A 115343-nucleotide genomic window follows, 5' to 3' on the forward strand; every position below is an offset into this window, starting at 1 on the left:
GGGGCCCCGGCCCCAGGGCCTGGTGTTCGCCAACGACCAGATGGCCGTGGGCGCGCTGCACGCCCTGCAGGAGCGCGGCATCGACGTGCCCGGTGACATCGCCGTGACCGGCTTCGACGGCATCCCGCTCAGCCGGCTCGTGCGGCCGACGCTCACGACGGTCCGGCAGCCGATGGGGCAGCTGGGCGTGGAGGCCGTCGAACTGCTGGTGGCCCGGCTCGCCGAGCGCGAGAGACCCCCGCAGGAGCGGCTGCTGCCCGTCTCCGCGGTGCTGCGCCGCAGCTGCGGCTGCCCGGCGGACGCGGCGGCGTAAGGGGCCCGGGAGCTCAGCTCGTACGCCCGGAGGCAGAGCGCCCCCGGGCCCGTCTCCGTACGCCCGGAGCCCACTCCCGTACACCGCAGGTCAACCCCGCCGCCCCCTGCGTTACCCAAGCGTTATCTCATCCCTCTTGAGCGATCCCGACCCGTATTGCAGAGTCCTGTATGCGCTTTCAGATAGCGCATACACAGCTCGAGGAGGAGCTCCATGGCACGCCCCGCCAAGACCGTCGCAGGCATCTCTGTCGCAGTGGCCGCCGCACTGGCCCTCACCGCCTGCGGCGGTGGTGGCGGCGCGCAGCAGTCCGCCGACGCCAAGCAGACCCTGACCGTCTGGGGCATGGGCGAGGAGGCCAAGCGGCTCGCCACGGTCGCCAAGGACTTCGAGAAGGACAACCCGAACATCACCGTCAAGGTGACCCCCATCGGCTGGGACGTCGTCGGCCAGAAGATGACCGCCGCCGCGGCCGCCGGGAAGCTCCCCGACATGGCGCAGATGGGCTCCACGATGATGGGGCAGTACATCGCGCTCGACGTGCTGGAGCCGGTGAACACCAAGACCTTCAAGAAGGCCGACTTCTTCCCCGCCACCTGGAACAGCAACGTGGTGGACGGCACCGCCTACGGCGTCCCGTGGTACGCCGACGTACGCGGGCTCTACTACCGCACCGACCTCGCGGAGAAGGCCGGCGTCGACAAGGCGCCCGTCACCTGGGACGACCACCACAAGCTCGCCGAGGCGTACCAGAAGAACGGCGCCCAGTACGGCACCGCGCTCCAGCCCGGCAACACCGGCGCCTGGCAGAGCTGGCTGCAGTTCCTGTACTCCGAGGGCGGCAGCCTCACCGACGCGGACGGCAAGGCCGCGCTCGACTCGCCCGAGGCCGTGAAGGCGTTCCAGACGTGGGGCAGCTACTTCAAGGACGGGCTCGCCAAGAAGAACTTCGTGCCCGGCGCGGACGTGGCCAAGACCTTCGCCAAGGGCGAGGAGCCGACCTTCATGTCCGGCCCCTGGATGGTCCAGAACCTCAACGAGCAGCAGCCGCAGCTCAAGGGCAAGTGGAAGACCGCCCCGCTGCCCGCGGGCCCGAAGGGGTCCGTCTCCTGGGTCGGCGGCGCCTCGCTCGTGACCTTCAAGGACAGCGAGCACAAGGCCGCCGCCGAGAAGTTCACCCAGTACCTGACGACCCCCGAGACGCAGGCCGCCTGGTACGGCGCGACCAAGTCGCTGCCCGCCAACAAGGCCGCCTACGACCTCCCGGAGATCAAGGACAGCGCCGAGGCCGACAGCCTGAAGGTCTTCCGCCAGGCCCTGGACACCGGCAAGGAGATCCCGGCCCTGGAGAAGTGGAACGAGATCGCCGCCGCCATCGAGGGCACCCTGGAGAAGATCGCCCAGGGCGGTGACCCGGCCGCCGAGGCCAAGAAGCTCCAGGCGACCACGGAGGGGCTGATCTCCCAGTGAAGACCGCCGCCACCCGGGCCGGGGCAGGCCTGGACCGCGCCCCGGCCCAGGCCGGCGGCCCTTCCGGACAGCAGGACCCGGCGGGCCAGGAGCTCCGCCCCGACCGGCTCTCCCGGCAGAACCTCGCCGGCTGGCTGTACTCGACGCCGTTCCTGGCCCTCTTCCTGACCTTCATGGCGTTCCCGATCGTCGCCACGCTCCTCATGAGCTTCACCGACTTCGGCCTGCGCAACGTCACCCACCCGCTCGACGCGAACTTCGTCGGGTTCGACAACTACACCGCGCTGTTCGACGACCCGAAGTTCATGCGGGCGCTCTTCAACACCTGCTACTTCGTGGTGCTGGGCGTCCCGCTGACCATCGGCAGCGGACTGGTCGCGGCCGTGCTCCTCAACTCCGGCATCGACCGCTTCCGGACCTTCTTCCGGGTCGGCTTCTACGTCCCCGTGGTCACCGCCATCGTCGCGGTGGCCGTCATCTGGCGGTTCGTGCTCGACCCCTCGGAGGGCCTGATCGCCGGGCTCGGCGCGCAGCTCGGCTTCTCCACGCCGGACTTCCTCGCCTCCAAGGCGCTCGCGATGCCGTCGCTGATCGTGATGGCCGTCTGGCGCAACATGGGCACCGCGATGGTCCTCTTCCTCGCCGGACTCCAGGCCATCCCGGTCGAGGTCCGCGAGGCCGCCAAGCTGGACGGCGCCGGTGCCTTCCAGGAGTTCCGCCGGATCACGGTCCCGCTGCTGCGGCCCACCATGCTGTACGTCGCGGTGATGACCACCATCGGCTTCCTCAACGTCTTCGAGGAACCCTTCGTGATGACCGACGGCGGACCCGGCGACAGCACCCTCACCGTGTCGCTGCACATGTACAAGGAAGGCTTCAGCTTCTTCCACATGGGCTCCGCGAGCGCCATGGCCTACGTCCTCTTCACGATCGTGCTGGCCGTCACGCTGCTCCAGTTCCGCCTGCTGAAGGACAAGACCTGATGAGCGCCACCGACCTCCCCACCAAGAGCGCACCGGGCAGGCGGCGCACTGCCACCTCGCGCAGGCCGGGCACCAAGGCCCTCACGTACACGCTGCTCACCCTGGGCCTGCTCGTGATGACCGCGCCCTTCCTGTGGATGGCGGTGTCCGCCTTCAAGACCCCGCAGGACCTGGGCGCCAGCCCGCCGGTGTGGATCCCCACCGAGTGGACCCTCGCGAACTTCCGCGAACTGCTCGACCTGATGGACATCGCGCGGAACTTCCTCAACTCCGCGGTGGTCGCCGTCGTCGTGACCGCCTGCAACCTGGTCTTCTGCTCGATGCTGGGGTACGCGCTCGCCAAGCTGAACTTCTTCGGCAAGCGGGGCGTGCTCGCGATCGTGCTGGGCGCCCTGATGGTGCCGGGCAACCTGATGCTGCTGCCGCAGTTCGTCATGATGAGCAAGATGGGGCTGCTCGACAGCTACGCGGGGCTCATCCTGCCCTTCGCGGCGGGCGCGTTCGGGGTCTTCCTCATGCGGCAGTTCATGTCGGCGATCCCCGACGAACTCCTCGAAGCGGCCCGCATCGACGGCGCCGGCGAGTGGTACATCTTCTGGCGGATCGTGATCCCGCTGGTCAAGCCGGCCCTCGCCACCCTGGCGATCTTCGTGTTCCTCGGCTCGTGGAACAACTTCCTGTGGCCGCTCGTCGCGACCAACGACCCGGACAAGTACACCCTGCCGGTCGCGCTCGCCACGTTCGCCACCGACCCCACCAAGGCCGCCGGTTCCAACGGTGTGCTGATGGCCGGGGCCTTCCTCGTGGTGCTCCCGGTCGTCGCCGTCTTCATCGCCCTCCAGCGGCACTTCACCCAGGGCATCGCGACCTCCGGCCTGAAGTGAACGGGCGCCCCGGCCTCGCCCCGGCGGGCGTGCCGCCGTCCCGGGACCGCACGGTCCTGCGGTCCCGGGACGGCATCGGCCACGTGCTGCTCGACTGGCTGCCCGCACCGGGGACGGCCGGTTACGTCGTCCACCGCTCCGATCACTACGAGGGCCCGTACGAGCCCCTGCACCCCGGCCCGGTCCTCCCGCCGTACGCGGACACGCGCGCCGAGCCCGGCCGCGGCTACTGGTACCGGATCGCGCCCGGGACGCCCGAGGGCCCCGAGCCCCCGCTGCCCGGCCCGGTACGCGGCTGCGCGCTCGCCCCGGGCAGCGCACCCGCCGGGGTCCGGGTCCGGATCGACGCCGGCGCCCCGCACCGCCCCGCGCACCTCACCGGCGACGGGGCCCGCGCCCTGGTGACCGCCACCGTCACCGCGCGCGACGGCACGGTCGAGGTGCGCGTGGTCAACGCCGCCGCCGACCGGCCCCGCGCGATACCGGTACCGGCGCTGGGCCGCCGCGTCACCGTGGAGGTCGCCGGGCTCGAACCGGGCGCCCGCTACCGGATGCGCCCCGCCGGTGACACCGGCCCCGAAGCCTTCGCGCACACCGGCCCGGACGGTCTCGTACGCACCACGCTCGATCTGCCCATGCCGGGCAGCCGCACCCTGCGACTTGCCCCGGACCGGACCTACCCGCACCCAGCCAAGGAGGACCCCGGGCCATGAGCACCACCGGCACCGAGCGCCCCAGCCTCGTCTTCTTCATGACCGACGACCACGCCGTACCCGCGATCGGCGCCTACGGCAGCGTCATCAACAGGACGCCCGCCGTCGACCGGCTGGCCGCCGAGGGCATGCGCTTCGACAACGCCTTCTGCACCAACTCCATCTGCTCGCCCGCCCGGGCGTCCCTGCTGACCGGCACCTACAGCCACGTCAACGGCATGACGACGCTCGAACAGGAGGGCCAGAAGTTCGACGCCACCCAGCCCTCCTTCCCGAGCATGCTCCAGGAGGCCGGCTACCAGACGGCGATCATCGGCAAATGGCACCTCGGTCACGGCGGCTGCTCCGACCCGGTCGGCTTCGACCACTGGGAGGTGCTGCCGGAACACGGCGTCTACCACGACCCGACGTTCGTCACCCGCGACGGGGAGCGGCAGCACACCGGTTACGTCACCGACCTGATCACCGACCTCGCGCTCAACTGGCTCGACCGCCGCGACCGCGACAAGCCCTTCGCGCTGTTCATCCAGCACAAGGCCCCGCACCGCGCATTCGAACCCGCCGAACGCCACCGCCATCTGTACGAGGACGTGGACATCCCGGCGCCCCGCACCCTCCACGACGACTACAGCCACCGGGCGAGCGCCGCCGCCGAGGCGGAGATGCGGATGCGCGACCTGCTCCCGGAGGACCTCAAGGCACCCGTCCCCGAAGGCCTGGACGAGCGCGAGGAACGCGAGTGGCGCTACCAGCGCTACATCAAGGAGTACCTACGCGTCATCGCGGCCCTGGACGAGAACGTCGGCCGGGTCCTGCACTATCTGGACCTCACCGGCCTGGACCGGTCCACGGCGGTCGCGTACACCTCCGACCACGGCTTCTACCTCGGCGAACACGGCTGGTTCGACAAGCGGTTCATGTACGAACCCTCGCTGCGCATCCCGCTGGTGGTGCGATGGCCCGGCGTCACCCCGCCGGGCAGCAGCTGCGACGAGCTGGTGATCAACGTCGACTACGCCCAGACGATCCTGGACCTCGCCGGAGTGGAAGCGCATCCACGGATGCAGGGCCGCAGCCTCGTGCCGCTGCTCAGGGGCGAACGGCCGGACGACTGGCGGCAGTCGGTGTACTACCGCTACTTCGAGCACCTGGACGTCTGCCACAACGTCCAGGCCAACTACGGCGTCCGCACCCACACCCACAAGCTGATCCACTACCCCGGCCACGGCTCCGGCCGGCCGGGCGCCAAGGACGAGACCCGCGCCCCCGAGTGGGAGCTGTTCGACCTGGTGGCCGACCCGGACGAACTGCACAACCGGTACGACGACCCGGGGTACCAGGATCTGGTCGTGGAGCTGACCGCCGAACTGGCGGCGCTGCAACGGCAGTACGGTGACACCCCCGGCTGACGTGCGGCTTCCGCCCCCACCCGGCACCGGGCGGGGGCGGAACCGCTCAGCCCGCGTCGAGTGCGAAGACGCCGAAGCCGAAGCCCTCGGCCCGGATACGGCCGTCCGCGACGGTGACCCCGCGCGCCTCCACGGCGGTGGCCCGGCCTGCGGGCGCGGCGGTCTCGGCGGCCTCGGAGCGCGGGTTGACCACGACCAGGTAGCGCCCGCCCCGGACGTACACCAGCGGATACCCGTCGTGCAGCACCTCCGTGGACGCCCCGCTGCCCAGCTCCGGGGTGGCCTTGCGGAGCGCGATCAGGCGCCGGACCAGGTGGAGCAGAGAGCCTTCGTCGGCGCGCTGGGCGGCGACGGTCGGGCGCGCCGGGTCCGGGTCGATCGGCAGGTACAGGGCGTCGGCGGGCGCGGTGGAGAAGCCCGCGTTCGGCGAGTCGTCCCACTGCATGGGCGTACGGGACCCGGCCCGGTCGTAGCGCGGACCCAGGCGGCTGCCCTCGCGGGTGGGCGTGCCGGGCACGTACCGCATGCCGATCTCGTCCCCGTAGTAGATCGCGGGGAGCGTCGGCCAGGTCAGCTGGAACGCGAAGGCGGCGGGCAGCTGTTCGGCCGTACGCGGGCCTGTGGCGAGGCGCGAGAAGTCGTGATTGGCCGTGGGCAGCGAGATGAACCCGGCGTCCCCGATGACCTCCGTCGCCTCGCGCCAGGCGTCGAGGAAGGTGGCGAACCCACCCTCGCCCCGCGCCCCGAAGTACGGCTCAAGCGGCTCCCACGGCTCGCTGACCGTGCCCTCCCAGTTGTTCCAGAGCGACCGCAGCGGCAGCCCGTCACCGCGCGGCCCGAACTGCAGGAAGAAGTCCGCGTGGAACCCGGCCGGGACCGAGACCTGCGGGTCTCCCCACTCGGAGAGCAGCGCCGCCCTCGGGTGCGCCCGGTCCAGCCAGCCGCGCAGCTCGGTCCAGAGCTTCGCGGTCTCGGCCTGCCCCGGGTCGTCCTTGACCAGGGACGCGGCCATGTCGACCCGGAAGCCGGACAGGCCGAGACCCAGCCAGTGGTCCATGATCTCGCGCAGCGCCTGCCGGTTGGCGCGGGGCCCCTCGGCGTCGACGGGCAGCCGCCAGGGCTCCGCCGGGTCCATGCGCGCGTGCCCGAAGTTGAGCGCGGGCTGCGATTCGAAGAAGTTCGGCTGGTAGAACCCGGACCTGCTGCCGGGCGAGGCGACGAACCCGGGCGGGGCCTGCTCGGTGTCCGCCCAGATGAACCGCTGGTCGGCCGGGTCGTTCGCGGACGCCCGGAACCAGGGGTGCTGGTCCGAGGTGTGCCCGGCGACCAGGTCGAGCAGCACCCGGATGCCCCGGCGCCCGGCGGCCTCGGTGAGCCGGGCCAGGTCCTCGTTGGTGCCGTAGCGCGGGGCGACGTTGAGGTAGTCGGCCACGTCGTAACCGGCGTCGTCGAAGGGCGAGACGAAGCACGGGTTGAACCACACGGTGTTCACCCCGAGCCACTGGAGATGGTCGAGCCGCGCCTCGATCCCCGCGAAGTCGCCGATCCCGTCCCCGTTGGAGTCGGCGAAGGACTGCGGATAGATCTGGTAGAGCACGGCGTCGGCGAGCCATTCGGTCGCCGGGCGGGGGGATGACATGAGGATTCCTCCGATAAGGGTTTACGGGATTGCGGGCTCAGCGCCCCACGGGCGCGGACGGCAACTCGATCAGGGCGCGCACCGGCAGATGGTCGCTCGGCGCCACCGCGCCCGGCAGCACGGCCGACGCCTCCCGTACCCGCGTACCGCGCGAGGCGAGGATCCAGTCGATGCGCGGGCCGTCCGCGACCGGCGCGCGGTAGTCGTGGAAGGTGGCGTACGCGGGCCCGCGCTCCTCGGCGCGGTCCCAGGTGTCGTCCAGGGAGCCCCGCGCGCGCAGCACGCCGTGCACCTCGGGGTCCCCGGCCGGGGTGTTGAAGTCACCGGTGACGACGACCGGCAGGTCGGGCGCCAGGGCGGCGGACCGCTCCACGAGCAGCCCGGCCGCGCGGGTGCGCGCGTAAGCGCTCACATGGTCCAGGTGGGTGTTCACGGCGAGGAATGCGATCCCGGTGGCCAGGTCCCGGAAGCGGACCCAGGTCGCCATGCGCGGGCAGCCGCCGCCCCAGGTCTCGGAGGCGGGCACCTCGGGCGTGTCCGAGAGCCAGAAGTCGCCGTGGTCCAGGGCTTCGAGGCGGTCGCGGTCGTGGAAGACGGCCATGTGCTCGCCGGTCCCGTCGCCGTCGCGGTCCCGGCCGGTCCGTACGTAACCGGGGCCGAGCGCGGCGAGCACGTCCGCGACCTGGTGCGGGCGGCCCTCCTGCGTGCCGAGCAGCTGGGGCCGCGCGTCCCGCAGCACCGCCGCCACCGCGTCCCGTCGCCCGGACCAGGGGCGGGGCGAACCGTCCCAGTCCACATGGAGGTTGAAGCTCATGACGCGCAGGGCCGACGCGCTGTTGGCCATGGATGTCTCCCGTGCTGACTCATCGATTCCGTCACGAGGGACCAGGATTCCTTGCCCCTGCGCCTGAATGCGCTTACATTCTGCTGCGAGCGACGTTAGCCCGCCGTTGTTCCGTCCGGCAAGGCTCCCGCCCGGGAGACCGCTCGCCCCCGCTATCCGGTTACGAAGGACCCGACATGCTCCGATCGCACGACGACAAGGTCAAGGAACTCCTCGGCCGGATGACGACCGAGGAGAAGCTCGGCCAGGTCCAGCAGCTGACCTGGACCGGGGACACGGGTCCTGGCGGCGGCCAGACGAAGGAGATCGAGGCGCTGGCCCGGGCCGGGCGGCTCGGTTCGGTGCTGAACCTGCACGGTGCGAAGTGGACCAACGACCTCCAGCGGCTCGCCGTGGAAGAGTCCCGGCTCGGCATCCCGCTGCTCTTCGGCTTCGACGTCATCCACGGCTTCTGGACGACCTTCCCGATCCCGCTCGCGCAGGCGTCGGCCTTCGACCCGGCCGTGGCGGAGACCGACGCCCGGGTGTCGGCCGCCGAGACCCGCTCGCAGGGCGTGCGCTGGACGTTCTCGCCGATGATGGACGTGACGAACGAGCCGCGCTGGGGCCGGATCGCCGAATCGAGCGGCGAGGACCCGTATCTGAACGCCGTCCTGGCCGTGGCGAAGGTACGCGGCTACCAGGGGCCCGCCGACGGCTCGGGGCTCCGGTCCGAGGAGCACGTCGCGGCCTGCGCCAAGCACTTCGTGGCCTACGGCGGTGCCGAGGGCGGCCGGGACTACAACACCGTGGACATCTCCGAGCAGCGGCTGCGCAACCACTACCTGCCGCCGTTCAAGGCCGCGCTGGACGCGGGCGCGGCGACGGTGATGGCCGCGTTCAACACGGTGGGGGGCGTTCCCGCGCACGCCAACAGCCACACCATGAACGGCATCCTCAAGGGTGAGTGGGACTTCGACGGCTTCGTGGTCAGCGACTACACGGGCGTCATGGAGCTGGTCGCGCACGGTTACGCCGAGGACGCGGCGCACGCCGCCGAACTCGCGCTCACGCACGGCCTGGACATGGAGATGGTGTCCACGCACATCGCGGACCACGGCGCGGACCTGCTCGACGCGGGCCGCATCAGCATGGAACGCCTGGACGACGCCGTGACTCGCATCCTGCGCCTGAAGTACGCCCTCGGCCTCTTCGACGACCCGTACACCGACGAGGCGGCCGAGATCGCCGGCCCCACCGCCGAGGCACGGGCCGCCGCGCGGGAGGCCGCCGCCCGGTCGATGGTGCTCCTGAAGAACGAGGGCGGTGTCCTGCCGCTGAAGCCGGGCGGCACGATCGCCGTGGTCGGCCCGCACGCCGACTCCACGGACCAGCACGGCACCTGGGCGGGCCCCGGCCGACTGGTGTTCGACACGGTGAGCGTGCTCGACGCGATCCGCGCGGCCGCGCCGGACGCCGACGTCCGGCACTCCGGCGGCGGTGACCCGGCGATGGCCGCGGCAGCCGCCTGGGCGGCCGACGTCACCGTCGTCGTGGTCGGCGAGGACTCCGCGATCAGCGGCGAGGCCGCCTCGCGCAGCGAGATCGACCTCCCCGCGGGCCAGCAGCAGCTGATCGAGGCCGTCGCGGCGACCGGCAAGCCCTTCGTGGTCGTCCTCGTCAACGGCCGCCCGCTCACCATCGGCGGCTGGGTGGACCGCGCACCGGCCGTCCTGGAGGCGTGGCACGCGGGCATCGAGGCGGGGAACGCGGTCGCGGACCTCCTGTTCGGCGCGGTCAACCCGGGTGGCAAGCTGCCGGTCTCCTTCCCCCGCACGGTCGGCCAGATCCCGGTCTACTACAACCGGGAGGCGACGGGCCGCCCCTACGACGCGGCGGAGAAGTACGTCTCCAAGTACCTGGACCTGCCGGACGGCCCGCAGTTCGTCTTCGGCCACGGGCTGAGCTACACCACCTTCACGACCGGTGAACCGCGGCTGAGCCGCACCGAGATCGCGGTGGACGCCCTGGAACGCGGCGAGACCGTCGAGATCACGGTCCCCGTCGCCAACACCGGCGACCGCACCGGCGACGAGGTCGTCCAGCTCTACATCCACGACGTCGCGGCGTCCGTGGTCCAGCCGGTCCGCAGGCTCCGCGCCTTCGAACGCGTCACCCTGGCCCCGGGCGAGGAGCGCCTGCTCCGCTTCACGCTGACCGCGGAAGACCTCGGCTACTGGACCAACGACCCCTCGGGCACGTACGTCCTGGAACGCGGCCGCATCGACATCTACACGGGCACGAGCTCGGCAGCGACGACCCGGGGGAGCCTGCGGCTGGTGTGAGGCCCCCCGTGCTCCGCCGTGGCCGGAGCGGAGCACGGGCGGCCCGATCACACCAGGTACTGGCCGAGAACCGAAGTGCGGGTCTTGAGCATCGGCTGGAGCTCCCGTCGAAGTAGATCGGCGTCCGGCTCGGGAAGCACCAACGACGCACGGCGTATCCGCGCACTCCAGGACTTCGGGTCTGGGAAGACCTGGAGTTGTGGAACAAGATCGGAAAGGATGACTCCGTCATGGCGCCGGGCGAGCCCGTGCACGCGCAGTGTGCATCCTGAGGTGAAGACCTTGGCACCGAAGGATAGGGGCTCTGCAAGCGACGTGACCTCGGAGGTGGCGGTCGCATGACCCATGATCCGGCCACGGTCGCGGCCGGGATTGCGGTAGCAGGCTCGTGTTGTGTAGACGAATATCTCGTCGTCCTTTTCCGGGAATCCGGTGGTACGTCCGGCAGGGAAGGCCATGCGCTGGTTCTCCAGCACCCAGCTCAGGGGCTCCCGGTCACCGATGATGATGAGGTGCGTCGCCATCAGGCCTCGCCTCGCAGGCGGTCGCGCAGGTCCTGGAGACGGACCTCGTTGTCGTCCTTGAGCACGTACTTGCCGTACCCGTTGATGTCGACGCCGGTCTGGGCCTTCAACGCGGGCGAGGGCTTGGAGAACTCGCGGCCGTCCTCGATCTCGATCCAGCCGTCCGGCGTCACGGTGGCCTCATGGGTCAGTCCGCGACGCGGCTGTACGTGGACCAGCTTGTCCCCGGGCTTGAGCAGACCGGCCTTGATGAACGGCATCAGGTCCCCGGGGCGGCGCCCCGGGGTGGTGGCCGGCCGCTGGGCCGGGTCTGCCAGGAGGAGTCGCCGCAACACGTCATTGGGGGTGTCCACCAGGGGTTCGCTGTGGTGTTGCAGGAAGGCGAACACCTCGTCGTCGATCTCGATGGTACGGGTGGCCACGACCGTCTTCCAATCTGTAGACTCCAGTGATCTGAAGTGTAGAAGTCTGGCGGCGTGGGCGCAAGAGGCTTTAGACCCTGCTTCGCGCAGGCCGACACGGGAGTCCGGGGTGACCGCCCCCGGCATGCGGGGACGCAACGACAGAGGCCCCGACGCACTCGATGAAGAGCGGCGAGGCCTCAGTTGGGTATCGGCTGATTCCGGAAGGCGATACTCCCTGGATATCCCGGGAGGTCTCGATCTGCGCCCCCGGGCGTTCACGCGATCTGTTTGCTTCGGACGATCAGCAGGGCCAGTTCGTGCAGCACGTGGCGGTCTGCGGGCGCGGCAGGGGAGTGAGCCGGCTCCAGGCGCCGGTGACAGCGGCTGCCGTCTCCATTCCCGCGGCCGTCGGGGCACCGGACTTCAGGCGGTGTGTCAGACGGACGACGTCCAGAACGGTGTCCCGGTCGCCGTCAGCCACGGCGCGGTCCATCTCTCGCGATGCCCCTGCAGGCCGAGGGCCTGACCGGCGTGCCCCGCCCGCAGCGCGGAGAGCAGCACGGTGCGCAGCTCCCCGCCGCGCTCCGCATCGTCGGGGAAGGAGAGCTGGACGGCCCGGTCCCACAGGAAGTAGGCGGCCGTTCCGGCGTGCAGGGCCTTCGACGCGCCGAAGACAGTGTGAACGGACGGCCGGCCGCGGCGCAGTGGTGATTCGTCCTGGATGCCGTCGACGACGAGGGAACCGGTGTGCAGCATTTCGAACGCCGCGATCAGCGGCCCGCACTGTTCGCTGTCCCCGCCGAGCAGGTCGACGGCCGCACAGAACATGACGGGCCGCCATCTGCGGCCCGTGGCACCGGTCAGGTGGTGGAGGGGTGCGCTCAGCGCGTGGTGGAGGCGGTGTCCGAGGCCGGTGGTGCCCGTCCGCCCAGCTTCCGTCAGATGAGCCTCGGGGAGCCAGGCGGCGCAGGCGTTCCGCCGGTGTACCGGGGCAGAGCCGGTCGACGTGGTTGTCGATGCGCGGGAGGGCCCCGATCAGGAAGGGGCGCTTTCGCTCAGTGCCGTCGGACGGGTGCGGCTTGCTCGTGGGGCGGTTGCCCGGGAGCAGGGGGGCGCGGCTTGCGGGGGGGTGGCGACCATGGCCAGGCCCTTGGGCGTGGGGGTGAGGTCGAGGCTGACGCGGACGGTCCTGCCGGTCGATGCGGTACGGAGCGTCCGCGAGCGGACCAGGCTCGCGAGGGCGACCGGCACCAGGATGTCGGAGGCCGCGGCGCCGGGGCAGTAGCGGGGACCGATCCCGTACGGGAGCAGCGCGGCGGGGGAGAGCGGCGGCCGGGCCTCGGGCGACCAGCGCAGGGGGTCGAACTCATCGGGCCGGGCGTACCGCGCGGGATCACGGCGCAGCGCGCCCAGGGGAAGGGTCACCAGGGCGCCGGCGGGCACCGGCTGGTCGCCCACGTGGGTCGCGTGGCGGGGGCGGCGCACGAGGAACGGAATCCCGTGCAGACGCGTGACCTCGCTGACGAAACCGGCGGTGAAGGGCAGCAGGCCGGGGCGGATGGTGTCGGCCGGGGCGTCGGTGCCCAGGACGGCGTCGCCCTCGGCCCGGATGGCGGCTTGGTGGTCGGGGTGGCGGCCCAACTCGTAGCAGGCCCAGGAGAGTGTGGAAGCCGTCGCCTCGATGCCGGCGAACAGCAGCGCGCGCACGTCGTGCAGCGCCACGTCCGGCCGGTCCTCGGACGCGCGCTTGAGCACCGAGACGACGTCGTTTCCGTCCGCGTCCGGCCGGTGGCGTGCGTAGACCTCCCGGGCGGCCTCGTTCAGCGTCGCGAAGGCACGGCGGGAGGCGCGCCGCCGGGGCACGGGCACCCAGGGCCAGCGCGACAGCGCGTACGTCCAGAACACCCGTGCGGACAGGACGGAACGCGCGTGGGCGAGTGCGGTCAGCGTGTCCGGGGAGATGGCGCTGTTCAGGACGGTCTCGATGACGAGTCCGGCCACGAGACGGCTCATCTCGACAGGGATGTCCACGGGGCGGTCGGTGGGGAGGTCCGCGATCAAGCGCTCGGTACTGTCCCGTACGGATGGTCCCAGGGCCGTCAGACGGGGTGCCGCGAGCGCGGGCTTCATCAGCGCGCGCCGGTCACGGTGAGCCTGGCCCTCGGCGCCGGGGAAGCCGTTCTCGGCGAAGCCCCGGAGACTCGGGTCCGCGTTCCAGAACTGGAAGATGTCCTCCCCGCACCCGACCTTCCGGATCAGCGACGGATCGTTGACCTGGAAGGCGACCGCCGGCCCGGTCCTCGTCCTGACGACGGGACCCGCCTGGCCGAGACGCACCGCGAGATTCGCCGGATCGAGCCAGAACCGCAGCACACGGGAGTGCGCGACACCCGGCTCCTCCCGCGACACCGGCTCCTCCCGCGACACGGGGCATGCCCCGGGACCGATCTCCTTGGACATATCTGCCAAGCCTCCTGGGCTTCCATGGGCTCGACGGCCCGTGTCTCTTCTCCACGCGACAACGAGAGCCGCCGGCGGGCGGCGTCCCGTGCGCCCGGTGCCTACCGGAGGCCGTCGAGTTCGTCGGGGGGCACGTACGCACGCGGCGGCAAGCGGGGGTGGGCAGGGTGCGCGGACGAACCCGGCGGACAGTCGCTTCACGCCCGCCCGCGCGCGAACTCCCGGTGCCTCTCCGGTTCGTACGGTGCGGACGCTTCGACGTCATCCCAGCAGAATCGCCCGGGCCGTGAACCGATCTTCCAGCCATAGGCACACGTTTCACCCCGTAGGGTGGAATCCCGTTCGATTCAGGTGGCCCACTCCTTCGGTACAGGGCCTCGAACGGATTTCGGTGCTCACGGGGCGTGCGTTGCATGCCGAGATGAGAAACGCATCCCTCGTCAACGGGATGCTGGTCCGCCGCCCGTAGCGGCTCGACGCTCACTCAGGAGTTCCATGTCGCGCAGGAAGACGTGTGCCGCGCTCGCTACTCTCGTCCTCGGCGCCAGTGGCGCCGCTCTCACCACAGGGGTCCCGGCATCCGCCGCGGCACATGCGTGCGACCCGGCCAAGCTGTCCGCGCTCAGCCTCTTCGACGGGCGGGCACACGGAGAGTACAAGGGCGACATCCGCTCCGAACGCAACGGCGGCAGCGTTCCCGAGGGAGCCATGACCCTCGACGTGTTCGCCCGCACCAACCCCCGCATGCCCGACGAGGCGGACATCACCCTCACGGCCCAGGGCGTTCCGTACGTCCACGAGTGGCTCAAGTACGTGCCCGCCGAGGGGAACTACACGACGCGGTACGGCTCCGGGGGCCTGAATCTCGAGTTCACGCCCCGGTGCAAGAAGAACGGCAGCACCGTCACCGGCGGCCGGCTGGACATCATCCGCACCCATTACGGCCGTGTGATGGCAACCTCCTGGGCCGACCTCAAGCGCACGAACTGACGCCGCACCCCTCCCCGACCCGTGGCTCAGCGGGTCGGACGGGGTGCGGCGTCAGCCTCGTATCAAATGTCCCGGAAGATCTCGATCTGCGCTCCCACCGAGTTCAGCCGCTCCGCGAGCTCCTCGTAGCCGCGGTTGATCACGTACACGTTGCGCAGCACCGACGTGCCCTCGGCCGCCATCATGGCGAGGAGGACGACCACCGCGGGGCGCAGCGCCGGGGGGCACATCATTTCGGCGGCGCGCCAGCGGGTGGGGCCCTCGACCAGGACGCGGTGGGGGTCCAGGAGCTGGAGGCGGCCGCCGAGGCGGTTGAGGTCGGTGAGGTAGATGGCGCGGTTGTCGTAGACCCAGTCGTGGATCAGGGTCTGGCCGTGGGCCGAGGCCGCGATGGCCGCGAAGAAGGGGACGTTGTCGATGTTGAGGCCGGGGAACGGCATCGGGTGGATCTTGTCGATCGGCGCCTCCAGCTTGGAGGGGCGGACCGTCAGGTCCACCAGCCGGGTGCGGCCGTTGTCCGCCGCGTACTCCGCGGTGCGGTCGCAGTCGACGCCCATCTCCTCCAGGACCGCGAGCTCGATCTCCAGGAACTCGATGGGCACCCGGCGGATCGTCAGCTCGGACTCCGTGACGACGGCCGCGGCCAGCAGGCTCATCGCCTCGACCGGGTCCTCGGACGGCGAGTAGTCCACGTCCACGTCGATCTCGGGCACACCGTGCACCGTGAGGGTCGTCGTACCGACGCCGTCCACGCGTACGCCCAGTGCCTCCAGGAAGAAGCACAGGTCCTGGACCATGTAGTTGGAGGAGGCGTTCCGGATGACCGTGGTGCCGTCGTGGCGGGCGGCGGCCAGCAGCGCGTTCTCGGTCACCGTGTCACCGCGCTCGGTCAGCACGATCGGGCGGCCGGGCGTGACGGAGTGGTCCACCCGGGCGTGGTAGATCCCCTCGGTGGCGGCGATGTCCAGGCCGAAGCGGCGCAGCGCGATCATGTGCGGCTCGATCGTCCGCGTACCGAGGTCGCAGCCGCCCGCGTACGGCAGCTTGAACGCGTCCATGCGGTGCAGCAGCGGGCCGAGGAACATGATGATGGAGCGGGTGCGGCGGGCGGCGTCCGCGTCGATCGCGTCCATGTCCAGCCGGGCCGGCGGCACGATCTCCAGGTCGGTGCCGTCGTTGATCCAGCGGGCGCGCACGCCGATGGAGTTGAGTACTTCGAGGAGGCGGTAGACCTCCTCGATACGGGCCACGCGGCGCAGCACCGTACGGCCCTTGTTGAGCAGGGACGCGCACAGCAGCGCCACACAGGCGTTCTTGCTGGTCTTGACGTCGATCGCGCCGGAGAGCCGGCGCCCGCCGACCACGCGCAGATGCATGGGACCGGCGTAGCCGAGCGAGACGATTTCGCTGTCGAGTGCTTCACCGATACGGGCGATCATCTCAAGGCTGATGTTTTGATTGCCGCGCTCGATGCGGTTCACCGCGCTCTGGCTGGTGCCGAGCGCCTCGGCGAGCTGGCTCTGCGTCCAGCCCCGGTGCTGACGGGCGTCACGGATGAGCTTGCCGATACGTACGAGGTAGTCATCTGACATGCCGAAAGGCTATCTCAGATATGAGATTGCACTCGCGTGGGGGTGTGCCGTTCGGGTGAGAGTGGTGTGCCGGACGGGGCGGGGGAGTGAACGGCGGTGCCCGAAACTCCCTCGCGTCCGGGCCCCGCCCCTCATAGGGTCCCGCCCCATGGATTCCCGCGGCACGCACGTGCTCTCCGTGAACATCGGCCGTCCCCGCCCCAACCCCTGGAAGGGGATCAGCGCGACCGGCATCGACAAGCGGCCCGTCGACGGGCCGGTCGCGGTGACCGCCCCCGGCCCCAAGGGCACCGGCGCCGTCGGTCTGGCCGGTGACCGGGTCTACGACGTGAGGCACCACGGCGGCACCGACCAGGCCGTCTACGCCTACGCGCGCGAGGACCTCGACGGCTGGGAGGCCGAGCTCGGCCGGCCGCTCGCCAACGGGGTGTTCGGAGAGAACCTGACCACCCTCGGCGTCGACGTCAACGGTGCCCTGATCGGGGAGCGCTGGCGGATCGGGCCGGACGTCGTCCTGGAGGTGTCGTGCGCCCGGATACCGTGCGGGACCTTCCAGGGCTGGCTGGAGCGGGACGGCTGGATCAAGCGGTTCACCCGGGCGGCCCTGCCCGGCGCGTACCTCCGGGTGATCGAGCCCGGCGAGATCCGCTCCGGCGACCGCCTGGAGATCGTGCACCGGCCCGCGCACGACGTGACCGTCGCGCTGGAGTTCCGGGCCACGACCCTGGAACCGGACCTGCTCCCGCGCCTCCTCGCCGCCGACGCGCTGCCCGACGAGACGAAGGAGGCGGTCCGCCGCCGTACGGGCGCCACGCGCCCGGATCGGGGCGCCCGGACATGACCCTTCCGCGGTCATGTACTAGAGTTATCTCGACATCGAGATATATGCCGAAGGTGCACAGCGAGCCGCCCCCGGTAAGGGTTACCTAACTAATCCTTACCTTAGCGGATGGCCCGGTGGTCCGAGGCGGCACCACGCGGCGCCCGCCGTGGTGAGGCGCGGCGCGGAGATACGCGCACATTGATGAAGGAGACTGTCGTGTCGGCGAACAGCTTCGACGCCCGCAGCACGCTGCGCGTGGGCGACGAGTCGTACGAGATCTTCAAGCTGGACAAGGTCGAGGGCTCCGCGCGCCTCCCTTACAGCCTGAAGGTCCTGCTGGAGAACCTGCTCCGCACGGAGGACGGCGCGAACATCACCGCCGACCACATCCGCGCGCTCGGCGGCTGGGACTCCCAGGCGCAGCCCAGCCAGGAGATCCAGTTCACGCCGGCCCGCGTGATCATGCAGGACTTCACCGGTGTGCCCTGCGTCGTGGACCTCGCGACCATGCGTGAGGCCGTCAAGGAGCTCGGCGGCGACCCGGAGCGCATCAACCCGCTCGCCCCGGCCGAGCTGGTCATCGACCACTCCGTCATCGCCGACAAGTTCGGTACGAAGGACGCCTTCGGCCAGAACGTCGAGCTGGAGTACGGCCGCAACAAGGAGCGCTACCAGTTCCTGCGCTGGGGCCAGACCGCGTTCAGCGAGTTCAAGGTCGTCCCGCCGGGCACCGGCATCGTCCACCAGGTCAACATCGAGCACCTGGCCCGTACGGTCATGGTCCGCAACGGCCAGGCGTACCCCGACACCCTCGTCGGCACCGACTCGCACACCACCATGGTCAACGGCCTCGGCGTGCTCGGCTGGGGCGTCGGCGGCATCGAGGCCGAGGCCGCGATGCTCGGCCAGCCGGTCTCCATGCTCATCCCGCGCGTCGTCGGCTTCAAGCTGACCGGCGAGCTCCCGGCCGGCACCACCGCCACCGACCTCGTGCTGACCATCACCGAGATGCTCCGCAAGCACGGCGTCGTCGGCAAGTTCGTGGAGTTCTACGGTGAGGGCGTGGCCGCCACCTCGCTCGCCAACCGCGCCACCATCGGCAACATGTCGCCGGAGTTCGGCTCCACCGCCGCGATCTTCCCGATCGACGACGAGACCCTCAACTACCTGCGCCTGACCGGCCGCGACGCCCAGCAGGTCGCCCTCGTCGAGGCGTACGCCAAGGAGCAGGGCCTCTGGCTGGACCCGGCCGCCGAGCCCGATTTCTCCGAGAAGCTGGAGCTCGACCTCTCCACGGTCGTCCCCTCCATCGCCGGCCCGAAGCGCCCGCAGGACCGCATCGTCCTCGCCAACGCCAAGGCCCAGTTCGCCCAGGACGTCCGCAACTACGTCTCGGACGACGAGGAGGCGGGCAAGGAGTCCTTCCCGGCCTCCGACTCCCCGGCCGCCTCCAACGGCGTCCCGTCGAACCCGGTCACCGTCACCGCCCCCGACGGCACCACGTACGAGCTGGACCACGGCGCCGTCACCGTCGCCGCGATCACCTCCTGCACCAACACCTCGAACCCGTACGTCATGGTCGCCGCGGCGCTCGTGGCGAAGAAGGCGGTCGAGAAGGGCCTGACCCGCAAGCCGTGGGTCAAGACCACCCTCGCCCCGGGCTCGAAGGTCGTCACCGACTACTTCGACAAGGCGGGCCTGACCCCGTACCTCGACAAGGTCGGCTTCAACCTCGTCGGCTACGGCTGCACCACCTGCATCGGCAACTCCGGCCCGCTGCCGGAGGAGGTCTCCAAGGCGGTCAACGAGCACGACCTGGCCGTCACCTCGGTGCTCTCCGGCAACCGCAACTTCGAGGGCCGGATCAACCCCGACGTCAAGATGAACTACCTGGCGTCCCCGCCGCTGGTCGTCGCGTACGCCATCGCCGGTTCGATGAAGGTCGACATCACCAAGGACGCCCTCGGCGTCGACCAGGACGGCAAGCCGGTCCACCTCGAGGACATCTGGCCCTCCGAGGCCGAGGTCAACGACGTCGTGGCGAACGCCATCGGCGAGGACATGTTCAACAAGTCCTACCAGGACGTCTTCGCGGGCGACGCCCAGTGGCAGGCGCTGCCGATCCCGACCGGCAACACCTTCGAGTGGGACTCCGAGTCCACCTACGTGCGCAAGCCCCCGTACTTCGAGGGCATGCAGATGGACACGACCCCGGTCGAGGACATCACCGGCGCCCGGGTCCTGGCCAAGCTGGGCGACTCGGTCACCACCGACCACATCTCCCCGGCCGGTGCGATCAAGGCCGACACCCCGGCCGGCAAGTACCTCACGGAGCATGGCATCGAGCGCCGTGACTTCAACTCCTACGGCTCGCGCCGTGGCAACCACGAGGTCATGATCCGCGGCACGTTCGCCAACATCCGCCTGCGCAACCAGATCGCGCCGGGCACCGAGGGCGGCTTCACCCGCGACTTCACCCAGGCGGACGGCCCGGTGTCGTTCATCTACGACGCCTCGCAGAACTACCAGGCCGCCGGCACCCCGCTGGTCATCCTGGCCGGCAAGGAGTACGGCTCCGGCTCGTCCCGCGACTGGGCAGCCAAGGGCACCGCGCTCCTCGGCGTCAAGGCCGTCATCGCCGAGTCGTACGAGCGCATCCACCGCTCGAACCTCATCGGCATGGGCGTCCTGCCGCTCCAGTTCCCCGAGGGCCAGACCGCCGAGTCCCTGGGCCTCACCGGCGAGGAGACCTTCTCGGTCACCGGCGTCACCGAGCTGAATGACGGCACGACCCCGCGCACGGTCAAGGTCACCACCGACACCGGTGTGGAGTTCGACGGCGTCGTCCGCATCGACACCCCCGGTGAGGCGGACTACTACCGCAACGGCGGCATCCTGCAGTACGTGCTCCGCAGCCTGATCCGCAAGTAGGGATCAGCGGCAGTACGGCGAGAGGGCCGCACCCCCGGTGACGGGGGTGCGGCCCTCTCTGTCTCTCAAGGCCTGATCAGAACAGGAACTTGTAGCTGTCCCAGCCGCTCGTGCCGATCTGCTTCTTGGCCTTGTACGGGGCCGAGGCGTTGCCGGTGCCGCTGTACAGGTACAGCGCGCCGCCCTTGCGGGCGATCAGGTCGGTCTTGCCGTCCTGGTCGATGTCACCCGTGGAGATCAGGCGGTTGTACTGGTTCCAGCCGCTGCCGATCTGGGTGCGCTTGGCGAACGGCGCGTTCTGGTTGCCGGTGCCCTTGTACAGCCACAGGACGCCCGACTTGTCGCGCGCGACGACGTCGTTCTTGCCGTCGCCGTTGAGGTCGCCGTTGCCGGCGATCTCGCTGTAGATGTTCCAGCCGTAACCGGCCTTGATGCGCTTGGTGACCTTGCCGTTGCCGTACCCGAGGTAGAGGTAGAGGTCGCCCTTGGTGTCGACGGCGAGGATGTCACCGGCCGCGGCTCCACCGATCTGGCCGGGGGAGACGAGCTTGCTGTAGGTGTTGTAGCCGTAGCCGATCTTGACGGCCGACGAGTCGAACGGCAGCCAGCCCAGGTCACCGTTGCTCTCACGGAACCAGAGGCCGTCGCTCTCACCGTCGTTCTGGTGGTCGACCTGCATCATCGCGGTGACGCCGGTCCAGCCCTGGCCGTACTGCTCGCGGGCGGTGAGGCCGCCCTTGCCGTTCGGGCCGTAGGCGTACGCGATGCCCGCGGAGTTGACCGCGTAGAGCGAGAAGTGCGGGTTGGCGGCGGCAGCGGCCGCGGCGGGAGCCGCTGCCGGCTGGTCGGCCGAGGCGCCGAGCGAAGGCTGCGGGGCGTCGGCGGCCACGGCGGAGGTGCCGGTGGCGACGAGGGCGGCGGTGAGCGCCGCGGCTGCCGCGCGAGCGGCGGTACGCATGTGCTGCCGGCCAGTGGTTTTGGCCACAAGTACTCCATGGATCGTGAAGTGGGAGCGGCCCGCCGCACGTGGGCGGCGGGCCACCGATTCACGGAAATCGTGTCACGATTTCGTTCGTGAAACCTTCACGTTTCGTCATGAGTGTGTAACCACTGTGACGGTGACCGGCTCAGAAGAAGAGGCGGTACGTGTTCCAGCCCGAGGTGCCGATGAGGGCCTTCGGCTTGTACGGGGCGGCCGCGTTGCCGGTGCCCGCGTACAGGTACAGCTCGCCCTTGGCGTTGCGGGCGACCAGGTCGGTCCGGCCGTCCATGTTCAGGTCACCGGCGGCGAAGAGGGTGTTGTACTGGTTCCAGCCGCTGCCGATCTTGGTGCGCTTGGCGTACGGGGCCTTCTGGTCGCCGGTGCCCTTGTACAGCCACAGGACGCCCGACTTGTCGCGCGCGACGAGGTCGCCCTTGCCGTCGCCGTCCAGGTCGCCGTTGCCCGCGATCTGGGTGTAGATGTCCCAGCCGTAGCCGACCTTCAGGCGCTTGGTGACCGTACCGTCGCCGTAGCCCAGGTACAGGTAGACGTCGCCCTTGTTGTCGCGGGCGAGCAGGTCGCCGCCCTCGGCGCCGCCGAACTGGCCGACGGAGACGACGGTGTTGTAGATGTCCCAGCCGTAACCGATCTTCTTGGCCGGGGAGTTGCCCTCGTAGTAGTAGATGTTGCCCGAAGTGCCGAGCTGCCAGCGGCCGTCCGCGAGGTTGTCCGCGTCGTTGTCCACCAGGCCGACGAACTTGAGGTTCGTCATGCCGGTCTCGAACTGGACGCGCGCGGAGAGGGTGCCGTCACCCTGCGGCACGTAGGTGTACGCGTTGCCGGAGCCGTCGAGGCCGTAGAGGCCGAACATGGGCGCGTCGCCGGCCTCGGCGGCGGAGGCGGAGGCGGTGGCGGCGCCGGTGACGACCAGGGCCGCGGTTATCGCGGCGGCGGCGAGCCGACGGCCAGAGATCTTGGCCACGTGTGTTCTCCATGGGTGGTGGGACGAGGCGTGACGCGCCGCGGGATACGGGGACACGCCACGGAATTGAGGGTGATCCTTTCACGACTCCCTCACGTCTCCAAGGGTTTGTCGAAATGAGGCCAACCCCACGTCTTCGCCCCGGTATGCGGACACCGCGGGGGAACCGATCGCCCTTCGTACGAAGAGGAATGCGTACACCGGTGCATGCCGGGCATGCGGAAGTCAGCTTCCCGAAACCAGTCGGACAGCGGTAGAAGAGGAGTTGTCGTGTCATTTCTCTGGGCCATCATCGCGGGACTCATCATCGGCCTGCTGGCCAAGCTGGTCGTCCCCGGCCGTCAGCCCATCCCCCTGTGGCTGACCGTCCTGCTCGGCATCGTCGGCGGCCTCGCCGGCAACGCCCTCGCCAGCGCCTTCGGTGTGCGTGACACCGGGGGCATCGACTGGATCCGCCACATCTTCCAGATCGGTGTGGCCGCCGTGCTCATCGCCTTCATCAGCCCGATGTGGGCCCGACGACGCGCCTGACCGGGCCGCCCGTACGACGACGAACGCCCTGTCCACCGCCGCGTGCGATGGACAGGGCGTTTCCCGTGCCGCTCAGCCCCGGTGCGCCGCGATCAGCGCCTGATACCAGCGGTAGCTGTCCTTCGGGGTGCGCTCCAGGGTGTCGTAGTCGACCCGGACGATGCCGAACCGCTTCGCGTACCCGAGCGCCCACTCGAAGTTGTCCAGCAGCGACCACACGTAGTAGCCCCGCACATCCACGCCCGCGTCCATCGCGGACCGCAGCGCCGCCAGATGCGTCCGCAGGTACTCCACCCGGTCCGCGTCCCGCACCGCACCGTCCGGCTCCACGGCGTCGTGCTCCGCCGAACCGTTCTCCGTGATGTGCACCGGCGGCAGCGCGTCCCCGTAGGTGTCCTTCAGCGCGGTCAGCAGATCGGTGAAGGACTCCGGCACGACCGGCCAGCCCATCGCCGTCCGCCGCACGTCCGGGTACTGCCCCTCGGCGTACCGGTTGTCCGTGGCGACCCGCAGCGCGGGGTCCGGCTCGCGGTGCGGGGCGTCGGCCACCACGATCGGGCGGTAGTAGTTGATGCCCAGGAAGTCCAGGGGCTGGGAGATCAGGTCGAGGTCGCCCTCGCGCCGGAAGTCCTGGCCGGTGATCAGCTCGCCCCAGGTGTCCTGCTCGGTGGCCGGGTAGCGGCCCGCGAGGATCGGCTCCGTCCACACCAGGTTGTGCTGGGTGTCCGCGCGGACCACCGCTTGCCGGTCGGCGTCCGTCGGGGCGGCCGGGACGTTGCGGTCCAGGTTCAGCGTGATGCCCGCCTCGCGGACCCCCGCGGCGCGCAGGGCCTTCATCGCCAGGCCGTGGCCGACGAGCAGGTGGTGGGCGGCGGCCAGGGCGCCGCGCCCCTCCTTGGCGCCGGGCGCGTGCCGCCCCACGGAGTAGCCGAGGAAGGCGCTGCACCACGGCTCGTTGAGGGTGATCCAGCGCGGCACCCGGTCGGCCAGGTGCTCCGCCACGACCGCGGTGTACTCGCCGAACCGCTCGGCCGTCTCCCGTATCCGCCAGCCGCCCCGGTCCTCCAGGGCCTGCGGCAGGTCCCAGTGGTAGAGGGTGGCGGCCGGCTCGATGCCCGCCTCCAGGAGCTCGTCCACCAGCCGGGAGTAGAAGTCGAGGCCCTTCGGGTTCACCGCGCCGGAGCCCTCCGGCAGGATGCGCGACCAGGCGATCGAGAAGCGGTACGAACCGACCCCCAGCTCCCGCAGCAGCGCCACGTCCTCCCGGTAGCGGTGGTAGTGGTCGCAGGCCACGTCACCCGTGTCGCCGCCGTCCGTCTTCCCGGGCGTGTGGCTGTAGGTGTCCCAGATGGACGGGCCGCGCCCGTCCTCCCGGGCGGCCCCCTCGATCTGGTACGAGGCCGTGGCCGCGCCGAAGACGAAACCGGGCGGGAAGACCGGGAACTCAACCATGGATACCCCTACTTGACCGAGCCACCGGTGATCCCGGCGGCGATGTACTTCTGCGACAGGACGAGCAGCACCGCCGCCGGCACCGCGGACAGCACGGAAGCGGCCATCACCGAGCCCCAGTCGCCGACATGGGCGCCGATGTACTGGTAGATGCCCAGCGTGATCGGCTTCACGTCGTCCGTGGTGTTCAGCGTCAGCGCGAACATGAAGTCGCTCCACGCGTACAGGAACGAGAACAGCCCGGCCGTGATCAGCGAGTTGCGGCTCATCGGCAGCACGACCCGCACGAACGTCCGGAAGCGCCCGGCCCCGTCGACCTCGGCCGCCTCGATGACCTCACGGGGGATCGCCACCATGAACGACCGCATCAGCACGATCGCGAACGGTATCCCGAGCGAGGCGTCGGCCAGCATCAGACCGGCGTACGAGTTGACCAGGCCGAGATCCACGTACGCGCTGTACAGGGCGTTGGCGATGACGATGCCCGGCACCATCTGGGTGATCAGCGTGCCGAAGACGATCGTCCGGGTGCCGCGCAGCCCGAACTGCGCCAGCCCGTAGGCGGCGGGCGCCGAGACCGCCAGGCAGATGACGACCGCGCCGAGCGCCACCGCCAGCGAGGTCAGCAGATTGCCGCCCTGGTCGGTGAGTGCCGAGCGGAATCCCGACAGGTCCAGGCCGTGCGGGACGGGGTCGACCTCCAGCAGTCCGGACTCGGGCTGGAGCGCGGTGTTCACCATCCAGTAGAGCGGGAACAGCATCACGCACAGCACCAGGACGCCGAAGACGGTGGCGCCCCAGCGCCGCTTCGGCCGTCCGGTGGACCGCGTGGACGCGGCGGGGGTACGCACGGTGCTCGCCATGCCGGTCACCTTGATTCTCCCAGGGTGCCCCGTCCTTCAGTGCGGGGAGTAATGGGTCCTCGGTGCGGAGCCGCGAAGCGGCGGAGTTCGCTGCGCATTGGTTCTGGCCTGTGCTTTCTTTCGTTGTCAGTGGGGGCTGTTAGGTTGCGGATCATGGCGACGGAAGCGGCAGTTGGTCAGGGGCCCGGGCTTGCCCGGTACACCTTTCGGCTGCGTGGGTCGTCGTCCGCGCTCGCCCGGCTGGAGGCGGAGTGGGCGCGGTGCCGGTGGGTGTGGAACGAGTGCGTGGCGATGTCCCGCAAGGTCCACGCCGCGAACCGGGACGCGGTTGAGAAGGCGACGTGTGGTCCGGGCCGGCTCGACAGGTTGCTGACCGAGGCACGGCAGTCGATGTCCTGGCTGCGTGGGGGCGCTTCGGTTCCGCAGCAGCAGGTCATCCGGGACTTCGCCACGTCCCGGGCCAAGGCGGTCAAGGACATCAAGGCGAAGCTGCCGGTCAGGCGGCGGGCCGGGATGCCCCGCATGAAGCGCAAGCGGGACGCGCTGGCCACGCTGAATTACACGCAGCGCGGATTCCGCATGAAGGACGGCCGTCTGCACCTGGCGGGCGGCATCGTCCTGACGGTGGTGTGGTCCCGCGAGCTGCCGTCCGTGCCGTCCTCGGTGCGGGTGTACCGGGACAGCCTGGGGCACTGGTACGCGTCGTTCGTCGTCGCCACCGAGATCGAGCCGCTCCCCGCCACCGGGCGCGTGCTGGGTGTGGACTGGGGTGTCAGGGAGACCGCCACCACCACATCCGACGCCCACGACCTCTCCCACACCGGACACGGGAAGAGTGCGGCTCGGAAGCTGGGGCGTTATCAGCGGATGATGGCCCGCCGCCGCCCCGCCAAGGGCAAGGCCGCGTCGAAGGGCTACCGCAAGGCCCGACGGCAGGCGGCGAAGCTGCATAAGAAGGTGGTCCGGCAGCGGCAGGACACGGCGCGCAAGTGGGCCAAGGCGGTGGTCCGTGACCATGACGCGATCGCTGTCGAGGACTTCCGGCCGAAGTTCCTGGCGAACACCAGCATGGCGCGTAAGGCTGCCGACGCTGCGATCGGCGCTACGAAGACGGCCCTGATCGAAATGGGGCGCAAACACGGACGGGACGTCCGTCTTGTGTATCCCGCGTACACCACCATGGACTGCGCGTCGTGCGGAGCGAGAACCAAGCACGCACTTCCTCTTTCGGAACGTACCTACACCTGCACCGCGTGCGGGATCGTGTCCCCGAGGGACAAGAACTCCGCGCGCGTGATGCTGGTCCGGGCTGGTCTCAACCCGGCTGGTGCTGATCGTGTAAGAGCCGGTGGACCGCAGGTCCCTGGCCGACGTGAGCCAGGAATCCCCGCTCTTCTTTAGGGCGGGGAGGATGTCAATTCCCCTCGTTGCGGTTGGCCCGCAGGTAGAACACCGCGAAGACGGCGGAGATCAGGATCAGGATGTTGCCGACCACGGCACCCGCTCCGAAGTCCAGCTGGACGAAGGAGTTCTGGTACGTGAGGGTGCCCAGGGTCTGCGTGGAGTCGGCGGGTCCGCCGTCGGTGAGGGCCAGGATCAGGTCGAGGATCTTCACCGTCGACATGAAGCCGAGCACCAGGACCACGGTGATCACCGGCCGCAGCATCGGCAGCGTGATCGAGCGGAACGTCCGCCAGGCGGAGGCGCCGTCCAGCGAGGCGGCCTCGTACAGCTCCTTGGGGACCTCCTGGAGTCCGCCGTAGAGGATCACCATGTTGAACGGGATGCCGATCCAGATGTTCACCAGGATCACCGAGATCAGCGCCATGTTCGTGCTGGTCAGCCACGGGGTGTCGCCGCCGAGGCCGAGGGTGCCGAGGAAGGAGTTGAGGACGCCGGTGTCCTGGTCGAGGATGCGCCGCCAGACGACGCCCGAGACGACCATCGGGACCAGCCACGGCAGCAGGATGAGCGACCGGAGCACGCCGTTCAGCGGGAAGCGGCGGTTGAAGAAGACGGCGAGGCCGAGGCCGACGCAGAACTGCCCGATCAGCGAGCCGATCGTGAACAGGACGGTGTGGACCAGGGCCTTTCCGAAGAGCTCGTCGTTGAAGACCTTGCTCCAGTTGTCCGTTCCGTTGAACGGGGACTCGCCCGTGAAGAAGGTGGACGGCGAGTAGTCCTGGAAGCTCATCACGATGTTCCGGACGAGCGGGTAGCCGAAGAACAGCGCCATGAAGATCACGGCGGGGGCGATGAAGCCCCACTGGGCGAGCCGCCTGCGGCGCCGGACGCGGGCGGGGTTCGGCGGCTTCGCGGTCTTCGCGGTCACGAGCGCCGGGGCAGCGGTGGTGGTCGACATGGTTCGGATACCTCAGTTCCCGCTCGTCGCGCGCTTCTGGGCGCGGGTGAGGGCGGCCTCGCTCGACTCGCCGGTCAGGGCGGACTGGAACGCGCTCTGGAGCGCGAGGGAGACGGACGACCACCGGGCGCCGAGCTTGGCGGTACGCGAACGGGCCGTGGCGACCTGGTCGGCCAGGGCGTCGAGCTCCGGCACCTTCGTACGCCACTCGGCGGCGGCCTTCTCGTTGGCCGGGACCATCCAGCTGTTCCGCGCGTAGGTGATCTGCTCCTGCTCGCCGGACATGCAGCCGATGATCTTCGCGGCCGTCTTCTCGCGCTTCTCGTCACCGGTGTTGGGCACGGTCAGCACGCCGCCGCCCAGCGGGCCCACCGAGTCGTCGCCGGCCTTCGGGACCGGGATCTCGGCGATGCCCCAGTTCAGCCCCTTCCTGGAGTTCAGGGTCTCCACCTGCCAGGGGCCGTTGATCATCATCGCAGCGTTGCCCGCCATGAACTGGTCGTTCACGTCGGCCTGGGTCCAGTTGACCGTGGACTTGGAGAGCGAGCCGTCCTTGAGGAGGCTCTTCCAGTAGTCCAGCGCCCCGGCCACCTCGGGGCTGTCGAGCTTCGTCTCGTCGCCGCCGTTGGACCACATGAACGGCGTGAACTGGAAGACGCCGTCCTCCGCGCCGCCCGCGCTGAGCGCCAGTCCGTACCGCTTGCCGCTCGTGAGCTTCTTCGCGGTCTCGCGCATCTCTGCCCAGGTGGTGGGGACCTTCAGGCCGGCCTTGTCGAGGGTGTCCTTGTTGTAGAAGAGCGCCAGCGTGTTCACCGTCCGCGCGGCCCCGTAGTACGTCCCCTCGTACGAGCCGAAGTCCACGATCCCCTCGGGGATGTCCTTCGTGGTCAGCCCCAGGTCCTTCAGCGGGATCAGCCCGCCCGCGTCGGCGAACGTCGGCATCTCGGAGGCGTCCAACTGGAGCACGTCGGGCAGCGACTTCGAGGACGCCATCCGCAGCGCCTTGGTCATCACCTGCGAGGCCGGGACGCTCTGCTGCTCGATGGTCACCCCCAGCCGCTTGCCGCACCGGGCCAGCGTCTCGGCGTCCCAGCGGTGGTACGACTCGTCGGTCGAGGAGTTCAGGACGGTGTAGACGTCCGGGTCCCGCTGCTGGCCGCAGCCCGACAGGACCGCACCGCCGATCAGCGCGGAGACGACGGTGAGCGGGACGGCGACCCGTGGGGTGAAGCGGTTCGACATTCAGCTGCCTCTTGTCGGCAAGGGCCCGGGCGGCTGCGCTGCCGTCCGACCGATTTGTTTGCTGTCAGTACTAATACGGCATGAGGGCGTCCGTTTCTAGACCGTCCCGGTGACGCACAGGTCACACAGGGGAAACATGGCCGCTTGCGCGGGGTGTTCTAGCCCTTGTTCCGGCGGATCCCTGGGCTTTGGCGGCCGAATCGAAGCGCTTCGAAAAATATTTGTTTTGTGTACGATCAAAATCAGGAACCACAGGAACGGACCCCCCCATGAAGTTCACCGACGGCTTCTGGCAGATGCGAGACGGTGTCCACGCCTCGTACGCCACCGAACTCCGCGACCTCCGCCTCGACGCCGACCGCCTCACCGCCTACGCGGCCGTCCAGCGCGTGACGCGGCGTGGCGACACCCTGAATGCCCCGCTGATCACCGTGGAGGCGTACGCCCCCGCCGAAGGCGTCATCGGCGTCCGCGTCACCCACCTCGCGGGCAAGCGCCACCCGGGCCCCGACTTCGCCCTGCCCGGCGCCACCGGTGACCCCTCCGCCGCCACCCGCGAGGACGCCGGGGCCGCCGAGCTGACCAGCGGGCCGCTCACCCTCCGGGTCCCCGAAGGCGGCTTCGGCCTGGAGTTCCGGGACGCGGACGGGCGCGCCCTGACCGCCGCCGGACGCAAGGGGACAGCCTTCGCCACCACCGGCGACGGCGCGCACCACATGGTCGCGCAGCTCGCGCTGGGGGTGGGCGAGACGATCCACGGGCTCGGCGAGCGGTTCACGCCGTACGTGAAGAACGGCCAGGTGATCGACATGTGGCAGGCGGACGGGGGGACCAGCAGCGAGCAGGCGTACAAGAACGTCCCGTTCTACCTCTCCTCACGCGGCTACGGCGTCTTCGTCAACCACCCGGGCAAGGTCTCCTTCGAGGTCGGCTCCGAGGCGGTCGGCCAGGTGCAGTTCAGCGTCGAGGACCAGACGCTGGAGTACTTCGTGGTCGCCGGACCCACCCCCAAGGAGGTGCTGGCCCGCTACACCGCGCTCACCGGCCGCCCGGCGCTGCCCCCGGCCTGGTCCTTCGGACTCTGGCTGACCACCTCGTTCACCACCTCCTACGACGAGGCGACCGTGACCTCGTTCGTGGACGGCATGGCCGAGCGGGGCATCCCGCTCTCCGTGTTCCACTTCGACTGCTTCTGGATGCGCGAGTACCAGTGGTGCGACTTCGCGTGGGACCCGGCCGTCTTCCCCGACCCGGAGGGCATGCTCGCCCGGCTCAAGGACAAGGGCCTGCGGATCTGCGTCTGGATCAACCCGTACATCGCGCAGAAGAGCCCCCTGTACGCGGAGGGCGCGGCCCGGGGCTACTTCGTCCGCACCCGTGAGGGCGACGTCTGGCAGTGGGACAAGTGGCAGGCCGGCATGGCCCTGGTGGACTTCACCAACCCCGAGGCCACCGCCTGGTTCCAGGACAAGCTGGGCACCCTCCTCGGCCAGGGCGTCGACGGCTTCAAGACGGACTTCGGCGAGCGCATCCCCACCGACGTCGTCTGGCACGACGGCTCCGACCCGGAGCGCATGCACAACTACTACACGCACCTGTACAACAAGGCCGTCTTCGAGCTCCTGGAGAAGGAGCGCGGCCAGGGCGAGGCCGTCCTCTTCGCCCGGTCCGCCACGGCCGGCGGCCAGCAGTTCCCCGTCCACTGGGGCGGCGACTGCTGGTCCTCCTTCGAGGCCATGGCGGAGTCCCTGCGCGGCGGCCTGTCCCTGAGCCTGTCCGGCTTCGGCTTCTGGAGCCACGACATCGGCGGCTTCGAGGGCACCCCGGACCCGGCGGTCTTCAAGCGCTGGCTCGCCTTCGGGCTGCTCTCCTCGCACAGCCGGCTGCACGGCTCCTCGTCCTACCGCGTCCCGTGGGAGTTCGGCGACGAGGCGGTCGCGGTCGCCCGGCGCTTCACGGAGCTCAAGCACCGCCTGATGCCCTACCTGTACGGGGCGGCCGTCGAGGCCCACCGCACCGGCGTCCCCGTGATGCGCCCGATGCTCCTGGAGTTCCCGGACGACCCGGCCGCCCGCACCGCCGACCGGCAGTACCTGCTCGGCCCCGACCTCCTGGTCGCCCCGGTCTTCGGCGAGGACGGCGAGGTGGAGTACTACGTCCCCGAGGGCACCTGGACCCACCTGCTCACCGGCGAGACGGTCACCGGCCCGGCCTGGCACCGGGACACCTACGGCTTCGACAGCCTCCCGCTGCTGGTCCGCCCCGGCGCGGTCCTCCCGGTCGGCGCGGACACCTCCCGCCCCGACGGCGACTGGACGGAGAACCTCCAGCTGCGCGTGTACGCCCCCGAGGGCACCGGCGACCTCCGCCGCACGGTCACCGTCCCCGGCCTCACGGGCGAGCCCGCCGCCACGTACGAGGTGATCCGTGAGGGCGGCACGCTGCGGGTCACCGCCGACACGGACCGGCCGTACGAGGCGGTGACCGTCACGCCCGGGGCGAGCGTTCCCGCGATCTGACCCAGGCGGTGAACGCCTCGACCGCGTCCACCACCGCGTCGAACCGCAGCGAGTGGTACAGGTCGAAGGCGTGGTTCCCGCCGCGCAGCTCGGCGTACACGACCGGGTTCTCGGACGCGTCGCGCAGCCCCTCGGCGACCTCGCGGATGTCGTCGGCCGGCACCAGCGGGTCCAGGTCGCCGTGGACGATCAGCATGGGCGGCGCGTCCGGCCGGGCCCGGCCCAGCGGCGACGACTCGGGGCCCTGGTGCCAGTACGAGCCGAGGAAGCCGTTGAGCACGACGAGCCCGGAGACCGAGGTGTCGGCGTCCTCGAAACCCGGTTGGAACGCGGGGTCGTTGGGGGTCAGCGCGGCGATCGAGCCCATGTGGCCGCCCGCCGAACTGCCCGCCACGAACAGGGTCGAGGGGTCGGCACCGTACGCGTGGGCGTGCTCCCTCGCCCAGGCGATCACCCGCTTCAGGTCGATCATGTGCTCGGGGTGCCGGACCTGCGGCTTCAGCCGGTAGTTGGCGCTGATGGTCACCCACCCCCGGCTCGCCAGCCGGTACAGGAGCGGCAGCGACTGGCTGTTCTTGTGGCCGCCGCTGTAGTGGCCGCCGTGCATGTGGATCAGCACGGGCGCACCCTGCGGACGGGCCCGGTGGTGGTACACGTCGAGCAGATTGCGGCGCCCCGCATCCCCGTACGACAGGTTGGCCACGCGCCGCACATCCGAGCGGCGCTTCAGGATCGGCACGAACAGGACACGGAACCACGGGGGCCGGTGCCGCAGTCCCTGGGCGAGGTCCGCGTCGATCTCGGCGCGCCAGCTCTTGCCGAGACCCTCGGCCATCGCGCGCTCGATCCGGTCCCGATCGCCCCACGCGCGGTGGGCGATCACCGCGAGCCCGGGCGCGGTCAGAGCGGCCAGCGCGACGATGCACCAGGCGCCCGGCGAGTCCATGACGTCGTCCTGGGCGAAGGCCATCGCCGTCGGGACGAACAGCATCCAGAAGAAGGCGGCGAACGGCAGCTCGTTGGCGGCCAGCCCGAAGATGTAGCCGGCGCGGCCCAGCGGGTGCTCGAACGGCACCGGTCTCAGCGCACACCATGTGCCGATCGCGACGATCAGCACCGGGATCAGATATCCGACAGGCACGGCACCTCCTGGAACGGCAGCCGGGCCTGCCCACTCGTGCGCACCCCCGGTCGAGGGCAGCGCCCACCAGTCTTCACCGACGAGCGACAGGCATCAACGACGTTACTGGTAACGTCTTTTGACTCTGGACTAAAGAATCCGGGGGGCCGGGCGTGGAGATGCGGGAGATCGAGATATTCCTGACGCTCGCGGAGGAGCTGCACTTCAGCCGCACCGCCGAGCGGCTGGGCGTCAGCCCCGGCCGGGTCAGCCAGCTGGTCAGGAAACAGGAACGCCTCATCGGCGGCCCCCTCTTCGACCGCACCACACGCACCGTGCGCCTCTCACCCCTCGGCGAGCAGCTGTACGAGGCGCTGAAGCGCGGCCACGAGCAGATCACCCAGGGCATCGAAGCCGCCAAGGCCAGCGCCCGGGGCACCCGGGGCACCCTGACCCTCGGCACCATGGGCCCGTACGCCCTCCAGATCAAGGACACCCTCGACCTCTTCCAGGCCCGCCACCCCGACGCCCGCGTCCGGCACCGCGAGATCCAGCCCGCCTCACCGCTCGACCTCCTGCTGTCGGGCGACGTGGACATGGTCTACGTATGGCTGCCCGCCGAAGGGCCCGGCCTGACCGTCCTGCCGACCGCGCACACCTCCGCGCTGCTCCTGATGGTCTCGTCCCGGCACCCCTTCGCGGGGCGGGAATCCGTCTGCCTGGAGGACTTCGGCGACTGCGCCGTGGTCGAGGGCGGATCGATCCCCGCCGCCATGGAGGAGGTCCTCAACCCCCGGCACACCCCCTCCGGCCGCCCGGTCCGCCGGGGCCCCCGGGTCACCACCTGGCAGGAGGCGCTCAGCGTCGTCGCCTCGGGCCAGGCCACCGCCGCCGTCCCCGCCGAGACGCAGGACTTCTACGCCTGGCCGAGCCTGGCCTACGTCCCCATCCGCGACGCGCCCCCCTGCCGCTGGGCCCTGGTCTGGCGCACGGCGGCGGAGTCACCGCTCACCCGCGCGTTCGCCGAGGCGTCGTCCGACGCCGACCGGCTCAGGCACTGACGTCTCCCGGGCGCGCCCGCCCGCGCCGCCCCGGCCGGAATGCGATCGTGGACCGGCGGGTTAGCGCCTGTACGGAACGTGAACGCGAGCGGTAACAGCACTGAGAGCGGATGGCCTTCACATGGGCGAGCTGATCCTGATCCGGCACGGCGAGACCGAGTGGTCCCGCGACGGGCGCCACACCAGCCACACCGATCTGCCCCTGACGCCCCTCGGCGAACGCCAGGCCCGCGCCCTGGCCCCCCTGCTCGCCGACCGCTCGGTCGCGCTCACCCTGGTCAGCCCCCTGGTCCGGGCCCGGCGCACCGCCGAGCTCGCCGGGCTCGCCGCGCCCCGCATCACCCCGGAGCTGCGCGAGTGGGACTACGGCGGCTACGAGGGCATCACCACGGACGAGATCCGCCGCACCCGGCCCGACTGGAACCTCTGGACCGACGGGGTCGACGCCGGTCCCGCCGCCCACCCCGGGGAGACCCCGGCCGAGGTCGGGGACCGGGCGGACCGGGTGCTGGCCGAGGTCGCGGAGGCGGCCGGACGCGCCGGTGACGGGGACATCGTGCTCGTCGCCCACTCGCACTTCCTGCGCGTCCTGACCGCCCGTTACCTGCGCCTGACCCCGGCCGAGGGCACCCTCTTCCAACTGGCCACGGGCGCCGTGTCCCGGCTGGGCCGGGAGCACGGCAACCCGGTCATCACCGCGTGGAACGTCACCCTGCCGGAGAGCCTGTTCCCGGCGGCCGTTCCGGACACACCGGAACGGACCTGAGGGCAGCGGCCCGGCCCGGCGGCCTCAGCGCAGGCCGTCGGTCATCGCGTTGAGCAGGGTGCCCGAGGCGTCGTCGTTCTCCAGCGAGAAGGCGAACATCCCGGCCAGGCCCTTGCTCTTGGCGTAGTCCGCCCGTGCCTGGATGGCGCGGGGGGTGTCACCGGTCCAGAAGTTGGTGCCGTCGTAGATCCAGGAGCTCTCGGTGACGGGGTCCCAGTGGGTCTGGGCCTCCGTCGCGTTCAGTTCCTTCCAGGCGGCGAGCCCCGCCTCCTGGCTCAGCTGCTTCGCGGGCGTGGGGCCGGTGGCCGACTGGTAGAGCCCGAAGTCGCCGCCGGCCGGGACGCCGGTCCAGCCGCGCCAGTAGAAGGGCACGCCGAGCACCAGCTTGGAAGCCGGGAAGCCGCCCGGGATGCCGTAGTCGGGCAGTCCGTCGGTGTACGCGGTGACGGCGGTGTCGAGGTTGTACTTCGCGGTACCGGGCGCGATCGGCGTCGTCGGGTCGGCGGGGCTGTCGTGCAGCGGGTCCTGGTGGTTGGTGGGCCCGGTGGCGTCCCAGGATCCGTGCATGTCATACGTCATGACGTCCGCGTAGTCCAGGTAGTCGCCGATCCGGTCGGTCTCCAGGTACGCGATCTTGTCCTGGCCGCTGGGCAGGGCCGCGGTGAGCAGGAACCGCTTGCCGACCGTCGCGCCGTACGCGTCGAGTTGCGTGCGGAACTCCTTGAGCAGGAGCGTGAAGTTGGCCTTGTCGGCGGGGGAGTAGTGGTTGCCGGTGTGACCGCCGGCCGAGCCCGGGTACTCCCAGTCGATGTCGATCCCGTCGAAGATGCCGGCCGCGGACGCGGGGCCGCCGGACGGGTCGCCCTGGACGTTCTTCGGCAGGTTGCCCTTCATGAACATGTCGATGCAGGAGGAGACGTACGCCTTCCGGGAGGCGTCGGTCGCGGCGGCGTCGGAGAAGTACTTGGAGTAGGTCCAGCCGCCCAGCGACACGGTGAACCGCAGGTTCGGGTACTTCGCCTTCAGCGCGCGCAGCTGGTTGAAGTTCCCCTTCAGCGGCTGCTCGTAGACGTCGGCGGTGCCGTCCACGCTGTCCGCCGCCGAGACGTCGGCCTGGTAGTCGGCGTAGGCGTCACCTGCACCGTCGCCCGCGTTCGGGTTGTCCTCGTTGCCCGCGTCGGACGCCTTGATCGTCTCGAAGCACTTGTGCGTCGTGGGATGAATGTTCTCGAACGCGTAGGTGACCACGTCAAGACCGGCGGCGGCCCCGCTGGTGCCGATGTGCTTCGGGTAGTAGGCGTTCTCGTAGATGCCCCACTGGTCGAAGTAGGCGGAGGCGTACGGCTTCGCGGCGGGCGCCGCACCCGTCTTCACGGTGACCGCCGTGGACTGGGCGGAGGCGTGCGAGCCCTGGTAGCCCTGCACGGTGAAGGTGTAGGCGTGGTTCGGCAGCAGCGAGCTGACGGCGACGGTGGTGCCCATCGAGGTCGCCACCAGCTGTCCGCCCGACCACACCTTGTACGAGGCGATGGCGCCGTCCTGCGAGGAGGTCGTCGACCCCTTCCACGTGAGGACCGCCGCGTTCCCGGTGACCTTGGACGCGGTCAGCGCCGTGGGCGTGGTGACCTTGCCGTCACCGGCGGGCCCGTTGGGGTCGGTGGGCGGGTCGGTCGGGTCCGTGGGGGGGATCAGTCGGGTCGGTGGGCGGGTCGGTGGGCGGGGTCGTGGAGCCGCCGCCCGGTCCGGTGAGGCTGAGATCGTCCGCATGGTAGGCGCCCTGTCCGTACCAGCCGTGCGTGTAGACCGTCACCGTGGTGGTGTTCGCACCGGTCTTGAAGGTCGTGGACAGCTTCTGCCACGAGGAAGCGGAGGGCGCCCAGGCGCTCGCGTCCACCCCGGTGCCGGTCGCGCCCAGGTAGACGTACGAGCCCTGCACCCATCCGGACAGGGTGTACGAGGTGTTGGGCCGCACGGCCACGGTCTGGCCGCACTGTCCGGTGTCGGCGGCGGTGGCGTTGCCGGCCAGGCCGCCGGATCCGCTGTGCGCGGTGGAGGTGACCGAGCCCCCGTTCGTGCAGGTCCAGCCGCTCAGGGAGCCGGCCTCGAAGCCGGCGTTGGTGAGGAGTTCGGCGTCGGCCGCGGCGGCGTGGCCGGGGACGGCGGCCAGGGCGGCCCCGGAGGCGACGAGCACGGCGGCGACCGCCAGCGCTCCGTTGCGTCGGGCGCGGGTCGCCGGCCCGCGCACTTGCGCGGTCGGGGAGCCTGCTGGGCGTGCGGACATCGTGCCACCTCCGGATACGGGTGCGGTTTATGTGTGCATGCCAGACGGCCGTCTTGTACGGAGATTGGACTGGACCAATGCGCCGGGTCAAGCGTGGAGCGGGACTTGGGAGAAACTTGGTGTAGACCAATTTCGGCCGAACCCGCCGTACGCAGCACGACCGGGCGGGACCAGAAGGCCCCGCCCGGTCGTGTCGCACAGCTCGGTCAGGCGATCAGCTCCACCTCCGCGAGCGACGCCTCACCGTCGAACACCAGCCGGTAGTGCGCGTACGAGCCGGGGGACTTCACGGAGAAGGCCCGCGTCTGTTTGTCCCAGGCGAAGGACTGGCCGGACCGCTTGTCGAGGTCCTTCCAGCTCTTGCCGTCCGACGAGCCCTGGAGCACCCAGCCCTTCGGCGCCGTCGCCTTGGCGGCCGAGGTCAGCGTGTACTGGACGCCCTTGGCGGCGGACGGGACGGGCAGCTCGACCGTGGCGGCGGTGCCGGTGGTGGCCGAGGTGTTGTCGAAGAGCGGGCCCTCGCCCTTCAGCACGTCCTTCCGCGGGGACGGCACCTGGTCGTCCTTGGTGATGGAGACCGGCGCGGCGTCCTTGCCGGTGCCCCAGGCGGACGGCTTGGGGCCCATGTCGAAGTCCAGCGTCCCGCCCTTGGCCAGCAGGTCGTGCGGCAGCGAGGTGGAGGTCCACTTCTTGCCGTTGACCTTCAGACCCTGTACGTAGATGTTCTTCGCGCTGTTCTTCGGCGCCTTCACGACCAGCGTGCGGCCGTTCTCCAGGTGCACCGTCGCCTTGGTGAAGAGCGGCGAGCCGATCGCGTACTCGCCACTGCCCATCACCAGGGGGTAGAAGCCGAGCGAGGAGAAGAGGAACCAGGCCGACTGCTCGCCGTTGTCCTCGTCGCCGTGGTAGCCCTGGCCGATCTCGCTGCCCGTGTACAGACGGCCCAGGACCTCGCGGACCTTCTCCTGCGTCTTGTACGGCTGCGAGGCCGCGTCGTACATGTACGTGACGTGGTGGGCGACCTGGTTGCTGTGCCCGTACTGGCCCATCCGTACGTCACGGGCCTCCGTCATCTCGTGGATGACGCCGCCGTAGCTGCCCGCGAACTCCGGGGTGCCGGTCTCCGGGGTGGCGAAGTACGTGTCCAGCTTCTTGGCGAGCCCGTCGCGGCCGCCGTACAGGTTGGCCAGGCCCTTGCTGTCCTGCGGAGCGGTGAAGGCGTAGCCCCAGCCGTTGGTCTCCGTGTAGTCGTAGCCCCAGACGCGCGGGTCGTACAGACCGGACGGCAGCCGCCAGTCGCCCTTGGCGTCCTTGCCCTGGAAGAAGCCGGCCTTGTCGTCGAACAGCTCCACGTAGTCGCGGGCCCGGTTCATGAAGTACTCGGACTCGTCCTTGTAGCGCTGCTCGTGCGTCTTCTTGTACAGCGCCTCGCCCATCTTGGCGATGCCGTAGTCGTTGACGTAGCCCTCCATCGACCAGGACATGCCCTCGTGGGTCGTGGTGTCGGCGTACCCGGTGAACGGGGACGTCTCCATGCCCTTGCGGCCCACGCCCGAGGACGGCGGGACGACCGTGGCGTTCTTCACGGCCGCGTCGTACGCCGCCTTCGCGTCGAAGTCCACGCCCTTGACGTACGCGTCGGCGAACGCCACGTCCGAGGAGGTGCCGGTCATCAGGTCCGCGTAGCCCGGCGAGGACCAGCGGGAGATCCAGCCGCCGTCCTTGTACTGCTGGACGAAGCCGTCGACCATCTCACCGGCCTTCTCGGGCGTCAGCAGCGAGTAGGCCGGCCAGGTCGTCCGGTAGGTGTCCCAGAAGCCGTTGTTGACGTACACCTTGCCGTCCACGATCTTCGCGCCGGTGTGCGTCGGGGTGTCCGAGCCGACCTGCGGCGAGAAGGGGGAGGCGTACTTGTCCTTGCCGTCGACCCGCTCGGAACCCGAGTTCGGGTAGAGGTAGAGCCGGTACATGCTGGAGTACAGCGTGGTCAGCTGGTCGGCGGTGGCGCCCTCGACCTCCACCTTGCCGAGCAGGTCGTCCCAGGCGTCCTGCGCCTTGTCCTCGACCCGCGCGAAGGAGCGCGAGGCGGGGATCTCGGCGGCCAGGTTCTTCTTCGCCTGGTCGATGCTGATCAGCGAGGTCGCCAGGCGCAGGTTCACCGTGCGGTCCTTGCCGGCGTCGAAGCGCAGGTAGCCGGTGACATCGTCACCGCCGCCGCCCGAGAGCTTGCCGCTCGCGGTGACCGGCGCGTCGAAGACGCCGTACACGAACAGGCGCGTCGCGCCGGTCGACAGGCCGCTCTTCACGTCGGAGAAGCCGGTGAACGAGCTGGTCGCCGGGTCCAGGGTGAGCCCGCCGTCGTTGGAGACGTTGTCGAAGACCATGCTCGCGTCCTTGCCCGGATACGTGAACCGCATCCGCGCCGCGTGGTCGGTCGGCGTCATCTCGGCCTTGAGGCCGTTCTCGAACGTCACGCCGTAGTAGTGCGGCCGCGCGGTCTCGTTCTCGTGCTTGAACGGCAGCGCGCGAGCGGTCCGCGAGGCGTCCGGGGTGCCGGAGGCCGCCGAGGGCATCAGCTGGAAGGTCTGCCGGTCGCCCATCCAGGGGCTCGGCTCGTGGCTCGCGGCGAACGCCTGCAGGGTGGGCAGGTTGTCGTCGTTGTTGCCCCGCGCGTAGTCGTAGAGCCAGCTGGTCGAGCCGGCGTTGGTGACCGGCGTCCAGAAGTTGAACCCGTTGGGGACCGCCGTCGCGGGGAAGTTGTTGCCGCGCGAGAAGGAGCCGCTGGAGTTGGTGCCCCGGACGGTCGAGGCATAGTCCGAGAGGTGCGCCTTGCGCTTCTCGGGCTTCGTGGGCGCGATCTTCAGGTCGTCGATCCAGCCCTGGAACTTGGCCGTGCCCTTGGGGGAGTCGTACGCGACCAGGATGCGGTCGATCGTCTTGCCCGCGGCGACGGTGCCGATGCCGGCCTCGACCTTGTTCCACTGGTTGACGTAGAGCCGCTTGGCGTCCGCCTGGCCCTGCGGCGTCAGCAGCCCGCCGTTGGTGTCGGTGGCACGCAGGTCGCTGAGGTAGGTGCCGTCCGTGAAGGCCAGGTCCACCGCGACGTGCGTGGCCGGGTACGACAGGTCCGTCTCGCCCATCTGCGGGTAGACCAGGTAGGACAGCTCGGTGTCCCGCTCGACGCGCGTGTTGACGTCGAAGACCTTGTTGTACGAGTACGCCCGGCCGTCCGCCTTGTGGGTGCCCGCGTACCGCAGCGCCTTCTTGCCGGTGAAGCCCGCGCCGGACTTGGCGGTGGGGGAGCCGGAGGGGCCGTTGCTGATCTGCGTGAGCATGTCGGAGGGCGCGGGGGCGGAGGTGTCGCCGTCGGAGAACTGGACGTCGGCGAGCTGGGTGGCGTCGGTGGCGCCGTTGTTCTTCGTGATGTTCAGGCGGAAGTGCTGGTACGCCTTGTCCGTCTCGAAGTCGTACGACTTGGTCTGGAAGCGCTCGCTGAAGGTCTGGCCCGTCCGGGTGTCCAGGTCGGTCCAGGTCTTGCCGTCCTCGGAGCCCTGGAGCGTCCAGTCCTTGGGGTCGCGCTCGTCGTGGTCGTCGGCGGAGGTGAGCGCGTACGTCACGACCTTCACCGGCTCGGTGAGGTCGAACTCCAGCCAGGCGGTGGGCTCGAACGACAGCCACTTCGTGCCGGATTCGCCGTCCACGAGGTTTTCCTTCACCTCCCCGCCGCCGGTGTTCTCGTCGCTGGCGCGGACGTCGGTGACCCGGTCGGTCACATTGCCCGGTATTCCGGAGGAGAATCCGCCATCGATACCCGATGACCGCTTCTTTCCGTCGGGGCCCTCTTCTACGGAATTACGCCAGTCCGGTTGCTTTTCGTCCTCTTCGAAGGACGTGCTGAACGTCCGGTCACCCGTGGGCCTTTGGCCTCCGGGGCCAGACCCGGCCGATTGAGCGGCGGCCGCCGTGGGGGCTGTCACGACCAGGACCAAAGAGGCCGCGATCAGCGCTGCCGTGCTGCTTCGTCTCGTGCGAGAACGGTGTCGGGGGTGCATGCCGAGCCATTCCTCCCGGGGAAGTGTGCGCTTGGACAACGTTGTCAGAAGATGCGCAGGAACAAGTAGGGAGGCAAGTGGCTGATGGTGTCAAGGGAGTTGGATCGGGGCCCGCCGCCGAATCGACCGGAATGCGGAAATCGTTACATCCGAAGGAGGGTCCGGAGTGTCGAGGTATCCGCGAGGTCTCAACTCGGGAAAGACTGCCGTGCAACCTTGCTTTCGATCTTGCTCAGTTGGCGGCAAGTGGACTATACCTGTCGGCGTCTGCACAGCTGGTTCACCGGTTGTGCGGCTGGGGGACACGGGGGCAGGACAACGCGACGCCGCAGGTGCGTCGGCTGTTCGGTCCCCCGTCGCCCCCCACGGCAATCGTTAGCCTGAAATCTGTACCACCCAAGCGCAACTGACCGCGGTGGCGGGGCCCTTCGCTGAGGCGAATTACGACGGGGCGACCGGTACACACCGCCTGAGTCCTGGAGAAGGCGAGGACTTGAGCATGGGATCCACCTCCGCCCACAACAATGAGGGCCTTGGCCGTCGCGATGTGATCAAGCGTTCTGCCGCACTCGGTCTGATCACCGTTCCGACCATGAGCTTCCTGTCCGCCTGCGCGAGCGGCGACAGTGGCGGCGACGAGCCCGTCAAGAAGGGCAAGACCAGCGCGAAGAACCCGCTGGGCGTCAACGAGAGCGCCGCACTCGACGTGGTGATCTTCAACGGCGGCTTCGGCGACCAGTACGCCAAGGACGCCGAGAAGAAGTACGGCGAGGCGTTCCCGAAGGCCAAGGTCAAGCACACCTCGACGCAGAAGATCCAGTCGCAGCTCCAGCCGCGCTTCAACGGCGGCACCCCGCCGGACCTGATCGACAACTCGGGCGCCGAGCAGATGGACATGGGTGTCCTCGTCGGCAAGAAGCAGCTGCTCGACCTGACCCCGCTGATGGACGCCCCCTCCTACGACGACCCGAGCAAGAAGGTCCGCGACACGCTGCGTCCGGGCGTTCTGGAGATGGGCCAGTTCGAGGGCGACCCGGTCTGGATCATGTACTACGCGTACACCGTGTACGGCGTGTGGTACTCGCAGACCAACCTGGAGAAGCTGGACGCGGAGTACCCCGAGACGTGGGACGACATGCTCGCCCTCTGCGCCAAGGCGAAGAAGCAGGGCATCGCGGGCTGGACGTACGCCGGTAAGTACCCGTACTACCTGCCGTTCTCCCTCTACCCGTTCATCGCCAAGATCGGTGGCCGGGAGGTTCTCGACAAGATCGACAACCTGGAGCCGAACGCGTGGAAGGACCCCGCCGTCAAGGCGGCCTTCGAGGCGTACTACGAGCTCTACAAGAAGGGGTACATCCTCAAGGGCACCCCGGGCCTGACCCACATCCAGTCGCAGACCGAGTGGACCAAGGGCAAGGCGCTCTTCATCCCGAACGGTTCGTGGGTGGAGAACGAGGCGGCGCCGACCACGCCCAAGGACTTCAAGATGATGGTCGCGGCCCCGTCCAGCCTGGACAAGTCCGACGCGATGCCCTTCGGCACCATCTGGGCGTCCGGCGGCGAGCCCTTCGTCGTCCCGGCCAAGGCGGCCAACCCGCAGGGCGGCATGGAGCAGCTGCGCATCATGCTCTCCGAGGAGTCCTCGAAGAACTTCACGAAGCAGGTGAAGTCGCTGAGCGCCTTCAACGGCGGCACCGACGGCCTGACCCTCTCCACGGCCATGCAGTCCGGTGTCGACGCGCTGAAGAAGGCCGGCGACAACGTGGTGAACCCGCGCCTCCAGGACTGGTACGTCAAGCTCCAGAAGGAGCAGATCGGCACCGCCGGTCTCGGTGAGATGATGGCGGGCCGACTGACCCCGGCCGAGGCCATCAAGAAGATCCAGGGCTACGCGGACGCCGCGGCCAAGGACCAGTCCATCAAGCACTACAAGCACCAGTGAGCAACCGTCACCAGCGGCGGCACCCGCGGAAAGATCGGGGTCGGTAAACGATGCAGCACGGCAAGTACCGGTTCATTGTGGGGTTCCTGGTAGTCCCCTTGGTGTTGTATGCGGTCTTCGTCATCTGGCCGTTCATCCAGGCCATCTACTATTCCTTCACGGACTGGACCGGACTGAGCCCCGACTTCAAGATGGTCGGCTTCGGCAACTACTCCAGGATGCTGAAGGACGACATCTTCTGGAAGTCGCTCCAGCACAGCGTGATTCTCGTGCTGGTGCTGCCGCTGGTGACGCTGGGCCTCGCGCTCTTCTTCGCCTTCATGCTCAACGTCGGAGGCCGTCGGCGGAAGAACGCCGCGGTCGCCGGCGTGCGGGGATCGGGCTTCTACAAGATCGCCTATTTCTTCCCGCAGGTCCTGTCGATCGTCATCGTCGCCCTGCTCTTCCAGTTCGCGTACAACCCGCGTTCCGGCATGATCAATTCGGCGCTGGAGGGGATCGGTCTGGACTCCGTCCAGCCGGAGTGGCTGGGCGATCCGAATCTGGCGCTGATCTGCGTCATGGTGGTGCTGGTCTGGTCGACGGTCGGCTTCTTCGTCGTCCTCTTCTCGGCCGGAATGGCGTCCATCCCCAAGGACTTCTACGAGGCGGCGCTCCTGGACGGGGCCAGCCGCATCACGACGTTCTTCAAGATCACCGTCCCGCTGCTCTGGGACACCATCCAGTCGGGCTGGGTCTACATGGGCATCCTGGCCCTCGGCGTCGAGGCGTTCACGGCCGTCCAGGTCATGACGGTCGGCCCCGGCGGTCCCGACTACTCGACCTCGATCCTGCCGTTGTACGTCTACCAGACCGCCTTCCGCGACGGTCAGGCCGGCTACGCGACGACGATCGGTGTCGGACTGCTCGTCGTCACCATGGCGTTCGCCGCCGTCGTGATGCGGCTGGGCCGGCGCGAGCGGCTGGAGTTCTGATGCCGCGCTTCCCGGGACGCGTTCCCCGCACCCCCAGCAGGCAAGACAGCCCGGCCGCGGCGGCCGGCTCGACAGTAGTACGAGGTGAGCACGCGTGAAGGCCACTGAAACCCCTCCCGCGGTCGCGGCGACGGATCCGGCCCCCGTGTCCAAGTCGCCCGCCCCGGCGGGCAAGGAGAAGAAGAGCAGCGAGGGGAAGACCCTCAACGTCTTCTCGCACGGCGTGCTGATCATCTGGGCGATCCTGGTGGTGCTGCCGCTGCTCTGGGCGATCATGTCGTCGTTCAAGACCGACGACTCGATCCTGTCGACGCCGTGGGCGCTGCCGGACAAGCTCCACTTCGACAACTGGTCGCGCGCCTGGAGCCAGGCGCACATGAGCGATTACTTCTTCAACACGATCGTCGTGGTGGGCTGTTCGCTCATCGGCACCCTGCTGCTCGGTTCGATGGCGGCCTATGTGCTCGCCCGGTTCGACTTCCCGGGCAACCGCTTCATCTACTACATGTTCATCGGCGGGATGAGCTTCCCGATCATCCTGGCGCTGGTCCCGCTGTTCTTCGTGATGAACAACATGGGGATGCTGAACACGCGGCACGGACTGATCCTGGTCTACATCGCGTACTCGCTGCCCTTCACCGTCTTCTTCCTCACCTCCTTCTTCCGGACGCTGCCGGGGTCGGTGGCGGAAGCGGCGATGATCGACGGGGCCTCGCACACCCGGACGTTCTTCCAGGTCATGCTGCCGATGGCCAAGCCCGGCCTGATCAGCGTCGGCATCTTCAACTTCCTCGGCCAGTGGAACCAGTACATGCTGCCGACGGTGCTGAACACCGACCCGAAGTACCGGGTGCTCTCGCAGGGTCTGGTCGAACTGGCCAGCAGCCAGGGCTACAAGGGCGACTGGTCCGGCCTCTTCGCCGGTCTGGTGATGGCGATGCTGCCGGTCCTCGCGGCCTACATCATCTTCCAGCGCCAGGTCGTGGCGGGGCTGACCGCGGGAGCGGTGAAGTAACACCCCGTACACCCTGAACGCACTTCACGAACGAAGCGAACCGCCCGCCGGCATCCCAGCCGGCGGGCGGTTCGTCTGTGTACGGGGGAGTTCGCCCGGGCCGCGGGGTGGAGGAGCAGTGCTCATCGGTGGCTCCGACTGCTCAAGGTCTTGACGGGGCCCGCCCGAAAACGGTCAGCTTAGAGTTCACATGTTGGAGAATATGGCAGGAGTGAGTGAGTCGATGGAGACTCCGGGGTCGCAGACGTCTCTGCATCGCGCCAACCTTGAGCGGGTCGTGCGCGCCGTACGCATGGCCGGTTCGCTCACCCAGGCCGAGATCGCCAGGAGTACGGGCCTCTCCGCGGCCACCGTCTCCAATATCGTTCGCGAACTGAAGGAAAGCGGCACGGTCGAGGTGACCCCCACCTCGGCGGGCGGCCGCCGGGCCCGCAGCGTCTCGCTCAGCGGTGACGCGGGCATCGTGATCGGCGTCGACTTCGGCCACACCCACCTGCGCGTGGCGGTCGGCAACCTGGCCCACCAGGTGCTCGCCGAGGAGTCCGAGCCGCTGGACGTCGACGCCTCCTCCGCCGAGGGCTTCGGACGGGCGGAACAGCTGGTCAACCGGCTGATCGAGACCACCGGGATCAGCCCGGGGAAGGTCATCGGGGTGGGACTCGGTGTACCCGGCCCGATCGACGTCGAGTCCGGCACCCTGGGCTCCACGTCGATCCTGCCGGGGTGGACGGGCATCAACCCCAGCGAGGAGCTCGCCGCCCGCCTCGGCGTGCCGGTCTACGTGGACAACGACGCCAATCTCGGGGCCCTGGGCGAGCTGGTGTGGGGGAGCGGCCGGGGGGTCAGGGACCTCGCGTACATCAAGGTCGCCAGCGGTGTCGGCGCCGGTCTGGTGATCGACGGGCACATCTACCGGGGCCCAGGTGGCACGGCCGGCGAGATCGGCCACATCACCCTGGACGAATCGGGCCCGGTCTGCCGCTGCGGCAACCGCGGCTGCCTGGAGACCTTCACGGCCGCGCGCTACGTCCTGCCCCTGCTCCAGCCCAGCCACGGCCCCGATCTCACCATGGAGCGGGTGGTCCAGCTGGCCCGCGAGGGGGATCCGGGGTGCCGGCGGGTGATCGGTGACGTCGGGCGGCACATCGGCAGTGGGGTGGCCAACCTCTGCAATCTGCTGAACCCGAGCCGCGTGGTGCTGGGCGGCTCGCTGGCGGAGGCCGGGGAGCTGGTCCTGGGGCCCATCAGGGACTCCGTGTCGCGTTACGCCATCCCCAGCGCGGCCCGGCAGCTGTCCGTGCTTCCGGGGGCCCTGGGGGGCCGTGCGGAGGTGCTGGGCGCGCTGGCGCTCGTCCTGAGCGAGATGGGGGATTCAACCCTTTTGGAGAGCACCCTCCCCGCGGCCACTCCTGCCTTCACTTAGATAACGAATGGCACCGTTGTCATCTCGTTAAGGATTTACTCCTTGACGCCGCCCTCGCGGCCGAGTTGACTTCCAGCCACCTCGGCCGCGACGTTGCGGCCTCGTCAGGGAGGCAAACCCCCAATGAACGCAATGACGCGACGCATCGTCATAGGCACGGCCGCCGTTTCGATGGCCGTCTCCCTCGCCGCTTGCGGCAAGGCCGGCGACGACAAGAAGGACTCGGCGGACTCGGGCAGCAAGACCAAGATCGGTCTGCTGCTCCCGGAGAACAAGACCGCCCGCTACGAGACGCTGGACAAGCCGCTGTTCATCGAGGCGGTCAAGAAGGACTGCGCCGACTGCGAGGTCGTCTACAACAACGCGGCCGGGGACGTCGGCCAGCAGAAGCAGCAGTTCGAGCAGCAGATCGCCGACGGCATCAAGGTCATCGCGATCTCCTCGGTCGACGCCGAGAAGTCCGCCGCCTGGGTCGAGGCCGCGCACAAGAAGGGCGTCAAGGTCGTCGCGTACGACCGCGCCATCGCGGGTGCCGACGCCTACGTCAGCCACGACAACGAGAAGATCGGCCGCCTCCAGGGCCAGGCCGTCCTCGACGCCCTGGGTGCCAAGGCCGCCAAGGCCAACCTCGTCATGATCAACGGTGACGAGAAGGACCCGAACGCCGGTCTGTTCAAGAAGGGCGCCCACGCGTCCCTCGACGGCAAGATCAAGATCGCCTACGAGGCGTCCGGCGAGTGGGACCCGAAGATCGCCGGTGAGAAGATGACCGCCGCGATCTCCTCGGTCGGCAAGGGCAAGATCGACGCCGTCTACTCCGCCAACGACGGCATGGCGGGCGGCATCATCACCTCGCTGAGCAACGCCGGCATCAAGGACATCCCGGTGGGCGGCCAGGACGCCGAGCTCCCCGGCATCCAGCGGATCATCGCCGGTACGCAGACCTTCACGATCTACAAGTCGCCGAAGCAGCTGGCCCCCGCGGCCGCCCAGTTCGCCGTCAACCTGCTCCAGGGCAAGGACATCGGCGCCCAGGGCGAGACGGACGGCGTTCCGTCCACGCTGCTCGAGCCGACCGTGGTGAACAAGGACAACATCGAGTCCACCGTGATCAAGGACGGCATCTACAAGGTCGCCGACGTCTGCGTCAAGGACATCGCCGCCAAGTGCACCGCGCTGGGCATCAAGTAGTCCCTCCTCGCGCCGGGGCCGACAGGCCCCGGCGCGTGCGGGTCCGGTACCGCCCCGCACGGCGGAATCCGCCCGCGCCCCCATGACTGTCCGGCCCCGGCCGGCTCACACCCCGCTTCCGGCCGGGTGCCGGACACTCTTCCCCCCCAGTGCTTCCCGTATGTCGACGCTGCCCTCGCGGCGCGGCGTCTCCGCCGGTCAGGCGGCACATCCCCGCCGGTCAGGCGGCGAAGGAGATGGTTCACGTGTCACAGACGCCCGTGCTGGCGTTGCGTGGAGTCTTCAAGCGATTCGGAGCGGTCCAGGTCCTCTCCGGTGTCGATCTCGAAGTCCACGCCGGAGAAGTGGTCGCCCTCGTCGGCGACAACGGTGCCGGAAAGTCCACGCTGGTCAAGACGATCGCCGGCGTGCACCCCATCGATGAGGGCGTCATCGAGTGGGAGGGCGCGAAGGTGGACATCAGCCGTCCGCACGACGCCCAGAACCTCGGCGTCGCGACCGTCTACCAGGACCTCGCGCTCTGCGACAACCTGGACGTCGTCGCCAACCTCTTCCTCGGGCGCGAGATCAAGAAGGGCGGCGTCCTCGACGAGGTCGCCATGGAGAAGCGGGCCCAGGACCTCCTGTCGACCCTCTCCATCCGCATCCCCAGCGTCCGCATCCCGGTCGCCGCGCTCTCCGGCGGTCAGCGCCAGGTCGTGGCCATCGCCCGCGCCCTGGTCGGCAACCCCAAGATCGTGATCCTGGACGAGCCCACCGCGGCCCTCGGCGTCGAGCAGACCGCCCAGGTCCTCGACCTCGTGGAGCGGCTGCGCGAGCAGAACCTCGGCGTCATCCTCATCAGCCACAACATGGCCGATGTGAAGGCCGTGGCCGACAAGGTCGCCGTGCTGCGACTCGGCCACAACAACGGCGTCTTCCCCGTGGCCACGACCAGCCACGAAGAAATCATCGCCGCGATCACGGGCGCCACGGACAACGCCGTGACCCGTCGCAAGTCGCGCAGCGCGGAGGCATCCAAGTGAGCAACACCAACGAGACTTCGGCCAAGGTCCCGGCCCAGGCGGAGCCCACCGAGGCCCCCGAGACCACCGAGGCCCCCGCGGCGGCCGAGGGCGCCGTGCGCGTCGTCGACCCCCGGCTGCTCGTCCGCGAGCAGGGCTTCAAGGGCTACTGGACCGAGTTCAAGCGCAAGGTGCGCTCGGGCGAGATCGGCTCGCTGCCCGTCGTGGTCGGCCTGATCATCATCGGCATCGTCTTCCAGGCCGAGACCGGCAACTTCCTCACCTCGTACAACCTCGACCAGATCACGCTGTACGCGGCGGGCCCCGGCATCATGGCCGTCGGTATCGTCTTCGTCCTGCTGCTCGGCGAGATCGACCTCGCGGTCGGCTCCGTCGCCGGTCTGGCGGGCGCGGTGTGGGCCGTCCTCGGCTCGGACATGCCCGACGGCCTCGCCATCCTGCTCGGCATCCTCTCCGGCACGGTCATCGGCGCCTTCCACGGCATCGTCTTCGCCAAGATCGGCGTGCCCGCGTTCGTCGTGACCCTGGCGGGCTTCCTGGGCTGGGCCGGCATGCAGACCTGGGTGATGGGCGAGAAGTCCACCATCACCACCCCGCTCGGCAGCTTCGTCCGCGACCTGACCAGCTACTACTTCGAGGACGTCGCCGCCGCCTACGGCCTCGCCATCGTTGTGATCGTCGCCTTCTACCTCACGCAGCTGCGTGACGCGCGGCGCCGCAAGGCCGCCGAGCTGCCGGCCCGCCCGCAGAGCGAGATCATCCTGCGCACCGCGTTGCTCGCCGTCCTGGCCCTCCTCGCCGCGTACGCGTTCAACCAGGAGCAGGGCCTCCCGCTCTCCCTGGTGATCTTCCTCGCGATCCTGGTCATCACCGACTTCGTGCTGCGCCGCACCACGTACGGCCGTCAGGTCTTCGCGGTCGGCGGTGGCGTCGAGGCCGCGCGCCGCGCCGGTATCAACGTCTCCTGGATCCGCATCTCGGTGTTCATGATCTCCGGCACGCTCGGTGCGGTCGGCGGCCTCTTCCTGGCCTCCGCGACCGGCGGCGCCGACCGCTCCCTCGGCGGCGGCAACCAGCTCATGATGTGCATCGCCGCGGCCGTCATCGGCGGTACGTCCCTGTTCGGCGGACGCGGCAAGGTCTGGTCCGCGCTCCTCGGCATCCTGGTCATCCAGTCGATCGTCCAGGGCCTGAACCAGATGAACCTGTCGTCCAACGCGATCCAGTACATGATCACCGGTGCGGTCCTCCTCATCGCCGTGATCATCGACTCGGTCTCCCGCAAGACGCAGAAGACCGCAGGGCGCGCCTAGCGACACGCAACACCGCAGGCCGCGCGCGTACGCACCACCCGCCGGAGCCCGGCGCCCCCACGGAGGGCGCCGGGCTCCGGCGCGTACCGGCACGGAAGGGGCAGCACGCCCCGACTCCCGCTTCGGGGGGAGGCCGTTAGACTCATCGGATCGGCATGCTCGACCAGCACAATCGCAAGGAGGCACGGTGACACAGCCGCGCGAAGCGCGTCACGCACGGGCGGTGGTGGGCGACGGATGGGATCTGCTGACCCGCATCGGCGGACCGCGTGACCTCGACCGGCTCACTCCCGAGCAGCTGGAGCAGCTCGCCGAGGAGATCCGGACCTTCCTGGTCGACGCGGTCTCCAAGACCGGCGGACACCTCGGACCCAACCTCGGCGTGGTCGAGCTCACCATCGCCCTGCACCGGGTCTTCGACTCGCCGAAGGACAAGGTCCTCTTCGACACCGGCCACCAGAGCTACGTGCACAAGCTCCTCACCGGCCGCCAGGACTTCAGCAGGCTCAAGAGCAAGGGCGGCCTCTCCGGCTACCCCTCGCGCGCCGAGTCCGAGCACGACGTCATCGAGAACTCGCACGCCTCCACCGTCCTCGGCTGGGCCGACGGCCTCGCCAAGGCCAACGAGGTCCGCGGCAAGGACGACCACGTCGTCGCGGTCATCGGCGACGGCGCCCTCACCGGCGGCATGGCCTGGGAGGCGCTGAACAACATCGCCGCCGCCAAGGACCGCCCCCTCGTCATCGTCGTCAACGACAACGAGCGCTCCTACGCACCCACCATCGGCGGCCTCGCCAACCACCTGGCCACCCTGCGCACCACCGACGGCTACGAACGCTTCCTGGCCCGCGGCAAGGACCTCCTGGAGCGCACCCCCGTCGTCGGCAAGCCGCTGTACGAGACCCTGCACGGCGCCAAGAAGGGCCTGAAGGACTTCATCGCCCCGCAGGGCATGTTCGAGGATCTCGGCCTCAAGTACGTCGGCCCCATCGACGGCCACGACATCGAGGCCCTGGAGTCCGCCCTCCAGCGCGCCAAGCGCTTCGGCGGTCCGGTCATCGTGCACTGCCTCACCGAGAAGGGCCGCGGCTACACCCCCGCCCTCCAGGACGAGGCCGACCGTTTCCACGCCGTCGGCAAGATCCACCCCGACACGGGCCTGCCCGTCGCCACCTCCGGCCTCGACTGGACCTCGGTGTTCGGCGAGGAGATGGTCAAGCTCGGCCACGAGCGCGAGGACATCGTCGCGATCACCGCGGCCATGCTCCAGCCGGTCGGCCTGACCCGGTTCGAGAAGGACTTCCCGGACCGGATCTACGACGTCGGCATCGCCGAGCAGCACGGCGCGGTCTCCGCGGCCGGCCTCGCCACCGGCGGCCTCCACCCGGTCTTCGCGGTGTACGCCACCTTCCTCAACCGCGCCTTCGACCAGGTCCTGATGGACGTCGCCTTGCACAAGTGCGGGGTCACCTTCGTCCTGGACCGGGCCGGCATCACCGGTACGGACGGCGCCTCGCACAACGGCATGTGGGACATGTCGATCCTCCAGGTCGTGCCCGGCCTGCGGATCGCCGCCCCGCGCGACGCCGACCAGGTCCGCGCCCAGCTGCGCGAGGCCGTCGAGGTCGACGACGCACCCACGGTCGTCCGCTTCTCCAAGGGCGCGGTCGGCCCGTCGGTCAAGGCCGTCGGCACCGTGGGCGGCATGGACGTGCTCCGCGAGCCCGGCGCCGCCCGGCCCGACGTGCTGCTCGTCTCCATCGGCGCGCTCGCCCCGATGTGCCTGGAGATCGCCGACCTGCTCGACGCCCAGGGCATCTCCACGACCGTCGTGGACCCGCGCTGGGTGAAGCCGGTGGACGAGGCCCTGGCCCCGCTCGCCGCGCAGCACCGCGTCGTCGTCACCGTCGAGGACAACAGCAGGGCCGGCGGCGTCGGCTCCGCGGTCTCCCAGGCGCTGCGCGACGCGGACGTCGACGTCCCGCTCCGCGACTTCGGCATCCCGCCGGTCTTCCTCGACCACGCCTCCCGCAAGGAGGTCATGGCCGAGATCGGGCTGACCGCCCCGGACATCGCCCGCCAGGTCACCGGCCTGGTCGCCAAGCTGGACGGGCGCTACGAGTCGGCGGAGGACCGCACCGTCGTGGAGCGCGTCCGGGACTGACCCCTAGCAGCTCGGCCGAACGGGCCGGTCGGACCACCCGTAACGAGTGGTCCGACCGGCCCGTTCGCGTGAAATCCGGCCGCCGCAGGCGTGCCGCGAACGGGGGGTGGGGCCGGGTCCGGAGACTGGCGTGCACGACGAGTGCGTGGAGGTACGCCGGTGAGCACGCAGCAGGACCTGCCCCCGGGCAAGAACGGGCTGTTCAGGACCAAGACGGTCGAGCAGTCCATCCGCGACACGGAGGAGCCGGAGCACGCCCTCAAGAAGTCGCTCTCGGCCCTCGACCTCACGGTCTTCGGGGTCGGCGTCGTCATCGGCACCGGCATCTTCGTCCTCACCGGCAAGGTCGCCAAGGAGACGGCCGGCCCGGCCACCGCCCTCGCCTTCGTCGTCGCGGGCGTCGTCTGCGCGCTGGCCGCCCTGTGCTACGCGGAGTTCGCCTCCACCGTCCCGGTCGCGGGGTCCGCGTACACCTTCTCGTACGCCTCCCTCGGCGAACTGGTCGCCTGGATCATCGGCTGGGACCTGGTGCTGGAGTTCGCGCTGGGCACGGCGGTGGTCGCGGTCGGCTGGTCCGGGTACGTCCGCTCGCTGCTGGACAACGCGGGCTGGCACCTGCCGGACGTGCTGTCCGGGCCGGACGTGGCGGACGGCTTCGGCTTCGACATCCTGGCCTTCGCCCTGGTGCTGGTCCTGACCGTGATCCTGGTGCTGGGCATGAAGCTCTCCGCCCGGGTCACCACGGTGGTGGTCGCCATCAAGATCGCCGTCGTCCTGATCGTCATCATCGCGGGCCTGTTCTTCATCGACACCGGGAACTACTCCCCGTTCATCCCCGACGCCGAGCCCCAGCCCTCCGGGTCCGGGTTCGACGCCCCGCTGGTCCAGCTGATCTTCGGCTACGCCCCGACGAACTTCGGCGTCATGGGCATCTTCACCGCCGCCTCCATCGTCTTCTTCGCCTTCATCGGCTTCGACGTCGTCGCCACGGCCGCGGAGGAGACGAAGCTGCCGCAGCGCGACATGCCGCGCGGCATCCTGGCCTCGCTGTTCATCTGCACCGTGCTCTACGTCGCGGTGTCGATCGTCGTCACCGGCATGCAGCACTACACCGAGCTGTCCGTCAGCGCCCCGCTCGCCGACGCCTTCAAGGCCGTCGGACATCCCTTCTACGCGGGCGTCATCAGCTTCGGTGCCGCCGTCGGCCTCACCACGGTCTGCATGATCCTGCTGCTCGGCCAGACCCGGGTGTTCTTCGCGATGAGCCGCGACGGCCTGCTCCCGCGGTTCTTCTCCAAGACGCACCCGCGCTTCCACACCCCGTACCGCCCGACCATCCTGCTCGGCGTGATCATCGCCGTCGTCGCCGGGGTGACCAGCATCAACGAGCTCGCCACCCTGGTGAACATCGGCACGCTCTTCGCCTTCGTGGTCGTCGCGCTCGGCGTCATCGTGCTGCGCCGCACCCGCCCGGACCTGCACCGCGCTTTCCGCACCCCGTGGGTGCCGGCGGTCCCGATCGTGTCGGTGGCCGCCTCGGTCTGGCTGATGCTCAACCTGCCGGCCGAGACCTGGCTGCGGTTCGCGGTCTGGATGGTGATCGGCGTGGTCATCTACTTCGCGTACGGCCGCTCGCACAGCCGGGTGAACCGCGACCGGGTCTGACCCGGCCTGATTCAAAGGGAAGGCCCTAGGCCCCCGGCCGCACCGTACGCGGCCCCGTGCACCGCGCCCCGTGCGCCTCGACCCGGCGGCGCAGCTCCCGGTCCGCGGTGACGACGACGCAGGGGCGCGGCGCGGCCTCCGCCGCCGCGCCCGCCGCCAGTTCGGCGATCAGGTCGTCACCGCTGCCCGGGGCCGCCTCCACCCGCACCCCGGGCACCGGCGCGACGTCCCGGGCCCGCCCCTCGACCACCAGCACCAGATCGACGGGGCCGGGCGTACCGGGCAGGCCGTCGGAGGCGTAGCGGACCAGCGAGTCGCGCAGCCGCTCGGCCGCGCCCCGCCGGTCGCGCCACCAGCCGTCCGGGACGGACCCGACGACATTGGCCGCGTCGACGATCACCAGGGGCAGCGGATTCGGCATGGGGTCAGCCTGTCATGTCCGGAGTGTGCCGAAACCGCGCGCAAGCGGTGCGGACGCGGTGATTCCAAGGGTTCGAACGGTGATTCTATGATGGGTGCTCCCCGCCTTCCGGATGCCGGTCGTGACACAAAGCCGCAGATCGGGGGCGGACCATCACGGAAGGAAGACGCCACGACATGCGAGTCAGGTCGAGACGTGCCCAGGGGAGCGCCTCGGGCAAGGGCGACGATGCCCTGCGAGACGTCGAAAGCGCCCGTGGCACCGGCGAGACCCCGGTCGACGGAGGCTGGCTCGTGCGTGGCAAGGACGGCAGGCTCACCGCCTACGCGCGCAACGAGGACGGGCTGCTGCGCTGGACCGAGGAGTGCCCCGGCGGCCCCGGCTGGCAGGGCCCCGAGTTCTTCCCGGTGCCGGACCTGACCCACCTCGGCGTCGCCCAGGGCCCGGACGGCTACGTCCACTTCATCGGCCGCCGCACGGTCCACGGCGACGAGGAGCAGCCGCAGGTCGACCTCGTGCACGCCATCCAGTACCAGACGGGCCGCCCGGTCACCGCGTGGCGGACCGTGGGCAATCCGTACAAGGACGGGGACGAGCGCGCTGCCCGCATCGGCCCGCCGGCCGCCGCCGTCGCCCCGACCGGCATGGTCCACGTCTTCGTCCGCAACGCCAACGGCGGCATGATGCTGCGCCGCGAGGCGAAGAGCGGCAAGTGGGAGGGGTGGAAGGACCTCAGGGGCACCCTGGGCAAGGAGACGATGGCCGTCGCGGTCGCCGATTCGGGCCGCATGGAGCTCCTGGTCCCCGGCACCAACAAGGCCATGCGGTGGGCGCAGGCCGAGCCGGGCGGCGCCTTCCAGAAGGGCGACAACCTCAACGTCAAGATCGCCGGCGGCGCGGTGAGCGTGCTGGAGACCGCGCCCGACCGCAACACCTTCTACTGGACCGACGCCACCACCGGCACCCTGGTCGCCACCCGCCTGGACACCCCGCCCATCACGATCGGGGACACCCCGGCCGAGGGCCGGATCGCCGTGCTCCGCGCCGAACTGGACGACTACGACTGCACGGTGCTCGCCCACCGCACCCGCGACGGCCGCGTGCTGCTCGCGGCCTGCGGTACGGAGAACGAGGCGGGCGGCCTGTGGTGGGCGGCGACCGGCGAACGCACCTCGGCGCCCCCGGCGTTGGCGCTCGACGGCGAGGGTCGCGTGGTGCTCGCGATGATCGGCGAGCGCGGCGGGCTGTACGTGGCCCGGCAGAACGACGAACCGGGCCTCGCGCTGGGACCGGCGCAACGGGTGTGAACCACCACGGCCCCGGGACCGCTCCCGGGGCCGTATGCCGCGATGCTGCTCAGCCCTGGCCGAGCGCCGGGGACTTCTTGGCGGACTCGGGGATCGGGGTGTCCTCGCGGAGCGCCTTCCACAGCGCGTCCGCCCGCGGCTTCACGGCCACGACGCGGTTGTGGTCGATCTTGTCGTACTCGACGGGGAGCATGATTGTCTCCATCGTGTCCGGGTCGACCCCGTTCATGGACCGGGCGAACTTCGCGAGCGAGGTGAGCGAGGCCAGTTCGTCGTCGGTGGTCAGGGCCGCCGTGGCCGAGTTGGCGATCTTGTAGGCGCTGGTCGGGCTGCCGAGCAGGTCCTGGCTCTTGACCTCCTTGAGCAGCGCCATCAGGAACTGCTGCTGGAGCCCGATGCGGCTCAGGTCGGTGCCGTCGCTGAGGCTGTACCGGGTACGGACGAACTTCAGGGACTCGGTGCCGTCGAACTTGTGCGGTCCGGCGTCGACGTTCAGCCCGGTCTTCTTGTCGTGGATGGGTTCCTTGACGTCGATGTTCACCCCGCCGATGGCGTCCACGAGCCCCTTGAACCCGGCGAAGTTGATCTCCAGGTAGTGGTCGATCCGCACCCCGGACATCTTCTCGACGGTCTTGACCACACACGCCGGACCGACCTGCGAGTACACCGAGTTGAACATCACACGGTCCTTGCCGGCCACCGTGGAACCGTCGCCCTTGGTGCAGTCGGGCCGGGTCACCAGGGTGTCGCGCGGGATGGACACGGCGACGGCCTTGTCACGGCCCTCCGGGATGTGCACGACGAGCGCGGTGTCGGACCGGGCCCCGCTGACCCCGATCCCGCCGCCCAGCTCCTTGTTCTCCGAGCCGGCCCGCGAGTCGGACCCCAGAACCAGCAGGTTCTGCCCGCTGGTGGGCAGCTTCTCGGGACGGTCCTCACCGAGCGCCTTGTTGATGTCGACGCCCTTGATGTTGCCGTTGAGGTGGCTCCAGAACCACCACGCGGTACCGCCCGCGGCGACGACGAGCACCAGGGCCGAGACCAGGATCACCCGCCGTATTCGCTGGCCCCGCGTCCGGACACGCTTGCGCCCACGGCGGCGGGGGGTCTCCGGGGAGCTCCCCTGGCCGGGGGTCGTGTCGTCTTGGCTCATCCTGAATGAGTCCTCACAGCTTGTGGCCTGGTCAGGGCGCAAATGATGGGGCTGGGACTCGGGTGGGGGGTGGAGCCGGTCCTCGTTTTCCCGGGATGAGCACTATAAGCAGTCGATCAGGTGTACGTACGAAGGCTGTCGCGCAACTGTGACAGAACGGGCGCTCATCGCTCATTTGTTCCGGTCCTGTCTATGATGTCTCGGTTCCGGCCCCCGTCGTGGGGGCCCGCTGCCCTGAAAGGTTGAGGACGAGCCATGCGGGGTGCCTCGCTGTACGGAACGGAGCGGCGGAACGCGCCCTCCGCCCATGGCGAGGGGGAGCCCGGCCGCACGGAGGGCGGTCCCTGGCTGCTCGTCGGACACGATGGCCGGCTCACCGTCTATCTGCACACCGGGGACGCGCTGCTCCGCTGGACGCAGGAGGCGGTCGGGGCTTCGCGCTGGTCGGGGCCGGACGCCCATCCGGTGAAGGACCTGACCCACCTCACGGTGGCCCAGGGGCAGAATCGTTACGTCCACTTCGTCGGGCGCCGGGTGCGGCCGAAGGCCGACGGCAGGTCGGCCGTGGACATCGTGTGCGCCACCCAGTACCAGACCGGACGGCCCGTCACCGAGTGGCGGTCGCTGGGCAACCCCTTCAAGGACCTCGACCGCTCCGAGCAGGTGGGCGTCCCCAGCGCGGCCGTGGCGAACGGCGGCGCGCTGTACGTCTGTGTTCCGACGGCGTGGGGCGGCGCGGCGCTGCGACGCGAGGACCGGAACGGGCAGTGGGAGGCGTGGAAGGAACTCGACATCGCCGGGGTCACCGACCGGCCGTCACTCGCGGCGACGGCCGGCGGACTGGTCGAGCTGCTCGCCCCCACCCGCGCGGCAGCCCTCCATCTGCGCCAGAGCGGCCAGGGCGAGGGCCTGGCCCGGGGCTATGACGCCGGCGTCGTTCCGCTGCCCGGGAGCGCGACGGCTCTGGAGACCGCTCCGGGGCGCATGACGCACTACCTGACAGATGTCCGCGGCGGCGGAGTCGTCGCCTTCCGGCCCGGGAACTGGCCGATGCCGCTGGGCGGAACTCCGGGCGACGGCCGCATCGCGGCCGTGCGGGGGACGGTGGACGGTTTCGACTGCACGGTGCTCGCGGTGCGGGGCCCGGACGGCTCGGTCCATCTGGGCGCCTGCTCCACCGAGGAGGAACGGGGCGGGATGTGGTGGACCGACACCGGTGCGACCGCCGCCGGTGACCCCTCGCTCGCGCTCGACGGATACGGGCGGGTGGTCGTGGCCGTATCCGGGGCCGACGGACGCCCCGTCCTCGCGCGGCAGACGGACGGCCCCGGTCTGACCCTGGGTGACTGGAGCCGGATATGAAAGCCCCTGCGGGGAACGGCCGTGTGGCCGTCGTGGCGGAGTGCGCGGCCGACGCCGCGCTGCTCGTCGCGGCCGAGGCGGCCGCCGGGCCGGAGATCGCGGTGATCTGTCTCCGGGACGACGGCGAGGAGGGGCGCGCAGCCCTGGACCGCGCGCTCGCCGACGCCTCCGCGCGCGGGTGCGAGGTGTGGGGGCGGCCCCGGATCCTCGACGAGCCCGGCGTCACCGCAATCGTGAAGGAGTTGCGGGCCCTCCAGCCCCTGCGCATCCGCGTCCCGGACCCCGATCCGACCCATACCGGCTGGGACACGGACCGGAACTGCCCCGTGCACGACGAGCCGCCGGGGCGCGCTGCCGGGGCGCTGCTCGCGCTGGACGCCGCACGCGTCCTCCAGCGCGAATCGGCGACGCCCGTACTGGTCGACTGCCGCCGGACGGAGGCGGCCACTCCGCAACTGCCCGCCACCTCCTGCCCGCGTTACCCGGCCGTGACGGGGTGGCTGACCGAGGGGTTCGACGGCCGGGCGACCGCGTTCCTCCCCTCGGCGGCGGGCGTGCTGCGGTGGACCCAGCCGCGCCCGCACGGCGCGGACTGGGACGGGCCCGAGCTCCTTCCGGGGCCGAGGCTGATGCCCGGCCTCCGTGTCGTGCGCGACCTCTCGGGCTTCGCCCACCTCTTCGCGCTGCGCAGGACCGCGCGCACGGACGGCGGGGCGAACGTGGAGATCGTCCACGCCGCCCAGTACCGCTCGGGGCATCCGCTCACTCCGTGGCACTCCCTCGGGAGCCCGAACCCCGGTGACGCGTACAAGAGCCGGGAGACCGGATTCCCGGCGGCCGGGTTCGACGCCGCAGGCGGTGTCGTGGTCTTCGCGCGGAACTTCGGGCACAGCGTGAGCTACCGCGAACAGCGGCCCGAGAGTGCCTGGACCCCGTGGCGCCACCTCTCGGGCCTGCGCGTCGCGGACGAACTGGTCACCGTCACCACGCCCAAGGGGGACGTCCAGCTCTTCGCCCGGCTGCGGGACACCCCGGGCGTCGTCCGCTGGCACCGGCCCGGGTACGACGCCGCCTGGACCGAGGACCGCGCGGTGCCGTTCGCTCCCCGCCCCGGCTCCATGGCGGCGGGCCCCGAACCGGGCACGGTGGTCTTCCGTGATCTGCGGACGAACGAGCCGTGCGTCTGGCAGTCGGGCGCGCACGCCCCGGTCCCCCTGGGGGCGGCCGAGGGGGAGGCGCCGGTCACCGGGGTGCCCGGGGTCCGCGTCGACGGGTGGGACTACTCGCTGCTCGTCCGCTCCGGGGCCGGCGGATCCTGCGAGATCGGCGCCTTCGCTGAGGGGCGGCCCGACGCGGGCGTCTGGTGGAACGGACTGGCGGGGGAGGCGGCGCACGGGGTGCCCGCGGTGCTCCGGGACCGTACCGGGAGGGTCACGGTGGCGACCCTGACGGAGGGCGCGAAGCTCGCGGTCTCTCACCGAGAGTCACACGCGGAGGGCTTCACCTTTGGATCTTGGTACTCAGCGTGATATTGGCGATCGCCGGCGATCGCCCCGCTGATCGCTGACGATCAATTATGGTTGGGGCTGGATCAAGTTTTGATAAGGTCTGCAAGCCTTCTTGTGAGGGACCCGTGTACATGTTGTGAACATGAAGGCACCTTCACGTTGAACGCGTCGGCGGGCCTGTTCGCTGTCGTTCTCGTGACTGAGGGGTTATGGCCAAACTGTCCCTGCGCGCTGTCCAGAAACTGACATGCAAGAAGCGCGACGCCTGGTGGACGGTGGTCCTGGTCGATCCCGTCGCGACCCGGATGCTCATCGTCATGGCCCGGTTCCGCTTCATCACGCCCAACCGCGTGACCTGGGCCGCGCTGTTCGTGGGGCTCGGTTCGGCCGCGATGTTCCTCAAGGGCGACACACAGTCCCTCATCATCGGGGCCGCGCTCTACCACCTGAGCTTCATCTTCGACTGCATCGACGGCAAACTGGCCCGCCTCAAGGGCAACGGCACCGTGTTCGGCGGCTGGCTGGACTACGTCTTCGACCGCATCCGCGTGCTCTTCTGCGCCCTGGCCCTCATGGGCGGCCAGTACCTGCGCACCGACGACGAACGTTTTCTGCTGGCTGCGCTGCTCGTCGTCTTCCTCGACATGCTCCGTTACGTGGACGCCCTCCAGATCTACAAGATGCGCATGTCGATGCGCGCGAAGATCGAGAAGGTCACCCGCGAGAAGCAGGAGGCCGAACTCGCCGCGGCCGAGGCCGCGCAGGGGACCGCGGAGGAGCCGGCCGCCCCGAAGATCCAGTTCATGGAAGACCTGCTGCGCGAGAACCCGGAGGCGGAGGCCCAGACCCTCAAGGAGCAGGCCACCGCCGGGCACGTCGTGGACCTTCACGCACAGTTCCGCCACCGCTTCCCCTGGTACCAGCGGTTCCGCCAGGCCCTGCTCCGCAGCCGGATCAGGCCGCACCTCATCAGCGGCATCGAGTTCCAGATGTTCATCTTCATCGTCGGCCCGCTCATCGGCCGGATCCTGGCGGTCACCGTGATCTCCGCGGTGCTCCTCGGCATCTTCGAGCTGGTCATCATGTACAAGTTCTGGCTCTCCACCCGTGACTTCACCGCCGTCATGGAAGAGCTGAGCGTCACGCCCACCCAGGCGGGCACCATCGCGCCCCACCTGCACCGCGGCCGGCACCGCCGGGGTGAACAGGACCCCCTCCTGGTCGACCAGCGGCTCATCGACCCGCAGCCCGACGAGGACCCGTTCTTCCAGCCGTACCCCGAGCCCTACACGTCGCAGGAGGCGGGCGGCTGGGAGGAGGGCCACACCCTCCGCCTCCAGGTGCCGGGCGGCTCACTCGGTGCGCGTCCGTCCTCCTTGCCGCAGCAGCGCCGCTACCCGGGTGAGCGAGAGAGCGTCCGATGAACAACGAACGCGACACACCCGATGTCTGGGTGACGGTGGTCATCCCGGCCTACAACGCCGCGACGACGATCGGCAAGGCCGTCCAGTCCGCCGTCAACCAGACGTACGAGCTGGTCGAGGTCGTGGTCGTGGACGACGCCTCGACGGACAACACACTCGACGTCGTCAAGAACTTCGCCGGCAACAACCCCCGGGTGCGGGTCCTGCGCCGCGGCCGGAACAGCGGGGGCGTGGGCGCGCCGCGCAACATGGGCATCGCCCAGGCCGCCGGCCGCTACGTGATGTTCCTCGACGCCGACGACGAGCTGCCCCCGAGGGCCTGCGAGCTGCTGCTCGCCAGCGCGCTGGAGACCGGCAGCGACATCACCGCGGGCAAGGCCATCAGGGTCAACCGGGCCACCGGCGACAGCCAGGCATGGGCTCCCGAGGTCTTCGCGCTGGGGCGTACCGTCCCCAACCTGGTGGAATTCCCGCTGATGCTCACCGACCCCATCGCGGCGGCGAAGCTGTACCGGGTGGAGTTCCTCCGCTCGCAGGGCGTCTTCTTCCCCGAAGGGGTCTTCTACGAGGACACCTACTTCTCCACCGTGGCCGGCTGTCTCGCCGACGGGATCACGATCATCACCGACCCCGTCTACCGGTGGATGTGGGAGACCGAGGGCGCCTCGATCACCGGCCGCACCGGTGAGCTGCGCAGCATCACGGACCGCATCGCGGTGCACCGCGCCACCGACGCGTTCCTCCAGGACCGCGGACTGTGGCAGCTCAAGGTCCGCAAGGACTCCAAGTTCCTCGCCCACGACCTCCGGCTCTACATGCGAGCGCTCGCCGAGGGCGGCCCGGACTTCCAGCAGGGCTTCGCGCAGATAGCGAGCAACTACCTCTTCTCCCTCAGCGAGGAGGCGTTCGAGCTCTGCGACCCCGTGGACCGGGTCCGTGCCTTCTTCCTCATGTACCAGGAGATCGAGGCCGCCCTCACCACGCTGGACTACGCGCAGCGCAAGAGCATGCTGTCGTCCTTCCTGGTCGAGGAGGAGGGGCGCGTCTACTGGTCGGGCGACCACATGCACCTGCCCGAGGCCCGGCGGATGCTCGACGTCACGGAACTCGGGCTCTCGACCGCGAACCTCTCCCAGGTCCCGCTCTTCGCCCAGCTCGACCGCTGGTCCGTCACGGACGGGAAGCTGAGTTACGAGGGCAGCCTCGTCAACCGCTTCGGGCGCATCGGATCCGGCGACGACCTCAAGCTCACGCTGGCCGTCCGCAACCGGCACACCAAGCGCGACCTCACCGCTCCCGTCCCGGGGACGGCCGTCGAAGTCGGCGAGCGGCTCGTCGGCTTCGCGGGGTCGGTGGAGCTGGAGTCCCTGCTGGGCAAGAACTTCTCCGACAGCACCGTCTGGAACGTCTCCATCATCGTGGAGTGGAAGCGGTCCCGGTCCCGGTCCCCGCTCAACGTGCGGGACATCGACCTCGCCGGCTTCACCTTCCGGGGCCACGGCCAGGACCTGGAGGGGTACCGCACGGTCAGCGGCAACCTCGCGCTGCGATGCGCCGTCGACGGCAGCCGCACCTTCGACGCCGAGCAGAGCGACCCGACCGCCCCATGGATGTGGTGGCTCGACAGCGTCTCCGCACCGCTCCCGCACGCGCCGGGCCCGTACGAGCTGGCCGTCGTGGTGCCCTGCTACAACGTCGAGAAGTACCTCGACGACTGCCTCGGTTCGATCGCCGCCCAGCGCGGGTTCGCGAGCACCCAGGTGATCCTCGTGGACGACGGCGCCACCGACGACACGTCCAGGATGCTGGACCACTTCGCCTCGTTCTACGCCAACGTGGTCGTCGTCCACCAGAAGAACGGCGGCCTCGGCAACGCCCGCAACAACGGGCTCGACGTGGTGACCGCGCCGTACGTCACCTTCCTCGACTCCGACGACATCCTCGGCGAGGACGCGCTGGCCGCGATGCTCCAGGCCGCCCGGCGCGACGGCTCGGACGTGGTGGTCGGCGACCTCGTCAACTTCCCGGACCGCCCCTACGGCCCCTGGAAGAAGTACTTCGGCGAGGGCGACCGCGTCGTCCAGGACTTCGCGGAGCTGCCCGACCTGGTCTTCAGCGGTTCGGCCTGCAACAAGCTGTTCAGCACCCGCCTGCTCCGTGAGCTGGGGCTGCGCTTCGGGGAGGGCGTCCACTTCGAGGACGCCTGGCTGACGCTGCCCGCCATGCTGCGCGCCCGGGCCATCAGCGTGGTCGACCGGCCCGTCTACTACTACCGCGGACGCCCCGACGGCTCGTCCATCATGGACTCCCTGTGGAGCAAGCCGGCGAACTACTGGGACCACCTCAAGCTGAACCACTTCCTGCTCGAAGTGTCGCGCGCCGAGTCCCCGGAGATCCGCAGGATGTTCCACCGGTACGTCACGCGTACCTACAAGGGCTTCCTCTGCAACGCCCGCAACATGATGGGCCGGTCCCAGCTGGAGGAGATCTTCCCCGGCCTGCGGGCCCACTACGCGGACATCCCGGACGAGGTGATCGACGAGTTCGTCACCAACCCCGCCCAGCAGCTCGACCACTACGCCGCCAAGACCGGCAACTTCGAGCTGTTCGTCTCGCCCGAGAGCGTGCTGGACAACGTGCCGCTGGCCGTCCACATGGACGGCAAGGGCTTCTTCCGCATGTTCGGCGGCCCGGCGAACCAGTCGAGTGCCGCCCGGGTGAAGGACCCCAACGTCGTCGTCGAGTCCGTGCGCTCGCGCGGCTCCGTCCTGGTGGTCGAGGGCTGCATGTCCTTCCCCGGCCTGAACATCGACTCGAAGTTCGTCAACCGCCTGGAGTTCGTGCACCAGACGTCCGTCGGGAAGATCGTCGTCCCGCTCCGCCAGATATACCGGCGCGACCTCAGCAACGCCAGGAACGGCAAGGACGTCTACGCCGGCTGGTACGCCGAGATCCCGCTGGAGAAGCTGACCGAAGGGGGATTCAAGGCGGGCGACTTCCGGCTCCGCGTCCATTCCCCCGAAGGCGAGCGCCACCGCAACGTCGTGATGAAGGCCCGGCTGCCCCTGCACCGCCTCAAGGGCATCGGCGGGATCGGCCGGCACTCGTACATGCTCACCATCGGTGACGGCGACTCCCTGCACTTCAGGCTCATCGGCCGCAGCCTGCCGGCCCGCGCGAAGCAGATCCTCTGGCGGACCGCCCGCGAGGTCAGGATCATGAAGCGGCGCAACCCCGGGTGGCGGATGAGGCTGGCCTACTGGCTGACCTACCCCCTGCTGCACTCCCGCGAGATATGGGTGATCGGCGAGCGCTCCGACACCGCGCAGGACAACTCGTACCACTTCTTCAAGTGGATCCGGCAGAACCGGAAGCGGTGCAACGCCTACTACGTCATCGACGGCAACTCCCCGGACCTCGCCAAGGTGAGCCCGTACGGGAACGTGCTGAAGCTCGGCTCGTGGAAGCACCGGATGTACCTGCTCCACGCCACCAAGCTCATCGGCGCGTACGACTCCGAGTCCTATCTGGTCCCGCAGGGATACCGGAAGGCCCTCTACCTGCACCGGTTCGGTGAGCTGATCCGGTACCAGCGGATATTCCTCCAGCACGGCATCACGTACAACGACGTGACCAGCGGTGCGTCGCAGTGGATCACCAGCTACGACATGATCATCACCGGCGGACGCCAGGAACGGGAGTTCTTCGCCGAGGAGGCGGGCTACGGGGAGCGTGCCGTCCTCGCCGGGTTCACCCGCTTCGACGCCCTGGACAAGGAGCCGAGGCAGCGCCCGCGCATTCTGCTCATGCCCACCTGGCGCCAGTGGATCGTGACCGCCTCGTACAAGAAGGGCCGGGGCCCGGCGAAGACCTCGTTCACGCAGTCCGAGTACTTCCGGTTCTACCGCGCGCTCCTGTCCGACCCCCGGCTGGCGCAGGCGCTGGACCGGTTCGGTGTGGACCTGGAGTTCTTCCCGCACTACGAGATCCGCCCGTACCTGCACCACTTCCAGCTGGACTCGCCGTCCATCGTCGTGGCCGATCCGCAGGCACGCAACGTGCAGCAGGCCATGAAGGAATGCTCGCTGATGGTGACGGACTACTCCTCCGTCTTCTTCGACGTGGCCTACATGGACACCCCGATCGTCTACGTCCCCTTCGACGAAGAGGACTTCTACGGCCGGCACTACAAGCGCGGGTACTTCAACCTGTCGACGGACGGCTTCGGCCCGGTCTGCCGCACGGTGGACGAGGCCGTGGAAGAGATCATCGCCTCGATCCGGAACCGGTTCGTCGTGCAGTCGCCCTACCGGGAACGGGCCGAGCGGTTCTTCGCGCACCGGGACCACGGCAACTGCGAGCGGGTCTACGAGGCGATCGACAGCCTGGGAACCGCCGGTGCGAGCGAGCTCGCACCTCCGGGACCGACCGTCCCGGAGCACGTGCGGCAGACGGAGAGGGTGTGGGCAAGTGCTGCATGACAACGGTGCGGGCGCCGAAGCCGCCTGCCGGATCTTCATCGCCGGCGATTCGACGTCGGTCGCGCGGGAGATGAGCCGGGCCCCGATGACGGGCTGGGGCCAAGTGCTCCCGCTCTTCTTCGACCGCCGGATCGAGGTGGTGAACTGCGCCCGCGCGGGCGCCAGTTCCCGTACGTTCAGCGAGCGCGGCAGGCTCGACTGGATCCTCCGGAACATCCGGCCGGGCGACTACATGCTGATCTCGTTCGGCATCAACGACGCCAAGCCCGAGAAATGGCTGAGGACCGAGGCGTTCGGCGACTTCCGCACCTACCTCCGCCACTTCGTGGACGGCGCCCGCTCCCGCAACGCGCACCCGGTGCTGGTGAGCACGCACGAGCGCAACACCCACGACGCGCACGGAAACCTGTCGCGGGAGCACGTGGAGTACGCCATGGCGATGAGCGACGTCGCCGTGGAGACCAGCACGCCCTACATCGACCTGTACCACCAGAGCCTCTCCTGGTGGTCGGAGCTGGGCGACGAGGGCACCCGCTCCTTCTTCATCCACCTCGGGCCGGGGGAGCACCCCAACTACCCCGAGGGCTTCGACGATCCCGGGCACCTCGTCCCGGCCGGAGCCATCGCCTGCGCCCGGTTCGTCGCGTACTCCCTGGTGGCCCAGCAGATCATCCCGGCGAACTGGACCGTCGACCTCGACCGGCAGGACTTCCCGCCCTCCGCGGTGACCTGGCTGGACGACGAGGCGCACGCGGCCCTGACTCATTCCCGGACCTCCGGTGCGGGGGCGGAACTGTGACGGACGTACGGCACATGTACCCGATCGCGCGGCTGCGCAGCGTCCAGCCGGGCCGACCCGAGATCGTCTGCACGGTGGAGCTGCACGGGGACAAGGACCCCGCGCTTCCCCTGCGGCCGGGCGAGACGGTCGAGTTCGAGTTCAAGGTCATCCCCGAGGGCCCGGGGTCGCGCTACTACGGCTATCTGATGGTGGAGTCCTTCAGCGAGGCCGCGACGATCGAGCGGGCCGCCGGAATGAGCCTCCTCGCGGTCGGCGACCGGTACGCCACCTCCACGGTCGCGGGCGAGGAGCGCACCGCCCGGTTCGCGCTCACGGTCCACGAGAACGTGCCCCGCCACGCCTTCCTCGTCCCCCAGCTGCGCGCGGGCGTCATCGCCGACGGCGGCAGCAGCCTCACGGCGAGCACGCGGTCGGTCAAGCAGCTCGGCTACCGGATCGCCCCCCTTCCGCCCCAGGGCAGGAAGCTCATGGTGCCGCCGGGCTACCGGGGCGCGCTCAACGGGCTCACGGAAGGGCTCGGCGACGGCGTACGGCTCGTCGGCGTCGGCCCCGCGCGGTTCGGGGAGACCTCCGTGACCCCGGACGGGCTGGTGACGTACAGCCCGGTCGCCGGATTCGCGGGCTACGACTCCTTCGACTACGTACTCGCCGACCCGGCGGAACGACTCACCCGCGCCCAGGTCACCGTCTACGTGGGTGACCTGACCATGACGCCGGGAGCCATCGCGGGCTGAGGCCCGCGGTGCGAACCGGCGTGCTCTCCGCGCCGACCCGAACCAGGACCGCCGAGTGACTACCAGAGGGGCGGCCGGCATGAGTCGTACGGGCGCGTACGCCCTGGCCGCCTGCCTGTTGCTGTCCTCCTGCGCCCCGGGCGGCGGCGGGGCCGACGACGAGGGCGCGTCGCCCAGGGCGGCAACCCTTCGGCCCTCGGTGCCGGCCGGGGCCGAACTCACCCGGTCCACCCGTCGGCTCGCCGACGGAAGCCCGGTCCGGGTCGGCGTGATCGCCGTGTCCCCCGACGCGCCGCTGCGCGTGGAAGCGGTGCACGGAACCTCCCTGGCCCGCTCGGAGACCGTGCGCGCGATGGCCGGAACGGCGGGCGCCTGGGCCGCGGTCAACGGCTCGTTCTTCGACATCCGCAGCGGGCCCGCGTTCAGCGGCTACGAGGGAGACCCGCTCGGCGTGTACGTCGCCGAGGGCAGCCTGCTGAGCGAGGCCGCCGAGGGACGGACCGCCCTGATCCTCGGCGGGGGCTCGGCCAGGCCCCGGATCGGCGAGGTCACCTCGTCCTCCTCCCTGGCCGCATCCGACGGCGCGCACCGGGAGCTGGACGGGATCAACCGCATGCCCGGCCGCATCCTGGGGTGCGGGGGAGTGGGCGGCGACCGGCTCGCCCGGACCGGCGAACCCATGTCCGCCCCCGCGCACAACCAGCTGTGCGTGGACGAGGACGAGATCGTGGCCTTCACGGGCGAGTGGGGCGCCGCCACCCCGAAGGGCGACGGCGCGGAGGCGCTCCTCGACCGCGACGGACGGGTGACGGCGCTGCGGTCGCCCGCCGGAGGCCCCGTCCCCCGGGGCGGACGCGTCCTGAGCGGCACGGGCGAGGGCGCGGCCTGGCTCAGGGCCCACGCCCGGCCGGGGGCGCACCTGAACGTGACGTCCGAGGTCCGCGACAGCCGGGGCGTCCAGCTGTCCGGCGCGGAGACCTCGGTGGTCGGCGCCGGCCCCGCGCTCGTCCGCGACGGCCGCCGCTGGATCAACGGCGAGGCCAACGGCCTGACCCGGGCCGCGCTCGACCGGCGGGAGCCCAGAACCGCCGCGGGTGTCACCGAGGACGGCACGCTGCTGCTGGTGACGTTCGACGGGCGGCAGCCGGGCGTCAGCGTCGGGGTGTCCATGCCGGAGGCGGCCGACATCATGATCGCGCTGGGGGCGAAGGACGCCGTCAACCTGGACGGCGGCGGATCGACCACGATGGTGGTCGACGGCGAGGTGGGGAACAGGCCGACCGACTCCCCGGGCGGCCGGCCGACCGAACGGGCGGTGGCCACCGCCGTCGCGGTGATCGCCGAATGAACCGCGGCCCGGCACGTGCGTGCCGGGCCGCCATTCGCGTCAGCGAGCCTGTTACGCCGGAACGCTCGCCACACCCGCGTCCAGGAACTTCTTCCCGTTCACGCGCTCCGAGACGCCCTCGCGGTCCAGGTACGGCGTGATGCCGCCCAGGTGGAAGGGCCAGCCGGCGCCCGTGATCAGGCAGAGGTCGATGTCCTGGGCCTCGGCCACGACGCCCTCGTCCAGCATCAGGCCGATCTCCTGGGCCACCGCGTCCAGGACGCGGTCGCGGACCTGCTCCTCGGTCAGGACGGTGTCGCCCTGCTTGAGGAGGGCGGCGACCTCGGGGTCGAGGACCGGCGCGCCGGAGTCGTAGACGTAGAAGCCGCGCTTGCCGGCCTTGACCACGGCCGCCAGGTTCTCGGAGACGGTGAAGCGCTCCGGGAAGGCGCGGTTCAGGGTCTCGGAGACGTGCAGGCCGATCGCCGGGCCGACGAGCTCCAGGAGCACCAGCGGGGACATCGGCAGGCCGAGCGGCTCGATGGCCTTCTCCGCGGTCTCGACGGGGGTGCCCTCGTCGATGACGTTCTGGATCTCGCCCATGAAGCGGGTGAGGATGCGGTTGACGACGAACGCCGGGGCGTCCTTCACCAGCACCGCGGTCTTCTTCAGCTTGCGGGCCACACCGAAGGCGGTGGCCAGCGAGGCGTCGTCCGTCTGCTCGCCGCGCACGATCTCCAGGAGCGGCAGGATCGCGACCGGGTTGAAGAAGTGGAAGCCGACGACCCGCTCGGGGTTCTTCAGCTTCGACGCCATCTCGGTGACCGAGAGGGACGAGGTGTTGGTGGCGAGGATCGCGTGCGCCGGGGCGACCGCCTCGACCTCCGCGAACACCTGCTGCTTGACGCCGATCTCCTCGAAGACGGCCTCGATGATGAAGTCGGCGTCGGAGAAGCCCTCCGCCTTGTCCAGCACACCGGTGACCAGGGCCTTCAGGCGGTTGGCCTTGTCCTGGTTGATGCGGCCCTTGCCGAGCAGCTTCTCGATCTCGGCGTGGACGTAGCCCACACCCTTGTCGACGCGCTCCTGGTCGATGTCGGTCAGCACGACCGGCACCTCCAGGCGGCGCAGGAAGAGCAGGGCGAGCTGGCTGGCCATCAGGCCCGCGCCCACCACGCCGACCTTGGTGACCGGGCGGGCCAGGTTCTTGTCCGGGGCCCCGGCCGGGCGCTTGGCGCGCTTCTGGACCAGGTTGAAGGAGTAGATCCCGGAGCGCAGCTCGCCGCCCATGATCAGGTCCGCCAGGGCCTGGTCCTCGCGGTCGAAGCCGGCGGACAGGTCGCCGTCCTTGGCCGCGGCGACGATCTCCAGCGCGCGGTACGCGGCCGGGGCGGCGCCGTGCACCTTGGAGTCGGCGATGGCCCGGCCGCGCGCGACGGCCTGGTCCCAGGCGTCCCCGCGGTCGATCTCGGGGCGCTCCACGGCGACCGTGCCGTTGAGCACGTCCGCGGTCCAGACGAGGGACCGCTCCAGGAAGTCCGCGCCCTCGAAGAGCGCGTCCGCGATGCCGAGCTCGAAGACCTGCTTGCCCTTGAGCTGGCGGTTCTGGTTCAGCGAGTTCTCGATGATCACCGAGACCGCGCGGTCGGCGCCGATCAGGTTCGGCAGCAGCACGCAGCCGCCCCAGCCGGGGACCAGACCGAGGAAGACCTCGGGCAGCGAGAACGCCGGCAGCGCCTTGGAGACGGTGCGGTACGAGCAGTGCAGCCCGACCTCGACACCGCCGCCCATCGCCGCGCCGTTGTAGTACGCGAACGTCGGGACCGCGAGGCCGGAGAGGCGGCGGAAGACGTCGTGGCCGCCCTTGCCGATGGCCAGCGCGTCCTTGTGCTCCTTGAGCAGCTCGACGCCCTTGAGGTCGGCGCCGACCGCGAAGATGAACGGCTTGCCGGTGATGCCGACGCCGGTGATCGCGCCGTCGGCGGCCTCCTTCTCGACCTGGTCGATCGCGGCGTCGAGGTTCGCCAGCGACTGCGGTCCGAAGGTGGTCGGCTTGGTGTGGTCGAAGCCGTTGTCCAGCGTGATGAGGGCGAAGCGCCCCGCACCGGCCGGCAGGTCCAGGTGGCGTACGTGCGCCTGGGTGACGACCTCGTCCGGGAACAGCTCGGCCGCACCCTTCAGAAGCTCGGTGGTGGTGCTCACTTGTCGCCTCCGGCGTTCTCGAAGTGCGGGTTCTCCCAGACGACCGTGGCGCCCATGCCGAAGCCGACGCACATGGTCGTGAGGCCGTAGCGGACCTCGGGGTGCTCCTCGAACTGGCGGGCCAGCTGCGTCATCAGCCGGACGCCGGAGGAGGCCAGCGGGTGACCGTAGGCGATCGCGCCGCCGTACTGGTTGACGCGGGCGTCGTCGTCGGCGATGCCGTAGTGCTCCAGGAAGGCCAGCACCTGTACGGCGAACGCCTCGTTGATCTCGAAGAGACCGATGTCCGAGATGGAGAGACCCGCCTGCGCGAGGGCCTTCTCGGTGGCCGGGATCGGCCCGTAGCCCATGACCTCCGGCTCGACGCCCGCGAAGGCGTACGAGACGAGGCGCATCTTGACCGGGAGGCCCAGCTCGCGGGCGACGTCCTCGGCGGCGAGCAGCGAGGCGGTGGCGCCGTCGTTGAGCCCCGCGGCGTTACCGGCGGTGACGCGGCCGTGGGCGCGGAACGGGGTCTTCAGGTTGGCCAGGGACTCCATGGAGGTGCCCGGGCGCATCGGCTCGTCGGCGGTGACCAGGCCCCAGCCGGTCTCCCCGGCCTCCGCGTTGGTACGGCGCACCGAGACCGGCACCAGGTCCTGCTGGATCTTGCCGTTGGCGTACGCCTTGGCGGCCTTCTCCTGCGACCGCACCGCGTAGGCGTCGGCGCGCTCCTTGGTGATCGTGGGGTACCGGTCGTGCAGGTTCTCCGCGGTCATGCCCATGAAGAGGGCGGACTCGTCGACCAGCTTCTCCGACACGAACCGCGGGTTCGGGTCCACGCCCTCGCCCATCGGGTGGCGGCCCATGTGCTCGACACCGCCGGCGACGACGACGTCGTACGCGCCGAAGGCGATGGAGCCGGCCGTCGAGGTGACGGCGGTCAGGGCGCCCGCGCACATGCGGTCGATGGAGTAGCCCGGGACGGACTGCGGCAGACCGGCGAGGATGCCGGCGGTACGGCCGAGGGTCAGGCCCTGGTCACCGATCTGCGTGGTCGCGGCGATGGCGACCTCGTCGATCTTCTTGGGGTCCAGGTCCGGGTTGCGGCGCAGCAGCTCCCGGATGGCCTTCACGACGAGATCGTCGGCGCGGGTCTCGTGGTAGATGCCCTTCGGGCCCGCCTTGCCGAACGGGGTGCGGACGCCGTCTACGAAGACGACGTCCCGGATGGTACGAGGCACGATGGCTCTCCTCCAGGGTGCGGGATGGCACTGCTGCGGGGCGCGCCCGGAGGCACGCCGCTCCGGTCATGCTACTTGCGGGTAACCAGACTGCCCACCCCCTGTGGCCGGAGCGGCGAAGGTCACACGCGGAAACTGCCCGGAGAGCACCCCTCCGCACACGGAGAATGGCCCGGACGGACTCGAAAACGAGTCCGTCCGGGCCATTCGCGCTCCGAGCGGGACCGCGCGGAACGTGGCGTGATTACGCCCCTGTCCTATGCCGTCACGAGGGCCCTCTGCCGTTACGAGGGCTGCGTGAGCGCCCGGTACAGCAGCGGGGCCACCTGCTCGATCTGCCAGTGCCGCGCGCCGTACCCGGCGAGCGCGGACTCCACCGTCTCCGGCGTCGGGTTCTTCGGCGGCTCCCAGCAGACCCGCCGCACCGTGTCCGGAGTGATCAGGTTCTCCTGCGGCAGGTGCAGCCGCTCCGCCAGCGCGGAGACCGCGGCGCGGGCCGCGGAGAGCCGGGCTGCGGCGGCCGGGTCCTTGTCGGCCCAGGCGCGCGGCGGCGGCGGTCCCGCGAGGGCCTGGCCGGGCTGCGGCAGCTCCGTGTCGGGCAGCGCCTTGGCCCGGTCCACGGCGGCCTGCCACTGCTCCAGCTGGCGCCGGCCCATGCGCGGACCGAAGCCGGTGAGGGCGGTCAGCGCCTGCGTGTTGGCCGGAAGGGAGAGGGCGGCCTCGATGATCGCGGCGTCGCCGAGCACCTTGCCGGGCGAGATGTCGCGCCGCCGGGCGATCTGGTCCCGGGCGTTCCACAGCTCCCGGACGACCGCCATCTGACGGCGGCGGCGGACCTTGTGCATCCCGGAGGTGCGGCGCCACGGGTCCTGGCGCGGGGGAGCGGGCGGTGCCGAGGCGATGGCGGAGAACTCCTCCTGGGCCCATTCCAGCTTGCCCTGCCGGTCGAGCTCGTCCTCCAGCGCGTTGCGCAGGTCGATGAGGAGCTCGACGTCGAGCGCGGCGTAACGCAGCCAGGGCTCGGGCAGCGGGCGGGTGGACCAGTCGACGGCGGAGTGGCCCTTCTCCAGCGAGTAGCCGAGGACGTTCTCGACCATGGCGCCGAGGCCGACGCGCGGGAAGCCGGCCAGCCGTCCGGCGAGCTCGGTGTCGAAGAGCCCGGTCGGTGTCATCCCTATCTCGCGCAGACAGGGCAGGTCCTGCGTCGCCGCGTGCAGGATCCACTCGGTGCCGCGCAGGGCCTCGCCGAGCCCGGAGAGGTCGGGGCAGCCGACGGGGTCCACGAGCGCGCTGCCCGCCCCGTCGCGGCGCAGCTGGACGAGATAGGCGCGCTGGCCGTAGCGGTAGCCGGACGCCCGCTCGGCGTCCACGGCCACCGGGCCCGAACCCGCGGCGAATGCGGCGATCACCCCGGCCAGGGCGTCGTCGGACGCCACCACCGGCGGAATGCCCTCGCGCGGTTCGAGCAAGGGGATCGGCGCCGGGGCGACGTCGTCCGGGGGAGCGCCCCCGGTGGTTCGCAGTGATGTGTCTGCTGCGGTCTCTTGGGCGTCGGTCACGTGTCAAGGGTATCTGTGTGTGCGCGGCGCCTGCCGACGGAACGTTCCGTCGGCAGGCGCCGATGCACGTAATCCAGCCGGTTCCGTACGCCGTGCACCGGCCGGGGGCGGGGAATCAGTGGATGATGCCCGTCCGCAGGGCCACCGCGACCATGCCGGCGCGGTCGCCGGTGCCCAGCTTGCGGGCGATGCGGGCGAGGTGGCTCTTCACGGTCAGGGCGGAAAGACCCATGGAGACACCGATGGCCTTGTTGGACTGGCCCTCGGCGACGAGTCGCAGGACCTCCACCTCGCGGCCGGACAGTTCGCGGTAGCCGCCCGGGTGGCTCGGGGTGCCGGGGGGCCGGCGGTGCATCCGGGCGGCGGTGGCGCCGATGGGGGCGACGCCGGGACGGGCCGGGTGGCCGATGTTGGTACGGGTGCCGGTGACGACGTAGCCCTTGACGCCGCCCGCGAGGGCGTTGCGCACGGCGCCGATGTCGTCGGCGGCGGACAGGGCGAGACCGTTGGGCCAGCCGGCGGCTCGGGTTTCGGACAGCAGGGTCAGCCCGGAACCGTCGGGCAGGTGGACGTCGGCTACGCAGATGTCGCGCGGGTTGCCGACGCGGGGACGGGCCTCCGCGATGGACGACGCCTCGATGACGTCACGAACTCCGAGGGCCCACAGATGGCGGGTCACGGTGGAACGGACGCGCGGGTCGGCCACGACGACCATGGCCGTCGGCTTGTTCGGGCGGTAGGCGACCAGGCTTGCGGGCTGCTCGAGGAGAACGGACACCAGGCCTCCTGGGGAGTGGCGGGGCGGTCCGGCTCGGGGGTGAAGCCGGGGCGAACCGTGCTTGAAGGGTCATTGACTCCTTCGGCAGCAGACCCCTGCTCCTTTAGGGGAAGATCACGATTTATTGAGTAACAATTCGGGCAAATGGGGTTCTCGATCGGTTCTTGAGAGCGTTTTCTGCTGGCTGAAACTGATCGCATGACGCGGTGTCACGGAAATCGTCCGACGCGGCGGCACGAAAAAGGGGCGGCCCGGAGGCCGCCCCGCTCGCGCCGGTCATGACAGGGACTACGTCGTCTGCGGGCCCCGGCGCTGTGGGAGCGTGACCACCGTCGCGTCGAGAGGGCCCGACGGCGGCAGGCCCGCGATCTGGCAGAGCAGGTCGCCCCAGGCGACCAGGTGCGCCGCCGCGTCCGGTGCGCCGCCCAGCCCCTCGCGCGGGGTCCAGGAGGCCCTGATCTCGATCTGCGTCGCGGGGCGCCGGGTCTCCAGCGCGCCGAAGTAGTGCGAGCCCGCCATGGTGACCGTGCCGCCCGCCTCCCCGTAGAACAGGCCCCGGGCCTCCAGCGCGCCGGTCAGCCAGGACCAGCAGACCTCGGGGAGCAGCGGATCGGCGGCCATCTCCGGCTCCAGCTCGGCGCGGACGAGGGTCACCAGCCGGAAATTGCCCTGCCACGCCTCGTGGCCGGCCGGGTCGTGGAGCAGGACGAGCCGGCCGTCGGCGAGGTCGTCGTCGCCGTCGACCACCGCCGCCTCCAGCGCGTACGCGTGCGGGGCGAGCCGCTTCGGCGGCCGGGTCGGCTCCACCTCCAGTTCGGGGCGCAGCCGCGCCGCGCGCAGCGCGTCCACCGCCGAACGGAACGCGGACGGTACGGCACCACCCTCCGCGCCGTCCGTGCCGTCAGCGCCATCGGATTGACCGGAGATGTGTCCCTGAGCCGCAGCCATGCGGGGAAGAGTAGGCGGAACGGGAGCTCCGTGCGCGGAAGGACACCCGTGCGGGGCCGGGCTCGTTGCCCACGCGTGCGAAGATTCTGTGCGTGAGTGCCAACGACCGCCCCTCCGGGCCGCAGACGAAGACTTCCGCCACCTACGACTCGGCGTTCCTCAAGGCGTGCCGGCGCGAGCCGGTCCCGCACACGCCGGTCTGGTTCATGCGCCAGGCGGGGCGCTCGCTGCCCGAGTACCTGAAGGTGCGCGAAGGCATCCCGATGCTCGAGTCCTGCACGATGCCGGAGCTCGTCACCGAGATCACCATGCAGCCCGTCCGCCGCCACAAGGTCGACGCCGCCGTCTACTACAGCGACATCGTCGTCCCGCTGAAGGCGATCGGCATCGACCTCGACATCAAGCCCGGCGTGGGCCCGGTGATCGCCGAGCCGATCCGCACCCGCGCCGACCTCGCCCGACTGCGCGACCTGACCCCCGAGGACGTCCCGTACGTCACCGAGGCCGTCCGGCTGCTCACCGCCGAGCTGGGGGAGACCCCGCTGATCGGCTTCGCGGGCGCGCCGTTCACCCTCGCGAGCTACCTCGTGGAGGGCGGGCCCTCGCGCAACCACGAGCACACCAAGGCCATGATGTACGGCGACCCGGAGCTCTGGGCCGACCTGCTCGACCGGCTCGCCGAGATCACCGGCGCCTTCCTCAAGGTCCAGATCGAGGCCGGCGCCTCGGCCGTCCAGCTCTTCGACTCCTGGGTCGGCGCCCTGGCCCCCGCCGACTACCGGCGCTCCGTGCTGCCCGCCTCCGCGAAGGTCTTCGACGCCGTCGCCGCGTACGACGTCCCCCGCATCCACTTCGGCGTCGGCACCGGCGAACTGCTCGGCCTGATGGGCGAGGCCGGGGCGGACGTCGTCGGCGTCGACTGGCGGGTGTCGCTGGACGAGGCGGCGCGCCGCGTCGGCCCCGGCAAGGCGCTGCAGGGCAACCTCGACCCGGCGGTGCTGTTCGCGCCGACCTCCGCGGTGGAGGCCAAGACCCGGGAGGTGCTGGACGCGGCCGCCGGTCTGGAGGGCCACATCTTCAACCTGGGCCACGGCGTCATGCCGAACATGGACCCGGACGCGCTCTCCCGCCTCGTCGAGTACGTCCACACCCGCACCGCCCGCTGAACCCCGCGCGAAGGCGGGCGCCGCTCAGTCGGTGCCCGCCTTCCGCAGCACCGACACGGTCTTGCGGGCCGCCACCAGGACCGGGTCCCAGACCGGGGAGAACGGCGGCGCGTAGCCCAGGTCCAGGGCCGTCATCTGCTCGACGGTCATCCGGGCGGTGAGCGCCACCGCCGCCACGTCGACCCGCTTGGCCGCGCCCTCGCGGCCCACGATCTGCACGCCGAGGAGCCGGCCCGTGCGGTACTCCGCGAGCATCTTCACCGTCATCAGCCGGGCGTCCGGGTAGTAGCCCGCCCGGCTGGTCGACTCGATCGTGGCCGTGACGTACCGCAGGCCCACCGCCCGGGCGTCCTTCTCGCGCAGCCCGGTCCGGGCGATCTCCAGGTCGCACACCTTGCTCACCGCCGTACCCACCACACCGGGGAACGTGCCGTAGCCGCCGCCCACGTTGGAGCCGATGACCTGGCCGTGCTTGTTGGCGTGCGTGCCGAGCGCGATGTGCCGGGTGTGGCCCGCGACCAGGTCCAGGACCTCCACGCAGTCGCCGCCCGCCCAGATGTTCTCGTGGCCCTGGACGCGCATCGCCAGGTCGGTGAGCAGCCCGCCGTGCGGCCCGAGCGGCAGCCCGGCCTCCCGCGCCAGGGCCGTTTCCGGCTCGACGCCGATGCCCAGCACCACGATGTCCGCCGGGTAGGACGCGTCGTCCGTGACGACCTCGGTGACCCGGCCGTCGTCCCCGGTACGGATCGCGGTGACCGCCGCCCCGTTCACCGTGGTGATCCCGAGCCCGTCCATCGCGTCGTGGACCAGGCGCCCCATGTCCGGGTCGAGGGTGGCCATCGGCTGTTCGCCGCGGTTGAGGACGGTCACCTCGAAGCCGCGCTTCAGCATCGCCTCGGCCATCTCGACGCCGATGTACCCCGCCCCGACGACGACCGCGCGCCGGCCCTCCGTCCGGTCCAGGCTGTCCAGCAGCGCCTGCCCGTCGTCCAGCGTCTGCACCCCGTGCACCCCCGCCGCGTCCATGCCGGGCAGGTTTGGGCGCACCGGCCGCGCCCCGGTGGCGACGACCAGCTTGTCGAACCCGGTCCAGTACGTCTCGCCGGACTCCCGGTCCAGGGCGCGCACCCGCCGCCCCGCCACGTCGATCTCGGTGACCTCGGTGCGGGTGCGCAGGTCGATGTCGCGGGCCCGGTGCTCCTCGGGCGTACGGGCGATGAGGTCGTCCCGGTCGGTCACGTCGCCGCCGACCCAGTACGGGATGCCGCACGCGGAGTACGAGGTGAAGTGCCCCCGCTCGAAGGCGGTGATGCTCAGCTCCTCCGGGCCCTTGAGCCGCCGTGCCTGGGACGCGGCGGACATGCCCGCCGCGTCCCCGCCGATGACCACCAGTCGTTCCGCCGCCATGCCGGTCCCTCCGAAGCGCGTCCGAAAACACCCACGCTACGGCGTCCCACCGGTTCCGAGCCGGTCCTGGCCGGGGCTCGGAACCGGTTTGAGAGAGTGGAGCCATGCAGCCATCCACACACCGCGCGGACCGGACCCCCCGCCACGTCGTCGTCATCGGCGGCGGCATCGCCGGACTCGCGGCCGCCCACCGGCTCGTCGGCGCCGGGCTGAGGGTCACCGTTCTGGAGGCGACCGACCGGCTCGGCGGCAAGCTGATGACCGGTGAAGTCGCCGGTGTCCGGGTCGACCTCGGCGCCGAGTCCATGCTCGCCCGCCGCCCGGAGGCCGTCGCCCTGGCCCGCGCCGTGGGCCTCGGCGACCGCCTCCAGCCGCCCGCCACGGCCACCGCCGCGCTGTGGACGCGCGACGCGCTGCGCCCGATGCCCAAGGGCCATGTGATGGGCGTCCCGGGCGACCCGGCCGTCCTCGGCGAGGTGTTGTCGGCCGAGGGGCTGGCCCGGATCGCCGAGGACCGCGAACTGCCCTCGGTGGCCGTGGGCGAGGACGTCGCCGTCGGCGCGTACGTGGCGGACCGGCTCGGGCGCGAGGTTGTGGACCGACTGGTGGAGCCGCTGCTCGGCGGGGTGTACGCGGGCGACGCCTACCGGATCTCGATGCGCGCCGCCGTACCCCAGCTCTTCGAGGCCGCCCGGGAGGGCGGCTCCCTGCTCGACGGGGTCACCCGGCTCCAGGAGCGGGCCGCCGCCCGGCAGCAGACCGGGCCCGTCTTCCAAGGCATCGAGGGCGGCATCGGCACCCTCCCCGGGGCCGTCGCGGACGCCGTGCGCGCCGGGGGAGGCGCGATCCTCACCGAGACCCCGGTGCTGGGCCTGACCCGCACCACCGACGGCTGGGACGTCCGCACGGACACCGGGGTCGTCTCCGCCGACGGCCTCGTCCTCGCCGTGCCCGCCTGGTCCGCCGCCACGCTGCTCGCCGCCGAGTCACCGGGCGCCTCGGCCGAACTGGCGGGCGTCGAGTACGCGTCGATGGCGCTGGTCACCATGGCGTTCCGGCGCTCCGACGTCACCGGCACGGCCTTCGACGGGCGCTCCGGCTTCCTCGTACCGCCGGTCGACGGGCACACCATCAAGGCCGCCACCTTCTCCACGCACAAGTGGCAGTGGGTCGCGGACGCGGCCCCGGACCTCTTCGTGCTGCGGACCTCGGTGGGCCGGTACGGCGAGGAGGAGCACCTGCACCGCGAGGACGTCGAGCTCGTCGGCGTATCGCTGCGCGACCTCGCCGCCGCGACCGGGCTCACCGCGCGGCCCGTGGCGACCGAGGTCACCCGGTGGATCGGCGGACTGCCCCAGTACCCGGTGGGCCACCTCACCCGGGTCGCCCGCATCCGAGACGAGGTCGCGAAGCTGCCCGCGCTGCGGGTGTGCGGCGCGGTGTACGACGGGGTCGGCATCCCCGCCTGCGTGGCGAGCGCGCACCGGGCGGCGGACGAGATCGCCGGGGATCTCACCGGGGAGATCATCGCCACGCCGACCCTGGTTCAGGGCACTCGGAGCGAGGCGGGACAATAGCCGTATGAGTGCTCCTGAGACTGCGACATCAAGCAAGGTTCCGAACGCCGGCAAGAAGGCCAAGGACCTCAACGACGTCATCCGCTACACACTGTGGTCCGTCTTCAAGCTGCGCGACGTCCTGCCCGCCGACACGGACCGCGCGGCCGTCGCCGGTGAGGTCCAGGAGCTGTTCGACCAGCTCGCCGCGAAGGACATCACCATCCGAGGCACGTACGACGTCTCGGGCCTCCGCGCCGACGCCGATCTCCTGATCTGGTGGCACGCGGAGACCGCGGACGAGCTGCAGGAGGCGTACAACCTCTTCCGCCGCACCCGGCTCGGCCGCCACCTGGAGCCGGTCTGGTCGAACATGGCGCTGCACCGCCCCGCCGAGTTCAACAAGTCGCACATCCCGGCTTTCCTCGCCGACGAGACGCCGCGCAACTACGTCAGCGTCTACCCCTTCGTGCGCTCGTACGACTGGTACCTGCTGCCCGACGAGGACCGCCGCCGCATGCTCGCCGACCACGGCAAGATGGCCCGCGGCTACCCCGACGTGCGCGCCAACACCGTCGCCTCGTTCTCGCTCGGCGACTACGAATGGATGCTGGCCTTCGAGGCGGACGAGCTGTACCGCATCGTGGACCTGATGCGTCACCTCAGGGCCTCCGAGGCGCGGATGCACGTCCGCGAGGAGGTCCCCTTCTTCACCGGCCGGCGCAAGTCGGTCGCGGACCTGGTGGCCGGGCTCGCCTAGCGAACGGGCTTGTGACCACCCCAACCCGGAAGATCAGACGGCGGGTCCACGGCACCTCGTGCCGTCCGCCGGTCCAGCGACACCGGGTTCGGCTCAGCGGTGCGGCGCGCTTCCTGCGCGCCGCACCGTTCGTCATTCGCGGGCGCCCAGCCGCTTCCGTACGCCCGACCGGCCGGTCAGCGCCGCCCGCAGCGCCGGGTCGTCCACCGCGTCCACCCCGCGCACCGCGACCGTCACCAGCGTGTCGCCCGTCGCACCGTCCCCCGGCACCGCGCACGCCGCCAGCAGCCGCTGCCCGGCCGGGGAGGCCCAGGAACCGTAGGGGTGCGCCTCGATCCGGGCGATGGCCAGGCACCCCAGGGTCAGCGCCAGCGGCAGCGCGAACCACACCGGCATCAGGGCCGCGCCCCCGGCGCCGGGCGCGAGCAGGGCGGCGGCACCCAGCGCGGCCACCAGCAGCGCCGCCCCGCGCACCGCCCGCACCGCCGAGGCGACGTCCGCCCCGCGCGGGACCGCCAGACCGGCGGCGACGAGCCGGTCGGCCACCGCGCGTACGGCGTCGGCCGCCGCGGCCGAGGCGCGCACCGGCGCTATCGGCGACTGGCCCTCCGGCCCTATGGCCCGGATCACCGTACGTTCCACCTCGTCGCGGCCCTCGGGGTCCACGACCGTCGCCCAGCCGGTGTGGGCCAGCAGCAGCCGGCGCCGCAGATGCATGGAGACCAGCGCCAGATCGGCGACCCGGCCGGGCCCGCCCGCCAGGAACGCCGCCTCGTACAGCGTGAGTTGCCGTCCGCGCGGCGCACCGGTCGCGGCCATCGGCCGCCGGGCCGCGCGGGCCGCCGCGATACAGAGCCGGGCGCAGGAAAGACCCGCCGCACCCCACGCGACCAGCAGCAACAGAAACGGCACCATGCCGGTGTTCTATGCCAGCACCGCCCGCCGCGCCATAGCTCGTCCAGTAAGTGGACGGCCGTCTCAGGAACTGCTGCCGCAGCTCGACCCGCCGCCACAGCTGGAACCACCGCCGCAGCTGCTGCCGCCCCCGCAACTCGATCCGCTGCCCCCGCAACTGCTGCCGCCGCCACAGCTCGATCCGCTGCCCCCGCAGCTCGACCCGCCGCCCCCGCCGCAGCTGCTGCCCGAGGAGCTGCCGCAGCCGCCGCCCGGGCTCGCCCCCGCGCACCACACGGCCGGCGCGACCGCCACCGCCGCGGCGCCGAACGGGGTGTACGAGGAGGCGCTGGGCCGGGTCCGGGCGGACGCGACCAGGTGCGCCCGCAGCCCCGGGTCCGCGACGCCGCGCAGCCCCCGGGTCGCCACCAGGAACCCCGGGTCGGTGCGGTAGGCGTGCGCGGCGCCGAACTCTGCCGCAGCCCTGCGCCCCGCCCGGGTGATCCGGGACCGGGCCACCCCCGCGCAGACCAGGCCGGACACGAAACCGACGACGACGGCCGGGATCATCGCCACCGCGAACGGGTAGCTCCAGTCGGCGCCGTCGTCGCCCTCCATGAACCGGGCGAGGGCCAGGCCGATGGTGACCGGACCCGACGCGAGGCACAGAAACGTCTGCAACAGGCCCCAGACGCGCCACACGACACTGGCACGGGGCGCGGCCAGCAGCCCGCGCGCGGCGAGACCGTCCCCGGTCTCCTGCACCGCAGGATGCCGCATCACGGCCACTCGCAGCGCCGCCAGCGACCCGCTCGGCGCGGCCGCCAGTCCGTGCAGCACCGCCCGTTCCACCGGGTCGTACGCGACCGGCCGGAGCACGGCCACGATGCCGGGTCCGCCGATGGCCAGCCGGCCGTCCGCGTGCATGGCCGCCAGAGCGGTGTCGACCACCCGGCCGGGCCCGCCGTTCAGGAACGCCACCTCGGACAGGTCGTGCGCCGGACCGCCCACCCCCCGGCGGGAGCGGGCCAGGCCGACGATCAGCACGGTGAACGAGGCGATCACCGCGAGCGTGAGGAAGACCAGCATCCCGTCCATGCCCGTCACCGCCCCACCAGCACGGAGCGGGCGGCCCGGGCCAGCCGGGTCGCGCGCCCGGGCGGCCGGGGCGCGGCACGGTCCCGCCACCACCGCGTCAGCCGTCGCCGGGCCGCGTCGTCCGCCGGGCGGCCCGCGATGAGCAGGTGCTCGGCGAAGTCCAGGGCGTCGCGCCGGTACCCCGATGTCATGGGCCGCGCTCCGGCGTACGCGAGGAACGCCGCCCGGTAGCCGTCCCCCAGGATCTCCGGCAGCTCGGGCGCCACCTTGGCCACGACGTCCGCGCGCTTGGCGGCCAGGGCGCGGCTCTGCACCCGGAGCCGGTTCGGGTCGAACCCCTCCGGCGCGGGCGTCCCGGCGACCAAGGCGGACAGCAGCGCGGTCTGCGCGACGGCGACACCGTCCCGTACGGACTCCGCGACGGGCACGGCGGGCGGTACCGCCGGGGCCGACCAGGTCGCCGAGGCGCCCCCGCCCTGCTCCAGCACGCCCCGGATTGCGTCCAGCTCGCCCGCCAGCTCACCGGGCGGCGGGAACGCCTCGTCGCGCTCCAGCAGCACCCCCGGCGGGTCCACCCGGGACCGCAGCTCCGCCAGCACATCGAGCACCGGGGCGGTCACCGGGTGGGCGTGCGTGTCGTGCCACACGCCGTCCTTCTCGACCCCGCCCGCCACATGCACGTACGCGATGGCCTCCACCGGCAGCTCGTCCAGCGCGGCCGCCGGGTCCTCGCCCCGGTTCACGTGGTTGGTGTGCAGATTGGCCACGTCGATCAGCAGCCGCACCCCGGTCCGCTCGACCAGCTCCGCCAGGAACTGCCCCTCGGTCAGCTCCTCGCCCGGCCAGGAGACCAGCGCCGCGATGTTCTCCAGCGCCAGCGGCACCGGCAGCGCGTCCTGCGCGATGCGCACGTTCTCGCACAGCACGTCCAGCGCCGCCCGGGTGCGCGGCACCGGCAGCAGGTGACCCGCCTCCAGGACCGGCGACCCGGTGCGCGGCCCGCCCGCCCGTACGAAGGCGATGTGCTCGGTCACCAGCGGCGCGCCGAGCAGCGTGGCCCGGGCGGCGAGGTCCGCGAGCTTCCCCGGGTCGGGACGGTCGGCGCCGCCGAGGCCCAGCGAGACGCCGTGCGGCACCACGGTGACCCCGCGCTCCCGCAGCCGTACCAGTGAGTCCGGCAGATGATCGGCGCAGAGGTTCTCCGCGACCGCCTCCACCCAGTCGAGCCCCGGCAGCGCCTCCACCTCGGCGGCGATCTCCGGCCGCCAGCCGATCCCGATGCCCAGCCTCATACCGTCCCCCATGCTGCTCCCCCTTTGGTTCGTGCAGGGGTGATGACCCCGGTTCGCGGTCGTGAATCCGGCAGGGGAGACGTTCAGAGCTTCATTTGAGGTTCCGCCGGTCCCTGTCCTTTCAGCGACGGCGTCGCAGCGCCGGGTGGTCGGCGACCACCGTGCACGAGCCCGGGGCGATCTCCGTGAAGCCCGCGTCCCGGACGACCGGCAGCCCGCTCACCGTCAGCGCCGCCCAGCGGCCCGGCTCCGCCGTGGCCACCCCGAGCGGGAAACCGGCCTCGCGCCACGCCTTGCGCTCGGTCTCCGACAGCTCCCACCAGGCGAGCTGCGCCCCGTGTCCGACCTGCGCCATCTCCTTGCCGGCCGACATGCCGAGGTCCGGGTTGAGCCAGAGCACCGGGTGCCCCGGGTCGGGCGCGGCCGGCGGCTCCGGGTCGTCCAGGTCGGTGCCCGAGACCTGGAGCTTGGCCAGCTCCTTCGGCCAGCCGTCCAGCGGCACCGGCGGGAAGACCCGCACCTCCGCCTCCTCGCCCGTCACCGTGATCCCGGGCAGGGCCGACGCCTTGCGCCACTCCGCGCCCCGGGCCCGCCGGACGACCTTGCGGATACGGGCGTCCTGCCAGTCCCGCATCACCCGCGCCCACTCGCCCTCGCCCACCGACCGCTCGTCGGACAGCATCACGAGCACCGCGCGGGCGGCCGTGCGCAGGGCGTCGGTGCGGGCGGGCGGTGCGGCCTTCTCGATGTGCACCACCAACGGCAGTACGTACTGGGGTGCTTCGTCGCGGTCCGTCCGCTCGGACCGGAAGGGGCTGTCCACGGGCACGGCGGCCGGCTCGGCGGACGGGGACGCGGGGATGTCGTTGCTGCTCACCCGCCCAGTCTGCCAGCCGCCCCGGAGACCGTTCTTGGCGGAATGGAAGGCTCCGGGCGAGGATGCCGTCCATGAAGAGTGATCTCTTTTCCAGCGAGCACATGGCCGAGCAGGCGACCGTCCCCGGGATGACCCTGCAGAACGCCAAATCCATCAAATACGCGGTCAACGGGGAGATGCACGCCCGCCAGGGATCGATGGTCGCCTTCCGCGGGAACCTCCAGTTCGAGCACAAGAGCCAAGGCATCGGCGGCCTGCTCAAGCGGGCGGTCACCGGCGAGGGGCTGCCGCTGATGGCCGTGCGCGGCCAGGGCGAGGCGTGGTTCGCCCACGAGGCCGCGAACTGCTTCATCGTGGAGATGGAGCAGGGCGACGCCCTCACCATCAACGGCCGCAACGTCCTGTGTTTCGACGCCTCGCTCTCGTACGAGATAAAGACCGTCAAGGGTGCCGGGATGGCCGGGGGCGGCCTCTTCAACAGCGTCTTCACCGGCCACGGCAAGCTGGGCCTGATGTGCGACGGGTATCCCATCGTCATCCCCGTCACCCCGCAGCAGCCGGTGTTCGTGGACACGGACGCCGTCGTCGGCTGGAGCGCCCAGCTGAACACCTCGCTGCACCGCTCGCAGAGCGTCGGCTCGATGATCCGCGGCGGTTCGGGCGAGGCCGTCCAACTGCGCCTGGACGGGCAGGGGTTCGTGATCGTACGGCCCAGCGAGCTGAAGCCCGAGAAGGCGTCGTCGCACTGAGCACCGGTACGGAGATCCTGCGGCTGCGGGGAGCCGGCCGGCGGTACGGGCTCACCGGTCCCTGGGTGCTGCGCGGGGTCGACCTGGCCCTGCCCGCGCGCGCCCTCGTCCGCGTCGAGGGCGCCAACGGCACCGGGAAGTCGACCCTGTTGCGGCTGCTGGCCCGGATCGACGCGCCCTCCGAGGGCCGGGTCACGGGGCGGCCGCGCACGGCGTACGTCCCCGAGCGGTTCCCGGCGGCCCTGCCCTTCACGGCTGCCGGGTATCTCGTCCACCTCGGCCGCGTCCACGGGCTGAGCGCCTCGGAGGCGGCCGCCCGGGCGGACCGCTGGCTCACCCGGTTCGGCGCCGCCGCGCACGCCCGGACGCCCCTGGCCGAACTCTCCAAGGGCAGCAGCCAGAAGGTGGCCGTCGCCCAGGCGCTCCTCGCCGAACCGGAACTCCTGGTCCTGGACGAGGCGTGGACCGGCCTCGACACCGAGGCACGCGAGGTGCTTGACCGGGCGGTGGCGGAGCGCGTCGCCGCCGGGGCGACGGTGGTCTACGTCGACCACGACCCGCGCCGCCTGGCGGGCGAGGTCGACGCCGCGTACCGGGTGGAGGGCCTGGGCCTGACCGCCGCCGCGCTCGCGCCCGGGGAATCCCGCGTACGCATCGAGGCGACGGCCCCGCCGGGGACCCCGCTCCCGCCCGGACTGCCCGGGGCTCCCGCGTACACCCTGAGCGACGACGGAACGGCCCGCCTCACGGTCCCGGCGACGCACTCCGACGCGCTGCTCGCGGCGCTGCTCTCGGCCCGGCCGCGGTGGCACATCGGGCGCGTGGAGCAGGCACGCGGGGCGCGCCCCGAACCGGAACCCGCGCCGCACCGCCCACCCATCGCGGACGGGGACCCCGCACCATGACCGCGCTCATCCGCTACCAGGCCGACCTGCTCGTACGGTCCCAGCGCTGGCTGGCCCCGGTCCTGCTCTACCTGGCCTTCCTCGCCGTCGGCATCCGCTCCGGGCAGCCCGTCCTCGACTCGCTCGGCTACACCGCCGCCGGGATGCTCCCGGTCACGGCATGGTTTGTGCGCGTCTGCGTCACCCAGGAGCCGCCCGCCGCCCGGGCGGTCGTCGCGGCGGCGGCCGGCGGGCAGCCGAAGGCCCATCTGGCGGCCCTGCTCACCGCGCTGGGCGGCGCCGCGCTGCTGGGCGAGGCCGCCACCGCCGTGGTCCTGGCGATCAGCGACCCGGTGAGCACGGACCACGCGGTGCGGGTGCCCCTGGCGCCCGCCGGGGCCGCCGGAGTCGTCGCCACCGCGTGCTGCGTGCTGCTGGGCGCGGCGGCGGGCGCGCTGTGCGGCCGGCCGCTGCTGCACGGGCGCGGCTGGTCCATCGCGGCGACGGCGCTCGTGGCGCTGCTGGCGCTGGTCAGCACCGGATCGCCCGCGAAGTACGCGGTGACGGGCCTGGTCACCGGCTCGCTGACCGGCACGGTCCACGTACCGCTGCTCCCGCTGCTCGGGGCCGCCGCCGTGACGGCCGCCGCGTTCGCGCTCGTCTGTCGCCTGACTTCGGTACGGGGCTGAGTAGGCTCGTACGTATGAGTGAGGAATCGGGTTCCTACTGCGAGACGTCGCCCGCCGAGTCGCCGGAGCGGGCCGAGGGGCCGCCGTACGCCGAGTGCGTGCTGTGCCGGAAGCCGACCGAGTACGCGGAGTCGGTCAAGGGGATCACGCTGTGCCCGGTGTGCGAGTGGCAGGAGGCCCAGCGCACGGCCTGCTCCGGCTGACGTGCTTCAGCCGCCCATCAGCTCGGACACCCTGACGAAGCGGTAGCCGCGCTTCCGTAGCTCCGGTACGACCTGGCGGACCGCCTCGGCGGTGACCGGCGCCGCGCTGCGGGTGCAGTGCATGACGACGAGCGAACCGGACCGCACCCCGTCGAGCACCTGCTCGGCGACGGCGTCCGCGTCCGTCGCGAAGGCGTCGCCGCTGACGACGTCCCACTGCACGGCGGTCACCTTCTCCGGCCCGAGGGCGCGCAGCGTGTCGTCGTCGTAACAGCCGCCGGGGAAGCGGAAGTACGGCACGACATTGCGGGCACCGGTCGCCCGGATCGCCCCGAAGGCCCGCTGGACCTCCTTGCGCACCGCGCCCTTCTCGACGGTCGGCAGCCCGTAGCAGGGCGTCGTGAAGGCGTAGTGGCTGTAGGAGTGGTTGCCGATCTCGAAGAGGGGGTCGGTGCCGATGGAGCGCGCCTGGTCCGGGTACTCCTCGGCCCAGCGCCCGGTCATGAACACCGTCGCGGGCACCTTCAGGCGGCGCAGCAGGGCGATCAGTTCCGGGTTGTCGAAGTGCTCACCGGCCGCCGCGCGCGGCCCTTCGTCGGCCGTCATGTCGGCGTCGAAGCTCAGCGCGACGACCTTCGCGGCGCGCTGCGGCCCGCGCGTGAAGACGGGGGTCAGCCCGCCGGGGCCGGGGGCCATGACGGGGGCCCTTTCCGTGACCCTTTCCGTGACCTGAGGGGCGGGCGGCCGTTCGACGGCGGTGCTCGTCGGCTGCGCCTGGCCGCAGCCGACGAGCACCGCACCCAACACACCCATAACAGCCGTTTTGTGCGTAAATCTGATCATTTTCGGACGCTAACCGATCGTCCGTAAGCGGTCCCGGGCTGGCGCGCTAGAGCGGCGGCGCCCCACGCAGATGGCGCATCAGCTGTTCCAGGGCCGTCCAGCCCTCGGCGGTCTCGCCGTCGCCGAGCGCGTAGTAGTAGCCCGGCCGGCCGCCGGGGCCCACTCGCACCGGCGCCTCCTTGAGCGGCGTCCGGGCGGCGGTGTCGCGACCCACCTCGGTCACCTCGGCGGAGCCGAGCGTGAAGGAGTACGGGAGCGGGGGGCGTTCGAAGCGGGGCGGGGCGTTCAGGTCGCGGCGGCCCTCGCCAAGCTGGCACAGCATGGTCCGCAGCCCGTGCCGGGTGACCAGCTCGTCGGCGAGCCCCGGCAGCGCGTCCAGAGGTGGGTGCTCGTCGGAGCCGTAGCCGAGGACGAGGGTGATGTCCTCCTCCACCCCTTCCGAGGTGCGGTTCACCTGGAGGGTGGCGACGGCGGGGCGGTCCGGGCTGCCCACGGCCACCAGCCAGGTCGGCCGGGGCGCGCGTTCGTACGCCAGGTCGGTCAGCCGCCGCCGCGACCAGATGAGCCCTGCCGGCTCCGAGGTCCCCCAGCCGGCCGGGGGCGCGCCGGTCAGCGCCTCCCAGGCGGCTTCCAGGGCGCCGCCGAGCACCAGGTCGGCGGTGGGGCGGTGCACGGTCCGGAGCGATACGACGAGCTGCCGCTCGCCGGTGGGCCCGGCCTCGGTGAACGCCTCCGCCACCGGGGTCTGCCCGTCCTCGCGCCGGTCCGGTGCGAACGCGTCGTCCTGCCAGCGCAGTACGGCGCCGGTCAGCCCGTCGTAGTAGCCGCAGCGCTCGTCCCGGACGACCCAGCGCGAAGAGGTGGACTGGAGCAGCAGCCGCGTCGGCAGGGAGAGCGTGCAGTGGGGCGGGGTGACGACCTGGAGCGACCGCTCGCTCTCCACGGTGGCCCGCAGCGCCTCCGTCAGCCAGCTCGTCATGGGGACGACCGGGCGGTCCTGGATGACGACGGCCGCCTTGTCGGTGAGCATGTCGACGGCGGGCTGCGCGGCGGCGGGGGAGGGCACGGCCGTGATGCCCGAGACGTCGAGGGGGCGGGCGGCGCCGGTGGTGCCGGGGGCGTCGGCCGGCCAGACCCGGCCGCCGAGCAGCATGGTCAGCCGCGCGGCGAAGGCCCCGGCCAGCTCCTCGGCCCGGTCGACCCCGGCAGCGGCCCGCGCCTCGACCCACCACCAGGGCCCGTCCCCCTCCGGAGCGGCCTCCGCCCCGAGCAGCCGAACGGCTTCCCCGGGCACCTGGATCAACAGGGGGACCTCGACCGAGACGAGCGGCCGCCCCTCGTCGTCGCACAACTGCACGACGGCCCCGTCCCCGGTGGTCCCGACGCGCAGATCGGGCCCACCGGCAAGCAACCCGGCCAGCACACTGAGCGAGTCGGGCATGCGCTTGGTGAGTGCGACGACGTCCTGGGTCATGCGGGGGTCCTTCGGGTGTTGTGGGGTTCGAGTACGCGGACCTGACCGCCGCGCTCGGCGATCCAAGCCTCGATATCGGGGCCGGTGAGCTTCCGGGTGCCCTCGCCGCTGACCACCGTGACCGGCCCGAAGGCCGTGCCGGTGAGGCCGCGTACGAGCGTGGTGTCGTCCACGGTGACCTTGAACGTGTTCTGGAACAGGACAGCGTCCGTCAGGTCCGCGCCCCGCAGGTCCACGGCGTACAGCGAGGCGCCCATGATGCGCGTCCCGCGCAGGCTCGCCCCCGAGGCGTCGACATCGTGGAGTGACGCCTTGACCATGTCGGCCCCGTCGAGCCGGGCGGACCGGAGCACGGCCCGGTCGAACTTCGCCCGGACGAGGTCGGCGTCGACCAGGTTGGCCCCGGTCAGGTCCGCCCCGGTGAGGTCCGCACGGTAGAAGGACGCCGACTCGAGTTCCACGCCAGTCAGTACTGCGTCGATGAGCCACGCGCCGGAGAAGTCGCCGTCCGAGAGACCGGCGCCCCGGAAGTCGTGCCCGACCCCGTGCAGGGCGTAACTCGTGTCATCGAGCCATTCCCGTAGCTGGGCGGCTGCCGCCGCGTCGGCGGGGAAGGATGCCGGCCGCCACGGGACCGGTGTCTCCGTCACTGCGAGCCTTCGAACGCCTCGCGGACTTCTGTCCGTACGCGCTCGTTGCCGACCGTCGTGAGATATTCGCCGAACTCCCGGATCTCCGGCCCCTCGGCCCGGTAGACGATGATGACGGCGTGTTCCAGCGTGCGGGCCGAAGAGCTGACCCGTAGCACGCTCATGGCCAGTTCAACGGACGTGGGCCCGTCGACCGGGGCGACGGCGCAGGCCAGGTCCACGAGTTGGGTGGCCAGGTCGAACCGCTGCTTCTCGCCGGCGGCCAGGGCGCGCACGCCTCGGCCGATGGCTTGCTTGATCTCGCCGAGCGCCGCCCTGACCGTGGCGCTGTCGATCAGTTCGCCGAGGCGGTCCTCGAAGTACTGCGTGTCGGCGAGCCGCACGAGCGCGCGGAACGCCTCTTCGCGTAGCGCGGCCGTCCCCTTCTCCTCGATCTCGTAGTGGCTCACGTCCACGGCCAGCGCCAGTTGCGAGAACGTGCTGTCCACGGAGAACTTCCGGTCGATCGAGAAGTCGTACCAGGGGGTGCCCTCCGGGTCACCGGCCGCCCGGATCACGGCTTCGAACCCGGCCGCCTCGCCCTCTTCGGTCAGATCCCGGCACGCCAGAAACCGTTCCATGGGCGGGGCGCCCGGGTCGTTCATCACACGGACGAGCCCGGCGACACGGTCCCGTTCCTGATCCACTTGGTCCTCTTCCTCGGACTAACCCGGGGGCATCGGCTGTTCCGGCGCGTCGCCGAACAGGTAGTCGTACATGTCCCGAAGGTAGGCGTGCAGGGTCTCCCGGTCGGGGAACTCGATGTCGGTCAGCCGTTCGTACTCGGCGATCCCGAAATCGCCGTCCGACATGATCTGCTCGAAACCCGAACGGATCAGGGCCACGTACGATTCCCTGAAACTCCACAGGGTGCGCCGCAGGTGGCCGGTGTTCTCGTATCCGCGCTCAAGATCGAGATACGCCCTGAAGAAATTCCGGAAGCGGGGGTCTGCCTGGACGTTTTCTGCCAAGGCCCGCCTACCGTGCCGGCCGGTGTGGCGGGAGGACCTCAACCTGCCCGCCGCGCGCACTGACCCACGCCTCCAATTCCGCGCCGCCCACTTCGGCGGAGGAATCGCCGCTGACGACCGTGATCGGCCCGAAGACCGTGCCGGTCAGGCCGCGTACCACGGTGGTGTCATCGACGATGACCTTGAACGTGTTGTGGGCCAGGACCGCATCGGTGAGGTCCGCCCCCCTCAGGTCGACGCCGAACAGTGACGCGGCCATGATCCGGGTTCCGCGGAAGCTCGCCTGCGACGCGTCGACGTTCTGCAGCGACGCTTTGACCATGTCGGCACCGTCGAGGCGTGCGGAGCGGAGTACCGCCTCATTGAGATTCGCCCGGACCAGATCGGCATCCGTGAGGTCCGCACCGGTGAGGTCCGCCGACTGGAGATCCGCGCGGTAGAAGCTCGCACCCGTGAACCGCACGCCCGTCAGGTTCGCCTGGGTGAACCATGCCTGAGTGAAATCACCGCCCGAGAGATCGGCACCCCGGAAATCGTTCTCGATTCCGAAAAGGCTGTAACCGTCCTCGGCGAGCCATTCCTGCAATTGGTGCGTTGCCTCAGGATCGACGGGAAAAGCGGCCGGCTTCCAAGTCCTAGGGGTACCAGATGACATGATCTTCCCAACCGTGGCTCTTGACAATGTCCTTGATGCTGTCGATCGCTGCTTGATTCGCGTTCCGCACGTCGATCACGACTACGCGGCCCAGGTCATCGATCTGTTCGGTGAATGTGTTGGTCCATGTCTGGACGTCCCTCACCGGGTTGTACGCACCGGGGAACGGCCGGGCGAGGAGATCTGGATTCCGCACGTTGTTGAAAGGTGGCCAGAAGGAATGGACGCCCTTGATGTCATAGTACTTGCCGGTGGTCGCAGAATAGAACTCGCCCATGTCCGCGCCCGGCGGACGCTGAATGTCCGCCGGGAGGCGCCCCTGCTCCCGCAGGTCGAGTCCCACCCGAGCTTCGTCCATGGAGGAGGGGGACACCTTGCCCCGGTGATCGGGGTCGTATTTCATGTCGCCGAAGTCCTCCGGGGACCGCTTCTCCACCTCCTCGAGGTGGCCCCAGTGCCCGGCCCGTTCCTCCGGTGTCAACTCGGGCAGCGGTTCGTTCGGGCGTTCGCCGCCCCCGGGTGTGCCGTCTCCATGGCCGTCGCCGCCGGAGCCGTTGTTTCCGTCGCCGTGGCCACCGCCACCGCCCGGCGTGCCGGTGTCGGAACCACCACCGCTGTTGCCGCCACCCGTGTCGGTGTGCGATCCCGTACCGGACTCGCCCCCCGACCCCGTCGGATGCTCCGTCACATGCCCGCCCGTCGACGGCGACGTGTGATGCGTCGTCCCCTCCGGCGAGGAGTGCGGCGGCTTTGCCGAGTTCTCGACGTGGCTCGGGCCCCCCGCGCCCTCCAGGACCTTCTCGTGGTCCGGGACGCGCTCGTGCGTGTCCGGGAGTTCGTTCTTGTGGGGCTCCGGGACCGGCTCGGTGTCCGGTACGGGGTTGCCGTGTTCGTCGCGGATGACGGCGTCGTTGCCGACGACGCGGGGGTTGCCGTTGTGGTCGGTGTAGTGGAGGCCGGGGGTCTCCGTCGTCGGGTGGGGGGCCGTGCCGGTCGGGGCCGTACGGGCCATGTCGTCCACGCCCGCGGAACTCGTCCGCAGGCTGTCCATCAGGTCGCCGACCTTGATCTTGGTGACGCCCGCCGCCTTGCCGAGGTAGCTCATCGGGTCGACCAGCGCGCCCGCCTTGCCCGCCACCGACGCGGCGTCCGCGACCACGCCCAGCTTGCCGGCCTTGCCCAGCTTGAGGAGGGAGCCGGAGCCGATGGTCACCACGTTGAACAGCACCGAGCCGAAGGCGCGTGACGGGTCGTGCCCCCACTCGTCCCAGGCGACCAGCGACTTGCCGAAGTTGCGCAGGGCCGCCTTCTGGCGGTCGGTGTCGCTGTGGTCCGCCGGGCCGAACATCTTGTCCATCGCCCAGTCGTACGGCGTCATCAGATACGCGCTGATGCCGCCGAAGACGTCACCGATGCCCGACCAGGTCTTCTTGAAGTTGTCCCAGTCGAAGACGTTGACCATGCTGCCGAGGCCCTTGATCGTGCCCCAGACCCCGTCGACGAAGAAGCCCTTCAGCGCGCCGCCGACGTTGTCCTTCGTCCACTCCCACGCGGCCCGCAGCCCCGTGTACTCGCGCTCGTCCACCGTGCCCCACGGCGTCTCACCGGCGTCCTTGACGTCGTCCGCCTTGAAGCCGTACATCCCGGCCTTGTGCGAACCGTCGTCCACGACGAAGTGCGTACCGCCCACCAGCGCCGTGATCTTGTTGGCCGCGTCGCGCTCCGCGCCCTGGAAGGCCACCCACGTCGTGCCGACCTCGTGGACCAGGCGGGCGTTCTCGTCGATCTTGTCCTGGTCCTGCTGCCAGTCGTCGTCGTCCCTGTTCTCCGCGACGAACCTCGCCGCGTCCTCCCGGAGCCGGTTCATCCGGGCCACCAGCGGCCGGGCCGTCGTCGCGAAACCCGAGAGCGCCCCGCTCACCGACTCCAGCTTGTCCGCGAACGCGTCCGCCTTGTCGCGTACCGGAATCGTGGAGTCGAGCAACTCCTCCTGCTCCGGGGCGTCGTAGACCGGGTCCAGCGCCTGGAAGGCCGTGTGGACGTCCTTGCCCGTGGTCCGGATGTCGGAGGCGGTCGTCTTCAGCGTGGCCGCGTGCTTCTCCAGAGCCTCCAGATTCCCGGTGTAGAAGGGGATCTTCGCCAGGTCGATCACTTCTTCGGGCCCTTCCCCTTCAGCTCCTCCGGGGTCGGCGCCTTGGAGTACTGCTCCTGCTTGTTCTTCGCCATGTCCAGATCGCCCGCGAGGTACGCCTCAGTGGCCAGCCGCGCCCCCGTCATGGACTTCGCCGCCCGGACCGGAAGGAACTGCAGGTCCTTGAGTGTGTGCTGCTGGAACTCCTGCAACGCCTGGGCCACCGGCCCGAACGCGCCCCCCTTCGGGATCTCGGTCCCGCCCAGCACCATCGTGCCCGCCGAACTGGCCGACCCCACCAGAGCGTCGTTGTACGACGTGAACTCCGTCTTGAATTCGCCGCCCACCTCGGCGGTCTTCTTCAGCACCCGACGAACGCCGCCGGGGTCGATGTCCCACTTGGTCACGGTGCCCCCCCCCCGTCAAGAATCTCTGCCGCTCAGCGCCCGGGTGCCGCCGCGCCGAAGCGCGGGCACACCGGAGCACACCCCGCCATCCTGCACCGGCACACCGGGAAGGATCAAACCCCTTGTTGCCGTATGCAAAGACGCGGCGGGGTGCGCCGCGGTTCCGCTCAGGCCGTCAGCGCCACGGACCCGTGACCGCGAACGTGGTGCCCGGTGTGTAGACGTTCACGTACATCGTCCCGTAATCCGGTGCGAACGTGACACCCGCGAACTCGCCCCACTCCGGCGCCCCGGGCGTCCCGATGTTCTGCCGGCCGCGCGCCATCGGGTACACCTCGCCGCGCCGGGTCAGGCCGAACACGTGCTGGGCGCCGCCGCCGTCCTCACAGACCATCAGGCCGCCGTCGGGGGCGAGGGTGATGTTGTCGGGGGACTCGCCGGGGAGCTGGAGGTCGGTGTCCGGGCCGAAGGCGATGACCAGGGTCAGCCGGTGCGTGTGCGGGTCGTAGCGCCAGACCTGTCCGTAGTGGTCCGCCGCCGAGCCCTCGTCGCGGTGCGCGAAGCTGGAGACGAAGTAGACGGACGAGCCGCCCCAGTAGCAGCCCTCCAGCTTCTGGCCGTGCGTGATGCCCTTCGGGCCGAAGTCCTGGAAGCGGATGGGGGTTTCGGCCGCCTGCGGATCCGGTACGGGCACCCACTCGACGCCCTCGAACACCGTCCCGGTCTCCCGCACGGCCGAGAGGTCCGGCACCCCCGGCACCCGCATGGCCTCCAGCCGGCCGCCCGCCCGCAGCGAACCCGTACCGCCCAGCGGCTTCCTCGGCAGGAAGCGGTAGAACAGCCCGAACGGCTTCTCGAACGCGTCCTCCGTCTCGTACACCGTCCCGTCGCGCGGATCGATCGCGACGGCCTCGTGCTGGAAGCGGCCCATCGCGGTCAGCGGCACGGCACCGGTACGGCGCGGATCGGCGCCGTCCACCTCGAAGACGTAGCCGTGGTCCTTGGTGTAGCCGTTGGTACCGGCCCTGTCCTCGGTCTCCTCACAGGTCAGCCAGGTGTTCCAAGGGGTGCGTCCGCCCGCGCAGTTCACCGCCGTACCGGCGATGGCGACGCGCTCGGACAGCACCCGGTTCTGGCCGTCGAGCTCCAGGGCCGTACAGCCGCCCTTACCCATCGGGTCGTACGTCAGTCCCTCGACCACCGGTACGGGAATCGCGGCGTCCACCCGGTTCTCGTGGTTGCGGACCAGCCGTACGTGTCCGCCCCGGCCGCCGAACGCGGCCATGCCGTCGCAGTGGCTGGGCACCTGCCCCTCGCCGGAGCGGAGCCGGTCGCCCTCCCGGGACAGCACCCGGTAGTGGAAACCTTTCGGCAGGTCGAGCAGGCCGTCCGGGTCCGGCACGAGCGGGCCGTAACCCTCGTGACCGCGAGCGGCGGAGCTGCCCGCGAAGAGTTCGGTGAACGCCCCCGTGAAGACGATCGAGACGGCGGCGGCACCCGCCGCCAGAACGTTTCGCCGGGACGCGGGGGGACGGGGTACGACTGACATGGGCAACTCCCTGCGTGGGGTACAGGTTGGCATGGCAACGTCACGAGCAGGTGTGCCCGTTCGGGGCCGTCGCTGAACGTTGTCACGCCACGGTTCACGGACCCGCGCCGACGCTCCGGGGCAGCAGCAGCCGGAACGTCGCACCGTCGCCCGGCCGGGTGTCGAGTTCGAGCCGCCCGCCGTGCGCCTCGGCGATGGTGGCCGCGATCGACAGACCGAGCCCGGACCCGGGTTCGGCGCCCTCCCGGCCCGCCGACGGCCCCCGGTAGAACCGCTCGAAGACCTGCTGGGCCGCCTCGGGCGCCGGCCCCGGTCCGTCGTCCGCGACCTCCACCACGCACGCCTCCACCCCGGCGGGCAGCGCAGCCGTCGCGCCGTGGCGGCCGGGCCGGTCGGTGCCGCCGGTGTCCGGGCCGGTGCGCACCGCGCCGACCCGGACCTCGACGCGTGCGCCGGGCGGGGTGTGCACACAGGCGTTGGCCAGCAGATTGCCGATGACCTGGGACAGCTGATGGGCGTCGCCCAGCGCCTCCACCACGTCCAGCGCGGACCCGTCCTTCCCGCCCCCGCCCAGCGGTGCCAGCCGCACATCGCGGCCCGGATGCGCGACGACGGCCGCACCGACCCCGTCCGCCGCGAGCGACAGCAGGTCCACGGTCTCGCGGTGCGCCACGGGGGCGTACCCCAGCTTGGCCAGCAGGAACAGGTCGTCCACGAGCCGACTCATCCGCTCCGCGTTCCTGGCGATCAGCACATGGGCCTCGCGCCGCCGGGCCGCGGGCAGGCGCGGCTGCTCCACGAGGAGTTCGGCGAACCCCTGGATCGAGGTGAGCGGGGTGCGCAGTTCGTGACCCGCGTCCGCCATGAAACGGCGCAGCCGCTGCTCGGAGGCGTCCTTACGGTGCAGAGCCGCCCGGACCTGGCCGAGCATCGTGTTGAACGCGAGCCCGAGCCGCCCGGTCTCCGTGCGCGGGTCGGTGTCCGTGACCGTCAGGGCCGACTCGCCGCCGGTGATCCGCAGCGCCGTCCGCTCCATCCGGGCCAGCGGGCGGAGCCCCAGGCGCACGGCGGCACTGCCGAGCAGTCCGACGCAGGCCGCGGTGGCGACCCCGATCGCGAGGCTGAACCACAGCAGCTTCGACGTGGCCCCCTCCACCGTGCCCAGGGGCAGCGCGACGACGACGCGCCGCCCGTCCGGACCCGTGTCGGCGACCACCCGCCAGGCCGAACCGCCGTCCGCGTCCGGCAGGGTGGCGGGGTGGCCGGTCTCCAGGCCGAGGCGGGAAGCGGTGGCGGGCAGCCGGGGGCCACCGGTGCCGGTGCCGAGCGAGTCGGGCCGGAGCCGTCCGTCGGAGTCGTAGAAGAAGACCCGGAAGTCGGACGGCAGCACGTCCTCGCGGGGGACGGGCGCGGGGACGTTCGGCAGCCGGCCGTGGGCGGGGGCGTACGCGGCCGGGGGCGGCGGGCGGAAGCCGGTGAGCCGGTGGTCGATCTGCTCCGTCAGCCAGGACCGCATGACCGCGAGCCCCGCCGCCTGCGAGATCAGTACGGCCGCGGTGGCCAGGACGGCGGAGATCAGCACCAGCCGGGTCCGCACGGAGCGGGGCCGGCGCGGCAGGAACCTCACGGCGCGTCCTCGTGGGGCAGCCGCAGGCAGTAGCCCACGCCGCGCACGGTGTGGATCAGCGGCCGGTCCGCGCGGTCGATCTTGCGGCGCAGGTTCTTGATGTACGTGTCCACGATGCGGGTGTCCCCGGAGAAGCCGTAGCTCCACACGTCCAGCAGGATGTCCTGCTTCTCCAGCACCTTTCCGGCCTGCGACATCAGGCAGACCAGCAGCCGGAACTCGGTCGGCGACAGCCGCACCGGCTCCCCGCCCCGGTGCACGGTGTGCCGCTCGCGGTCGACGCTCAGATCCGCGTACCGCAGCGGCGGCTGCTCGGCCGGCGGGCGGGGCGCGCCACCGGTGCGGCGCAGGATCGCCCGGATCCGCAGCAGGATCTCCTGGATGTGGAACGGCTTGGTCACGTAGTCGTCGCCGCCCGAGCTGAGCCCGATGATGCGGTCCTCGATGTCCGTGCGGGCGGTCAGGAACAGCACCGGGGTGTAGTCGCCCCGGGACCGCAGCTCCCGCGTCACGGCGAAGCCGTCCGTGTCCGGCAGCATCACGTCCAGGACGACCAGGTCCGGCCGGCAGCGGTCCACCTCGGCCACCCCGTCCCGCCCGTTCGCCGCGGACGCGACGCGGAAACCGGCCGCGGTCAGCGCGGAGGTGAGCAGCGTACGGATGCTCGGGTCGTCCTCGACGACCAGCACGGTGTGCCGGGCTGACCGGTCGCCCATCGGAAGGATCACCTCACGGCTCTGCGGACACGGTCCGGGCGGCGCCGTGCGGCGCGATGCTACGGGCCGAACTTGTGCGCGTTCACAGGAACGGGGCGCGCCCCGGCGGGGGTCCGGGGCGCGCCGCAGGTCAGCCGGTCACCTCCTTGTTCTTCGCCAGCGCCGTCGTGCGCTGGGTGACCGTGGTGCGCAGGGTGCCGACCGCGCTCTCGACGTCCTTCGCGGGGACACCGGCCCGGGTCGCCTGCTCCGCGAGGTCGTCCAGGGTCTTCGTGGCCTTGCCGGAGGCGTAGAACTTCTCGTACAGGTCCTGGTACGCCTTCTTGTACACCGCGTCGAAGGCGTCGAGCTTCAGGAACCGTTCCTTCAGCGCGTGCCCGGACCGCATGCCGCCGCCTCCGCCGCCCTTGCCCGCGTCACCGCCCGGCGCGCCGGGCATGTCGCCGAAGTCGGGCATCTCCGCGCCCTCGGGCAGCTCGGGCATCCCTTCCGGCAGGCCCTCGGGCATGCCGCCGGTGCCGCCGTCCTTGCCGCCGGTCCCGCCGGTCCCGCCGGGGCGGCCGCCCATGCCGCCGCCCATGCTCATCTGGTCGTCGGGCCCCGCCGTCGCGTCCCCGCTGAAGGTGAGGTTGTAGTCCCAGCCGAGCACCGAGAACTTCTTGCTGTTCAGGTCGTAGCCGAGGAGGTAGTTCTTCCCCGGGCCCGCCATGTCGTCGAAGTTCATCAGCAGGTTCTGCGTGGCGACGTAGTGGGCGAACGAGTCGACGTCGACGTGCTTGTCGAGGTCGGCGGCGAACTCCTCGTCGGAGGCCTTCTCGACCCACTTGGCCAGCTTCATCACCGGTTCGAGGTCCTGGCTGCCGACCTTGTTGAGCTGGCGGAACGACGTCTCGTACTTCGAGGGGTCGTCGCCCTGGTAGTCGAACGTGCCGCCCGCCCTGGCCTTGTAGACCACGGACTCGCCGTCGACCGCCTCCGCGTACTCGGTGTCGGGGTTCTCGACCATGAGCCGTACGGCCGTCGGCCGGTTGTTGACCTTCAGCGTGGTGAGGCCGTACCGCTCGGCCGGCTCCCCGGTGCCGTCGATCAGTGCGAGCGCCAGCGCCTCGTTGAGGGGGACCTGCGCGTTGCTGCCCGGGCGCAGCGAGATCTCCCGCTCGCCCTGGTAGGCGCGGCCCTCCACGTACTCGTCGATCTTGACGAGCCAGGGCAGCTCCTCGGGCTTGTCGGCGGACAGGTTGTACTGCGTCATCCCGCCACCGCGCCCGCCCGCGGCGGCACCGCCGCCACCGGCAGCCTTGTCGCCGCCGTCCTGGCCGCCACCGGCAGCCGTGCCACCGGCAGCCGTGCCACCGGCGGCCTGGCCACCGGCCGCCTGGCCGCCACCCGTCGGTGGCTCCGGCATCTCGCCGTTGCCGCCCGACGCCTTCCCGCCGCGCTGACCCGCGCCGCCGGCGGGCATCCCACCGCCGCCCGGCATCCCGCCCCGGTTGCCCCGCAGGGACATCAGCGTCGAGTTGCCCTTGAGGCGGATGCCGACGTCGCTCAGGAAGACCCCGTCGATCGTGAGGTCGGCCGGGATGGGGTCCTTCGTGCCGTCCTTCTTGAACTCCTTCATCATCTTGTCGAAGTCGGTCTGCTTGTACTCCAGTTGCACGGAGTGCTTCACCGACGTGTCGTACAGCCCGACCGTCCCCTTCACGTCGTCCGTGATCGTGTCGGCCTCCACCCGCGAGGCGGAGGTGACGTACGGGGAGACCCGGGCGTCGCCGAACGCGTACAGCATCACCGCGAGCCCCGCGCACAGCGCCCCGGCGGGTTTCCAGTGGTGCCGCAGGCGTACGGGTACGCGGTCGCGCAGCCGTCGCCCGCGGGGCGTGCCGTCGACGGGGCTCACAGGTCGGTGGTGTCGTAACCGGTCAGGACCGTCACGCGCTGCCCGGAGGTGCGTTCCTGGAGCGCGGTGACCAGGTCGCTGGGTTCGGTGCCCTTCTTCATCCGGACCGTGTAGAACACCTCGTTCAGCGCCCCGCCCCGGATCGTCTCCGTGGAGACCAGCTCGAACTCGGTCGTGTACTTGATCAGCACGTCACGGATGCCCGGGGTGTAGTCCTCGCCCGCCGGGACCTGGACCTTGACCACCTGGCGCTGCACGTTCAGCGCGAACCAGTCGAACTTGTGCATGATGACGACGACCGCGCAGATCACGACCGCGCCGACCGCGGCCAGCGTGTAGAAGCGGGCACCGCAGGCCATGCCGATCGCCATGGCCAGGAAGATGAACCCGACGTCCCGGGTCTCCTTGACCGCGTTCCGGAACCGGACCACGGACAACGCGCCGACCAGGGAGAACGCCCGGGCCAGGTTGGACCCGACGACGAGCATGATCAGGGCGACGATCATGCCGACTATGACCAGGGTCTGGACGTAGGACTGGCTGTACGACACGTTCCGGTGGGTGTACCGGTAGACGTAGCCGATGACCGTGCTCAGGACGAAGGACAGCGCCATCGCCACGACGACGTCGGCGACGCTGAACGTCCCGCTGAGTTCCTGCAGATCGAAATTCACTGTGTTCCCGCTTCGAGATGGAAGGCGGACCGGGGTGCCAGCCCGAACGCCTCGATGGACTGGACGTACTTGGAGACCCGGATGAGGCTCAGGTTGCGGCGGGCCGCGAGATCGGTGATCCAGTGCGGGGTGCGCTCGTTGACCTTGATCTCCATGACCGACAGGTGCGGCGGCACGGTGAACCGGTTCTCCGGGTTCTCCTGCCCGAAGTGGAAATCGCGGTCGCGGCCCCGGATACGCCGGTCGAAGGTGACCCGCAGCCCGGTGTCGGCGGCCCGCCCGACCAGCGCCTCGCGCTGGTAGCCGGTCATCGCGGTGGGCCGGAGGTTGAGCCGTACGACGAGGTCGAGCACCTCGTGGATGAACGCGCGCTCCTTGGGGGAGTGCTCCACCAGCTCACGCCCGTCGCAGAGTTGACGAGCCGTCATGTACGGGAGTGTGATGCGCCGCTTCTGCGTGACGCGGTTGACGCGCTGCTTGATCTCGACGCAGACCGGGGACTCGTCCGTGACCCCGGCCGGGTCGCCGTAGTGCCTGATGCGCAGCTTGCGGCGGAACTTCAGGCCCTCGATCTTCTCCCAGTAGAACCGCAGCTCGGGGGAGTCGTAGTACAGGCTCCACACCCCGTAGCCGCCGACCGGGCTGTTCAGGTCGCGGTCCATCCGCTCACCGAGCTCGTCGCGCAGTTCGGCGGCCTGCTCGACCGGGACCAGGTACTTCAGCTCGTATCTGTTGAAGGCGTGCAGCCTGCTCGCCACGTGCAGCGGTGGGGGGTCCAGTGTGGCTGTGTCGGGTTGCGACACCGTGCGCCTCCTTCGTCGTCCGTGCCGGACCGGCCGGCCCGCGTCACGGAACCAACGACGGATGAGGAAGCGATGAGAAACCCGGGTGGATTGCAGGAGGATTCAAGATGGCCGGAAGGTGAACACGGCCGGTGCGAAAACGCCTGTGTCCCCGGGCGGACGGCCCGGGGACACAGGGGGGAGAGGATCAGGCGAGCGAGGCGCTCAGCGTGATCGTGGTGCCCGAAAGCGCCTGGCTGACCGGGCAGTTGGCCTTGGCGTCCTCGGCCGCCTTGACGAAGCCGGCCTCGTCGAGACCGGGCACGGTGCCCACCACGGTGAGGTGGATGCCGGTGATGCCGGTGCCGGGCTGGAAGGTGACGTCGGCCTTGGTCTCCAGCCGGGCCGGCGGGGTGCCGGCGCCGCTGAGGCCGTGCGAGAGCGCCATCGAGAAGCAGCTGGAGTGGGCCGCGGCGATCAGCTCCTCCGGGCTGGTCTTCCCGTTCGCCGCCTCCGCGCGGGACGGCCAGGAGACCGGGTACTCGCCGATCCCGGACGAGTCGAGGGTGACGACCCCCTTGCCCTCAAGGAGGTTGCCTTCCCACTCCGTGTGGGCGGTACGCGTGGTAGCCATGCTGGTCCCTTCGAACGGTGCGCGGTGGTACGAGCCGGCGGGCACGTCGTCGTGTCCCGCCGGTGGTACGTCCTTACGCCCCCGAACCTACTGCGCCACCATGTCCTTCGCGTCGCGCGCCAGGGCCGTGAGACGGGAGATCGCCCGGAAATACTTCTTCCGGTACCCGCCGTTCAGCATCTCGTCGCTGAACAGCCGGTCGAAGGGCAGCCCGGCCGCGAGGACCGGCACCTCCCGGTCGTACAGCCGGTCGGCGAGGACCACGAGCCGCAGCGCGGTCGACTGGTCGGGCACCGCCCGCACCTCGGTCAGGCACACCGCCTTGAGCCCGTCCGTCAGTGCGCCGTACCGGCTCGGGTGGACGCGGGCCAGGTGGTCGAGCAGCGCCGGGAAGTCGTCCAGGCTGGCGCCCGGCGTGGCGTACGCGGCCTTGGTGACCTGCTCGTCCGAGAACGGTGCCGGGGCCTCGGGCAGACCGCGGTGGCGGTAGTCCTCGCCGTCGATGCGCAGCGGGCGGAAGTGCGCGGACAGGCCCTGGATCTCGCGCAGGAAGTCGGCGGCGGCGAACCGGCCCTCGCCGAGCTTGCCTGGCAGCGTGTTGGAGGTCGCGGCCAGCGCGACGCCCTCCTCGACCAGGCGGCTGAGCAGCGAGGACACCAGCACGGTGTCGCCCGGGTCGTCCAGCTCGAACTCGTCGATGCACAGCAGCCGGTGCCCGCTCAGCGTGCGCACGGTCTGCTGGAAGCCCAGCGCGCCCACCAGGTTCGTGAGCTCCACGAAGGTGCCGAAGGCCTTCAGCGAGGGCGCGGCCGGGGTGGCGTGCCAGAGCGAGGCGAGCAGATGGGTCTTGCCGACCCCGTATCCGCCGTCGAGGTAGACCCCGCGCGGGCCGGACGGCTTGGCCTCCGCCTTCCGGCCGAACCACTTGCGCTTCCCGGAACCCGACGCGTGCGACCCGCCGAGTCCGGCGGCGAAGTCGCTGAGCACGTGGACCGCCTCGGTCTGGCTCGGCTGGTTCGGGTCGGGTACGTACGTATCGAAACGCACCGAGTCGAAGCGCGGCGGCGGCACCATCTCGGCGACCAGACGGTCGGCGGGGACGTGCGGCTCGCGGGCGCACAGGGACAGCGGGGCCGTTTCGGCTATGGGGCTGGACCCCGGCACGGCGTGGGAGGACGACACAACCGTCAAGCTTACGACCCGTGCCAGACTGCCGGACATGCGACGCCTGTTCCCTGTGACCGACCTGACAGCGGCCGACACCTCCGGCGAATGGAGCCTGGACCGCCTCGCCGACGCCTACGCCTATCCCGCCGGGGACGGGCCCTGGCTGCGCGCCAACATGGTGTCCACGCTGGACGGGGCCGCCCAGCACGACGGCCGCTCGCAGCCGATCTCCTGCGAGAGCGACATGCGCATCTTCGGCACCCTGCGCGGCCTGGCCGACGTGGTGATCGCGGGCGCCCAGACCGTACGCCAGGAGGGTTACCGCCCCGCCAGGGCGCGGGACGCCTTCGCGGCGCGCCGGGCGGCGGCCGGGCAGACGCCCGCCCCGGCCGTCGCCGTGGTCAGCGGCAGCCTGGACCTGGACTTCTCGCTCCCGCTCTTCGTGTCGCCGCTGGTCCCGACGCTGGTGCTGACCGGTGCGGGCGCGCCCCCGGACCGGATCGCGACGGCCCGGAAGGCGGGCGCCGAGGTGGTGATCGCGGGCGAGGGCTCGCGCGTCGACCCGGCCCGCGCCGTGCGGGAGCTGGCCGACCGGGGACACCGGCGGCTGCTGACGGAGGGCGGGCCCCGGCTGCTCGGCCAGTTCGTCGCCGAAGGGGTGCTGGACGAGCTCTGCCTGACCGTCGCGCCGATGCTCACGGCCGGTGACGCCCAGCGGATCGCGGGCGGGCCGGCCGTCGCGGTGCCGAAACGATTCGCCCTGGCCTCGCTGCTGGAGGAGGACGGCTTCCTCTTCAGCCGCTACCGCAGGTCCTGAGGCCCCGCCCTCCCCGTACGCCCCAGAGCTCTCCCCGTACCGCCCCATGCGGTGGCAATGAGCGGAATATCATGTTCCGGTTAGCGTTCCGTGGGCAGAATGGATCTCGCAGACCCCGTGCGAGCGCGGGGAAGGATGGTTTCAGCAGCGGCCCGCGACGGTCGCTGAAGAGAAGGGCTCTGTGGTGTTCACCAGCGTTTTGATGATCGAGAAGGCCCTCACCTCCGGGGACATCGAATTCGTCACCACCCTGCACGGGGAGGACCGCACCTCGTTCGTCGTCCTCATGCAGCCGCGCGGCGACCAGGCGGACGTCCTGCTGCGGGCCATCGACGACCTGGCGATGGGCGAACTGAAGGAAGCGGCCCGCGAGAGCGAGGAACCCGAGGGCCGGAGCGCCAGGGAGTCGGCCGAGCTCGCCCTCCAGGTCTCCCTGGAGGCCCTGCGCCAGGCGGGCTCCGAGGCCGTCGGACAGGTGATCGAGAGCCACCCCCTGGACAAGCTCACCTCGGTGGTCGAGGAGTCCGAGGCCGACGAGGTCATCGTGCTGACCGCGCCCCACTACGTCGAGGAGTTCTTCCACCGCGACTGGGCGTCCCGGGCCCGGCACAAGGTCGGCGTCCCGGTGCTCAAGCTCTTCGCGCACAGCGAATAGGGTGAAGCCGCGCGGGGACCCCGGAGGGCAACCCGGACCGCGCTGAAATCTCTTCACCAGGGAGGCAAAGATGGCAGCCGGCATTCCCGCCGCCATGGAACGACCGCACTTCATCGGCATCGGCGGCGCCGGAATGTCGGGCATCGCCAAGATCCTCGCCCAGCGCGGTGCGAAGGTCGCGGGCAGCGACGCCAAGGAGTCCCCGACGGCCGAGGCGCTGCGGGCGCTGGGGGCGACCGTCCACATCGGGCACGCCGCCGGGCACCTGGCCGACGACGCCAGCTGCGTCGTCGTCTCCAGCGCCATCCGCGCCGACAATCCGGAGCTGGTGCGCGCCGGGGAGCTGTCGATCCCCGTCGTGCACCGCTCCGACGCCCTGGCCTCGCTGATGGGCGGGCTCCGCTCCATCGCGGTCGCCGGCACCCACGGCAAGACCACCACCACGTCGATGCTGGCCGTCGCCCTGAGCGAGCTGGACCTCGACCCCTCGTACGCCATCGGCGGCGACCTGGCCGGGCCCGGCACCAACGCCACGCACGGCGAGGGCGACCTCTTCGTCGCCGAGGCCGACGAGAGCGACCGCAGCTTCCAGAAGTACGACCCCGACGTCGCGATCGTCCTCAACGTCGAGCTGGACCACCACGCGAACTACGCGTCGATGGACGAGATCTACGAGTCCTTCGAGACCTTCGCCGGGAAGATCGTCCCCGGGGGAACCCTCGTCGTCTCCGCCGACCAGTCCGGCGCCGTCGAGCTGACCCGCCGGGTCCGCGAGGCGCTGCCCGCGCTGACCGTCGTCACCTACGGCGAGTCCGAGACCGCCGACGTGCGCGTCCACAAGATCACCCCGCGCGGCCTGACCAGCGAGGTCACGGTGATCCTGGGCGGGAAGTTCCTCACCTTCACCGTCTCCGTGCCCGGCCGCCACTACGCGCTCAACGCGGTCGCCGCCCTCGCCGCCGGGATCGCCCTCGGCATCCCCGCCCACAACCTCGCCTCGGCCCTCGGCAAGTACACCGGGGTCAAGCGCCGCCTCCAGCTCAAGGGCGAGGCGGCCGGCGTCCAGGTCATCGACAGCTACGCGCACCACCCCACCGAGATGACCGCCGACCTGGAGGCCATGCGCGGCGCCGCCACCGACGCCCGCCTCCTCGTCGTCTTCCAGCCGCACCTGTTCTCCCGCACCCAGGAGCTCGGTACGGAGATGGGCCAGGCCCTCGCCCTCGCCGACGCCTCCGTGGTCCTGGACATCTACCCGGCCCGCGAGGACCCGGTCCCCGGTGTCACCAGCGCCCTGATCATCGACGCGGCCACCGCCGCCGGGGCCGACGTCACCGCCGTCCACGACAAGGACCGGGTCCCCGAGGTCGTCGCGGGAATGGCGAAGCCGGGCGACCTCGTTCTCACCATGGGAGCGGGCGACGTCACCGACCTCGGCCCGCGGATCCTGGACCACCTGTCGAGCTGAAGGAGCCACCGTGACGTACGACGTCGAGAAGCCGGACGAACAGTGGCGGGAGGAGCTCACCGCCGCCGAGTACGCGGTGCTGCGCAAGGCCGGCACCGAGCCCGCGTTCGTCGGTGAGTACACGGACACCAAGACCGAGGGCGTCTACTCCTGCCGGGCCTGCGGCGCGGAGCTGTTCCGCTCCGACACCAAGTTCGAGTCGCACTGCGGCTGGCCGTCCTTCTACGACCCGAAGGACACCGACGCGGTCGAGCTGATCCAGGACCGCAGCCACGGCATGGTCCGCACCGAGGTCCGCTGCGCCCGCTGCGGCTCCCACCTGGGCCATGTCTTCGAGGGCGAGGGCTACCCGACCCCGACGGACCAGCGCTACTGCATCAACTCGATCTCGCTGCGGCTGACGCCGGACGCCTGATTCAAGCGACGCCCCCTGCCGCCTAGGCCCGCCGCACCCGCCCCGCGATGCGGCGGCCCAGGCGGCCCAGGGTGCCGCGCTCGCGGCGGTTCCAGTCGCGGAAGGCGTCCGCCCGGCCGCTGCTGCCCGAGCGGCCGACCGCGTCCTCGACCGCCGCGACCCGGTCCGCGGGCAGCCCCCGCACCACGGGCCGCAGCACCTCGTCGAGGAGCCCGGCGGCGGCCTCGGTCCACGGCGCGCCGGCGTGCGGGTGGGCCGTCCACACGGTGAAGCAGTCGGCCGCGTAGGCCGGGTCGGCGGCCAGCCGGGCCCGGACGCCGTCACCGCGCGCGGTCCGGGCGTAGGCGGCGATCAGGTCCGCGTCCCCGCTCTGCACGAGGGCGTACAACTCCTCGTCGGGCCGCTCCGGCGCCAGCAGCCGCCCGGCCACCGCGTCGCACGCCTGCCCGAGCACGCCCGGCTCCACGGGATCCGCCTCCGCGCGCAGCGCCCGCACCCGTTCGGCCCAGTCCGGCCCCGCCGCGCCCGAGCGCACCTCGTCGGCGAACTCCAGGAGCTGGAGCGCCGCCCGCACCCGGCCCCCGGTCTCCTGCGGGAAGCCGCGCAGCAGGTCGTGGGCCAGCTCCGGGGCCGCCCCGTCGTCGGCACCGGCCGCGAGCGCGGCGGCCACCAGGAGCGACCAGGTGCCGGCCGCCCGGTGCGCGTCCGAGGTCGCCGCATCGAGGAGCTGCCGGGCCTCGGCGGCCGTCGGCGCCTCCTCGTCCCAGACCAGGCCCACCGCCGTCCGCAGCACCAGCGGCTCCGCGAACGGGGAGACCCCGCCGGTCCGCAGGATCCGCTGGAGCGTCGCGACCCGGTCGTCGCCGCAGCCCGCCCTCGCCTCCGGCGCCCCGGCGCACATCCGCAGATGCGGCAGCGCCTGCGTACCGGTGAACGGCAGCGGCACCCGGCTCAGCAGCCGCGCGACCCCGGCCGGATGGTCCGGCGCGATCCGGTCGAGCGCGCCCAGCAGGGCCGTACGCACGTCGAACTGCTCGTCCATCAGCTCCAGCAGCGCGGGCGCCCAGCCCGGGGCGCCCTCCTCGCCGCCCGTCAGCAGCGCGGGCGCGAGCCGGTCCACCACGGAGGGCAGCAGCTCGGCGCAGTCCACCCCGAGCAGCCGGGCCACCCGCAGCAGCTGCACCGTACGGGCCACGTCCAGGCCGACGCCCGCGCCGCCCAGCTCGGTCACGATCTCCGGCCCGAGCACCCCGGCGACGGCCGCGCCCTCCGGTCCGCTGAAGGCGGTGCGGCCGGGCAGCTCCAGCGAGCCGTTGCCGCCGCGCACCGCCTCCGTCACCAGCATCGCGGCGAGCGGGGCGGTGGTCGTCGCGGGGGAGCGGCCGTCGAGCGCCGCGAACAGCCGCCCGGCGGCGTCGAACTCGGACCCGGAGCGGTCGTCGGTCCCGGGCGCGGTCAGCGCCTCGACCAGCCGGTGGGTGCGGGCCCCGTCCAGGGCGTACGGCCGCTCGGCGGCCCAGTCGGCGGCCGCCGCGCGCTCCTCGGTGCCGAGCGGTATCCCGGCGCACAGGGCCGTCACCGCCAGCGGCCCCGCCGCGAACGGCTCACCGGGCAGCGCGGCCGCCTCCCGGAACAGCTCCGGCGCCCGGCCGCGCCAGACCCGGGCGGCCGTCTCGGCCCAGGTGTCGCCGACGGGCCCCTCCGGGCGCGGACCGGTGCACAGGTGCACGCGCAGCCCGGGGTCCGCCAGCTCCTCGGCGTCCTCGGGCAGCACGCCCACCACCCGCCCGGCCGCCTCGCGGGGGCGGCGGGTGTACGTGGTGAAGGTCAGGTGCTCGGCGAGCCCGTCCGGCAGGGCGAGCCCGGCGAGCGCGATCCAGCGGGCGACGTCCGTGCTCTGCCGCTCGGCCAGGACGACCCGCTCCGGCCCGTCCGGTCCGTGCAGGCGGCGCAGGTCGGACAGCACCCCGGCGAGCCAGGGGCCGCGGGAGACGGCGAAGTCGTTCAGCGCCTCGCGCTCGCGCGCCTCGTGGCCGTTCGGGGCGGACGGCGCGGCGAGCGGATCGGGCAGCGGGCGGTCCGGGGTGGCGGCGGCCCAGCGGGCGGACCGGCAGGCGGTGAGCGGCAGCGTCCCCCCGGGGAGCCGGGTGCCGGGGGGCAGGTGGACCGCGTGGGCGTGGAAGCGTACGGCGGAGGTCCGGGGGGAGCGCACCGCGACGGTCCGGGCCAGCAGCCCGCTGCCGTCGGAGAGCACATGGAAGCTGTACGCCTCGGGCAGGGCTCGCAGGGCGGTGTCCGTGAGCCGGTCCGGTGTGCCGCGCGGCGCCTCGTACGCCAGCAGCGGTCCCGCCTCGGTCAGCACGGACGCGGGTATCGAGGCGTCAACCGACGTGAACCGGGCGGCCGTCGGCCCGTCCTCGCCGGTTCCGTCCCCGTCCGCGGAGGTGTAGTGCAACTGCGCGAGGCTCATGCGTCGGCTCTCTTCGTCCCTGCCTGAAGATCCCCTGCCACCCGCACCCGCCCCCGCGGTGGCAGCGCCGTCCCGGCAGAGAGCGGCGACCCCGGCGGGGAGTGCTCCGCAGTCGCTGGGGCGACGCTATCAAGGAGCGACACGCCCTTGTGCCCCTGCGGCCGGAAGCCCGGGGGCGCGGGACCGCCGCCGGGTGGCCGAACGTATGGCCGGATCGGCGCGGTGGGGGCACGAGGTGTTGGCTAACGTTGGCTCCGGGGGGGAGCCATGCTGCATACACTCTTCGATCGCGATGATCTGGCGCCGCGTGAGCGACTGGCGGCGCTGAACGACGCGTTCCTCACCAGCGAGCACGCCATGGGCGTCCTCAGCCCGGAGGCGGAGGACTTCACCGCGCTGGTCCGGGGCGTCGACCTCGCGACGGTGTGCGTGGCCGAGCTGACGATGTCACCGGGGCGGGTCGTGCGGTCCGACCGGATGGTGCGGCAGGCCGATCCGGAGCTGGTCTGCGTCGCACTGGCCCCCTCCGGTGTGACGGTGCTCAACCAGGCCGGGCGGGAAGCGGTCCTGGGCCCGAACGACCTCGCGTTCTACGATAGTTCGAGCCCCTTCGAGATCCGGATCGGCGCCCCCGGCGGTGAGCCCGCGACGCTGATCCGGGCCCATGTCCCACGCGCCCTGCTCGGCCCGTCCGCGGACCTCGTGGAGCCGCTGCTCGCCCGGCGGCTCCCGGGGCAGGGCGGCTTCGCCGGGATGTTCGTCCACCTGATGAGCAGTCTGGCCGACGAGTCGCGCGCGTACCGCCCGAACGACCGCAGTCGCCTCTCGGACATCGCGGGCGACGTGCTCACCGCCCTCGTGGACCACTACGCGGACGCGGAGCCTGTGCCCGGGGACGACTCCCGCAAGGGCGCCCTGCTGCTGAGCATCGAGGCGTTCGTCCAGCAGCACCTCAACGACCCGGACCTGTCCCCGCGTACGATCGCGGGCGCGCACCACCTCTCGGTGGGGTACCTGCACCGGTTGTTCAGCGCGCGTGGCACGACGCTCACGGCGTGGATCCGGGGGATGCGGCTGAAGCGCGCCGGACGCGATCTGCGCGACCCCGCGCTGAGCGAGGTGACCGTGCATCAGATCGCTGTGCGCTGGGGCTTCCGCGACCACTCCACCTTCACCCGCAGCTTCCGTACGGCCTACGGCATGTCACCCCGCGACTACCGGCACGCATCGTCAAGTCAGTGGGGACCGTACGTCAAAGACGTGCGCACGGTGGGGGAGAGAAGCTGAGGTCATCGGACCCCGGTGCTCCGGGGGGACGCCGGGGTCCGGGTAACGAGCAACCGAGCAAGGGGAGTTCGATGAAGATGAAGTACGCGATCCCGGGACTGGCCGCGGCGGCGCTGGTGGTGATGGGCGGGGCCATGGCACCGGCCGCCTCGGCAGCGACCCCGCCCGCGCCTGCCGTCTCCCACAGCGCCGGGCCCACGGGCTGGTTCCCGGGCGTCGAGCCCGACGGGTGGTTCCCGGGCGTCGAGCCTGCGGGCTGGTTCCCGGGTGCCGAGCCCGACGGGTGGTTCCCGGGCGGAACGGCCTCCGTCGCCGTCTGAGGCGGCGGCCGCCCCCGCGATCCTTCGGCGAGGTCGCGGGGGCCGGGCCGGACTACTCGAAGCGCGAGGTGTCGCCGGCTCCCCGGCGTACGATCTCCAGCTCACCGTCCGAGAAGTCGATGACGGTCGTCGGCTCCGTACCGCAGTCGCCGGAGTCGAGGACGATGTCCACCTCGTGGTCCAGGCGCTCCTTGATCTCCCAGCCCTGGGTGAGGGGTTCGGCCTCGTCGGGCAGCAACAGCGTGCTGGAGAGCAGCGGTTCGCCCAGCTCGCCCAGGAGCGCCTGCACGACCGGGTGGTCCGGGATGCGGACGCCCACGGTCTTCTTCTTGGGGTGCAGCAGCTGGCGCGGCACCTCCTTCGTGGCCGGCAGGATGAAGGTGTACTGGCCGGGCGTCGACGCTTTGACCGTACGGAACACGTCGTTGTCGATGTGCACGAACTGCCCGAGCTGGGCGAAGTTCTGGCACATCAGCGTGAAGTGGTGGCGGTCGTCGAGGTTGCGGATCGCCCGGATGCGGGACAGGCCGTCCCGGTTGCCGAGCTGACACCCGAGTGCGTAGCAGGAGTCCGTCGGGTACGCGACGAGCGACCCGGAGCGGATGCTTTCGGCCACGTTGGTGATGGTGCGCTGCTGGGGATTTTCGGGGTGTACGTCGAAATACTTCGCCATCCGGCGAGTCTACGGCCGGGCGCCCGAACGGTTCCCGGTCGAGCGGATTGTGTGGCTCCCGGGCGGGCAGGACAACCGGTTCGAGTGGCGGCCGCCGTTCAAACCTCTCCGGCCGACGGCGTCCCGCGCGGTGAGGTGTGCATCATGCATGGTACGTGCATCGTGCACACATTCCGTGGTATATGTGTACAGAGAGGTCGCCGTTCCGGTGGGGAGGCGCACCGCAGTCTTGAGGGAGCCGTGCGTGGACATGCCTGTGGACCGGATCGAGTTCGAGACGATGCTGCTCGGCCGGCACATGAGCCTGCTCACCTCGCGCGGCGGCGGACGGCTCGACCGGAGTGCGTACATCCTCCTGAGCCGCATCCGGGCCCAGGGCCCGATGTCGATCGGCCAGCTGCACGACGCGTTCGGCCTCGACACCTCGACGCTGAACCGGCAGACCGCCGCGATGCTCCGGGCCGGTGTGGTCGACCGCATCGCCGACCCGGACGGCGGGATCGCGCGCAAGTTCGTCATCACGGACGAGGGTGAGCGCCGCCTCGACAAGGACCGGGCCGAGAACCGCGAGGGACTGCAACGGGTCCTCGCCGACTGGACCCCGGAGGAGGCCGCCCGCTTCGCGGACGATCTGGCCCGGCTCAACCGCGACATCGAACGCCTCGACGGCAGGCCCTGGCCGCGCGACTGATCCGGTCCCCCTGCCGCCGGACGGCCCTTGCTCATAGGATCGGGGCGGTCTTCGGGGGAAACGGGGTGGGCGATCGTGGCGCGCGCAGGGGCGATACGCGGACTACGGGGATACGGGGCGCTGCTGCTGGCTCCGCTGGTGCTGGCGGCCTGCGCGGGCGGTGGAACACCGGCCGGGAGCAGAAGCTCCGCGAGCGCCACCGCCCCGGCCCCCGCGCCCACGGGAACCGCCCTCATCGACGCCGATCCGGCCAGGCTGCCGACGACCCGTGAGAAGGCGCTCGGCCTCGTCCGCGAGGTCATCGCGGAGCCCGACGCGTTCGGCCCCGGCGTTGTCGCGGGCAGCCCGTACGAGAGCGACCCGGCGACCTGGCCCGTCCTTGGCACCGACTGCGTCTGGCAGCAGAAGAAGCCCGCGGCCCACGTCCTGGCCACCCTGAGCCGCTACTTCGAGGTGCCCGCGGCGGACGGCAAGGGCCCGCTGCGGCTCACCGCCGTCGTCACCGTGCACCGCACCCGCGACGACGCCCGGTGGGAGATGGCGGAGTCCGTGGAGGAGACGATGCGCTGCCCCACGCAGCAACTGCGGCAGGGCGAATTCATCGGGTCCATGATCGCGTCCTCGCTGGCCCGGGGGGAGTCCCAGGAGAGCGCCGAGGACGTGCTGTTCGAGACCGGGCAGTATCGCAACGAGGAACTGGGCGGCGGCCCTTACCCGTACTCCTGGAACCTGTCGCAGACCCTCCAGTTCACCTTGGCCGTGACCGGCAAGGGGGCCAAGGGCTGGAGCGAGGACGAGATCGACGCGCTGACGGTCCAGGCCCACTCCACCATGCTGCGGAACCTCGAGTCCGCCGTCGAGAAGCAGAGCTGAGGGGGAGAGCGTGATGGAGAAGCTGCGCCCCTCCGACCCCGCGCGGATCGGCGGACACCGGCTGCTCGGGCGGCTCGGCGCCGGCGGGATGGGCGTCGTCTACCTCGGCCGCACGGACGCCGGAACCCTGGCCGCGATCAAGGTGATCCTGCCCGAATACGCCGCCGACGACGACTTCCGGACCCGCTTCCGGCGCGAGGCCGAGGCCGCCCGACGGGTGGACAGTCCCTGGGCCGTGCCGGTCTCCGGTGCGGACACGGAAGGCGAACGGCCCTGGCTGGCCACCGCGTTCGTGCCCGGGCCCGCGCTGTCGGAGGCCGTCGCCCGCTGCGGTCCGCTGCCGCCACGCGCCGTCCGGGTGCTCGGGCGGCTGCTGGCCCGCGCCCTGGCCGCCGTGCACGCGGCGGGCCTCGTCCACCGCGACGTCAAACCGGGCAACGTCCTGCTCACGGTCGACGGGCCGCGCCTGATCGACTTCGGCATCGCGCGGTCGGTGGACGCCACCGCGCTCACCGGCACCGGACTTGTGGTCGGGACCCCCGGCTTCCTCTCTCCGGAACAGGCCACCGGAGGCGGCACCGAGGCCGGTCCCGCGAGCGATGTCTTCTCCCTCGGCTGCCTCCTGGCGTACGCCGCGACCGGGCGTCCGCCGTTCGGCAGCGGAGCCGTCGACGCGCTGCTCTACCGCACCGTCCACGACGAGCCCGACCTCGCGGGGATCGAGGACCCGGAACTCCGCGCCCTGCTCGACACCATGCTCGCCAAGGAGCCGGGGACCCGCCCCACCGCCGCCGCGCTCGACACCCGGATCACCGAGGACGCGCCCGACGGTTCCATCGACTGGCTCCCCGCAGACGTGGCGGCCCTGGTGGCGGAACGCTCCGCCGCCGTACTCGGCCTGCCCGGTGCCGACCCGACGATCGCCGACAGCGCCGCGCGATCCGGACCGGGCCGCCGCAGGGCCCTGCTGATCGCGGGCGCGGGCCTCGTGGTCGCGGCCGGTGGCGGGTTCGCCGTACGGGAGTGGCTGCGCGACGACAGCGGCTCCGACGCGGCCGCGCCCGGCGAACGGGCCTGGATCATCGGGGTGCAGGCCGATCTGTCCGGTCCCCGGAGCGCCGCCGGGCGGGCCCAGGAGCGCGGGGTCAGGCTCGCCGTCCAGCAGTTCAACGCCCGCGCGGACAAGCCCTTCACGCTCACCGTCGCGGTCCGCGACGACGGGGGAGACCCCGCCCGTGGGGTGCGGGCCGCCACCGGGTTCGCGCGCGACCGCGACGTGCTCGCCGTGGTCGGCCCGACCGGTGACGCCGTGACGGAGGCGGTGCTCGGCACGTACGACGAGGCCATGCTGCCGGTCCTCACCGTCTCCTCGCTCCAGCTCACCTACGCCGCCCGCGCCAGGAAGTCCTTCTTCCAGGCCGCCCCCGCCGACGGCGTCCTGGCCCAGCCGATCATCCGGCGCCTGGTCCTGCGGCCCGAGGTCGAGCGGCTCGGCGTCCTGCTCGACCGGTCCGGCGGGCACTCCGCCTACCAGGTCGGCTATCTGACGAACATGATGACCGGCGAGCTCACCACCGGGACCACCTACCCGCGCGTGGTCCCGGCCGGGACGCGGGACCTGGCACCCGTGGTCGAGGACATGCTGGCGCATGCCAGCGACGCCCTCTTCTACGCCGGTGACGCGGCCGGGGCCGCCCGCACCGCCCGCGCCCTCGCCGCCACCTCCTTCAAGGGGCCCCGGATGGCCATGCACACCGCCATGGACGCCCGCTTCCTCAAGGACGCCGGACAGGCCGCCGAGCACTGGGAGTTCACCGCGCCCTTCACCGACCCCGCGGCACCCGCGGCCAAGAAGTTCGCCGCCGCCCACCGCGCCGCCTTCGACACCGCCCCCGCGCACTGGGCCGCCGAGGCGTACGACGCGGCCGGGATGGCCATCGCCGCCGTCACCGCCCTCGCCGGGACGACTGCGGGCCGCCCGAAGCGCCCGTCGCGCAGCGCACTCGTCACGAAGATCGCCGCGTCCACGTACGAGGGGGTCTCGCGCACGTACGCCTTCGACGAGAACCACCGGATCAAGGGCGACGACGCCCACCTCTACGGGGTGCGCGACGGGCGCTACGTCTACCTCGGTGCCGCACCGAAGGCCACGGCCTGATCCCGCATGCGACCGCTCACCTCGGAGGACCCGCGCGCCATCGGCGCGTACCGCACCCTCGTCCGCCTCGGCGCCGGCGGCATGGGCGTCGTCTATCTGGCGCGTACGTCCGGAGGCGCGCTCGCCGCCGTGAAGGTGATCCACGCCGAGCACGCCGCCGACCCCGGATTCCGGGCCAGGTTCCGGCGCGAGGCCGAGGCCGCGGCACGGGTCACCGGCCCCTGGACCGTCCCGGTGACCGGCGCGGACACCGAGGCTCCGGAACCCTGGCTGGCCACCGCCTTCGTGCCGGGCCCCTCCCTCGGGGAAGCCGTCGGAACCGGGGGGCCACTGCCCACCGCCACGCTCCGGGCCCTCGGCTCGCGGCTGGCCGAAGCGCTCGTCGCGGTGCACGCGGCGGGCCTCGTGCACCGCGACGTCAAGCCGGGCAACGTGCTCCTCGCGCTCGACGGACCCCGCCTCATCGACTTCGGCATCGCCCGCCACGAGGGCGCCACCGCGCTCACCGCCACCGACGTCGTGATCGGCACACCCGGCTACCTGGCCCCCGAACAGGCCGTGGCGGGGCCGGTCGGACCCGGCTGCGACGTGTTCTCGCTGGGCTGCGTGCTCGTGTACGCGGCGACGGGGCGGCGCCCGTTCGGGGACGGCACCCCGGCCGCGGTGCTCTTCCGCACGGTGCACCAGGAACCGGACCTGGACGGGGTGCCGGACACGCTGCTGCCCCTGATCACGGCCTGTCTGGCCAAGGACCCCGCCGCCCGCCCCAGCGCCGGGGAGGTCGCGCGGTCCCTCGCGGACGGACCCGTGGACTGGGAGGTGCCCGGCCTCTCCACCACGATCGCCGCCCGCTCCGCCGCCGCCCTCGCCCTGCCCGACCCCGCACCGTCCACCGCTCCCGGGGACGTGGAACCACCGCGCCCGACCCGGCGACGCCTCCTGGCCGCCGGAGCGGCCGGCGCCGTCGCCCTGGCGGGCGGGGGGACCGCCTGGGTGGCCGCCACCCGGCGCGGCGGCACGTCACAGGCATCCCGCCCTCTTCCCGCGTACCGCATCGCCCTGCACGCGGATCTCACCGGCGCGGGCAGAGCTGCCGGCCGCGCCCACCAGCGCGGGGCGCTCCTCGCGATCGACGCCCACAACGCCCGCACGGACAAGACCTTCACGCTCGCCCTGCGCACCGAGGACGACGCCGGGGACCCCGCCCGCGCCCGCCGCGCCGCCGACCGGATCACCGCCGACGCCCGGGTGCTCGCCGTCATCGG

The 115343-nt window shown here is 71.1% G+C and carries 94 protein-coding genes and 1 pseudogene (2 of these 95 only partly in view); 49 read left to right on the top strand and 46 right to left on the bottom strand.

What is annotated here, in order from left to right; genetic code table 11:
- The 6 genes from AMK18_RS01460 to AMK18_RS01485 form a co-directional block, all read left to right on the top strand.
- Positions 1 to 313: the 3' portion of a LacI family DNA-binding transcriptional regulator gene (locus AMK18_RS01460; RefSeq protein ID WP_073861345.1), read on the top strand. Its footprint begins 749 nt before the window's first position; 313 of the gene's 1062 nt are visible here — the last part of the coding sequence; its start codon lies off the left edge, out of view; its stop codon occupies positions 311 to 313.
- Between the two features lie 213 nt (positions 314 to 526).
- A complete protein-coding gene (locus AMK18_RS01465) occupies positions 527 to 1783 on the top strand; it encodes a sugar ABC transporter substrate-binding protein (RefSeq protein ID WP_073861346.1) in 1257 nt (418 codons plus the stop codon).
- Complete coding sequence (locus AMK18_RS01470) at positions 1780 to 2766, top strand: carbohydrate ABC transporter permease (protein WP_018105758.1); 987 nt, start codon at positions 1780 to 1782, stop codon at positions 2764 to 2766. Before AMK18_RS01465 ends, AMK18_RS01470 begins: the two co-directional genes overlap by 4 nt.
- Positions 2766 to 3650, top strand: coding sequence for a carbohydrate ABC transporter permease (locus AMK18_RS01475; RefSeq protein WP_018105757.1), 885 nt, complete (start codon positions 2766 to 2768; stop codon positions 3648 to 3650). Before AMK18_RS01470 ends, AMK18_RS01475 begins: the two co-directional genes overlap by 1 nt.
- The gene (locus tag AMK18_RS01480) at positions 3647 to 4363 is read left to right on the top strand and encodes a hypothetical protein (protein ID WP_073861347.1); all 717 of its coding nucleotides are present in this window, start codon (positions 3647 to 3649) and stop codon (positions 4361 to 4363) included. The genes AMK18_RS01475 and AMK18_RS01480 overlap by 4 nt, the downstream gene beginning before the upstream one ends.
- Positions 4360 to 5772 (top strand): sulfatase family protein, encoded by a 1413-nt coding sequence (locus AMK18_RS01485; RefSeq protein ID WP_073861348.1) that lies wholly within the window; start codon positions 4360 to 4362, stop codon positions 5770 to 5772. The genes AMK18_RS01480 and AMK18_RS01485 overlap by 4 nt, the downstream gene beginning before the upstream one ends.
- Before the next feature lie 46 nt (positions 5773 to 5818).
- Here the strand turns inward: AMK18_RS01485 and AMK18_RS01490 are convergent, their stop codons facing one another.
- Positions 5819 to 7411, bottom strand: coding sequence for an alpha-amylase family glycosyl hydrolase (locus AMK18_RS01490; protein WP_073861349.1), 1593 nt, complete (start codon positions 7409 to 7411; stop codon positions 5819 to 5821).
- Positions 7412 to 7448: 37 nt separating this feature from the next.
- Positions 7449 to 8255 (bottom strand): endonuclease/exonuclease/phosphatase family protein, encoded by an 807-nt coding sequence (locus tag AMK18_RS01495; RefSeq protein WP_073861350.1) that lies wholly within the window; start codon positions 8253 to 8255, stop codon positions 7449 to 7451.
- Between the two features lie 176 nt (positions 8256 to 8431).
- Between AMK18_RS01495 and AMK18_RS01500 the strand changes: the two genes are divergently transcribed.
- Complete coding sequence (locus AMK18_RS01500) at positions 8432 to 10579, top strand: glycoside hydrolase family 3 N-terminal domain-containing protein (RefSeq protein ID WP_073861351.1); 2148 nt, start codon at positions 8432 to 8434, stop codon at positions 10577 to 10579.
- A gap of 47 nt (positions 10580 to 10626) precedes the next feature.
- Here the strand turns inward: AMK18_RS01500 and AMK18_RS01505 are convergent, their stop codons facing one another.
- From AMK18_RS01505 to AMK18_RS01520, 4 genes are all read right to left on the bottom strand, one after another.
- Entirely contained in the window at positions 10627 to 11103 is a 477-nt protein-coding gene (locus AMK18_RS01505) for a hypothetical protein (protein WP_073861352.1), read from the bottom strand.
- Complete coding sequence (locus tag AMK18_RS01510) at positions 11103 to 11525, bottom strand: hypothetical protein (protein ID WP_073861353.1); 423 nt, start codon at positions 11523 to 11525, stop codon at positions 11103 to 11105. Before AMK18_RS01510 ends, AMK18_RS01505 begins: the two co-directional genes overlap by 1 nt.
- Positions 11526 to 11942: 417 nt before the next feature.
- A complete protein-coding gene (locus AMK18_RS01515) occupies positions 11943 to 12449 on the bottom strand; it encodes a polyprenyl synthetase family protein (RefSeq protein ID WP_079199208.1) in 507 nt (168 codons plus the stop codon).
- 93 nt (positions 12450 to 12542) lie between these two features.
- On the bottom strand, positions 12543 to 13967 hold the full coding sequence (locus tag AMK18_RS01520; protein ID WP_107422320.1) for a cytochrome P450: 1425 nt from the start codon (positions 13965 to 13967) through the stop codon (positions 12543 to 12545).
- Positions 13968 to 14462: 495 nt separating this feature from the next.
- On the opposite strand from AMK18_RS01520, the gene AMK18_RS01525 reads away from it, so the two are divergent.
- On the top strand, positions 14463 to 14957 hold the full coding sequence (locus AMK18_RS01525; RefSeq protein WP_073861355.1) for a hypothetical protein: 495 nt from the start codon (positions 14463 to 14465) through the stop codon (positions 14955 to 14957).
- A 62-nt stretch (positions 14958 to 15019) separates the two neighbouring features.
- On the opposite strand, the gene AMK18_RS01530 is transcribed toward AMK18_RS01525, so the two are convergent.
- The gene (locus tag AMK18_RS01530) at positions 15020 to 16549 is read right to left on the bottom strand and encodes a helix-turn-helix domain-containing protein (RefSeq protein ID WP_018100749.1); all 1530 of its coding nucleotides are present in this window, start codon (positions 16547 to 16549) and stop codon (positions 15020 to 15022) included.
- Between the two features lie 148 nt (positions 16550 to 16697).
- On the opposite strand from AMK18_RS01530, the gene AMK18_RS01535 reads away from it, so the two are divergent.
- Positions 16698 to 17390, top strand: coding sequence for an MOSC domain-containing protein (locus tag AMK18_RS01535; protein WP_073861356.1), 693 nt, complete (start codon positions 16698 to 16700; stop codon positions 17388 to 17390).
- 198 nt (positions 17391 to 17588) lie between these two features.
- On the top strand, positions 17589 to 20303 hold the full coding sequence (acnA, locus tag AMK18_RS01540; protein ID WP_073861357.1) for an aconitate hydratase AcnA: 2715 nt from the start codon (positions 17589 to 17591) through the stop codon (positions 20301 to 20303).
- Between the two features lie 76 nt (positions 20304 to 20379).
- Here the strand turns inward: acnA and AMK18_RS01545 are convergent, their stop codons facing one another.
- Positions 20380 to 21261 (bottom strand): FG-GAP repeat domain-containing protein, encoded by an 882-nt coding sequence (locus AMK18_RS01545; protein ID WP_018100746.1) that lies wholly within the window; start codon positions 21259 to 21261, stop codon positions 20380 to 20382.
- Positions 21262 to 21430: 169 nt separating this feature from the next.
- Complete coding sequence (locus AMK18_RS01550; protein ID WP_018100745.1) at positions 21431 to 22267, bottom strand: FG-GAP-like repeat-containing protein; 837 nt, start codon at positions 22265 to 22267, stop codon at positions 21431 to 21433.
- Between the two features lie 270 nt (positions 22268 to 22537).
- Here AMK18_RS01550 and AMK18_RS01555 point away from each other — a divergent pair, with 270 nt between their 5' ends.
- A complete protein-coding gene (locus AMK18_RS01555; protein ID WP_018100744.1) occupies positions 22538 to 22798 on the top strand; it encodes a GlsB/YeaQ/YmgE family stress response membrane protein in 261 nt (86 codons plus the stop codon).
- Between the two features lie 72 nt (positions 22799 to 22870).
- On the opposite strand, the gene AMK18_RS01560 is transcribed toward AMK18_RS01555, so the two are convergent.
- The gene (locus AMK18_RS01560) at positions 22871 to 24250 is read right to left on the bottom strand and encodes a GH1 family beta-glucosidase (protein ID WP_073861358.1); all 1380 of its coding nucleotides are present in this window, start codon (positions 24248 to 24250) and stop codon (positions 22871 to 22873) included.
- A gap of 8 nt (positions 24251 to 24258) precedes the next feature.
- The gene (locus AMK18_RS01565; protein WP_073862271.1) at positions 24259 to 25113 is read right to left on the bottom strand and encodes a carbohydrate ABC transporter permease; all 855 of its coding nucleotides are present in this window, start codon (positions 25111 to 25113) and stop codon (positions 24259 to 24261) included.
- Positions 25114 to 25266: 153 nt separating this feature from the next.
- Between AMK18_RS01565 and AMK18_RS01570 the strand changes: the two genes are divergently transcribed.
- Positions 25267 to 26514 carry an RNA-guided endonuclease InsQ/TnpB family protein gene (locus AMK18_RS01570; RefSeq protein WP_198956928.1) on the top strand — a complete coding sequence of 416 codons (1248 nt, stop codon included), beginning with the start codon at positions 25267 to 25269 and terminating at the stop codon, positions 26512 to 26514.
- 13 nt (positions 26515 to 26527) lie between these two features.
- On the opposite strand, the gene AMK18_RS01575 is transcribed toward AMK18_RS01570, so the two are convergent.
- Both AMK18_RS01575 and AMK18_RS01580 read right to left on the bottom strand, forming a co-directional pair.
- Positions 26528 to 27475, bottom strand: coding sequence for a carbohydrate ABC transporter permease (locus tag AMK18_RS01575; protein WP_073861359.1), 948 nt, complete (start codon positions 27473 to 27475; stop codon positions 26528 to 26530).
- Positions 27476 to 27487: 12 nt separating this feature from the next.
- A complete protein-coding gene (locus AMK18_RS01580; RefSeq protein WP_018100740.1) occupies positions 27488 to 28717 on the bottom strand; it encodes an ABC transporter substrate-binding protein in 1230 nt (409 codons plus the stop codon).
- Between the two features lie 269 nt (positions 28718 to 28986).
- On the opposite strand from AMK18_RS01580, the gene yicI reads away from it, so the two are divergent.
- Entirely contained in the window at positions 28987 to 31236 is a 2250-nt protein-coding gene (gene yicI / locus AMK18_RS01585) for an alpha-xylosidase (RefSeq protein WP_073861360.1), read from the top strand.
- On the opposite strand, the gene AMK18_RS01590 is transcribed toward yicI, so the two are convergent.
- Positions 31205 to 32377 (bottom strand): alpha/beta hydrolase, encoded by a 1173-nt coding sequence (locus AMK18_RS01590; RefSeq protein ID WP_073861361.1) that lies wholly within the window; start codon positions 32375 to 32377, stop codon positions 31205 to 31207. The genes yicI and AMK18_RS01590 overlap by 32 nt on opposite strands.
- Positions 32378 to 32535: 158 nt before the next feature.
- On the opposite strand from AMK18_RS01590, the gene AMK18_RS01595 reads away from it, so the two are divergent.
- Positions 32536 to 33417, top strand: coding sequence for a LysR family transcriptional regulator (locus AMK18_RS01595; protein ID WP_202533223.1), 882 nt, complete (start codon positions 32536 to 32538; stop codon positions 33415 to 33417).
- A 121-nt stretch (positions 33418 to 33538) separates the two neighbouring features.
- Positions 33539 to 34183 (top strand): histidine phosphatase family protein, encoded by a 645-nt coding sequence (locus AMK18_RS01600; RefSeq protein WP_018100736.1) that lies wholly within the window; start codon positions 33539 to 33541, stop codon positions 34181 to 34183.
- Between the two features lie 24 nt (positions 34184 to 34207).
- On the opposite strand, the pseudogene AMK18_RS01605 reads toward AMK18_RS01600, so the two are convergent.
- Both AMK18_RS01605 and AMK18_RS01610 read right to left on the bottom strand, forming a co-directional pair.
- Positions 34208 to 36428: pseudogene (locus AMK18_RS01605) on the bottom strand (glycosyl hydrolase family 18 protein).
- A 242-nt stretch (positions 36429 to 36670) separates the two neighbouring features.
- A complete protein-coding gene (locus AMK18_RS01610; RefSeq protein WP_073861362.1) occupies positions 36671 to 40237 on the bottom strand; it encodes a GH92 family glycosyl hydrolase in 3567 nt (1188 codons plus the stop codon).
- A gap of 778 nt (positions 40238 to 41015) precedes the next feature.
- Here AMK18_RS01610 and ngcE point away from each other — a divergent pair.
- The 9 genes from ngcE (at position 41016) to AMK18_RS01655 (ending at position 53231) form a co-directional block, all read left to right on the top strand.
- Positions 41016 to 42461, top strand: a complete 1446-nt coding sequence (ngcE, locus tag AMK18_RS01615) for an N-acetylglucosamine/diacetylchitobiose ABC transporter substrate-binding protein (RefSeq protein ID WP_073861363.1) — start codon at positions 41016 to 41018, stop codon at positions 42459 to 42461.
- A gap of 50 nt (positions 42462 to 42511) precedes the next feature.
- Entirely contained in the window at positions 42512 to 43435 is a 924-nt protein-coding gene (locus AMK18_RS01620) for a carbohydrate ABC transporter permease (protein ID WP_018100732.1), read from the top strand.
- A gap of 94 nt (positions 43436 to 43529) precedes the next feature.
- Positions 43530 to 44450 (top strand): carbohydrate ABC transporter permease, encoded by a 921-nt coding sequence (locus AMK18_RS01625; RefSeq protein ID WP_026171203.1) that lies wholly within the window; start codon positions 43530 to 43532, stop codon positions 44448 to 44450.
- Positions 44451 to 44673: 223 nt separating this feature from the next.
- The gene (locus AMK18_RS01630; RefSeq protein ID WP_026171202.1) at positions 44674 to 45873 is read left to right on the top strand and encodes an ROK family transcriptional regulator; all 1200 of its coding nucleotides are present in this window, start codon (positions 44674 to 44676) and stop codon (positions 45871 to 45873) included.
- A 123-nt stretch (positions 45874 to 45996) separates the two neighbouring features.
- Complete coding sequence (locus AMK18_RS01635; RefSeq protein WP_026171201.1) at positions 45997 to 47064, top strand: sugar ABC transporter substrate-binding protein; 1068 nt, start codon at positions 45997 to 45999, stop codon at positions 47062 to 47064.
- Between the two features lie 236 nt (positions 47065 to 47300).
- Positions 47301 to 48089 carry an ATP-binding cassette domain-containing protein gene (locus AMK18_RS01640; protein WP_063822575.1) on the top strand — a complete coding sequence of 263 codons (789 nt, stop codon included), beginning with the start codon at positions 47301 to 47303 and terminating at the stop codon, positions 48087 to 48089.
- On the top strand, positions 48086 to 49402 hold the full coding sequence (locus tag AMK18_RS01645) for a sugar ABC transporter permease (protein WP_018100727.1): 1317 nt from the start codon (positions 48086 to 48088) through the stop codon (positions 49400 to 49402). The genes AMK18_RS01640 and AMK18_RS01645 overlap by 4 nt, the downstream gene beginning before the upstream one ends.
- A 187-nt stretch (positions 49403 to 49589) precedes the next feature.
- Positions 49590 to 51566: a 1-deoxy-D-xylulose-5-phosphate synthase gene (gene dxs, locus AMK18_RS01650; RefSeq protein WP_018100726.1), complete on the top strand. Its 1977-nt coding sequence runs from the start codon at positions 49590 to 49592 to the stop codon at positions 51564 to 51566.
- Between the two features lie 159 nt (positions 51567 to 51725).
- Positions 51726 to 53231: an amino acid permease gene (locus tag AMK18_RS01655; RefSeq protein ID WP_018100725.1), complete on the top strand. Its 1506-nt coding sequence runs from the start codon at positions 51726 to 51728 to the stop codon at positions 53229 to 53231.
- Between the two features lie 25 nt (positions 53232 to 53256).
- Here the strand turns inward: AMK18_RS01655 and AMK18_RS01660 are convergent, their stop codons facing one another.
- A complete protein-coding gene (locus AMK18_RS01660; RefSeq protein ID WP_073861364.1) occupies positions 53257 to 53652 on the bottom strand; it encodes an NTP pyrophosphohydrolase in 396 nt (131 codons plus the stop codon).
- A gap of 176 nt (positions 53653 to 53828) precedes the next feature.
- Between AMK18_RS01660 and AMK18_RS01665 the strand changes: the two genes are divergently transcribed.
- The gene (locus AMK18_RS01665; protein ID WP_073861365.1) at positions 53829 to 54959 is read left to right on the top strand and encodes a hypothetical protein; all 1131 of its coding nucleotides are present in this window, start codon (positions 53829 to 53831) and stop codon (positions 54957 to 54959) included.
- Positions 54960 to 55008: 49 nt separating this feature from the next.
- Here AMK18_RS01665 and AMK18_RS01670 read toward each other — a convergent pair whose 3' ends face one another.
- A complete protein-coding gene (locus AMK18_RS01670; RefSeq protein WP_026171199.1) occupies positions 55009 to 56112 on the bottom strand; it encodes an LCP family protein in 1104 nt (367 codons plus the stop codon).
- 255 nt (positions 56113 to 56367) lie between these two features.
- Between AMK18_RS01670 and AMK18_RS01675 the strand changes: the two genes are divergently transcribed.
- The 7 genes from AMK18_RS01675 to AMK18_RS01705 all read left to right on the top strand — a co-directional run bounded on the left by AMK18_RS01675 (position 56368) and on the right by AMK18_RS01705 (position 67771).
- Positions 56368 to 57474, top strand: a complete 1107-nt coding sequence (locus AMK18_RS01675) for a hypothetical protein (protein WP_073861366.1) — start codon at positions 56368 to 56370, stop codon at positions 57472 to 57474.
- The gene (locus tag AMK18_RS01680; protein WP_241836418.1) at positions 57471 to 59003 is read left to right on the top strand and encodes a hypothetical protein; all 1533 of its coding nucleotides are present in this window, start codon (positions 57471 to 57473) and stop codon (positions 59001 to 59003) included. The genes AMK18_RS01675 and AMK18_RS01680 overlap by 4 nt, the downstream gene beginning before the upstream one ends.
- Before the next feature lie 188 nt (positions 59004 to 59191).
- Positions 59192 to 60406: a CDP-alcohol phosphatidyltransferase family protein gene (locus AMK18_RS01685; protein WP_073861368.1), complete on the top strand. Its 1215-nt coding sequence runs from the start codon at positions 59192 to 59194 to the stop codon at positions 60404 to 60406.
- On the top strand, positions 60403 to 64887 hold the full coding sequence (locus AMK18_RS01690) for a bifunctional glycosyltransferase/CDP-glycerol:glycerophosphate glycerophosphotransferase (RefSeq protein WP_073861369.1): 4485 nt from the start codon (positions 60403 to 60405) through the stop codon (positions 64885 to 64887). Before AMK18_RS01685 ends, AMK18_RS01690 begins: the two co-directional genes overlap by 4 nt.
- Complete coding sequence (locus tag AMK18_RS01695) at positions 64877 to 65686, top strand: rhamnogalacturonan acetylesterase (protein ID WP_073861370.1); 810 nt, start codon at positions 64877 to 64879, stop codon at positions 65684 to 65686. The genes AMK18_RS01690 and AMK18_RS01695 overlap by 11 nt, the downstream gene beginning before the upstream one ends.
- Before the next feature lie 14 nt (positions 65687 to 65700).
- Positions 65701 to 66423, top strand: coding sequence for an Ig-like domain-containing protein (locus AMK18_RS01700; RefSeq protein WP_073862273.1), 723 nt, complete (start codon positions 65701 to 65703; stop codon positions 66421 to 66423).
- A gap of 79 nt (positions 66424 to 66502) precedes the next feature.
- On the top strand, positions 66503 to 67771 hold the full coding sequence (locus AMK18_RS01705) for a phosphodiester glycosidase family protein (protein ID WP_241836419.1): 1269 nt from the start codon (positions 66503 to 66505) through the stop codon (positions 67769 to 67771).
- Between the two features lie 51 nt (positions 67772 to 67822).
- On the opposite strand, the gene AMK18_RS01710 is transcribed toward AMK18_RS01705, so the two are convergent.
- The 5 genes from AMK18_RS01710 to AMK18_RS01730 form a co-directional block, all read right to left on the bottom strand.
- A complete protein-coding gene (locus AMK18_RS01710; protein ID WP_018100715.1) occupies positions 67823 to 69952 on the bottom strand; it encodes a 3-hydroxyacyl-CoA dehydrogenase NAD-binding domain-containing protein in 2130 nt (709 codons plus the stop codon).
- The gene (locus AMK18_RS01715) at positions 69949 to 71175 is read right to left on the bottom strand and encodes a thiolase family protein (RefSeq protein ID WP_018100714.1); all 1227 of its coding nucleotides are present in this window, start codon (positions 71173 to 71175) and stop codon (positions 69949 to 69951) included. Before AMK18_RS01715 ends, AMK18_RS01710 begins: the two co-directional genes overlap by 4 nt.
- 284 nt (positions 71176 to 71459) lie before the next feature.
- On the bottom strand, positions 71460 to 72734 hold the full coding sequence (locus tag AMK18_RS01720; RefSeq protein ID WP_026171197.1) for a ribonuclease D: 1275 nt from the start codon (positions 72732 to 72734) through the stop codon (positions 71460 to 71462).
- A gap of 115 nt (positions 72735 to 72849) precedes the next feature.
- The gene (locus AMK18_RS01725; protein WP_018100712.1) at positions 72850 to 73512 is read right to left on the bottom strand and encodes a helix-turn-helix transcriptional regulator; all 663 of its coding nucleotides are present in this window, start codon (positions 73510 to 73512) and stop codon (positions 72850 to 72852) included.
- Positions 73513 to 73800: 288 nt separating this feature from the next.
- Complete coding sequence (locus tag AMK18_RS01730; protein ID WP_026171196.1) at positions 73801 to 74460, bottom strand: DUF3000 domain-containing protein; 660 nt, start codon at positions 74458 to 74460, stop codon at positions 73801 to 73803.
- 92 nt (positions 74461 to 74552) lie between these two features.
- Here AMK18_RS01730 and hemE point away from each other — a divergent pair, with 92 nt between their 5' ends.
- Complete coding sequence (gene hemE / locus AMK18_RS01735) at positions 74553 to 75626, top strand: uroporphyrinogen decarboxylase (protein ID WP_073861371.1); 1074 nt, start codon at positions 74553 to 74555, stop codon at positions 75624 to 75626.
- A 24-nt stretch (positions 75627 to 75650) separates the two neighbouring features.
- Here the strand turns inward: hemE and AMK18_RS01740 are convergent, their stop codons facing one another.
- Positions 75651 to 77033, bottom strand: coding sequence for an FAD-dependent oxidoreductase (locus AMK18_RS01740; protein WP_073861372.1), 1383 nt, complete (start codon positions 77031 to 77033; stop codon positions 75651 to 75653).
- Between the two features lie 104 nt (positions 77034 to 77137).
- On the opposite strand from AMK18_RS01740, the gene hemG reads away from it, so the two are divergent.
- Positions 77138 to 78610 carry a protoporphyrinogen oxidase gene (gene hemG, locus AMK18_RS01745; protein WP_073861373.1) on the top strand — a complete coding sequence of 491 codons (1473 nt, stop codon included), beginning with the start codon at positions 77138 to 77140 and terminating at the stop codon, positions 78608 to 78610.
- 4 nt (positions 78611 to 78614) lie between these two features.
- Complete coding sequence (hemQ, locus tag AMK18_RS01750; protein ID WP_020487531.1) at positions 78615 to 79349, top strand: hydrogen peroxide-dependent heme synthase; 735 nt, start codon at positions 78615 to 78617, stop codon at positions 79347 to 79349.
- Between the two features lie 132 nt (positions 79350 to 79481).
- On the opposite strand, the gene AMK18_RS01755 is transcribed toward hemQ, so the two are convergent.
- The 4 genes from AMK18_RS01755 to AMK18_RS01770 form a co-directional block, all read right to left on the bottom strand.
- Positions 79482 to 80264: a TIGR04222 domain-containing membrane protein gene (locus AMK18_RS01755; protein WP_073861374.1), complete on the bottom strand. Its 783-nt coding sequence runs from the start codon at positions 80262 to 80264 to the stop codon at positions 79482 to 79484.
- Between the two features lie 63 nt (positions 80265 to 80327).
- Complete coding sequence (locus tag AMK18_RS01760) at positions 80328 to 81341, bottom strand: TIGR04222 domain-containing membrane protein (protein WP_443333213.1); 1014 nt, start codon at positions 81339 to 81341, stop codon at positions 80328 to 80330.
- 5 nt (positions 81342 to 81346) lie between these two features.
- Positions 81347 to 82633 (bottom strand): DUF692 domain-containing protein, encoded by a 1287-nt coding sequence (locus AMK18_RS01765; RefSeq protein ID WP_073861376.1) that lies wholly within the window; start codon positions 82631 to 82633, stop codon positions 81347 to 81349.
- A 121-nt stretch (positions 82634 to 82754) separates the two neighbouring features.
- Entirely contained in the window at positions 82755 to 83510 is a 756-nt protein-coding gene (locus AMK18_RS01770; protein WP_073861377.1) for a peptidyl-tRNA hydrolase, read from the bottom strand.
- A gap of 71 nt (positions 83511 to 83581) precedes the next feature.
- Here AMK18_RS01770 and AMK18_RS01775 point away from each other — a divergent pair, with 71 nt between their 5' ends.
- The 4 genes from AMK18_RS01775 to AMK18_RS01785 all read left to right on the top strand — a co-directional run bounded on the left by AMK18_RS01775 (position 83582) and on the right by AMK18_RS01785 (position 86035).
- The gene (locus AMK18_RS01775; RefSeq protein WP_073861378.1) at positions 83582 to 84259 is read left to right on the top strand and encodes an AIM24 family protein; all 678 of its coding nucleotides are present in this window, start codon (positions 83582 to 83584) and stop codon (positions 84257 to 84259) included.
- Positions 84260 to 84324: 65 nt separating this feature from the next.
- Complete coding sequence (locus tag AMK18_RS34315) at positions 84325 to 85164, top strand: ATP-binding cassette domain-containing protein (protein ID WP_107422321.1); 840 nt, start codon at positions 84325 to 84327, stop codon at positions 85162 to 85164.
- Entirely contained in the window at positions 85161 to 85832 is a 672-nt protein-coding gene (locus tag AMK18_RS34320) for an ABC transporter (protein WP_107422322.1), read from the top strand. The genes AMK18_RS34315 and AMK18_RS34320 overlap by 4 nt, the downstream gene beginning before the upstream one ends.
- A gap of 14 nt (positions 85833 to 85846) precedes the next feature.
- Positions 85847 to 86035, top strand: a complete 189-nt coding sequence (locus AMK18_RS01785) for a hypothetical protein (RefSeq protein ID WP_073861379.1) — start codon at positions 85847 to 85849, stop codon at positions 86033 to 86035.
- Between the two features lie 6 nt (positions 86036 to 86041).
- Here AMK18_RS01785 and AMK18_RS01790 read toward each other — a convergent pair whose 3' ends face one another.
- From AMK18_RS01790 to zapE, 16 genes are all read right to left on the bottom strand, one after another.
- On the bottom strand, positions 86042 to 86848 hold the full coding sequence (locus AMK18_RS01790; protein ID WP_241836420.1) for a polysaccharide deacetylase family protein: 807 nt from the start codon (positions 86846 to 86848) through the stop codon (positions 86042 to 86044).
- 76 nt (positions 86849 to 86924) lie between these two features.
- A complete protein-coding gene (locus tag AMK18_RS01795; RefSeq protein ID WP_073861380.1) occupies positions 86925 to 88352 on the bottom strand; it encodes a DUF6177 family protein in 1428 nt (475 codons plus the stop codon).
- Positions 88349 to 89002: a pentapeptide repeat-containing protein gene (locus AMK18_RS01800; RefSeq protein ID WP_073861381.1), complete on the bottom strand. Its 654-nt coding sequence runs from the start codon at positions 89000 to 89002 to the stop codon at positions 88349 to 88351. Before AMK18_RS01800 ends, AMK18_RS01795 begins: the two co-directional genes overlap by 4 nt.
- Positions 88999 to 89688, bottom strand: a complete 690-nt coding sequence (locus AMK18_RS01805; RefSeq protein ID WP_073861382.1) for a hypothetical protein — start codon at positions 89686 to 89688, stop codon at positions 88999 to 89001. The genes AMK18_RS01800 and AMK18_RS01805 overlap by 4 nt, the downstream gene beginning before the upstream one ends.
- 18 nt (positions 89689 to 89706) lie before the next feature.
- The gene (locus AMK18_RS01810) at positions 89707 to 89886 is read right to left on the bottom strand and encodes a hypothetical protein (protein WP_241836421.1); all 180 of its coding nucleotides are present in this window, start codon (positions 89884 to 89886) and stop codon (positions 89707 to 89709) included.
- A gap of 133 nt (positions 89887 to 90019) precedes the next feature.
- Positions 90020 to 90598, bottom strand: coding sequence for a pentapeptide repeat-containing protein (locus AMK18_RS01815; RefSeq protein WP_241836422.1), 579 nt, complete (start codon positions 90596 to 90598; stop codon positions 90020 to 90022).
- Positions 90599 to 90647: 49 nt separating this feature from the next.
- Positions 90648 to 92819: a hypothetical protein gene (locus tag AMK18_RS01820; RefSeq protein WP_241836423.1), complete on the bottom strand. Its 2172-nt coding sequence runs from the start codon at positions 92817 to 92819 to the stop codon at positions 90648 to 90650.
- Positions 92816 to 93205, bottom strand: coding sequence for a DUF6507 family protein (locus AMK18_RS01825; RefSeq protein WP_018100690.1), 390 nt, complete (start codon positions 93203 to 93205; stop codon positions 92816 to 92818). The genes AMK18_RS01820 and AMK18_RS01825 overlap by 4 nt, the downstream gene beginning before the upstream one ends.
- Before the next feature lie 175 nt (positions 93206 to 93380).
- On the bottom strand, positions 93381 to 94754 hold the full coding sequence (locus AMK18_RS01830; protein ID WP_073861384.1) for an alkaline phosphatase PhoX: 1374 nt from the start codon (positions 94752 to 94754) through the stop codon (positions 93381 to 93383).
- Positions 94755 to 94848: 94 nt separating this feature from the next.
- Positions 94849 to 96381, bottom strand: a complete 1533-nt coding sequence (locus AMK18_RS01835) for a HAMP domain-containing sensor histidine kinase (RefSeq protein WP_073861385.1) — start codon at positions 96379 to 96381, stop codon at positions 94849 to 94851.
- A complete protein-coding gene (locus AMK18_RS01840) occupies positions 96378 to 97097 on the bottom strand; it encodes a response regulator transcription factor (RefSeq protein ID WP_018100687.1) in 720 nt (239 codons plus the stop codon). Before AMK18_RS01840 ends, AMK18_RS01835 begins: the two co-directional genes overlap by 4 nt.
- A gap of 130 nt (positions 97098 to 97227) precedes the next feature.
- Complete coding sequence (locus AMK18_RS01845; protein ID WP_073861386.1) at positions 97228 to 98994, bottom strand: CotH kinase family protein; 1767 nt, start codon at positions 98992 to 98994, stop codon at positions 97228 to 97230.
- Complete coding sequence (locus tag AMK18_RS01850) at positions 98991 to 99668, bottom strand: DUF4956 domain-containing protein (protein ID WP_018100685.1); 678 nt, start codon at positions 99666 to 99668, stop codon at positions 98991 to 98993. The genes AMK18_RS01845 and AMK18_RS01850 overlap by 4 nt, the downstream gene beginning before the upstream one ends.
- Positions 99665 to 100471: a polyphosphate polymerase domain-containing protein gene (locus AMK18_RS01855; protein WP_241836424.1), complete on the bottom strand. Its 807-nt coding sequence runs from the start codon at positions 100469 to 100471 to the stop codon at positions 99665 to 99667. Before AMK18_RS01855 ends, AMK18_RS01850 begins: the two co-directional genes overlap by 4 nt.
- Before the next feature lie 187 nt (positions 100472 to 100658).
- Complete coding sequence (locus AMK18_RS01860) at positions 100659 to 101084, bottom strand: OsmC family protein (RefSeq protein WP_018100683.1); 426 nt, start codon at positions 101082 to 101084, stop codon at positions 100659 to 100661.
- An 87-nt stretch (positions 101085 to 101171) separates the two neighbouring features.
- On the bottom strand, positions 101172 to 102266 hold the full coding sequence (gene zapE, locus AMK18_RS01865; RefSeq protein ID WP_026171194.1) for a cell division protein ZapE: 1095 nt from the start codon (positions 102264 to 102266) through the stop codon (positions 101172 to 101174).
- Positions 102267 to 102303: 37 nt separating this feature from the next.
- Between zapE and AMK18_RS01870 the strand changes: the two genes are divergently transcribed.
- The 4 genes from AMK18_RS01870 to msrB all read left to right on the top strand — a co-directional run bounded on the left by AMK18_RS01870 (position 102304) and on the right by msrB (position 105606).
- On the top strand, positions 102304 to 103068 hold the full coding sequence (locus AMK18_RS01870) for a pyrimidine reductase family protein (RefSeq protein WP_198956930.1): 765 nt from the start codon (positions 102304 to 102306) through the stop codon (positions 103066 to 103068).
- 202 nt (positions 103069 to 103270) lie between these two features.
- Positions 103271 to 103723, top strand: a complete 453-nt coding sequence (locus AMK18_RS01875) for a hypothetical protein (RefSeq protein ID WP_018100680.1) — start codon at positions 103271 to 103273, stop codon at positions 103721 to 103723.
- 70 nt (positions 103724 to 103793) lie between these two features.
- Positions 103794 to 105191, top strand: coding sequence for a UDP-N-acetylmuramate--L-alanine ligase (gene murC, locus AMK18_RS01880; protein WP_018100679.1), 1398 nt, complete (start codon positions 103794 to 103796; stop codon positions 105189 to 105191).
- A 10-nt stretch (positions 105192 to 105201) separates the two neighbouring features.
- Positions 105202 to 105606, top strand: coding sequence for a peptide-methionine (R)-S-oxide reductase MsrB (msrB, locus tag AMK18_RS01885; protein ID WP_018100678.1), 405 nt, complete (start codon positions 105202 to 105204; stop codon positions 105604 to 105606).
- A gap of 22 nt (positions 105607 to 105628) precedes the next feature.
- Here msrB and AMK18_RS01890 read toward each other — a convergent pair whose 3' ends face one another.
- Complete coding sequence (locus AMK18_RS01890) at positions 105629 to 108076, bottom strand: GTPase-associated protein 1-related protein (protein WP_073861388.1); 2448 nt, start codon at positions 108074 to 108076, stop codon at positions 105629 to 105631.
- A 267-nt stretch (positions 108077 to 108343) separates the two neighbouring features.
- On the opposite strand from AMK18_RS01890, the gene AMK18_RS01895 reads away from it, so the two are divergent.
- Both AMK18_RS01895 and AMK18_RS01900 read left to right on the top strand, forming a co-directional pair.
- Positions 108344 to 109363: a helix-turn-helix domain-containing protein gene (locus AMK18_RS01895; protein WP_073861389.1), complete on the top strand. Its 1020-nt coding sequence runs from the start codon at positions 108344 to 108346 to the stop codon at positions 109361 to 109363.
- Positions 109364 to 109434: 71 nt separating this feature from the next.
- On the top strand, positions 109435 to 109683 hold the full coding sequence (locus AMK18_RS01900; RefSeq protein WP_073861390.1) for a hypothetical protein: 249 nt from the start codon (positions 109435 to 109437) through the stop codon (positions 109681 to 109683).
- 52 nt (positions 109684 to 109735) lie between these two features.
- Here AMK18_RS01900 and AMK18_RS01905 read toward each other — a convergent pair whose 3' ends face one another.
- Positions 109736 to 110356 (bottom strand): L-threonylcarbamoyladenylate synthase, encoded by a 621-nt coding sequence (locus tag AMK18_RS01905; protein ID WP_018100674.1) that lies wholly within the window; start codon positions 110354 to 110356, stop codon positions 109736 to 109738.
- Between the two features lie 244 nt (positions 110357 to 110600).
- Here AMK18_RS01905 and AMK18_RS01910 point away from each other — a divergent pair, with 244 nt between their 5' ends.
- The 4 genes from AMK18_RS01910 to AMK18_RS01925 form a co-directional block, all read left to right on the top strand.
- A complete protein-coding gene (locus AMK18_RS01910) occupies positions 110601 to 111047 on the top strand; it encodes a MarR family winged helix-turn-helix transcriptional regulator (protein WP_018100673.1) in 447 nt (148 codons plus the stop codon).
- A gap of 138 nt (positions 111048 to 111185) precedes the next feature.
- Positions 111186 to 111920 (top strand): hypothetical protein, encoded by a 735-nt coding sequence (locus AMK18_RS01915; protein WP_073861391.1) that lies wholly within the window; start codon positions 111186 to 111188, stop codon positions 111918 to 111920.
- Positions 111921 to 111933: 13 nt separating this feature from the next.
- The gene (locus AMK18_RS01920) at positions 111934 to 114078 is read left to right on the top strand and encodes a bifunctional serine/threonine-protein kinase/ABC transporter substrate-binding protein (RefSeq protein WP_073861392.1); all 2145 of its coding nucleotides are present in this window, start codon (positions 111934 to 111936) and stop codon (positions 114076 to 114078) included.
- A 6-nt stretch (positions 114079 to 114084) separates the two neighbouring features.
- Positions 114085 to 115343, top strand: partial view of a bifunctional serine/threonine-protein kinase/ABC transporter substrate-binding protein gene (locus AMK18_RS01925; RefSeq protein WP_073861393.1) — the 5' portion only. The gene runs 844 nt beyond the window's last position; 1259 of the gene's 2103 nt are visible here — the first part of the coding sequence; the start codon lies at positions 114085 to 114087; the stop codon falls past the right edge of the window.

This window comes from Streptomyces sp. CB01249, from assembly GCF_001905735.1.
Taxonomy (GTDB): domain Bacteria; phylum Actinomycetota; class Actinomycetes; order Streptomycetales; family Streptomycetaceae; genus Streptomyces.

Coding starts and splice junctions, on each gene's coding strand:
- AMK18_RS01905 (WP_018100674.1), bottom strand. CDS start 110,356: ATGGCGAAGTATTTCGACGTACACCCCGAAAATCCCCAGCAGCGCACC.
- AMK18_RS01765 (WP_073861376.1), bottom strand. CDS start 82,633: ATGAGGCTGGGCATCGGGATCGGCTGGCGGCCGGAGATCGCCGCCGAG.
- AMK18_RS01920 (WP_073861392.1), top strand. CDS start 111,934: ATGGAGAAGCTGCGCCCCTCCGACCCCGCGCGGATCGGCGGACACCGG.
- ngcE (WP_073861363.1), top strand. CDS start 41,016: ATGGGATCCACCTCCGCCCACAACAATGAGGGCCTTGGCCGTCGCGAT.
- AMK18_RS01730 (WP_026171196.1), bottom strand. CDS start 74,460: ATGGCTGCGGCTCAGGGACACATCTCCGGTCAATCCGATGGCGCTGAC.
- AMK18_RS01875 (WP_018100680.1), top strand. CDS start 103,271: ATGATCGAGAAGGCCCTCACCTCCGGGGACATCGAATTCGTCACCACC.
- AMK18_RS01560 (WP_073861358.1), bottom strand. CDS start 24,250: ATGGTTGAGTTCCCGGTCTTCCCGCCCGGTTTCGTCTTCGGCGCGGCC.
- AMK18_RS01500 (WP_073861351.1), top strand. CDS start 8,432: ATGCTCCGATCGCACGACGACAAGGTCAAGGAACTCCTCGGCCGGATG.
- AMK18_RS01790 (WP_241836420.1), bottom strand. CDS start 86,848: ATGGGTGTGTTGGGTGCGGTGCTCGTCGGCTGCGGCCAGGCGCAGCCG.
- AMK18_RS01860 (WP_018100683.1), bottom strand. CDS start 101,084: ATGGCTACCACGCGTACCGCCCACACGGAGTGGGAAGGCAACCTCCTT.
- AMK18_RS01465 (WP_073861346.1), top strand. CDS start 527: ATGGCACGCCCCGCCAAGACCGTCGCAGGCATCTCTGTCGCAGTGGCC.
- AMK18_RS01665 (WP_073861365.1), top strand. CDS start 53,829: ATGCGAGTCAGGTCGAGACGTGCCCAGGGGAGCGCCTCGGGCAAGGGC.
- AMK18_RS01525 (WP_073861355.1), top strand. CDS start 14,463: ATGTCGCGCAGGAAGACGTGTGCCGCGCTCGCTACTCTCGTCCTCGGC.
- AMK18_RS01900 (WP_073861390.1), top strand. CDS start 109,435: ATGAAGATGAAGTACGCGATCCCGGGACTGGCCGCGGCGGCGCTGGTG.
- AMK18_RS01565 (WP_073862271.1), bottom strand. CDS start 25,113: ATGGCGAGCACCGTGCGTACCCCCGCCGCGTCCACGCGGTCCACCGGA.
- AMK18_RS01760 (WP_443333213.1), bottom strand. CDS start 81,341: ATGGACGGGATGCTGGTCTTCCTCACGCTCGCGGTGATCGCCTCGTTC.
- AMK18_RS01740 (WP_073861372.1), bottom strand. CDS start 77,033: ATGGCGGCGGAACGACTGGTGGTCATCGGCGGGGACGCGGCGGGCATG.
- AMK18_RS01620 (WP_018100732.1), top strand. CDS start 42,512: ATGCAGCACGGCAAGTACCGGTTCATTGTGGGGTTCCTGGTAGTCCCC.
- AMK18_RS01580 (WP_018100740.1), bottom strand. CDS start 28,717: ATGTCGAACCGCTTCACCCCACGGGTCGCCGTCCCGCTCACCGTCGTC.
- AMK18_RS01520 (WP_107422320.1), bottom strand. CDS start 13,967: ATGTCCAAGGAGATCGGTCCCGGGGCATGCCCCGTGTCGCGGGAGGAG.
- AMK18_RS01490 (WP_073861349.1), bottom strand. CDS start 7,411: ATGTCATCCCCCCGCCCGGCGACCGAATGGCTCGCCGACGCCGTGCTC.
- AMK18_RS01485 (WP_073861348.1), top strand. CDS start 4,360: ATGAGCACCACCGGCACCGAGCGCCCCAGCCTCGTCTTCTTCATGACC.
- AMK18_RS01635 (WP_026171201.1), top strand. CDS start 45,997: ATGAACGCAATGACGCGACGCATCGTCATAGGCACGGCCGCCGTTTCG.
- AMK18_RS01545 (WP_018100746.1), bottom strand. CDS start 21,261: ATGCGTACCGCCGCTCGCGCGGCAGCCGCGGCGCTCACCGCCGCCCTC.
- murC (WP_018100679.1), top strand. CDS start 103,794: ATGGCAGCCGGCATTCCCGCCGCCATGGAACGACCGCACTTCATCGGC.
- AMK18_RS01795 (WP_073861380.1), bottom strand. CDS start 88,352: ATGACCCAGGACGTCGTCGCACTCACCAAGCGCATGCCCGACTCGCTC.
- yicI (WP_073861360.1), top strand. CDS start 28,987: ATGAAGTTCACCGACGGCTTCTGGCAGATGCGAGACGGTGTCCACGCC.
- AMK18_RS01830 (WP_073861384.1), bottom strand. CDS start 94,754: ATGTCAGTCGTACCCCGTCCCCCCGCGTCCCGGCGAAACGTTCTGGCG.
- AMK18_RS01495 (WP_073861350.1), bottom strand. CDS start 8,255: ATGGCCAACAGCGCGTCGGCCCTGCGCGTCATGAGCTTCAACCTCCAT.
- AMK18_RS01670 (WP_026171199.1), bottom strand. CDS start 56,112: ATGAGCCAAGACGACACGACCCCCGGCCAGGGGAGCTCCCCGGAGACC.
- AMK18_RS01535 (WP_073861356.1), top strand. CDS start 16,698: ATGGATTCCCGCGGCACGCACGTGCTCTCCGTGAACATCGGCCGTCCC.
- AMK18_RS01785 (WP_073861379.1), top strand. CDS start 85,847: ATGAGTGAGGAATCGGGTTCCTACTGCGAGACGTCGCCCGCCGAGTCG.
- AMK18_RS01475 (WP_018105757.1), top strand. CDS start 2,766: ATGAGCGCCACCGACCTCCCCACCAAGAGCGCACCGGGCAGGCGGCGC.
- AMK18_RS01570 (WP_198956928.1), top strand. CDS start 25,267: ATGGCGACGGAAGCGGCAGTTGGTCAGGGGCCCGGGCTTGCCCGGTAC.
- AMK18_RS01685 (WP_073861368.1), top strand. CDS start 59,192: ATGGCCAAACTGTCCCTGCGCGCTGTCCAGAAACTGACATGCAAGAAG.
- AMK18_RS01660 (WP_073861364.1), bottom strand. CDS start 53,652: ATGCCGAATCCGCTGCCCCTGGTGATCGTCGACGCGGCCAATGTCGTC.
- AMK18_RS01690 (WP_073861369.1), top strand. CDS start 60,403: ATGAACAACGAACGCGACACACCCGATGTCTGGGTGACGGTGGTCATC.
- AMK18_RS01755 (WP_073861374.1), bottom strand. CDS start 80,264: ATGGTGCCGTTTCTGTTGCTGCTGGTCGCGTGGGGTGCGGCGGGTCTT.
- AMK18_RS01890 (WP_073861388.1), bottom strand. CDS start 108,076: ATGAGCCTCGCGCAGTTGCACTACACCTCCGCGGACGGGGACGGAACC.
- AMK18_RS01600 (WP_018100736.1), top strand. CDS start 33,539: ATGGGCGAGCTGATCCTGATCCGGCACGGCGAGACCGAGTGGTCCCGC.
- AMK18_RS01640 (WP_063822575.1), top strand. CDS start 47,301: ATGGTTCACGTGTCACAGACGCCCGTGCTGGCGTTGCGTGGAGTCTTC.
- AMK18_RS34320 (WP_107422322.1), top strand. CDS start 85,161: ATGACCGCGCTCATCCGCTACCAGGCCGACCTGCTCGTACGGTCCCAG.
- hemQ (WP_020487531.1), top strand. CDS start 78,615: ATGAGTGCTCCTGAGACTGCGACATCAAGCAAGGTTCCGAACGCCGGC.
- AMK18_RS01630 (WP_026171202.1), top strand. CDS start 44,674: ATGGAGACTCCGGGGTCGCAGACGTCTCTGCATCGCGCCAACCTTGAG.
- AMK18_RS01705 (WP_241836419.1), top strand. CDS start 66,503: ATGAGTCGTACGGGCGCGTACGCCCTGGCCGCCTGCCTGTTGCTGTCC.
- AMK18_RS01675 (WP_073861366.1), top strand. CDS start 56,368: ATGCGGGGTGCCTCGCTGTACGGAACGGAGCGGCGGAACGCGCCCTCC.
- AMK18_RS01575 (WP_073861359.1), bottom strand. CDS start 27,475: ATGTCGACCACCACCGCTGCCCCGGCGCTCGTGACCGCGAAGACCGCG.
- AMK18_RS01700 (WP_073862273.1), top strand. CDS start 65,701: ATGTACCCGATCGCGCGGCTGCGCAGCGTCCAGCCGGGCCGACCCGAG.
- AMK18_RS01840 (WP_018100687.1), bottom strand. CDS start 97,097: ATGGGCGACCGGTCAGCCCGGCACACCGTGCTGGTCGTCGAGGACGAC.
- AMK18_RS01870 (WP_198956930.1), top strand. CDS start 102,304: ATGCGACGCCTGTTCCCTGTGACCGACCTGACAGCGGCCGACACCTCC.
- AMK18_RS01505 (WP_073861352.1), bottom strand. CDS start 11,103: ATGGCGACGCACCTCATCATCATCGGTGACCGGGAGCCCCTGAGCTGG.
- AMK18_RS01680 (WP_241836418.1), top strand. CDS start 57,471: ATGAAAGCCCCTGCGGGGAACGGCCGTGTGGCCGTCGTGGCGGAGTGC.
- AMK18_RS01595 (WP_202533223.1), top strand. CDS start 32,536: ATGCGGGAGATCGAGATATTCCTGACGCTCGCGGAGGAGCTGCACTTC.
- AMK18_RS01530 (WP_018100749.1), bottom strand. CDS start 16,549: ATGTCAGATGACTACCTCGTACGTATCGGCAAGCTCATCCGTGACGCC.
- hemG (WP_073861373.1), top strand. CDS start 77,138: ATGCAGCCATCCACACACCGCGCGGACCGGACCCCCCGCCACGTCGTC.
- AMK18_RS01895 (WP_073861389.1), top strand. CDS start 108,344: ATGCTGCATACACTCTTCGATCGCGATGATCTGGCGCCGCGTGAGCGA.
- AMK18_RS01775 (WP_073861378.1), top strand. CDS start 83,582: ATGAAGAGTGATCTCTTTTCCAGCGAGCACATGGCCGAGCAGGCGACC.